This window comes from Comamonas sp. DB36 (assembly GCF_057914905.1).
Map to the genome: position 1 here is coordinate 1267325 of NZ_CP196631.1, position 108265 is coordinate 1375589.

The window sequence follows — 108265 nt, forward strand, 5'->3', positions numbered from 1 at the left end:
CCGGGGTTTCGCGCAGTACATCGACCTCGCCGGCGCTCATGATGGCCACCAACATGTCGCCCGACGGCTCCACCGGCACGGCCTGCCACTCTGGCGGCACGCGGCCCATGGCCTGCACCTGGGCTGCGGTGTAGAGCGTGATGCACTTCTTGCACGACACGTCGCCCTGATCGGCGTGCAAGTGAAAGTCGCTCTCGTCGTCGGTCGGGCCTTGGTGCCAGTAGCCGAACGGCTCCATGCCCGCAGGCAGTGCGCGCGCTGCTTGCTCTGCTGGCGCGCGGCGGTTCCATCGGTCGATGGCTTTCGCAAGCGACTGCTTTTCACCGCTGGCAAAGCCATCGTCGGATGAAATGTGAAAGCCGCATTTTTCACAGCAGATGCAGGTCTCGTAGTTGTCGCTGACGCCAATCTCCCAGGGTCCGGTGGTCTCGGGCGCGCCGCCGCAGAACGGGCAGGGCAGCAGCTCCGCGCGGCTCTGTTGGTCTTGTGCTGTCATGGTTTTGGTCTCCAGTTGATAGGCATCGCACCAGGAGCAACCCGGCACGTTCCGCAGCGGACAATGCGTTTCAGGTCATTGGCGTATGAGGCGCTGCATGTTTTGCAGTGGTCTTGTGCTGTGGTCATGGGGTGGTTCCTTGCTGCGCCGCGCGCGCTGCAGCCTTCCTGGCTCGCCGGGCGCTGTCGATTTCCTTGTTGATGAGTCCGCCCCCGAAGCCGTCCGTTGCGCTGATGCCTTCGCCGCAGTGGGGGCAGAACGGAACCATGGTCCGGCTACGCCATGCCTCTTCCACCCTGCGAGCTGCCAAAAGATGTATCGCCTTGTCGTGCGCTCCATCCGCCCGGGCCTGCTTCGACGCGATCTTGCTCTGCACTTCACCCCAGTGCTCGGTGAGCATGCGCAGGGCGTAGTAGGCGCTGACCTGCTTTGCGCAGTCCAAGCACATCACGATGTCGCCGTTGTCGTCGAGCTCGACGCGCTTGTGCTCGCACTCGGGCTTCGGGTATTGATGGCGCCGCTTGTGGGTGAAGCGGTAATCGCCCAGTTCCACGACGTTTTCTGCCATCACGCACCGCCTTTCTGCGCTGCTGCGCGCTCGATCATCAGGTCGGTATCAGCAACCGTGGTGTGCGGATTGAAGAACGAGCATCTATCTATGTCGCGGTGGACACCCAGCACATCGGACACGCCGAGACGCGCGAAACGCGCCCCCTCATCCGTTAGCTGCGCGATGCAATACGCCCCATCGTCAGCCACCTCCGAGCGGAACATGCCCGGGTAGAGGCCATCCATTTCAAAACGAATGAACCCCTTCAAGCTGTACCCGTCCGTGACAACGGGAATGTCGCCAGCGGTGGGCATGTAGAACACATGCGGAGGCGCGGTTATGCGAACGAACTGGCCGCCATCGCCCGCGATCAGATAGCGACAATAGCCAGCCTCTCCCCAGCCGAGCGCAAGCGCATCGAATAGCTGGGCGATGTTCGTGATCGGGGCAGGTTGTCGAGCTTGCAAAGCCATGCCGTTGCGCAGAGCTATGGAAGCCATCACGCACCCCCTTGCGCAGCGCGGGCTGCGATGGCGGCGTCCGCAACGCCTTCTGCGGTCAGTGCGCGAATTTCTCCGTACTGCCAGTGACCGTTCCCGTTGTTCCACACGTTCTTGGGGAACACGCCGCGCGCGGAGAAGTGACGCCACCGCCCCGCATCGCGCGCATCCTCCTGCGCCTGGGCGGGCGCGGCCTCGACCACATGCACGCGCTGCTTCATCTGCTCAACCGCGTAGACAAGACCGCCCTTCCAGCCCTGGCGCGCCGCGTCGGTGCGCTCATTCAGGAAAAGATAGTGCATAGGGTGCTCGGACATGTCGAAGCGCTGAACGCGCGCCCAGGCCTCCCAGGCTTCCTGTTCCAGACCGTCGCACGTCGCCGGCCATTCAACCGGCCCTGTCACGGCCAACGGCGGCGATGGTTCCTGCCCCTGGCCCGCAAGCTGGGTTGCATGCTCCTGCGCCGGGTGAACTATCCCATCTACAGGCTCTCCGCGCAGCGCTTCACCCCGTAGGCGATGTGCAACACCGGCCCAGTATTCCGCCTTCTCCTTCCAGTGCTCCGCCGTGCCAAAACCATCAGGCACGGCCACTGCCAGGGCCTGCGCCGGGGCGGCGGCAAGCGCGGCGCGGGCGCGCGTCATGGCTAGGATGGCGCGCACCCCCAGCGGCGTGAACTCGATGGCTTCAATCAGCTCGCGCAACGCTTGCGGCACTGCCACGTCTGCGGGCGCTGTCACGTCAGTCATGATTTCCTCACGCATATCAGCAGGCAGCCCGGCATCAAGCAGTGCATCCTCGACCTGTTGCGTGATCAGCCCTTGGGGCGCTGGTGGGGCGGCTTGCAGGGCTTGGCGGAAATGCGCGTTCGCCTCGACTTCCTTACGCGCGCCATTCCAGCCGGCAAGATAGAAATGCGTTTCGCGGTCAGTCGCTGGCTGCGCAACGGCGTCGGTGGGTTGTGTCTTGTCGGTCATCGTTTTATCTCCGTTTATTCGATGGCAATAATTTGGTGGGCGGGGCTGTTTCAGGCCGCTGCCATCCCGTAGATTTGCGCCTCATGGGCGAAGTTGGCGCGGGCCAGGGCCTCGGCCAGCGGTGGACAAACGCTGTTTCCGCACATGCGGACCTGCGCGCTTTTGGTCAGCTTGAGCCCCTGGCTTTCGTCGTCACCTATGACGTAGGTGTCAGGGAAGCCTTGGGCCTTGAACAGCTCGCGCGGCGTCAGCATGCGCAGGCCGATGTCCACGATCTGGTAGTCCTGGCCGTGGATCGTGACCAGCCCGAAACGGTCCTTCGTAGTCGCTGTGGGCAGCGGGCCGCCGATCTTTGGGTCCTGGTCGGTGCTGTAGTAGCTGAGCAGGAACGCGCGGACCTCGGCATGGTGCTGGCCGCCAGCGCTGACGGTGTGCAGCGGCTCGTCGGTCGCCGCAGTGCTGCTGGTGCCTCGCAGCTTGATGAGGCTGCTGGTGACAATGCCCATGACGTTGCCTGTGCTTGGCCGTGCCGCGTCACCCCCGGCTGTTACGGTATGGACGGGCTCGTCCAATGGGCTGCCAGTGCTGCCCGTCCGAAACTTGGTGAGGTGTGCCGACACCAGGCTGTGGTGATCCACCGCCGTGACCGTGCCCATACTGTCGTTCAGGTCGCTGCCGGTCACGCCGGTGTAGTGCTTGGCGAGGAAGGCAGCAACAAGCGCATGCTTGGCTGCGCCGCCCACCACGGTGCCCAGGGGTTTGCCAATGTCCAGCGCGCGCGGCGCCTGGCCTTCTCGCTCGCCGTAGCCGGTTTGCACCAGCGTCGGCACTACCAGTGCGTGATTGCCGCCGCCAGCATGAATCGTGCGGACAGGCTCGCTCAGGCTGTGCGCCCGGCTGCCGGCGCGCTCCGTGTGCTCACCATGTGCTAGGCCCACGATGAAAGGCTCTGCTGCGTTCACCACATACCGCATGATTCCCTTGGCGATCCGCCGCAGCGTGGCATCTGCCAAGGGGCGGGTGCGCTCGAAGATGGACGGGCAGGGGATCGACCAATCGATGCACTCGGCGGCCGTGCGCCATGGCTTCAGCTTGCCGCTGCGCGCCAGCTCGCTGCCTGGTGCTGCATGCGTCACCGGCGGCCGCGCGATGGTGGGCAGCCCGTCGCGACGGCCGACCATGAAGAAGCGTTTGCGGATGGTGGGTGTGCCGTAGTCGCAGGCTTTCAGCTCGGCGCATTCGACCGAGTAGTGCATGCCGTCCAGCAGGCGCGCGAACTCGACTTCGCTCAGCGCCAATGGCCCGGTGCACAGCGCGACGCGCGCGTCTTCGATGGATTCGTTGTCTTCGCGTTCCGAAAGCGGCACGCCGGTGGTGAGCATCTGCTTGAACACCCGGAAGGTCTGGCCCTTCTTGGCGGGATCTGGGCGGGCGTTGCCGTCCTCGTCGATCAGCAGCGGCCCCCAGGTCTGGAATTCTTCGACGTTCTCTAGCATGAAGCCGCGCGGCTTGGTGCGGATGACCCAGCGCACACCGACCCAGGCCAGGCCGCGAATCTCTTTTTCCACGGGCTTGCCGCCCTTGGCCTTGCTGAAGTGCTTGCAGTCGGGTGAAAGCCATACCAGGCCCACGGGCTGGTTCTGCGTGACTTCGATGGGGTCCACATCCCAAACGCTCTCGCACAGGTGGCGGGTGTGAGGGTGGTTGGCGGCGTGCATCGCCAATGCCTCGGCGTTGTGGTTGATCGCAATGTCGACCGGGCGCCCGAACGCGGCTTCAAGGCCGGTGCTGGTGCCGCCGCCGCCGGCGAAGTTGTCGATGATGAGCTCGCCCGGGAAGGCCAGCGGCAGGGTGAATGCGTCACGCTTCATGGGCGCTCCAAAAAAGAAACCCGCTCAAGGCGGGCCGGTTGATGTGTTCAGGCTCAGGGGCAGCCGCAGGGAGGACCTTCACCTTCCTCGAGGTGCGCGGGTGCTTCTGCGTGGCAGTGGATGCAGCGCCGTGGCGGCGCCGGCTGCTGGGCCTGCCACCACACGGCCCGGGCGTCTTCGCTGGCGCGCAGGGCGGCAGGGCGGTCGCGCTCGGCCCGCGTGGGCTGTTGCTTGGTCACCGCGGCGCTCCGGCTGATTCGCGGGCGGCGATGGTCATGAGCGGCCTGACCCCTACGGGAGCCAAGCCCATCCACAGATTGGTGGGCGCGGCCGGGCCGCTTTTTGCCGCTCTTTCAGCGCGCTCTCGCGCGTTGATGATGGCCTGGTTCTTTCGCTGGTAGCGCCGGTCGATTTCCTTGCGCCGGGCCTTGCGATCAATCACAGGGCGCGGAACGTCGGCGCCTGCCTGGACGGCGTAGACCGATGGGTCTTTACCCTTGCCCATGGTCTTGCGGTAGCGGACCACGCGGAAGACCTTGCCGGGCTGCCAGCGGCGCGCGTTGGCGATAGTTTCGTGCGCACGGGAGTGCGGCCAGCCGAGCGCCTCCGCAACTTCGGCGCAGGTCATCGGCCCGTGCTCCTTGATCGCCGCTATGACGGCGTTGCGGGATGGAGGGTTGTAATGGGTCATGGCGTAGAAAAGCCCTCGCGGGGAGGGCTTGGGTTAGGCAGTGATCAGCAGTCCCTGCAGGTGCTTGGCCATGGCGGCCAGGAGCTTCGGAACATCGCTTGCGGGGAGGTGCTTTGCTCCCTTGACTGCTGTGGTTTCGAACCCGAGTTCGGCCAAGCCTGCGGCGTCGACTTTGATCGGGGCGATCAAGGTGTTTATCTGGCCCAGGGTCATCGTCTCACCGGTGTCAGCCGGCGCGGTGGCGCTCTTGGCGGCGCTGATCACCTGGCCGGCATCGATGGCGGCGGTCGCTTCGTCCCGCACATGCGTCGCTACGGCGCCCAGGTCGTTCAGCAGCGGCGCCGGCAGAGCTTCGGCCTTGCGGGCGTCGGCAATGGCGGCTTGCGCCTCCTGCTCGACCTGCAGCGCCTTAGCGCGCGCCGCAGCGGCTTCGGCTTCTTCCGCCTGGCGCTTCTGCTCCTGCTCGGCGCGCACGGCAGCTTCAGCCTTGACCTGCTCCTGGGCGCGGATCTTCTCGCGCTCGGCTTCCAGGCGCGCGGCCTCGGCCTGCTTGTGGTTGCCGATGCGCAGTGCGGCCAGGGCCTCGAAGTCCTCGGCAGCCTTGGCGCCAACAGCGGCGAAGTCAGCGAACAGGGCAATCCAGTCGCCATCCTCTTGCACCAGGTGCGCGCGGTTGGCTTCCAGGCGCTGGGCCAGTAGGTTGGCTTCGTGCTTCGCGTCGGTCAGGGCCGCGGCCACGGCGTCCTCCATGTTGGCCAGCGACTTCTTGCCCTTGATGACTTCGCCGAAGCCGCCGTTCACGCGCGGCAGCCAGTTGGCGCGCAGGCGCTGATTCAATGCCTGCACGTGCTGATCGAGCGCGGCCTGGGCGCCGGTCACGATCTGCGTGCGCCGCGCTTCCTTTTCCGCGGTCACCAGCTTTTCCTTTGCCAGCCGCGTGGTGCGCGCCAAGCCGCGCAAGTCCGCCACGGTGCGGCGCAACAGTTCGACGTCCGAGATTTGCGCCAGCGCGCCGGCCTCGGTGGCTTCCAGCATTTCCTCGGCCTTCTTCAGCGCCTTGCAGGCCGCCTCGGTGTCGGCGAATTCCTGATCGGTGGCTGGCTTGACTGGGATGCGCTCGATGAAAGCGCGCAGCGCCTCGCCAAACGCGGGCAGGTTGGACACGACGGCCAGGGCGCCTTGAAGCTGCACGGCCACAGCCGGCAGGCTGTCGACAGGCGCGGCCACGGCCGGCGCGGCGCGCTGGGCGGTGGGGTCGTAGGCGGCTACATCGGCTTCGAGCTCGGCCCAGCCGGCGACGATGCGCGCGCGCAGATCGAGGTTCGGCGTGTACCAGCAGTGGCGTTCTTCGATCAGCACCATTTCACCGGTGTCGCGGTCGGCCTCCCACTTGCTGGCCATGAACAGGATGCGCGCGCAGCCGGACACCATGGCCTGCTGTTCCATCTGCACCTGATAGACCAGCGGGAGGTCGGCGCCTGTGCAGCCGTCGAACATCGCTTCGCGCAGCGCGGCGTTCAAGCTCTTGTGCTCGAATCCGTCATCGAGCATGAAGGTAAGGCCGTCGAAGCTGGCGGAGTACTTGCCACTGGTGCCCACGCATGGGGACAGTTCTTCGCCGATGATTTCCTCGGCCAGCGGCCGGGCCAGCGCTTCGAACTGGTGGCCGGCGTCGAAGATGCGCTGCGTGGCTGCATCCACCTCGGCCGTAATGCCGGTGGCGAGCTTCTTTATCAGTTCGGCTCGCGTCATGTACGGACTGCAGGCCATCATTGCCGGCGCGTCGCTGGCGTTGAAGTGCTGCGCGCGGTGGTTGTGCCACTCGGGGCTGCCTTGCACGAGGGAAACGATTTGCATAGTCATGGTTGTTCCAGTTCGGCCACGCGGGCATCGAAGATTTCGGTGACGCGCAGGCGCTGCGCTTCGTCGGTGATGGCCTCCAGCAGGCCGCCGAACTCGTAGAGCTTGTCCAGGTCCGCGCATTCACGCATCGCCTGGGCAAGGTCATCGGGGTTGGTCGTGGGCGCCTGCGCGCGCCTGGCCGCCTGTTCGCGCAGCTGCTTTTCCTGCTCGGGCGTGACAGTTGCTTTCGAGTTGAGCCAAGCCAGCACATCGACAATGGCTTTGCCCTGGGTGATGCCGTCCAGCCACTTCGGCAGTCCCGCGGCCCAGCGGTCGGCGGGCCACTCTGGCGGCGCGGTGTGAACGACTTCGGCAGGACCCATGTCCTTGGTGACGGGCGCCTGCGCAGCCGCTGCCATGTCCTGCAGTTCCTCGGCCACAGCCATGCCGCGCAGCACATCAGGGAAAACGTCGCGCAGCGCAAACGCCCGGGCGCGCATCTGACGCATGCGCTTAGGGTATTGCGACCAGGGGCCTTGTTTGCCTGCCAGGCCCGCGCGCTTCGCGTCTTCCATGCTGAAGGTGCGCACCTGCTCCTGCCCTCCCTTGCGCTTCACGCGGCAGGTCGCGGTTTCACCATCGTCATCCTCGGTCACGTAATCGCAAACCGGGCTGCTCAGCACCAGCGCAATCACCGCGTCGCCCCACAGCGCGGGGCGGCCGTTGATCACGGCCAGGTTCTGCAGCGACTGCAAAGGCTTCAGACCAAGCTCAGCACCCCACTGCATGGCGATCAGGCAGTTGCCGGGCTTGCCCTTGAAGTCCTTGGGCACCATGTCGCTGTCGGCAAGGTAGTTGGAGAAGGTCAGGGCCTGTTCGAAGTTCTGCGGGCTCAGATCGAAGCCGCCTGCGGGCTTGAGCTGGTGGGCTTGGGATTGGACGATGGCGTTCATTTGGATCTCAGTGGATAAATGGGGGGTTGGCAATCAGCAGGGCTGCAGCGGCGCTCAGGGCCATAAGGCCGGAGCAGAGAAGGGCGTGGAGCATGGGTTTCATGGCAGCTCCTTGAAGCAGTCCATTTCCTTGTCGTCGGCCCAGACCGCCGTATTACCCTTGCCGCACAGCGCCTGGCCGGCAAATTCACGGCTGCTGAGCGCCGCGGCGTCTTCTTGATCGGCCTCGGCGTCAGCCCGGGCCGCAAAGTGGCCCATGCCAAGCGTGATCAGCAGGGCGAGAATCCAGGGAGTGAATTTCATGCTTGCTCCAAAGAAAAAGCCCGCTGGGCGGGCTTGGATTGCGTCTCTGCGTGGTCGAGGTAGATCGCCATCGCATGCTTGCGGCCGAACCACTCGGCCATGGCCTGGCGCAGGCGCTGCGCGGCAGGGCCAGTCATGAGCTCGGCGTAGGCGTCGCGGCTGGCATCGTCGTGCTGGATGGCATCGCAGAAGATTTCATCTGGCGACGACAGCCCGTCAGCGCTGATGCCGGGCCGGAGCCAGCCGCCCGGCTGCTTGAGAGCCTGGAGCTGGGCCAGCACGATCAGCGGCGCCTGCTGCTCAGCCTCGGCCAGCATTGCTTCGTCGGCGTCTTGCTCGGCCTCGCGGTCGTCCTCAAGGCATGTGGCGCCGACAACCGGGTCGGCAGTGATATACGACAGCGGGTGTCGAGCGTTCATAGAGCCTCCAGGAACGAAAAAGCCAGCTCGAAAGCTGGCCGGTGTTGAATTTGGTAGCCCCATCTGGCTGGGGCGCGAGCAGATCACTATCTGCATCCGTGCGCTGTCGGCGTGGGCAGCTGTACCGTGGATTCCCCAGCACTTACCCCTGCTGGGCTGCGCGCCTATCGCAGTGATTCGGGGTGGCTATTGGTCCCAGTCGTCGCCGCCCGGCATCGCCCAGTCCATGCTGATGATTTCCCCGTCTTCGCCTTCTTCGCGGCACTGCCCGAAGATGCTGCGGAACCACTCGCGCTTTGTCATCAGCCGGAATCCATCAGGCATTTCCTCGCCGGCGAACTTGGCCACACGGTCGCGGACGGCTTGCCCGTCAAGGTACTGACCCTTGCCCATCTCGATGGTCGCAACGCCATCCCGTCCTTCGCCATCGGTGACGCTGATCTTCAGCTCGAGCTGGATCGGGGCCTGCAGCTTTACTGTCATGTCTTGCTCCTTTGAAAACAGAAACAGCCTCCGAAGAAGCTGCTTGTGTTTTCGCCCTGATGTCGCTCAGGGCGCGGCGCCGATTGCTCGGTCTACTCGGCTGGGGGTCAGATGCCGCGCCGCAGAAATGCAGCAGGATTTGTTCTGGCGATTAACTTGAGTTCCGTATCAAGTTGCTTGCGGGTCAGCTTGTGCTTCGTCATTAGCTCCTTAGCGCGCTCGTCAGATAGCTGGGCAATCAGGGCTAAAGCCTTGGTCTTTTTGGCGTCGAATTCGACCTTCCGCGCGTCGAGTTCATTGCGCTTCTCGATCTCCTTCTCACGCTTGTAGCGGTCGATCTGTTTGTCGATGTTCCCGCGCTTTGCCAGCGGGACGTTCAAAACTCCGTGGTCAAGCATTGCTTTCTCCTGTTGATCAATCCGCAGCGCTCTCGGCTGAAAGCGCTCTGGATTGCCCTGGATGACGCTCCAGGCGGGCGGCTGACCACTCCCCGATCTCCAACCCTGTCGAATTCGACAGAATTGGCGGGCTTCAGCTTCGCTCTGGCAGCTTTGTGGCGGATCAATATCCGCCGCCGTAGTGCGCAATCGGTTCCGGGTTTTGTCATCGGGGTCATGCGCTCGTCTTCTCTGGGCTGGTGTGATTGAGGGAGGCGGGCAGGGCTTGATTCCTGCTGATCGGCGGGGAGGCCTCGCGGCACGTCATCCCCGTTTCTCCTTGGCTCGCCGGCTTACAAAGTCCGGTGCCTTGATCTGCTGCTGCCGCAGCGCGTGTCCATCCACGCCGCCGCCTCTCTCAATCACACCATCTTGTTAAAGGGCTGGGGAAGCCGTTCGATGCCGTGCCACCCACCGAACAACTTCTGCGTAACGCGTTTGTTGCTGCGATGGGTTTAATGTGCCACAAGAAAAACTAGCACGCAAGTAAAACTAGCGGAGGCGAGCAAAAAAAAGCAAAATCCCCGAACTGCCGCCCACCCGGGTGGCGCGAAAGGGCAACATGGCAATGGAAGAGCGTGGCGCGAACTGGGGGCCTTGCCCGACTGGCGGGGCTGGCAGCCTGGCCAAAAAAAAACCCGCCGAAGGTGGCGGGTCTGTGGATGCTGCCGTCGAACGGATCGCGGTGCTTGCTCGATCGGCCTTCCGATCCGCAGAGCAGTATCCTTGCGGTAGTTACGAGAGACGCTTCATTGAGCACGGAGCCATGTGTTATTTCAACTGCTGGAGCTTGCTGCGGGAAGCCCTAGACGTCTCTTCCCCTCTTCCTTCAGATACTCCAGAAGAAGGTTGAAGGCAATGCTCGAGCCGGACGACAGGATGGCTCGCTTGGTTTTTTGCCAGATTGTGTTATCCCGAGCGGCATCGAGAAACTCATACCCTTGCCATGTGATGCTGAGCGGCATTGCGATTGGCGTTTCTGCAAACGCGCCGCCAATGTCTGCTGCACTGATGAGCCCAGCTTGCTCCATCAGGTGGGCATGAAACCCAATCTCATCGGCCGTTCTTTCTGGGATTTCGGGCTCTTGATTAGCTGCACTTCCTTCTGGAAGGCTCTCCATCCAAAGCAGGATCTCACGGATCAAGTCCATATCGCGTTTCATTCGTCTCTCCCGGCGAACTACAGTTTCACGCCCATCCAAATGGCGCGCCCTTGAATTAGGGCTTCAGAGTGGCCGTTGATGATGATGTCAGGGTGTGCATCTTTGTCCGCATTGTCGGATACAGCGTGCCAAACGCCGCCGACTTTCTGGAACCGCTTGACCAGCATCTCATCACCCCAGGCAAAGGCGTAGATGCTGCCTGCGCGCGGCTCTTTCTCAGCTCTGTTCAGAAGCAATACTGCGCCGTCATGAATGGTTGGCTCCATGCTTGTGCCCACCACGTTGACGACGGCGGATTGCTTTGGACTTACGCCGAATGATCGCAGGAAGTCGCGGCGAAACTGAAGCGTTCCTACTTCTTCAACAACATCGTTTATGCGGCCTGGTCCGGCGCCGACTTCCACACTGAGATGCGAGACAGCGATGAAGTCCGGCGTGCCCTCTTCGGCTTCCTCGCCAAGAAGAGCGGATACGGCCATGCCAAAGATTTTTGCAACCGCTTCCAGGCGCTTTCTCTTTGGAGCTGTTCCGCCTTCTTTTTCCCACTGCTGAACAGACTGCCACGACAAAGGTTTCGACAGTCCTTCTTCCTCAGCGACCTTTTTTGCGAGCGTTTCCATTGACCAACCTCGGGACTCGCGCTCGGCCTTGATCGTTTTGTGAATTGACATAGGTACAAGTATTCCTTGCGAGTGCTTGCATGTCCATGCAAGATCATCTAGCATTGCTAGTAAATCTTGTATGATCCACACCATGACCACTAAAACCGTTGACCTTCAAAAGGCCGCCTTAAAGGACTCCGCCGCACGAGCTATTGAGCTTTTGGGCGGCCCGGTCGAGGCGATGCGAAAAGTTGAGGCGCCGACATACCAGTCGGTGCAGAGCTGGGCGCTGAACGGAGTTCCGCCCAAGTACTGCATGCGAATCAAAGAGCTGACGGGCATGAGCCTGAGCGAGCTTCGGCCAACCGACTGGACCAGCTACTGGCCCACCCCATCCACCCCCGCCCAGGAGGCCGCGTAAATGAAAAAGCTCTACATCACGCATCGCCCGGAAGAGCTGGCGATGGCTCTGGTTCAAGTGAACTGCGTCGGTATTGCCGTGTGGCTGTTTTTCTTCTTCGATCACCCAATGCTGCGCTTCATCTTTGCAGAGCTGGGAATTTTGGCCGCGGTCATGGCTTGGGTTTTCCTGTTCCGCATGAACGGAAGTGATGAGCGCGCCAAGGCCGCAGCCAAGACCCAGGAGGCCACCGATGCTTCGTGATGACCTGGCGCTTCTGAAGATGGCGTGGCTGAACCACGCCATATCCCGGTACGACACCTTGAACGAGGTTGCGCGGGATGCTGCGCGCGTGCTGCCTTTATTGCAGCAAGAGTTCACATCGGAGAGCGAAAGGCTACAGCCGTCATTGGAGGCTCGTCCTTCCTCACCTCTTCCACTCCAGCCAGAAGGCCTCGGTATGCCTGAGCAAAGGCCGATGCAATGACCTTCTCGTTGATGTCGCCATATATGGCCTGCGTCTGCCTCAGCACTTCTACGGTGATGGCTGCGGCTGGTGCGATCAATTCCTGTTTCATGTCCGCCCTCCTTGTGGCTGTTGGTTGTGTAGGAACTCCCAGCATAGCCCAGGGTGCGGCGGGCACCCATTCCCTCTCCCTCCACAAGACCTCCAGCAAGGAAGCCTGATCTATGTACGCCGATCCCAAACGAATCCGCCGCAACCGTGTGCCCGTCTATTTGGACAGCTATGTCTATGAGCGACTGGTGCGCATTGTCGAGATGACTGGTGGTGAAACATCGGCCATCAGCCGCGGCGCGCTGGAGAAAGGCTTGGATTTGCTTGAGCGTGAATTGCATGAACCGCAGTGTGCGCAGGTTGCGCCGCAAATGCGAGACGTACATCAAGCCTATGTCGGCGCCTGAAGCATCATTTTTGAGGCACTTAGACCAATGTCCGCAACCCCCCCGCAGAAGCACTTGCATGAGTGCGATCCGACAGATGCGCAGCTCAAGCAGGCCAAGCGCATCGCAGCAAAGACAGGCCGAACGGTAGAGCAGGTCCTGGCCGAGGCAATCAGCCGCGGCGCGTCTGCGCAGTTCTCTGAAGCCCTAGCGGGTAGAGCTGTTCCCGGTCGCAACCCCCACTGATTTTTTAAAGCACTCAAAAACCATGGAATCAGCCATGAGCGCCCAAAAAGAAAAACGCCTGCGGTCGTTGGCACGACGCGCAGGCGATTTGTCTGTGTCGGCTTATCTCGGGGGCAACCGGGATAGAGCCATCTTTTTCAATGAAAAACGTAAGCGCATTTTATGGTCCATCTGGGCCTCGCGCAAGGGGTAAACCGTGGCACGCATCAGAACCATCAAACCAGAATTCTTTACAAGCGAGGACATCGTGTCTTTGTCGCCGCTTGCACGCCTCTTTTACGTGTCGCTGTGGTGTGAGTCGGACCGCGAAGGTCGATTCGAGTGGAAGCCCAAGACCTTCAAGCTGCGCTATCTGCCAGGCGACAACTGCGACGTTGACATGCTTGGGCAGGAGCTGATCGACATTGGTCTGATCGTACTGTATCAGGCCAACGGCAAGACCTACGCCGAGATTCCGACCTTCTCCAAGCACCAGATCATCAATAACCGCGAGTCCGCAAGCGACATTCCTCAACGAAAAGCCGACGCGTCAGGCACGCGTGATTCACGCGTGAAAGCGGAAGGGAAGGAAGGAAGGGAAGGGAAGGGAGGACGCGTGCCGCCATCTGACGATGACCACACGCCAGCCGAAGCCCAGCCTGCGGCGCTGGTGACATCGATCCCCCTGATCGACAAGACCGAATACCGCGTCACCGAGACGATGGCCGACGAGTGGGCCGAGGCTTACCCCGCCGTGGACGTGCCGCAGCAGCTGCGCGAGATGAGGGTTTGGTGCAACGCCAACCCGAAGAACCGCAAGACCGCCTCCGGCATTGGGCGTTTCATCACGACCTGGCTGGGCCGAGAGCAGGACAAGGCCCCCCGGTCTGGATTGCAGGGCAGCCGGGCAGAGCAGGGTTCTGGCATTGGAGCGTTCGTATGACCGGCGACCGTCCGCTGCGCGCCATGCGCCGCAACCGCTACAAGCCCGACGCCATCTTTATCCGCGACACGGACAGCACCCTGGCCAAGCAATGCGCCGCCGATTGGCACATCGAGCCGAACGCCATCACCGGCCGGTACTTCGCCGAGATCCACCTGGATGCAACGGACACCCCCGAGGCAATGGACTGGCGCTTCGTCATCGGCCTGCCCGTGCTGCTGGACGGCACCCGCGGTGTGGAGCGCCTGCGCCGTTTGTTCAAGGCCATCCGCGCGCAGATGCCGCAGCAGCTGGTGTGCATCGCCGGCGACAAGGTCGGAGTTTTTAATCGGAGCGAGAACCATGGCTAATGTTTTTTCAGACGACGACATCGACTTTGCCGCCTACGAGCAAGAAACCGATACACAGCAGAAGGTCAAGCCCGCTTCCATGTGGGTGCAGGAGCTGATCGACCGCATCAAGAACCCAGTGCGCCCTGTGCACCGCCTCATGCCCTGGAGCAAGACCCACGGCCTGATCCAGTTCCGCCCGGGTGAGGTGACGCTGTGGAATGGGGCGAACGGCAACGGCAAGTCGCTGGTGACCGGCATGGTGGCCTTGAGCCTGTGCGCCCAGGGCGAGAAGGTGGCCATCGCCTCGTTCGAGATGAAACCCATCAAGACGCTGGAGCGCATGGGCCGCCAGTTCGCCGGCGAGAACCCGGCCGATCCCGCCTTTGCGGGCAACCCCGATGGCATCAAGTTCCTGGTCGACGTCTACGAGCAGTTCCGCGACTGGACCGACGACAAGCTGTGGTTGTACGACCAGCAAGGCCGGGTGACCGCCTCCCAGGTCGGTGCCGTGGCGCGCTATGCCGCCAAGGAACTCGGCGTCACGCAAATCTTCATCGACTCGCTCATGAAGTGCGTCGAGGGCGAGGACGACTACAACGGCCAAAAGCGCTTCGTTGATGAGCTGACGGCCATTGCCCGCGATCACCATATCCACATCCACCTCGTCCACCACATCAAGAAGCCGCCAAACGAGGACCACAAGCCAGGCAAGTACGACTCCAAGGGCAGTGGAGCCATTCCCGACCAGGTGGATAACGTGATTTCCGTCTGGCGCAACAAGGCCAAGGAGCGCAAGCGCGAAGAGGGTCTACTGACCGAGGAAGCCGATTTCAAGGAGCCCGACCAGCTGCTGATCTGCGACAAGCAACGCAACGGCGAGTGGGAAGGAACGATCGGCCTGTGGTTTCACAAGGAAAGCCAGCAGTACCTTGCCAGCCGCGGCGACGAGCCTCTGAAGCTGTATCTGGGGGCGGATGAATGACCACCTGCATCGCCTGCACCCACTGGCAGCCCAAGGCCGGCAATGCCGCGCTGGCCCGCATGGGCTTCGCCCAGTGCGCCAAGAAGGCCCTGGCCGGGCACACCACCAGCGCCGAAGCGCGCGCCTGCGAGAAGTTCGCCCCGCTCGACGCCGACAAGGTGGCCGCGCGCCGGGCTTGGCTGGAGAAGAAGAAATGACCAGAGACGAAATCATCAGCATGGCACGCGAGGCGGGGTTTGAGCATCAGTCCGTCGTGATCGGCGAGCGTCCTACTGCAATGCTCGGCAGAGGCCAATACCTTGTCGAGCCGGTAGTTAAGCAATCGTTCGGCACCAACTATGTTGAAGTCATCGAGCGTTTCGCCGCCCTGGTGGCCGCCAAGGAGCGCGAGGCGTGCGCGCTGGAGTGCGAAGAGGTGGCCGAGACCGTGAACAGCCGATGGATAGCCCGTGACTGCGCCAGAGCCATCCGCGCAAGGGGCGCGCAATGACCGAGCGCCTGACCCTTGCCCTGTGGGAGCTCGATCAGGCCCACATCGCAGTCAAGCACGCCTGGGAGCAGGCCAAAGGCCTGATTGCAGACGGCAAGCGCCTCACGCTTGAGCTGCGTCCCGAGAAGCGCAGCGACGCGCAGAACCGCCGCCTCTGGTCGATGCTGACCGACATCAGCGAGCAGGTGGAATGGCATGGCCACCGCCTGACAACCGAGGAATGGAAGGACGTTTTCAGCGCAGCGCTCAAGCGCACCAAGGTTGTGCCCGGCCTGGATGGCGGCTTTGTCGTCTGCGGTCAATCGACCAGCCGCATGACCAAGGCCGAGATGGCCGAGCTGCAGACGCTCATGGAAGCCTTTGGCGCTGAGCGGGAAGTGCACTTCAAAGCCTGGGAGGCCGAGTGCTGAGCCCGTTCAACCCTAAGCCCCGCCCGTGCCCCGTTTGCCGTAACTCTTTCGTGCCGATCAAGCCCATGCAGTCGGTCTGCGGCCCGCGCTGCGCCGTCAAGAAGGTGAGGCAGGCCAAGGTCGAAGAGCGCGCACAGATCAAGACCCGCAAGGAGAAGTCGCTGACCATCTCCCAGCGCCGCGCCCGCGCACAGATCGAGGTCAATGCTTTTGTGCGCCTGCGTGACGCCGGACTGCCCTGCATCTCCTGCGGCCGGCACCACGAGGGCCAGTGGCACGCCGGCCACTACCGCAGCCGCGGCGCCGCAGTGAACCTGGCGCTCGACCCGCGAAACATCCACCGGCAGTGCGCGCCGTGCAACAACCACCTGCACGGCAACGCCATCGGATACCGGGCCGGCCTGCTTGAACGCTACGGCCTGGAGTTCGTGGAGGCGCTGGAGGCCGACAACACGCCCCGGCACCAGACCGCCCAGGAGATTGACGCCATCCGCGACACATACCGGGCCAAGACCAAAGAACTGAAGAGAGGGAACCAATGATCGAAGAACGCTACCTTGCTGCTACGCGCGCAACCAATCTCCGTGACACCGCGCACGCCATCACCCAGGTGGACATCATCAAGGCCTCGGGAATGAGCCGGCGCAACCTGGCCGCGCACTACCTGCGCCTCATCAGCCGACCCACCAAAGACGACATGACGCGGGTGTATGCCGCGCTGCTGTACGTGGTGCACAGTCGCAAGCTGCAGGCAGGCACAGAGGCAATCGTCGTTGCCCTCGACTGGCTGATGGATCCGCTGTGCAAGGTTTGCAAGGGCGCCGGGGTCGTGACCAAGGGAGAGAAGGAGCACAAGTGCCCTCGGTGCAAAGGCGAGCGTTACCGCAAGGAGCCCAGCTGCCGAGACGCCCAGGTGCTGATCGATTACGTGCAGTCTTGCAAGCGGTCGCACGCCGGCGAAATGATTCGCCGATTGCACTGATTTTTGACCCAGACCGAAAAGTGTGATAACGTTCGGCCTACGTTGTTTCGATAGAGAGGGAATTACGGTGCCGTGCTCAGGCCGCGCCGCCCTCCGATAAGTCTGCTGCCCGCGCTTTGTTGACGCGGGGAGGACCCAAGATGCTCTGACACGTCCAAAAACACACAAAAGCCCGCAAGGTTGACGCCCTGCGGGCTTTTTCGTTTGTCTCCGCGCTGGCTCAGGCCAACGCTTGCCCGCCCTGGTTCGCCGCGGTGGGCTTTTTTGTTTCGCCACCGCTCGGGCGCATCCACCACGCCTCAACCGCCAGGGACGCCTTGCCCGCAGCGGTGGCACCCATTCACTCCGGAGGTCCACATGGCCGCTACCCCTGCCATCCTCTCGCCGATCAATGCCTTGGTCGCAGCAATCCACGCCGTGCAACCTTCGGTACTGCTTGGCGGCGTGGTGGTCAAGACGAACCATCCGAGCGAGTTGGAGACGGTGAGCGTCACCTTCGTTCTTTCTCCGGAGCTGATCGGGGCCTGGGGTAAGGAATGCGCAAAGATCGGCATGGAGGCTCGGCTGTGAAAGTTCGACACATCCGCAAGCGCGCGCAAGGCCGAACCAAGCGGCGCCACGCCTTTCTGTGGGCCTGGAAGGGAGTGGAGCGGCTGTCTGCCGCGACCATGGCGCTCATGGAGATGGTCAAGGGCTTCGAAGCCATTCGTGATGCGCTGGGCCGCATCGACTGGGAGCGGCTGAAGCTTGACCCGGGCGCCCCGCCGCCGTTCGCGCCAAAAGCCCAGCAATGGGCCGGGACAGCATAAGCCAGAAGATTGAAAGGGCCTGCCATGGCAACAAAACCGGCAAAAGGCAAGCCGGTTGCCAGGGGGGTGACAGGCAGGCCATCGAGCTACACGAAGGCCGCGGCCGACCGAATCTGCGAGCGTCTTGCTGAAGGTGAAAGTCTTCGCTCTATCTGCTCGGGCGAGAAGATGCCGAATAAGGCAACCGTTTTTCGCTGGCTGCGCAGTCATGATTCTTTCCGCGACCAGTACGCGCGCGCACGCGAGGCGCAGGCAGACGCGATGGTGGATGAAATTCTGGACATCGCTGACGAGGAATGCACCAAGGTCAAGGCTGACAAGCACCCGCGCGCTGACGCGGACGATGACGGCATGGTCGAGGTGGTGTTTGACGCGGTGGCCGTGCAGCGCAACAAGCTGCGCATTGACGCTCGCAAGTGGCTGGCCGGGAAGCTGAGGCCGAAGGTGTACGGCGACAAGATCGAGCCCGAAGACGAGGATGCTCCACCAACCCCTGTCAAGGTGGTTGTTCAGGTCAAGGACGCGAGGGCCGACGATGCCGACGCTTAACGTGCCGCAATCGCGGTTCCTGGCCCTGCCGCACAAGTACCGCGCTTTTGTCGCGGGTTTTGGCTCGGGGAAGACCTGGGTAGGGTGTGCAGGCCTGTGCCGGCATGCCTGGGAGTTCCCGCGCGTCAACGCCGGCTACTTCGCGCCGAGTTTTCCGCAGATCCGCGACATCTTCTACCCAACGGTGGAGGAAGTGGCCCACGACTGGGGCCTGCGGGTCGAGATCATGGAGGCCAACAAGGAGGTGCACTTCTACTCGGGCAAGCAGTACCGCACGACGGTCATCTGCCGCTCGATGGACAGGCCGCAGGCCATTGTGGGCTTCAAGATCGGGCACGCCCTGGTCGACGAGCTCGATGTGATGGCCGCGGCCAAGGCTGAGCAGGCATGGCGCAAGATCATCGCCCGTATGCGCTACAAGGCGGACGGGCTGAAGAACGGCGTGGATGTGACGACGACCCCCGAGGGGTTCAAGTTCACCTATCAGCAGTTTGTGAAGGCGCTGCGGGACAAGCCCTCGCTGGTCAACCTGTACGGGCTCATCCAGGCCAGCACCTACGACAACGCCAAGAACCTGCCGGCCGACTACATCCCGTCGCTGTACGACAGCTATCCCAAGCAGCTGATCGACGCCTACCTGCGCGGGTTGTTCGTCAACCTCATGTCGGGCAGCGTCTACCCGGACTTTGACCGGGTGCTGAACCACAGCTTTGAGTCGATGCAGGAGGCTGAGCCGCTGCTGATCGGCATGGACTTCAACCGCTTACACATGGCCGCCGTGGTCTACGTGCTGCGCGATGGCTTGCCGGTGGCGGTGGATGAGATCACGGACGGTCGGGACACGCCCTACATGGCCCGTCTGTTCAAGGAGCGCTACCGCGACAAGGGTCACGCCGTCACGGTGTACCCCGACGCTTCAGGCCAGAACAGCAGCAGCAAGAACGCCAGCGAGTCCGATCTGTCGATCCTGCGTGAGCATGGGCTGACCGTGCGGGTCAACTCGACCAACCCCGCTGTGGCCGACCGCATCAACGCCGTAAACAGCCTGATCCTGAACGGACAGGGCGTCCGGCGCCTGAAGGTCAACACGCTGCGCTGCCCGAAGCTGACCGAGGCACTGGAGCAGCAGTCCTATGACAAGAACGGCCAGCCTGATAAATCAAGCGGCGTGGACCACGTAATCGACGCTGCCGGCTACCCGGTGGCCTACCAGTGGCCCATCGTCAAGCGAGTGGCCCAGGTCCAGCAATTCCGAATGTGAGGCCGCAATGGCATTGAACGTACAAGACCGCGACCCGAAGATGGAGGTGATGTCGGCGCACTGGCCGAAGATCGACGCGCTGCTCGGCGGCACTGCCGCCATGCGGCGCGCCGAGAAGGTCTATTTGCCGCAGCAGCCCAATGAATCGAACGACGACTATGCCTATCGGGTGAAGACCTCGACACTGTTCCCGGCCTTTGAGCGCACCTGCGGCGTCATGGCCGGCAAGCCGTTCTCGAAAGAGCTGACCTTGAACAAGGTGCCAGCCGTGGTCGAGCAGTATCTGGGCGACATTGACGGACAGGGCCGCAGCCTGCACGCATTCGCGTCTGAGGTCTTCACCGAGGCAGCTGTGCAATACGGCTTCGGCGGCATTCTGGTGGACTACACCAAGACGGAGGGCGAGGCCAAGACCATTGCCGACGAGAAGCGCCTGGGCGCGCGGCCCTACTGGGTCTACGTGCGGCACAGCCAGGTGCTGGGCTACAAGGTGGCCAACGTGGGCGGAAAGCTCATGCTCACGCAGCTGCGCATTGCCGAGACTGCGGAAGTCGATGACGGCACCTACGGCACCAAGGCGGTCAACCGCGTGCGCGTGCTGACACCCGGCGCCTGGGAGCTGTGGCAAGAGGGCAGCAAGGCCTATGAGCTGCTGGAGTCGGGCGTTACCTCGCTGGGCTACATCCCGTTCGTGCCGCTGTACGGCATGCGCGAGGCCTTCATGGTGGGCAAGCCCCCTCTGTCTGCGCTGGCTGACCTGAATATCAAACACTGGCAGCACCAGTCCGACCAAGACGACAGCGCGCGGTTCGCGCGCAAGCGCCTGCTGGTGTTCACCGGTGTGACGAACGACGACGCAATCACCATTGCCTCGGACTCTGCCTTGAGACTTCCCCAGAACGCGACGGCAGAAGTGGTGCAGGGCTCCGCCGAGTCCGTGACCGTTGGCCGCACTGAGCTGGAAGCGCTCGAGCAGCAGATGATCCAGACCGGCGCCGAGCTGCTGGTGGCCACGCCCGGCCAGCGCACCGCGACCGAGGCAAGCAACGATGCCGAGGCCAACAAATCGAGCCTGCAGCGGATCGTGGAGAACTTCGAGGACGCCCTTGACCTGGCGCTGCAGTACACCGCCGACTGGCAGAAGGCCGGCAACGGCGGCACGGTGAGCCTGTTCAAGGACTTCGCCGCCGCCACGCTGACCGACGCGAGCGCGCAACTGGTGGTGACGATGGGCCAGTTCGGCCAGATCACCAAGGAGACGGTGCTCAAGGAGATGCAACGCCGCGGCGTGCTGTCGCCTGACCTCGATGTTGAAAACGAGGTCTCCATGGCCAAGGAAGTCGAGCCCAGCCTGGGGAACGCAGGAGCTGAATAATGGAATCGGTCAACGACCTGCTGCAAGACGAGTCGATCCGGCATCAGGTCGCACTGCAGGGCTACAGCACTGGCGTGGTGCAGCGCATCATGGCCGTGCTGAACCGCTCGGATGCGCGCCTGGCCGCCGAGCTTGCCCAGCTGCTGGAGAGCATGTCGCCCACGACGTTCAAGATGGAGCGCTTGGAGAGCCTGCTATCCAGCGTGCGCAGCCTGTCGACCGCAGCCTATGACCAGATGGGCAAGGCGCTCACCGATGAGCTGCGCGAGTTTGTGGCCTACGAGGTGAGCTATCAGCATCAGATGCTGGTCTCGCATGTCCCGGTGGCCGTGCATGTCGCCGCGGTAAGCGCTGAGTCGGTCTATGCCGCTGCGCTGGCCCGGCCATTCCAGGGCGTGCTGCTCAAGAACGTCTGGAGCGATCTGGAGGCGCAGAAGTTCAAGAAGGTGCGCCAGTCGATCGCGCAGGGCTACGTCGAGGGCAAAACCACCGACCAGATCATTCGCGAGCTGCGCGGCACGCGGGCCAAGGGCTACGAGGACGGCTTGATCCAGCGCGACCGACGCGATGTCGAGGCCGTCGTGCGCACCGCGCTGGGCCATACGGCTGGCATGGCGCAGGATCGGGTCATGGAGGCCAACACCGATCTGCTCAAGGCGCTGCAGTGGAGCTCCACGCTCGACCTGCGCACCTCGGCGCCGTGCCGCATACGCGACCGGCTGCTGTACACGCCAGGCGATCACAAGCCGATAGGGCACAAGGTGCCGTGGCTCGCCGGCCCTGGCCGCCTGCACTGGCGCTGCCGATCCGGCCAGGTGCCGGTGCTCAAGAGCCACAAGGAGCTGGGCATCGACATTCCCGAAATCGTGGTCGATGGCCAGACGCGGGCGAGCCTGGACGGCCAGGTGCCGCGTGACACGACCTATGCCGCCTGGATGCAGAAGCAAAGCGCAGCGCGCCAGGATCAGGTGCTGGGCCCGACACGCGGCAAGCTGCTGCGCCAGGGTAAGCTGGAAATGGCCGAGATGTACACCGCCCGCGGCGAGCTGCTGACCCTTGATGACCTGCGCAAGCGGGACGCCGAGGCTTTCAAGCTGGCGGGCATTTAAGGACTGAACATGGGTGGCTTTGCGCTTGGGGTAATGATCAATCAGCACTTCGACGGCAGCGTGCCATGGTGGGTGTGGGGCGCGCTTGCAGTTGCCATCGCCATATCTGGTGTTTTTTCGTGGCGAGACTACAAGATGGACAGGCGCGGAGGGTTGTAGGCACAATGCGCCGATGACCCTAACCCTTGTTCCACCGACCCCGCCCGACGCCAAGACAGCGCTGGTCGAGCGCGTCAAGGCGATGGACAAGCCTGACGGGGTGCTGCAGTGCAGCAAGTGCGGCGGCCGGCAGACGATGTTCCTGCGCAGCGGCGACCGCATCGAGAACGGCCGGATCAAGCCCGGCACGGTGATTGAGAAGGGCATCTGCCCGCACTGCTGGAAGCGCGGCATAACCGTGGACATGATCCCGGACAAGCCCCGCGAGGCGAAGCCACCCAAGCCGAGGCGCACAAAGCCGAAGCTCATCAAATAACCGAAGCCAGCCCCGCGCTGGCTTTTTCGTTTCCCCGCCCGCCCTGAGCAATCACGGCGGGCTTTTTCATGCCCGAAAACGGCGGATGCCAAGTAAGGCGCACGGGCTGGACAGCCCACAGCACAGGCCGGATGGCCGGAAAGAGTCCCAAATGAAACTGAAGTTGGACGCCAATGGCAACGTGGTCGTACAGGACGGCAAGCCCGTCTACACCAAGGATGACGGCACAGATGTGGCGTTTGACGCGGTGGGCACGACTCAAGCTATCACCCGGCTCAACGGCGAGGCCATGGGCCACCGCGAGCGCGCCGACAAGGCCGAGAAGGCCATCAAGGCCTTTGAAGGCATCGACCCAGCGGCTGCGACCCAGGCGCTGGACACCGTCGCCAAGCTCGATCAGAAAAAGCTGATAGACGCCGGCGAGGTGGACAAGGTTCGCCAAGAGATCACCGCCAACTGGCAGGGCAAGCTGACCGAGGCTGAAAAGCGCGAGCAGGCCCTGCAGCAGCAGCTGCATGGTGAGCTGATCGGCGGCAACTTCGCCCGGTCCAAGGTGGTCGCTGAAAAGCTGGCCATTCCTGCCGACCTGGCGCAAGCAGCCTTCGGCAGCGCCTTCAAGGTCGAAGACGGCCGGGTGGTGGCCTACGACAAGCAGGGCCAGAAGATTTACAGCGCATCGAACCCCAGCGAGCTGGCCGGTTTCGATGAGGCGCTGGATTCTCTGGTCAACGCCTACCCTAACAAAGACCAGATCCTTCGCGGCACCGGTGCCTCGGGCTCTGGCGCTTCAGGTTCGTCTGGTGGCTCGCAACCACCCCGCGGTGATTTCGGCGGCGACCGCGCAGCCCGCACCACCGCAATTGCCAACCGCTACCCCGAATTGAAAGGCTAAGCCATGTCCCTCTCTCAAATGCAAGTGTTCAATCAGTACATCATGCCGGCGACCATCGAGACGCTGGGCCAGATGATTGACAAGTTCAACGGCGCCTCCAACGGCACCATCCGCCTGACCACGGGCGGCTTCGATGGCGACTTCCTGCAGGAATCGTTCTTCCAGGCGATCCACACGGCCCAGCGCCGCGTGAGCCGCTACGGCGCCAACGGCGATGCCACCCCTACCGATCTGACCCAGCTCAAGCACTCGAGCGTGAAGATTGCTGGCGGCTTCGGCCCAATCCGCTTCGAGCCATCGCAGCTGACCTGGCTGAACAAGCCGACCGCCGAGGGCATCGAAGTCGCATCGCGCAACTTCGCCGAGGCGCTGCTGGCTGACCAGCTGAACACCTCCATCCTGGCCTTGCGCGCCGCCATTGCGAATCAAGCTGGCGTGACCGTCGATGTTTCGGCAACGGCTGGCGTGACGTACCCGGCCCTGAACAACGCCCACGCCAAGTTCGGCGACCGTTCGGGCGACATCGCCGCCAACATCATGACCGGCGCCGTGTATCACAAGCTGATCGGCCAGAACCTGGCCAATGCTGCCCAGCTGTTCCAGGCGGGCAATGTGCGCGTGGTGGACATTCTGGGCAAGGCTGTCGTGGTGACCGACGCGCCAGCGCTGTACGTGGCCGGTACGCCCAACAAGGAATATGTCCTGGGCCTGGCCGAGGGCGCGGCCACGGTGCACGACGCGGGCGATGTGATCTCCAACATCCAGACGACCAACGGCAAGGAGCGCATCGAAACCACGATGCAGGTGGACTACACCTTCGGCCTGGGCCTGAAGGGCTACACCTGGGACGAAGCCAACGGCGGCAAGTCGCCGAGCAATGCCGCCCTGGGCACCGGCTCCAACTGGGACAAGGTCGCATCCGACATCAAGCACACCGCAGGCGTTGTCCTGATCGGTGACGCGGCCAAGTAAACCACGGGGGCTTCGGCCCCTGTCCTTTTGGAGCTATCCATGACCAAAGACAAACCGATCCACTACGAGCCGCACCCGGTCAGCCCCGAGCGTAAGGCTGAGCTGGTCGCCAAGGGCGTGCGCATCATCGATGCCGTGTTCGCTCCTGCCGGCTACGAAAACCCGGACGAGGATGGTGGCCCCGGCGAACCCGAGGGCGCCAAGAAGGCCGCCACAGTGGCAGAGCTGCGTGAAGCGCTGACCGGCAAGGGCGTCCAAGTGCCCGAGGGCGCCAAGAAGGCCGACCTGCAGGCCCTGCTGGACGCGGCGGCCTGACCATGGCGCTGATCGTTGCCCCGGCTGAGGGCTATGACAGCCTGGTGACCCTGGCCGAGGCTGCGGCGTATGCGGAGAAGTTCGGGCACGTGTGGCCTGCGGCAGAGCCGGCCCAAGAGGTCGCACTGCGCCGCGCCAGCCAGTACGTCCTGAGCAACTACGCCATTGACCCCCAGTACCTCGACCCAGTGGCCCAAAAGGTCAAGGACGCGTGCTGCGAGGCCGCATGGCGCGCCGCCAAGGGTGAGCTGTTCAAGGACACGGACGGTCGGATCATGACCGAGCAGACCGCGGACGTCATCACCACCAAGTGGGCCGAGGGCTCGCAAGGCGGCGTGAAGCGCATCACGGTGATCGACGCGCTGCTGCGCGGGCTGACCGTGGGCAGCTCGATGAACATCAAACTGATCCGAGGCTGACCCATGGCAATCGACTACGACGAAATCGCAGCGAGCGCCCTGGAGGCCATCGCCGAAGCAGGGCAGGAGGTCATCGTGCACAAGAAGTTGCCGCCCGACCCCAGTGCCCCGTTTGTGCCCGGCCAGCCGGTCACGCCCGCCGTGGTGGACTATCCCGGCATCGGCGCACTCTTCGGCTACAAGCAGCGCGACATCGACGGCACCAAGATCATGGCCGGCGACCAGCGGCTGCTTCTAGCGCCGCAGATCGAAACCGTGCCTGACACCTCCTGCACGGTGACGGCGATGCACCTGGGCAAGCTGACGACCTTCAGCGTGAAGGACGTCGGCGCAGTCGGGCCTGCGGGCCGGGCAGTGCTCTACAAGCTACAGCTGCGAGGTGCGTGATGGGCTTCGCTGCTGACCTCAAGAAGCTGTGCGACGCCGCGGGCGACAAGGCCGAGCTGGTCGTGCGCCGCGCCGCGCGGAATGTGGGCGGGCAGATGGTCGACGGCTCGCCTGTCGACAAAGGCCGCTTCAAGTCCAACTGGATGACCGCGGTAGGTGCATCCCTGGATGCATCCACCACCGAGGAAATCGACAAGTCGGGGGCATCCTCCATGGGCCGCATGGCCGCAAAGCTGGACGCCTGGCAGCCGGGGCAAACGATCTTCATCACCAACTCGCTGCCGTATGCGAAGCCTTTGGAGTTCGGCCACTCGAAGCAGGCCCCTGCCGGGGTCGTGCGGCTGGCAGTCCAGAACTTCACAGCAGCGGTGGCGAAAGCCGCCAAGGAGGTCAAGGGCACATGAGCATTACAGCCATCGAGACGGCGCTGGAGCAAAAGCTACTGGCTGTCGATGACCTGCCGGCCATCGCATGGGAAGACGTCGACTACAAGCCCACGACCGGCCAGCCATACCTGAAGGTGCACCACCTGCACAACAACCCGCGCGACTTGTTCTTGGAGCGCGGTCTGGCCGAGCTGCCCGGCATCTTCCAGGTCAGCGTGCTGTACCCGGCAGGGCGCGGCAAGGTCGAGGCGAAGCAGCTGGCCGAACGAATCGCCGACGCCTTCGCGCCCGTCCAGATGCTGCCGGCCGGCAATCACCGCGTCGACCTGCTTGACACACCTGCCATCGCATCCGGCTTCCCCGATGACGAGGGCTGGTATGTCGTGCCGGTCTCCATCCGCTGGCAGGCCTTCCCGGTGTAGCCAGCGCCACATCACCACCCACCGCCTTCGGGCGGTTTTTTTGTGCCCGAAAGGGCGTTTCTTGACCCGCTTCGGCGGGTTTTTCGCTTTCGAAAGGGCCAATCATGGCACGTACACCCACCGGCACCATCCACTCGGTCGCCACCCTCTTGGCCGCGGTCAAGACCATCACAGCCATCACCAACGCTGCGGAGGCCTCCGTGTCGTGCGTGGCGCACGGCTTCAGCGTCGGTGACATCGTCGTCGTCTACTCTGGCTGGGGCCGGCTGAACTTCCGCGCCTTCCGCATCAAGAGCGTCACCACCGACGCATTCGTGCTCGAAGGCGCCAACACCACCAACACGGAGCTGTTCACCCCGGGCGGCGGCGTGGGCACCGTCCGCAAGGTGTCGACCTGGGTGGATCTGGACCGCACTATGAACCACGGCTCCAGCGGCGGCGACGCCAAGACCGTGAACGTCAAGTTCATCGAGTCGGATGTGGAAATCGTGCTGAACGATGGCTTCAACGCCGTGCAGCGCACTTTCGACATGGACGCCGACATGATCGGCACGCCGGCCTACGAAGCACTCAAGATGCTGTCGGACACCAACGCCGACACCGTGGTGCGCCGCCGCGCCAAGACCGGCGCCGTCTCGTTGATCCCCGCAAAGATCGCGTTCAACGAAGAAGAAACGCTGACCGAAGGCCAGGCCGTGACGGTCAAGGGCTCGATCAACGCCCAGAACGTCAGCACGCGCTACGCCGCCTGACCACCGCCCGCCGCCTGGCGGTTTTCGCTTTGCCCGCGTGGGCACCTATTGCACCGACGCAGCCGCTTCGCTCCTTTCAGCGGGGGCGGGTGGCTGCGCACGGGCTTTCTTCCCGCTGAAAGAAATCAATCATGTCCAAGACCCAAAAATCCGTTCCCGCCTTCAGCCTCAAGACCCTGGGCGGCGGATCGCCCACCTTCGACCTGCCCGTGTCTATTGCCCGCCGCGATGGCGATGATCTGTCCATCACCCTCGAGGTCAAGGGCCTGCGCAAGTCCGCTTGGGCCGCCCATCGTGATGAGCACCTGGCCGCATTGCGTGCCGAAGGCAAGGCCGTGGATGCCGAATTCAGCTTCGCTGTGCAGGTGGGCTCGGGCGTGAAGGAGCATGCAGACCTGATCGTCAAGGCCGCGCTCGGCTGGGATCTGCAAGACCCTCTCACCGCCGACAACATCGTTGAGCTCGAGGACCTGGTGCCCGGCTCGATCCAGGCCATCCTTACCAAGATCGACATTGCTCTGTTCCAGGGTCGCCTGGGAAACTGAAGGCCATCGCCCGCGCGCTGTTCGAGCCCCCCATCACCGAAGCTGAGGCCAGGTCGGAGGGGTTCGAGCTGGAGGACTACACCACGGAAATCGTAGAGGTCTGGCCCGACAACGAGCCAGCCCTTGAGATTTTCCGGCGCGTTGGCACAAAGTGGAAGCTGCCGGCCATGGGCGGCACGCCGGTCGGCCTGCAGTGGGAGTGTATCTATCCGCTGATGGACCGGCTCAAGCTAGACGACGACGCCTGGACCGCTCTGTATGACGACCTGACTGTCATGGAGTGGGAGGCGACGGACGTCATGCGGGAGTTCGCGCCGAAGCCCGAAAAGTGAATGCCGCCCTGGTTTGGTACGATCCGCTTCATTACAGGAGGGGATATGCGATATATCGTTTTTATCGGCGCAGTGATCGGCGCGCTTTGCCTTCTGGCATCGTTTTTCATGCCAGGTGCGCCGCAGCAAGCAGCAATGGCCGGGATGGCCTGTGCGTTCGCCATTATTCCGTACGTCCTTTTCCGAGTCGGCGCCACTGCTGATGAGGAAGACCAGCGGAAGCAAATCATTGAACTGCTGAAGCAAAAGCAGTAGCCGCAAGTCGCCACCAGCGACTGCAGATCACCAAGCCTCGGCCTAGCCGGGGCTTTTTTTATGGGCTCGCCGTTGGCGGGCCTTTTTCGTTTAAGGGCCGCTTATGACGGATATTGCAAACATCGGCGTTGCCATGCAAACCGATGGCATCGAGCGCGGCATCAAATCGCTTGATGTGCTGGCCGCAGCGGGGCCGAAGGTCGAGAAGGCGATGGCAGGCGTTGAGGGCGCAGCCACCAAAACCGGGAAATCTCTCAAATCCTTGGGCGAAGGCTCGGCCAAGGGCCTTGATGAGGTGGGCCGGAGCGCACCCAAGGCCGCTGATGGCGTCGGCCGCGTCGCCAAGTCTGCGGATGATGCTAAGCGTGCGCTGGCGGGTATCAACACCTCTGTCGCCAGCTTCAGCCAAGTCTCGTCCGCAGCCACCCAGTCGGCGCGCGGCATGGCCGGTTTCAGCACAAGCATCCAGGCGTCGCAAAAGAGCTTGATCGACATGCAGACTCAGATGCGCGCCGCTTCTGCCTCGGTTGCGCAAATGGGCTCTATCTTGACTTCGGCACTGCCGTCGCTTCAAGCGGCGGCCAAGGCTCAGGTCGACGCAGCAAAAAGCGCCGCAGACATGGGCGCGGCCTTTCGTTCGGCCGGCGATCAGATGAAGGGCTATGGAGTCTCCGTACAGCAGGCTACCGCCGCCAGCAAGCAGGGGAGTGCTGGGGCGGCCGAAGCATTTAGCCTTCTGCGCACAGCCATGGTCGCCGTCGCATCGGTCTCGGTCGTGAAGCAGTTTGCCACTATGGCAGACACGATGACCAACATCGAGTCGCGTCTGAAGCTGGTCACGAGCAGCACCAACCAGCTGGCCGCAGCACAAAGCAGCCTGTTCGCTATCGCGCAAAGCTCTCGAGTTGGGTATGCCGATTTGGCTGACACCTATGCGCAGATGGCACGAGCGACCAAGGAACTCGGCGTCTCCCAAAAGGACATGCTGGCGGTCACGCAGACCATCAGCCAGGCGCTCACCATTTCAGGCGGCTCTGCATCCTCTGCTCAGGCGGCGCTCGTGCAGCTGTCTCAAGGCTTTGCCTCCGGCACGTTGCGCGGCGAAGAGCTGAACTCCATTTTGGAGCAGACGCCGCGTCTGGCCCAGGCTATCGCGCAAGGTCTCGGGGTTGGCACTGGGGCGTTGCGCAAGATGGGGGCCGAGGGTGAATTGACGGCCCAAAAGGTGGTCGCTGCGTTACAGAAGTCGGCCCCGGCAGTGGCGGCAGAGTTCGCGCAGATGAGCGCGACGATTGAACAATCCACGACGCAAGCTAGCAACAGCGTGCTGAGTCTAGTTGGCACCGTGGACAAGATCACAGGCGCGTCTGCGGCTGCTGCGGGCGGCATCTCGAAATTCTCGGCAAACGTGGATTCTCTGAATGCTCAGATCAAGACCATGTCGGCCACAAACGGCCTATCCGACTTCTTTTTGGCCGCCTTCAATACCGATAAGCGCCTGAATGACGAGTTGGCGGTTAGCAAGAAAGAGCTGGCTGCCTTGAGCGCCCGCTTGGAGCTGGCGCCACAAAACATCTACCTCCGATCGGCGACGGTCGATGCTCAGAACTTGGTCAACAAGTTGATTGAGGCTCAGGCTCGGTTAAAGGCGCTCAACGGGGAGGGAGCAAACGCGGCTACTGGCGGGATTGATGTTGGCGCCTTCCCGTCGCGCGGGAGCCAGGCCGGCTACCAAAAGGAGTTTGAAGCGGCTCAGCAAGGATTGCTGTCGATCACGGCTAAACAGGATGGCATTACGAAAGAGTTCACAGAAACTCTTGGTGCTTACGCTGCTGCGCTGAAGGTCGGCGCCATGACGGAAAAGGAATACGCCGCGGCCGTCACCGAGGCCAACAAAAAGCGCTACGAGGGCACAGAAGCCGGGAAGGACGCGGCAAAGCAGTCCAGGGCCGGCGCCGGCGCGGCCAAGTCCGCTAATCAGGAATTGGAAAAGCAAGCCTCCCTGCTCGCCGAGCTTTCAGGCCTTTCCAGCAGCTTCTATAAAGACTGGGATAGCCTCAACAAGCAATATGCCCAGGGTCGAATTTCGATCAAGGGGCTTGAGGAGGCTCAAGCGGCATTGCTGGCGAAGCAGCCAGCGATGGTGGCCCTGGCCAAGGAAGAGGCGGAAGTCTCAAAGGCCCGGGTGAAGGCCTGGGAAGAAGAGGTCAAGAGCTGGCAGAAGCAGGTCGAAGAGCGCAACAAGGCAGCAGAATCGGCCGAAGATGCGCTGCTTAAGGCTCGCGAAGAAGAGCGGGCTCACGCGCTTGCGGCTGCCGCGAACATCACGCTTGCAGAGGCTGTCGCGCGGCTGACATTGGCGCGCGCCGAAGACAACTACCAGAAGGCTCTTTCCAAGGGGAGTGATGGCGAGACTCTGCTGGCTCTCCAGCGCGAGAAGGATGCGCGCCGAGGGCTGGTGGAGGTCATGCAGCAGAAGGGCGTTCGCGAGGCCAACGAAAAAGCGGCTGAAGCGATTTCCAAGGATTGGGAGAAGACCTCCCAGCTGATCGGCGATACGCTGTCCGACTACATCATGGGCGGCGGAAAGGACGCGGCCCAGTACCTGAAGCGCCTGTTCGCGACCCTGGTGCTTCAGCCTATTGTGCAGACGGCGGTTGGCAACCTGCTTGGTGTTGGGTCGGCATCTGCCTCCAATGAATCAGGCGGCGGAGGGATTGGGAATATCCTGGGCATTGGTAAAGCGGCCAATAGCGCGCTCAACTCTCCGATGCTGTCGAACTTTGGGCTTGGCCTTGGCAATAACATCAACCAACTCGGAGGAAAGCTGTTCAATAACGGCATGGAAACCGTTGGTGAAAGTCTTATTGACCTTGGCGATGTGATATCAGAGTATTCCGACACAATCAATTTGGCCGGGAGCGCGATAGGATATGGCAAGGCCATCTATGACCTCACTCAGGGGAAGTATCTTTCGGCAGTTGGAACCGGTGTAGGTCAGTGGTTTGGCGGACCGATTGGCGCAGCCCTTGGCTCAGCAATTGGCGGAATGCTAGATGGAGTTTTTGCAGGAGATTCTGGCACTATGCATATGGGTGCCGGCGCGATCTACAGCAAGTCTGCCGGCCTGCAGACTGGCGCAGGCATCTATAACCAGGGCACGTTCGGCCTGGGCCACCCTGATGAGTACAGCGAGGCCATGCAATCTGGCGCCAGCGAGATAGCTAAGGGTCTCGCACAGACCCTCGATGCCTTCTCTGTAGCATTCGGCAAGACGGCCGGCTACAGCGTAGCCACCGCCTTTGCAGACGACTCGAGCAAGGACGGCGCTTGGGGTTCGCTGAAGATCGCTGATGAGGTCGGCAAGGTTCTCGTGGACTGGGGAATGAACCGCGAGAGCAAGTGGGCGCCACGCGAGTTCGCAGACGGCGAGGCCGGCTACAAGGAGTACCTGAACGCCGTAGCGGTCGACGTGAAAAACGCGTTCGTGGCCATGGACCTGCCGGCCTGGGCCGACCAGATCCTGACCGCAGCGACCGACATCGACACGCTCAACACGGCGCTGCAGCAGATCGCCACCGTGAAATCGGTGTTCGACGGCCTGGGCAAGACCATGGGCATGTTTGCAGACCTCTCCGGAGATTTGCAGACTCAACTGCTGGCCGCCTCTGGCGGCGTCGAGGCACTGGGCACCAACGCAGGTGCGTTCTATCAAAGCTTCTACAGCGAGGGCGATCGCGCGCAAACGCAACGCGAGTTGCAGATGGGCGCGCTGGGTGACATGGGCCTGTATATCGATCCTTTCCAGGGCGATGCTGCAAAGGAGATGTTCCGGCTGACGGTGGAAGAGGCCATGGCTTCGGGGCAGGTGGCTTTGGCAGGGAAGCTCCTGGCCATGTCGGCATCGTTCGCGGAGACCGCTGATTACGGCCAAACCCTTCTGGACGCGACCGCGACAGCGGCCAAGGATGCGGCGCAAGAAGCGGCGGCCGCGGCGACATCGTGGACGGGTCTGGGCAAGGTGCTGGCGATGTTCTCCGGCCTCTCGGCCGAGGTGCAGTCGGGTCTGGTGACGGCCTCTGGTGGCATGGACCCGCTTGTCAGCAATGTGGATGCCTTCAACCAAGGCTTCTACAGTGAGGGCGAGCGGGCGCTGAGCCAGCGTGCGCAGCAGATGGCTGCCCTTGCTGAAATGGGGCTGTACATCGATCCGGCCGAAGGCGACAAGGCGAAGGAGCTGTTCCGCAGCACGGTCGAAGGGGCGATGGCATCGGGCCAGACCGAGCTGGCAGCCAAGCTGCTGGCGATGTCCGGTGCTTTTGCCTCGACGGCCGACTACGGGCAGCAGGTGTTCGAGGACATGGAAGCCGCGGCGAAATCCGCTGCCGAAGTGGCCGCGCAGACTGCCGCCCAGTCCATGTCCGGCGCCTGGTCGAACTTCGGCACGATGGCGGGCCTGGCCGCGCAGTACACCGGCAACACGTCGGGCCTGTCGCAGCAGCTGGGCGTCGTGCAGGGCAGCTATGCCAATGCGACAACCACTGACGGCCGCGTGGCGGCGCTGCAGCAGATCATCAACCTTGAGCAGGGGCTGTGGAATGGTCAGCAGGCAGCGCGCCAAGCAGAGGCAGCAGCGGCGACGGCGCGGGCCAATGCGGCGCGCGAGCAGGTCAACGCGGCAAAGCAGCTGCTGAGCGCAGCGCAGGGCCTGGGCAGCTACGCCAAGTCCCTGGCCTTCAGCGAGGCATCTGGGCTGGGAGAGGCTGAGCGCCTGGCAGCGCTGGACAGCGAGCGCCGCGACTTGCTTGCAAAGGCTCGCGCCGGCGACACCGGTGCGATGCAAGACCTGCAGGGCGTCACGGGCAACTACTTGACCTTGGCGCAGCAGATGGCGGTGAGCCAGCAGGACTACTCGGTTCTGTCGGGCCGGATCGCCGCAGAGCTTGCGGCCACGGCGGCCATACAGGAAGCCTCGGCATCCAGCCAGGTGAGCCAGCTCGAGCGCCAGATTGCCGCGGCGGAGTCGGTTGCATCCAGCTCCGCAGAGCAGTTCAAGGTCAGCGCGGCGACGCAGAAGCTGATTGATGACCTGCTGGTGGAGTCGGCCACGGCCTTCGAAACCGAGGCAACGCTGACGCAGAAGCTGATCGACCAGGGCAGCTTGACGGTGGAGGTGCTGAAAGGCCTTCCCGCTGAGCTGTCCGGCGCCATCGGCGCATCGCTGATTCCCGCTATTACCGGCCTGGCCGGCGCGGTGCTTGATTCGGTGCGCATGGACGGCTCGCACGCTGGCGGCTTGAGCTATGTGCCGTTTGACGGGTACAGGGCAGAGCTGCACATGGGTGAGCGCGTGCTGACGGCGGCCGAGAACAGGTCGTTCCGCATGCCGATGCCGGTCGCACCAATCCAGCAGTCCAACAAGGATCTGGAGTTGAAGGTGGAGCAACTGGAGGCTCAGATGGGGCGTATGGCGGACGCGACCGAGAAGCTGCTTGACATCACGGATCGCGTTTCTGCGGACGGCAATGCCAATGCAACCGAAATCATGAACGTCAAGGAGCTTGCAAAAGCAATCGCGGAGGCTATGGCATGACAAAGGGCAGCGCAATGCTGCTCCTGCCAAACCAAATCACGGCGGCAATGATCACAACGGGCACTTCGGTGCCCGTTGTCGATTCTGCGCGTGGTGAGGTCGCATGGAGCATCGGCACGGCCTACACGGGCGTGGAAACCAAGATCAACGACGGAGGGAAATTGTGGGCCGCTGTGGCCGCGAGCACCGGCGTGAAGCCGGGCACCGACACGACCAAGTGGCGCGAGACCGGGCCCAGCAATCGCATGGCGGCGTTTGACGACAAGCTCAGCACCAAGAGCATTGGCGCGGGCGAGCTGAAGCTGGTCATCAAGCCTGGGTTCTTCAACGGCTTGGCGCTCTATGGCTTGGTCGGCGAGCAGCTGGAAATCACGCTGCGCAACACCCCGGGCGGCACGATCATTTACCAGTGGATCGGCGACATGTTCGAGCAGCCTTTCGGCTTGTTCGAGTACCTCTACATGCCGCTGCGCCAGATCACCAAGCGCCTGGCCGCCGATCTCGCAATGGGCACCGATGCCGAGTTGACCGTCCGGATCACGGCTGCCGGCAGCGGGGTCTGCGGCGTTGGCATGGTGGTTTGCGGCTTCTGGGAAACGCTGCTTGGGACGGGCGAGTTCGGCGGCGTCGAGTACGGCGCATCAGCCGAAATCAAGACCTACAGCTACATCAAAACCGAGGAAGACGGCTCGACCTCGATCGTGCCACGGGCGTCGGCGACGAACATCAATTGCAGCGTCGTCATTGACGCGGATCAGGCCAACAAGGCGGCGGACGTCCTGACGCAGGTCTTGGCGAAGCCTGTGGCCATCGTCCTGAGCGGCCTGCCGCGCTACGAGTACCTCAACACGTTCGGCCTGATCTCCGGGAACGTCACGGCTGACACCTGGCGCACGGCAAAACTTCAAATTACAGGCAAGGGCTACATATGACCGACATCGTTCCGGTTCCTGCGGGCATCCATTCGACGGAGTTCCCGACGAACGCAGATCGCACCGCAGGAACGTTCAACCCGAAGGTGGTGGCCTGGGGCGACTCGACGCGCGCGCAATCGGTGCGCGATCGTGAGATTGCCTTGACCGCGTACACAAACGCAGTGGCCGCTTATGAAGCGGCGCTGGCGGCCGGCGAGTCTGAGGAGCAGGCGGCTACGTCAGCGCTCGAAGCCTTCAACGAGGCAAACCGAAGTCACATTGAGGCGAATCGATCCGAGGCTGGTGCGGCGAGCGCTTGGGCTGCTGCAGCAGCAGCCGGCGCTGCGGCTGGCTTGCCTTCGATGGTGGGCAAGGCTGGCAAGGCGCTGGTGGTGAAGCCCGATGAGACTGGCGTCGAATGGGGGGATGTGGTCAATGCTCGCGGCTCGCAGGAATACACAGCGTCGCAGACCATTCCCAAGTCCCTTTTCGGCACGGCCACCTATGTGCTTGTTGAGCTTTTGGGGGGCAGCGCATCTGGCGGAGCTTCCGCTGGAACGTCCGGCACGACCAGTGCGGCTGGCGGTGAAGGCGGCTCATACGCGTCTCGTGTTATCCGCGTTGCCGATCTGGCGACAAACACAACATTGACCATCGGCGCTGGCGGAATCGCCGTGTCCGCGACTGCTACATCTGGGGCGGGCGTCAGGGTCAGGGGAAACAACGGGGGGAATTCCAGCTTCGGAGGTCTAGTCGCCTATGGCGGGTTGGCTGCTTCTGCACAGTACCCCTCTGCGGCTCCATCGAACTCTGCCGGTGGCGCAAACGGCGGCGCTGGGGGTGGGGAGGGAGCCGTGCCTCCAGCCTCTGATCCAAATACTCGGTTCATGGGCGGCCCTGGTGGCGATTCGTCCATGGGCGGCGGTGGCGGCGGCGGTGGAACAGACGGTAATTTCGCTTCGTGGAGAACTGCAGGGGTTTCACTGACCGCTGGCAATGGAGGTGCAGGTAAAGATGTCACGGTCACTGGACAAACCGGAAACCCTGGTGTCATCCCTTCTGGCGGCGGAGGGGGCATCCGGTTGCAGGCCGCAGCTGGATCTTCGTGCACATCTGGCTCTGGCGCACGCGGCCAAGCACGACTCACATGGTGGTAAGCATGGCAAAAACATACGCAATCATTGAAAGCGGCGTCGTCGCAAACATGGCTCTGGCTACCGAGGCGCTGGAGGCCAACTGGGTGCTGGCGACTGCTGGCGTTGCCATCGGTTGGCTGCATGACGGCGCTGCATTCAGTCCGCCGCCCGCGCCTGAGCCGCAGCCCGATCCAGTGCCGCATTCCTGCACCCGCCGCCAGGGCCTTCTGGCGTTGCTGGCCTACGGACATCGTCGCGCTGACATCGAGACGCTGATTGCCGCAATGCCTGACGAGATAGATCGCGAGGAAGCGCTGATCGAGTACGAGGCAGGGACGTGGGAGCGTTCGAACTCGTTCCTGCAGCAGATGTGGGCAGCACTCGGCGGCGCGCCCGAGCAGCTCGATGACCTGTTCCGAATGGCGGTCACGCTTTGACCGGCGCCGCTCCACCCGCACCCGCTACGGCGGGTTTTTTTACGCCCGAACGGAATAGCTGATGCGCATATTTATCGCAATCCTTGTCTCGCTGCACCTGCTGGTGCCCATCGGCGTATGGGCTCAGTCGGTTGTCAAGACGCCCCTCAGCTACTCGCTGCAGGAATACGGAATCGTGCTGGGGACGGCCTTGCTCGGCGGGCTCGCGTCGTGGTGGATGAAAGTCCGCCGCGGGGAGATCCTGGCCTGGAATCTCTCGTCGCTGATTGGCGAGCTCTGTGTGAGCGCCTTTGCCGGCCTGGTGGCGTTCTGGCTCTGCGAATACTTCACCCTCAACCCGCTGCTTACCTCGGCCATCGTCGGAATGAGTGGCCACGCTGGCGCCAAGGGGCTGATCTGGGTCGAGTCTGCGGGCCAGAAGGTGCTCGAGAAGAAGCTGGGAATCGATCAAGAAAAGGAGGCTCCATGAAGGCAGAACTGACAAAGCAACTGCGCCGCGATGAGGGTGAGGTGCTGAGCGCCTACGCCGACCACCTGGGCTATTTGACGATCGGCGTGGGCCGCATGATCGACAAGCGCAAGGGCGGCGGCATCACGCTGGAAGAATCCGCTTACCTGCTGAGCAACGACATCGACAAGCGCCAGGCCGAGCTGCTGCGCCGCGCGCCGTGGATGGCCCAGCTCGACCCGGTGCGCTTTGGCGTCTTGCTGAACATGGCGTTCCAGATGGGTGTCGACGGGCTGCTTGGCTTCAAGAATACCCTGTCCATGGTGAAGGCGGGCGACTACTCGGGCGCTGCGGCCGGCATGCTGCACAGCAAGTGGGCCACGCAGACCCCGGCACGCGCGCAGCGCCTGTCCAAGCAAATGAGTTCGGGGGTGTGGCAATGATCGCGCAAATCAAAGCCTACGCCTGGCAGCTGCTGGCCGTACTGCTCGCTGGCTTGGTGCTGGCCCAGACCCTGCGCCTGCATGCGGCCCAGCTCGATGCGGCAAACACTCGCACCGCGACCGCAAACACCCTGCGCACCATTGCCGACCTCACCGCCAAGGCGGCGCAGGCCGTGCGCGACCGTGAAACCCAGTGGGCCGAGGCCCAGGAGAAAAGCGCCGATGAAACCAAAGCTCAAATTACTACTGCGCGCGCCGATGCTGATGATGCTCGCCGCGCTGGCGACCGCCTGCAGCAGCGTGTCGCCGCCCTTGTCGCCTCAGCCCGTGCCGCCGCCGCGAATCCCGGCGCTGAGCCCACTGTCGCGCCAGCCGGCGATCCCATCGGAGTGCTTGCCGACGTGTTCAGCCGCGCTGACAAGCGAGCGGGAATCCTGGCTGAATACGCCGACGCTGCCCGCATTGCCGGGGCCGGGTGCGAGCGAGACTATGACGCGCTGACGGCGCCGTAGAGCTGCACACTCACGCAACTCGCCTCAGCTGCACCACCTTGCCCGACGTAGTGCTGGGCGGAGGTAGCCCCTTTTCGCACGCCAGCAGGAAGTCGGCCCACATGGACAGGGCCCGGCGGCGCTCCGGGATTTCTTCGCGCACGTCGTAGATACCTTCCATGCCCTTGAGCTTGTGATTGAGCGCGATCTCAGAAATCTCGCGCGACACTCCCATGTTCCTCAGGTGCCCCTTGGCCGTGCTGCGGGTGTCGTGCGGCGTGAAGGTCTGGATATCGAAGTCACCTCGCTCGAACGCCCGGCGTATCGCGGCCCACAGCGTGGTGCGGCCGACGTGGGTGTCTCCCAGCTTCGCAACGCGGTCTGCGCGTCGCGCTGGCAGCAGATATTGAGAGTCACCCGCCAGCGTCATCAGCTCTTGCACCCACTCGATCACAGCCGGCGCAAGGGGCACCAAAAACCCTGATCGGGTTTTTACGCTCTCATCCGGCACCCACCATGTCCCGCGGTCGAGGTCGAAGTCGGATTTCTTGGCTTTGACCAGCTCGATGCCTCGCACGCAGGTGGCCAGCAAGATCAGCAGTGCCAAGGCGTTCTCTCGGCCGATGAAGTCGATCCCCTTGAGCAGAGCGCGCAGGTCTTCGACGGTCAGCATCTTGCGCACCTTGGTGGCAGGGCGTTTTCCCATCAAGGCGGAGAGCTTGATCCCCGTGCAGGGGTTGGCCCCGACAATGGTCAAGCCGCATGCATGGTCAAACAGCTTGGAGATTGAGGTGAGTAGGCGCTTGGTCATTGTCCATGTGCGCTGGCTTTCCTTGAGGGTGTGCACCACGTCGATAGATGTGATGCGCCTCACCTGCCAGGCGCCGAGCTTGGGCAGGACGACCTGGGCAATGTCTGCCTCCCGGTAATAGATAGTGTCTTCAGCGTAGTTGGCGAGCGTGAGCGCCTTTGCGCGATAGTCGGCCACCAGCTCGGCCATGGTCCAGCTCTGCATGTCGCGCGTCTTGCTTTCGCGCTTGAGGGCTGACGGATCGGCTCCGCTGTCGATCTGCACGCGCAACGCGCGCGCACGCTCGCGCGCAGCCGACAAGGAAATGTCCGGGTAGTTCCCGATCGTGACCTCCTTGCGCCGGCCGCCTGGCAGGCGGAAGCGCAGCACCCACGATGCAGTGCCCGCAGCGGAAAGAGTGAAGGTCAGGCCATCGCCATCGGACTTGGCCAAGGCTTCGCCGGCAGCGATGAGGCGGCGCAGCTGCAGGTCGTTGAGAAGGTTGGTTTTCTTTGCCATTGGTCGCCAAGTGGGTAGCTAGTCCACCCGGCTACCCACCTAGCTACCCGTAAAACGGGCGCCAGACTGATCCAGGGTGAGACATTCTGAGCCGATCGTACCTTGCAAATCAAAGGGTTGGTGCATCGGCTGATACGAATTGAGAAGCCCTGAAACAGCAATGAAAAGTGCACGTCGCTATCTGCATATCTAAAAACTTTCTGTATTTCATGCGGGTGGCAGGAGGGCGGACCGCAGGCTATCCAGGCATTTTCTCCCAGAACGCCGGTGGGTCGCGCCCGGACCGGCCGCATGCGCCGGCCTTTGGCAAATTGCCTGGGCATTTGTATTGCCTGGCCCTGTGGTGTGGATACGATGGTCGGGCACCTGCATGTGCAGGTTCGACTTTCAAAGGACTTTTATCCCATGCAACTGACCAGCCAAAGTTTCCAGGACGGCCAGCCGATTCCCGGCGAATTCGCTTTCGGCGTTCCCGACGCCGCCGCCCATGTGGCGCTGTCCGCGAACCGCAATCCGCAGCTCGCGTGGAGCGATGTGCCCGCAGGCACGCAATCATTTGTCGTGGTCTGCCATGATCCCGATGTGCCCAGCCGCGGCGACGATGTGAACCAGGAGGGCCGCGAAGTGCCCGCGACGCTGGCGCGCGTCGACTTCTTCCACTGGCTGCTGCTCGATATTCCCGCCGGCACCACGCAAATTGCCGCGGGCGCGCATTCGAACGGCGTCACGCCGCGCGGCAAGCCCGGCCCGGCGGCGCCCGAAGGCCTGCGCCATGGCATCAATGACTACACCAGCTGGTTTGCCGGCGACGAGGCGATGAAAGGCGACTACTACGGTTACGACGGCCCTTGCCCGCCGTGGAACGACACGCTGGTGCACCACTACGTGTTCACGGTCTATGCGCTGGCCACGCCCAGCCTGGCCGTCGAAGGCGCGCTGACCGGCGACAACGTGCTGGCGGCGCTGGCGTCGGCCCCGGTGCTGGGCCGGGCCAGCCTGACCGGGCTTTACAGCCTCAATCCTGCAGTGACCGCGGGCTGAGGCGCCTGACAGGGCAGGGCGCGCGCCTGGCCTTGCTGCTGCGCGGCCTGCTGCAATACCGGGTGCACGGTTTTTGCCAGCGCCAGAAGTGCGCGCTCCGTGCCCAGGTTGCCCACCAGTTGCAGGCCCACGGGCATGCCGTTCGGGCCCAGCAGGCCTGGTACGTTCACGCTAGGAAGGCCCAGCAATGTCCAGACGCGGCTGAACACCGGATCGCCCGTGGCGTCCAGCCCGCAGGGCGCCTCGCCCGGTGCCGCTGGCACCACCAATGCATCGATGTCCTGCAGCATGGCGGCCGCTGCCTGCCGGCCGCGGGCCGCGAAGTCGAGCGCCTCGCGGTATTCCTGCGCGCCAATCGCGCGCCCGCGCGCGGCGAGTTCGCGGATATGCAGGCTCAGCGCGTCACCGTGGCGCGCAATGTCGTCGGCCAGCGCGCGCGCCGCTTCATGGGCCATCACGGTCTTCTGGGCTTCGATCAATGGAGCGTATTCCGGCGCCAGACCGGTCTCGACGATCTCCACGCCGGCCCTGGCCAGGCATTGCACCCCGGCCTCCCAGGCCTGTTGCCCCGACGTGTCGGCATAGGACCATTCATGCGTGCGCCAGACGCCCAGGCGCAGGCCAGACGCGGCCCGCGCCGGCAGCGCAGCGTAGGGGATGCCGGCCAGCGCCGCGCGCACCAGTTCGAGATCGTCGGCGTCGTTTGCCAGCCAGCCCACCGTGTCCAGCGATTCGCTGAACGGCTTGGCGCCGCGCGTCGAGACGCTCGCATGGCTGGGCTTGAGCGCGAAGACGCCGCAGTACGAGGCCGGCCGGATCAGCGAGCCCGCAGTCTGGCTGCCAAATGCCACGGGCACCATGCCGCTGGCGACCGCCGCCGCCGAGCCGCTTGACGATCCGCCCGGCGTGCGCCGCGTATCCCAGGGGTTGGCGGTCGGGCCTGGCGCGAAATAGGCGAATTCGGTGCTGACCGTCTTGCCGGCCACGATGCCGCCCGCGCTGCGCAGCGCGGCAACCACGTCGGCATCGGCGCCGGGGCGGTGGCTGGCATAGACCGCGCTGCCATAGCCGGTGGGCATGTCCTGGGTATCGAAGATGTCCTTGACGGCGACGGGTACGCCCGCCAGCGGGCCCGCGGGCCGGCCCTCGGCCAGCGCCTGGTCCAGCGCGCTCGCCTGGCGCAGCACCTGCGCTGCGTCGAGATGCTGCCAGGCGTGTATTGCCGGCTCGGCCTGCGACACGCGTTCGAGAAATTCGGTGGCAACCTGCTGCGCGGTCTGCCGGCCTTCGAGCAGGGCGCTGCGCGTCGCTACGGCGGAGGGTGCGCGGGCGACCAGTGAGTCGGGGCCTGGATGCTGCATATTCAGTCCTTTCGTTTAAAGTACATGATTATGGTTGTTGTTTTGCGCCGTCGCGATATGCGGCTTTCTTTTGCGCCATCAATGCACTGTGCAGTGGGGTTTGTGGCTTGCTGGCGACATCCTTGGCGAAGTCGAAGGAATCCGATGGATTGAAAATTATATGATTTCGGATATAGTTTGCAAAAAGCCGGTTCCGCCACAGGAATCCCCCGACCCACGATGAACAAGGAAGAAGTGCCGCATGCCTTTGCAGCAAAGAGTCAATGAGCTGGAAGCGAGGATTCGCCAGCTTGAATCCGCGGGCCGCATCCGGGCGCTGGTGACGCGCTACATGCAGCTGTGCGACCAGCTCGACGCGGCCACGCCGCTCGACGAGCTCGCCGGTCTCTTCACCGAGGACGCGGTCTGGGAAGGCAAGGGCGCGCGCTACGCGGCGAGCTTCGGCGGCTGGCGCGGGCGCGCGGCGATTGCCGACATGTTCCGCAGCTACATGCGCACGCCCGCGCATTTCGCGCTCAACGTCCACTTCCTGTGCTCCGAGCAGATCGACGTCGACGCCGACGCGCGCCATGCCCGCGCCAGCTGGGTCATGCTGCAGACCTCCACCTTTGCCAGCGGCGCCTCGCACCTCAACGCTGCGCAGTTGCAGCTCGCGCTGCGCGTGGACGCAGGTCAGTGGCGCATTGCCCATTTCCAGACTCACAACCTTTTCAGCCGCCCCACGGGCGCCTGGAACGACGCGGCCGAGCTGCCCGTGCCCGCCGCCCACCTTTCCTAGACCCCCACCCCACCTGCAAGGCCTGCCATGAATGCCTCCGTCCATCCCGTCCACTTCCGCCGTCCGATCGCCGACCTCGTGCAGTCCGACCGGGTACATACCTCGCTCTACACCGATGCCGCCTTGTTCGAGGAGGAAATGGACAAGATCTTTCGCAACACCTGGATCTGGGTCGCGCATGCCAGCGAGATTCCCGACGCCGGCAGCTACAAGACCCACTGGGTCGGCAAGGAGCCGGTGATCGTCGTGCGCGACCGCAAGAAGCAGGTCCATGTACTGCTCAACCGCTGCCGCCACCGCGGTGCGACCGTCTGCGAGCACAAGAAGGGCAAGGCCAATACGTTCGTCTGCCCTTACCACGGCTGGAGCTATGCGCTGGACGGCTCGCTGCGCGGCGTGCCGCACCCCGAGAGCTACGGCGAATGCCTGGACAAGGGCGAGCTGCCGCTGGTCAGCCTGCGCGTGGAGGAATACGCGGGAATGATCTTCGCGACGCTCAAGGACGACATCGAGCCGCTGGCCGACTTCCTGGGCCCGGCCAAAAAGTGGATGGACCTGTTCATGAAGCAAGGCGGCGGCTATGCCATCAAGGTGCCGGGCGAGCACCGCTTCCGCTTTCCCGGCAACTGGAAGATCCAGTTGGAGAACACCACCGACGCCTACCACTTCCCGCTGGTGCACAAGAGCTTCCTGCACTCGGTGGACAAGCAGACCGAGGAGATGCTTGATTTCGTCGGCGGCAGCGGCTATGTCGAGGACCTGGGCAACGGCCACAGCGTCATGGTGATGATTCCCGACCTGATCGACCTCGAGGACGAGCTCGACAAGCCGATTCCTGACCGCTTCGTGGAGCTGGCGCAGCAACTGCGCGCCGAAGGCCACGATGACGCGAGCGTGCGCCGCATCGTGCGCGCAGTCGGCGGTTCGGGCTTCAACCTGAACCTGTTTCCCAACGTCGCCTGCTCGATGGCGTTCTTCCGCGTGCTGCAGCCGATCTCGGTCAACGAGACCGAGATCCACCATGCGGTGATCACGATGGAGGGCGGGCCGGCGGCGGGCAACCAGGCGCGGCTGCGGCTGCACGAGCACTTCCAGGGGCCTATGGGCTTTGGTACGCCCGACGACTCCGAGGCCTGGGAGCGGGTGCAGGCCGGCGCCCAGGCGGGGCGCGATCTGTGGATCCTGCTCAACCGCGGCTTGCCCGGGGAGAAGAAGACGGCCGACGGCGTGGCCGGCGACGTCAGCGCCGAGACCGGCATGCGCGCGGCCTACCAGCAGTGGAAGAAGCTGATGCTGGCCTGAGCGCAACGAAACAGATCACCGAGAACCAAGACATGACAGCAACTGCATTTTCCTCTGACTCCGGCGCGCTGGCGCTGCTGCAGCAGGCCACGGCCTTCATCTGGGCCGAGGCCGACATGCTCGACCACAACGAATTCCAGGCTTGGCTTGACCTGTGGGAGCCCGACGGCCTGTACATCGTGCCGATAGACCCCAAGGAGACGGACCACGAGAACACGCTGAACTACGCGTACGACGACCACCACATGCGCGAGAAGCGGGTGCGGCGCCTGGGCAGCGGCGAGTCGATCTCGACGACGCCGCAGGCGCGCACGGTGCGCAGCGTGTCGCGGGTGCGGGTGGTGGGCGAGGCCGACGGCGTGCTGACGGTGCGCGCGGCGCAGGATCTCAAGGAGTTCCGCAAGGACGTGCTGCGCCAGCACATCGCGGACGTGACCTACGAGCTGCGCCGCGGCGAGGGCGGCGGGCTGCGGCTGCGCCGCAAGGTGATCCGCCTGATCAACTCCACCGATACGCTGACCAGCATCGGCTACATCCTCTGAAGACAGGGAGACACTCCATGGCCACCGCTGAAGAAACATTGCAGGTCGTGGTGCGCAAGCGCCGTCTGCAGGGCAACGATGTCGTCGTGCTGGACCTGGCCGCCGCAGACGGTGCGCCGAGTCTGCCGCGCTTCGAGGCCGGCGCACATATCGACGTGCATCTGCCGTCCGGCCTGGTGCGCCAGTACTCGCTGTGCGGCGATCCGGCGGCGCGCGACCACTATCGCCTGGGCGTGCTGCGCGATCCGCAGTCGCGCGGCGGGTCGCAGGCCGTGTTCGACGCGCTGCATGAAGGCTGCAGGCTGCGGATCAGCCGGCCGCGCAACCATTTTCCGCTGGACGGCAAGGCCAGCCACACCATCCTCGTGGGCGGGGGCATAGGCATCACGCCGATGATTGCCATGGCGCATGCGCTGCATGCCGCGGGGCGCTCGTTCGAGCTGCACTATCGCGCGCGCGCGCGCGATGCCTGCGCCTTCACCGAAGAGCTGGCGGCCAGTCCGTTTGCCGCACGCGTGCACTACCACTTCAGCGCCGCGGGCCAGCGCCTGGATATCGCCGCCCGGGTGGCAGCCAGCGGCAGTGCGGGCACGCACCTCTACGTGTGCGGGCCGGGGGGCTTCATGGACGCGGTGCTGGAGGCGGCGCAGCAGGCGGGCCTGGCGCGTGCCCAGCTGCACCGCGAGTACTTCAATGCCGACATCGACACCAGCGGCAGCGGCTTCGAGCTGGTGGCCGCAGCCAGCGGCAAGTCCGTGCGCGTGGCCGAAGGTCAGACCATCGTCTCCGCCCTCGCAGCGATAGGCATACGCATCGACGTTTCCTGCGAAGAGGGCGTGTGCGGCACCTGTGTCTGCACCGTGCTGGAAGGCGAGTGCGACCACCGCGATGTCTACCTGACCGACGAGGAAAAGGCCGACAACGACCAGCTCATGGCCTGCTGTTCGCGCGCGAAATCGCCGCGCCTCGTTCTTGACCTCTAGCCGCCCCTGAGGGCGCCGGGCTCAGGCTTCGTCTGCGCCCGGGGCGCTGCGTGATTGATGGAAGTCGATGAGCTGGCGCAGCATGCGCTTGAGGTCGTCGGCGCGGTCCATGCCGAACGGTTCGAGCACCCTTTTCTCATGCGCGTGCGACAGCTCCACCAGCCGCTTGGCAATGCGCTTGCCCTTGGCGGATATGTGTACCAGCGTGACCCGCCCATCGACCGGGTGCTGGGTGCGGCCGATATAGCCGCTGGCCTCCATGCGGTCGAGCTGGCGCGTGAGCGTGGGCTGCTTGGACAGCGTGGCTTCGGCCAGATCGCCGATGCTGATCTGCAATCCGGTCGCCAGGCAGGCCAGCACGCGCCATTCGGCCACGGTGAAGCCGCGCGCGCGCACTTCGGCGTGGAACTCGGACGAGATCAGCGCGCTGGCCTGGCCCAGCATCGCCGGCAGGTAGTCGGCAAGAAAGGGAACCGCGTTCGCGGCCTTAGCCGCCATGTTTGACGCCCTCGTCCGTAAGGCAGGCCGCAAGGCCCGCTGGTGGCGGGGAGTTTGACTGTAGGTTCAGGAGCGCGAAGCAGGACATTCCATCAGGCCGTAATGAGGAGAAGCAGTGGTCATTCTAGAAAGAATTTGCGCTGCACTGCCGGGCAAGGCAATGTTTCTCGCCCACGGCATGACCTGGCGCAATGGCGCGCCCTGCGGATGCGCGGCCCGCCGCACCAGGCAGGCCCGTGCCCAGCCTATTCCTCGGCCTTGTAGCCCGAGGCCTTGACGATGGGACCCCAGCGCTCCAGATCGGCCTTGAAGAACTCGGCGAACTTCGGGCCGCTGAGCTTGAGGTCGTCGACGCCCATTTTTTCCCGCGTGTTGACCATCTCGCGCGCGGCGCTGGCCTGCACGACTTCGGCGGTGATGCGCTGGGCAACTTCGGCTGGCGTGGCCGCAGGAATGTAGGCGCCGTAGTAGACCAGGGCTTCGATCTTGGCATAGCCCAGTTCCACGAAAGTCGGCACATCGGGCACGCGCGGGCTGCGCCGGGCGCTGGAGATCGCCAGCGTGCGCAGCTTGCCTCCGGGCAGGTGCGGCAGGACCTGGCTCATGGTGACGATGGTCGATGCGATCTGCCCGCCCAGCACATCCTGCACGCCCGCGGCCGCGCCGCGGTGCGGAATGTGGGTGAAGGCAAAGCCCGCTGACTGCGCGAACAGCTCGCCCAGGAAATGCATGGTCGTGCCGGCGGCGGCCGTGGCATAGGACGCGTCCGTGGGGTTCTTTTTGCACCAGTCGACGAACTGCGTCAGCGTCTTCACGCTGGTCGGGACCATGGGGCCGACCACCAGCCCCATGGGCTCGGCGGCGATCGCCGCCACGGGGATCAGATCGACCAGCGGGTCGTAGCCGAGGTTCTTGAAGACGTGGGGGTAGATGGTGAGAATCGGATCTGCGGTGATCAGGATGGTGCGACCGTCGGGGGCCGCGCGCTTGGCTTCGACGACCGCCAGGCGGCCACCGGCGCCAGGCTTGTTTTCGACGATGTAGGTGGCGCTGTCGGCATGCAGTTGCGTGGACAGGGCGCGCGCCAGCACATCGGCCGCGCCGCCCGGCGGAAAGCCGACCAGAAGCCGGGCCGTGCCACGGCGTTGAGCCTGGACTGCCGGAGCCAGGCCGGTGGCGCAGGCGGCAAGAAGAAGGGAGCGGCGGTTGAGCATTTTCATATCATGGGGCGGTTTCTGGGCCGGCACTTCGCGGCCGGGCGCAGAGGGTGGAGGAAAGCGCTGGGAAGGGCGCGCGCGCCGTGGCGCGGCAGCGCGTGCCTCAGTCGTCAGAACGTGTGGCGTATGCCCGCGACAAACGTGCGCGGGTCCTGGCCCGGTGTCAGGCCCACGGCCGCGCCGGTCGCGCCGTTCACGCCGAACGCTGCACCCGCATCGTTCTTGATCTTGGCAAAGCCGGTGTAGAGCGTGGTGCGCTTCGAGAGGAAGTAGTCGTAGCGCACGGTGAAGGCGGTCGAGTCGGCGTTGGAGACGGACTTGTTCTGGAAGCGGCCCAGGTCCAGCGCCACGGCCGAAGTGCTTCCCACGGGAATCGTCACGGTCAGGTCATACAGCGTGCTCTCGTTGCTGTTGTTGTCGTCGCGCCGGTGGGTCGCGACCAGGCCGGCCTTCACGGCGCCGAAGTCGTATGTGCCCCCGACCACCAGATAGCGGTCGGAATTCGTGGCCGTCGTCTTGCGCTGCGTGAACGCCACGCCGGCCTTGAGCGGGCCGCTGGCATAGGCCAGCGAGGCGGCGGCGACGTTGCCTAGGGATTTCGATGCCGCGTTCTCGCCCAGGCCATAAAGGAACTGGCCGGTGAAGCCGTTCCAGGTCTTGGTGGAGTAGGCGACCGAGTTGTTGACGCGCAGGATGCTGGGGTCGGTGTAGTAGTTCACCGATTGGCCGAAGGCCAGGCCGCCATTGAGCGCATAGGTCACCAGCGAGTAGAAGTGCGGCACATACTGGCGGCCCAGCGATAGATCGCCATATGGCGTCGCGAGCCCGACAAAGGACTGCCGGCCAAAGCCCAGCCCGCCCTGGCCAAGACTGCCGTCATCGGCATTGATGCCCATCTCCAGCAGGAAGAAGGCGCCATAGCCGCCGCCCAGGTCCTCGCGGCCGCGAAAGCCCAGGCGCGAGCCGGCCAGCCCGCCGCTTTGCAGCCGGTTGACGGTGACGGCGCCGGTGTCAGTGCGGTCGAAATACTGATCGACCACGCCGTACACGGTCACGCTGCTCTGGGCCGAAGCGGCGGCACAGGCGGTCAGGGCAGCAGCAAATGCGAAATATCTCTTCATCGATGGATCTCCTTGTTAAGAGCTAAGCGACTTAAGCAATTCGGATGCCAGCCGAAGCTCCTTCTGGTACTTTTATATGAATATGGATGAAATATTGGAAAGCCGGGGTGCGGATGCTGTCGACTCCTTGGAATGGTGCGTTGCAGTGTCCGGGAAAGTGCGTTGCCGCACCATAAGAATGCCAATATTCGCGGTATCGGAAGCTGGGTTCTGGTCTCCTGTTGCAACGTGATGGTTCGCCGACGAAACGGCCTTGGCGGATACCGGAAGATATTATTTATATGCAAAATCATCCAATTGATATGATGCAACGGATCGTTCGATGCGATCGAATGAGTCGCCGGCGCAGCGGTGCGCATGCGGGCTGTCGCCGGGGCATGCGGGCGCCGGCGCTGCGCGGCACCGGTGGCCGGCAGGGTGCCGGGATCGCGCGGGCCCGGCATCAAGGGAAAACACCTGTGGTGAAATGAGCACGATGCCGGCCGAACCGCGAGGTGCTGACGGGATTGCGGCCGGCGGCGGCAGCTGCGCTTTTGTTGCGCCGGCAGGTGACACAATCCAAGTCTGCCCAGCTGCGGCCCGCTTCTTCATTTCGGATCTATCTTCTATGGCGTCTCGCGTACCCAGGGAACCGGCTTCCTCAGAACACCAATTTCACCGGGCTGACTGGCCCTTCTATTGGATTGCGCGGGTGAATGCGCTTTACACGCACGAGATGGAGCGGGTGCTCAAGGTGGTGAACTGCGACATCTCGACCTGGCGCGTGCTGGCCATCCTGCAGGAGCAGGGCGTGAGCAGTGTCTCGGACATCGCGCTGCACTCGGTGTCCAAGCTTTCGACCACCACCAAGATCGTCTACCGCATGAAGGCCGACGGCCTGGTGTCGACATCGGCTTCAACGCAGGATGGACGCGTCACGCTGGTGGAGCTGACGCCCGCGGGGTGCCAGCAGCTGCAGCGCGTGGCCGATGCCACGCATGGGCTGTTCCAGCGCAGTTTCGACGGCCTGACGCCGGCGCGCGTGGCCAAGCTCAATGAACTGCTCAAGCAGGTGTTTCGCAACCTGCATGGCGGCGACCATCCGATTCTCGATGAAGCCCTGGGGCGCGAGCTCCAGCCGGTTTCGGCCGGGGCCGCGATGGCCGGGAAGAAGGCGGCCGCCGGCGCTGCGGCCACGGTGCGGCCGCGCAGCCGCCGATGAGCGGGCATGCATGCCGCGGCGCGCGCGCCGCCGCTCAGGTGCTGAGCATCGCCTGGTGCCGGCCCTGCAGTCCCAGATAGGCGTCGATGACGCGCGGATCGTCGGCCAGCTCGCTCGCCGGGCCTTGCATTGCCACCTGCCCGAGTTCGAGCACATAGGCATGGTCGGCCACCTTGAGCGCCGCGCGCGCGTTCTGCTCCACCAGCAGGATGGAGACCCCCTGGTCGCGCAGCCCGGCAATTGTGCGGAAGATGTCGCGCACGATCAGCGGCGCGAGCCCCAGGCTCGGTTCGTCGAGCATCAGCAGCCGCGGGCGGCCCATCAATGCGCGTCCCAGCGCCAGCATCTGCCGCTCGCCGCCCGACAGCGTGGCGGCTTCCTGGCGCCGGCGCTCCTTGAGCCGCGGAAAGATGCCGAAGACCTCCTCGAGCGCGGCGTCATGCTGGGTGCGCGCCGCGCGCCGCCAGCGGAATGCGCCCAGGCGCAGGTTGTCCTCGACCGACATGCTGCCGAACAGCGCGCGTATCTCGGGTACCAGCGCCACGCCTTCGCGCACGCGCCCGCCTATGCCCTCGCCCGGAGCGGCGAGTTCGCCGCTGGCGTGCGCGATACGGATGCTGCCGCGCGCCGGCAGCACGCCCATGATGGCCGACATCAGCGTCGTCTTGCCGGCGCCGTTGGGGCCGATCACCGTCACGATCTCGCCCGGGCCCACGCGCAGCGACACGCCGCGCACCGCGTCGATCTTTCCGTAGCTCACATGCAGGTCTTCGACCGACAGCAGCGGCTGCGCGCCCGGGGCCATGGTTTCAAGGATGGCGTTCATGCGCAGGCTCCCAGGTAGGCTTCGAGGACGCGGGGATCGGATTGCACGGCCGCGGGCAGGCCTTCGACGATCTTTTCGCCGAACACCACCACGACCACGCGGTCTACCAGCCCCATGACGAAGTCCATGTCGTGCTCCACCAGCAGCACCGCCATGCCCTCCTCGCGCAGCCGGCCCAGCAGCGCGGCCAGCGCCTGTTTCTCCGCGTGGCGCAGTCCGGCCGCGGGCTCGTCGAGCAGCAGCACCGACGGGTCGGCGCACAATGCGCGCGCGATCTCCAGCAGGCGCTGCTGGCCCAGCGACAGATTGCCGGCTTCCATGTGCGCATGCGCTCCCAGGCCCACGCGCTCGAGCTGGTGGCGCGCCTCGGCAAGCAGCCTGGCCTCCTCCAGGCGGTCCAGGCGCAGCATGCTGCGCGCCAGGCCCGGGCGCACGCGCAGGTGGGCGCCTAGGGCCACGTTCTCCAGCACACTCATCCGTGGCAGCAGCTTGACATGCTGGAAAGTGCGCGCCAGGCCCGCGGCCGCGATCTGCCGCGCGCTCCAGCCGGCCACGCTGCGGCCGTGGAACCGCACCTCGCCCGCGCTCGGCATGTCGCAGCACGACAGCTGGTTGAACAGCGTGCTCTTGCCGGCGCCATTGGGGCCGATGACCGCCAGGATCTCGCCCGCATGCAGCGCAAGGTTGATGTCGTTGTTGGCGACCAGGCCGCCAAAGCGCCGCGTGAGCCCGCGCGCCTCGAGCACCGTGCTGCCGCGCGGCGGCAGCGGGCGCCGCGCGAGCGGGCGCCGTGCCAGCGCGGCTGCCGGCGCGTTCGGCGCCGGGTGCCGGGCCGGCGTGCGGCCCGGGCCAAAGCGTTGGCTCAGCCAGCCGACCACGCCGGTCGGAGCGCGGTGCATGACGAGAATGATCAGCACGCCAAAGACGATGGCTTCGAAGTTGCCGGTCTCGCCGAAGATGCGCGGCAGCCAGTCCTGCAGCCAGTCCTTGGCGAGGATGAAAAGCCCGGCGCCGACGACCGCCCCCCAGAGTTGGGCGGCGCCGCCGATCAGCGCCATGAACAGGTAGTCGATGCCCTGATTGACGCCGAAGGGCGTGGGGCTCACGAAGCGCTGCGTGTAGACGTACAGCCAGCCCGAAAGGCTGGCCAGCAGCGCGGCCAGCAGGAATGCGGCGAGCTTGGCGCGGAATACGTCCACGCCCATCGAGGCAGCCATGGCCTGGCCGCCGTTGAGGGCGCGGATGGCGCGGCCGCTGCGCGAGTCCAGCAGGTTGTGCAGCGCCCAGCCGCTGGCCAGCACCAGCAGCCAGATCAGATAGAACATCTGCTCGCCGCGCTCCAGCGTCCATGCGCCCAATTGCAGCGCGGGCAGGTTGGCCAGGCCGTTGTGTCCGCCGAGCGACTGGAAAGTGCCGAACAGATAGTAGACGGCAATGCCCCAGGCAATGGTGCCCAGCGGCAGGTAGTGGCCGGACAGCCGCAGCGTGAGCACGCCCAGCAGGCCGGCCACGCACAGCGTGACCAGCAGGCCGGCGAGCAGCGCAAACCAGGGCGAGCCACCGGCCCAGGCAAGCCACGCGGGCAGGGCGCTGGCGCTGGCTATCCAGGCCGTCGCATAGGCGCCGGTGCCGACGAAGGCCGCCTGACCGAAGCTCGTCATGCCGGCGACGCCCGTGAGCAGCACCACGCCCAGCACCACCAGCGCAGCCAGTCCGATGTTGTTGAACAGCGTCACGTAGAAGGCCGGCAGCAGCGGCACGGCCGCCAGCGCCAGCACCAGCGCAATGAGCAGCACGCGCGCCGCGGGCAGGCGGCGTGCGACGGCGGCGGGCGCGCCGTCGTGCAGGTTGGAAGGGGGAACGTAACTCATGCTTCTTCCTCGGTGTGCCGGGTGGTGAGGGAGCGCCACAACAGGAAGGGCAGGATCAGCGTGAACACGATCACTTCCTTGTAGTCGCTGGCCCAGAAAGTCGAGAACGACTCGACCAGGCCGATGCCGCCGGCGCCCAGCGCGGCGACCGGATAGCTGGCCATGCCGCCGGTGACGGCGCCGACGAAGCCTTTGAGCGCGATCAGGAACCCGCTGTCGAAATACAGCGTGGTCAGCGGCGCGATCAGGATGCCCGACAGGCAGCCGATGAAGGCGGCCAGCGCGAACGATGCCTGGCCGGCGAAGGCGGTGGAGATGCCCATCAGTTCCGCGCCCAGGCGCTGCACGGCCGTGGCGCGCAGCGCCTTGCCAAGCAGCGTGTGGTTGAAGAAGGCATAGAGCGCCAGCAGCAGCCCCAGCGTCACGCCTATGACCCACAGCGTCTGTGCCTTGAACGTCACGGCGCCGAGCGCCAGCCCGTTGCCGGAGAAGGGTTCGCTGCGCGCGCCTTCGGCGCCGAACATCAGCAGCGAGACGCCGACCAGCACGCCGTGCAGCGCGATCGACGCGATCAGCAGCACCAGCGCATGGGCCGAGGCAATGGGGCGGAACACGATGTCGTAGAGCAGCGGCCCCATGGGCACCACCATGGCCAGCGCGAGCAGCGCCTGCACGGCCATGGGCAGCTGCTGCAGCGGCAGGTTGCGCAGCAGCAGCAACAAGGCGACGGCATACGCCAGCATGCCCCAGCTGCGCGCGGCCGGAAGGCGGCGACGGCGCAGCGCGGCCGGCAGCATCAGCGCCAGCCGCAGCGCCGCCAGACCCAGCAGCAGCCAGGCCAGCGCCGCGGGCTTGCCGGCCTGCATGCCGGCCATCGCCATCGCGCCGAAGGTGACGAACTCACCCTGGGGCACCAGCAGCACGCGGGTGATGCTGAAGACCAGCACCAGGGACAGGGCCAGCAGCGCGTAGATCGCGCCGCTCGTCAATCCGTCCTGTCCCAGCAACAAGGCAATCTGAGAATCCATGTCGGTTACCTCGGGGCGTCACTTCAGCGCCGCCCAGCGGCCATTTTTCACGGTGATCAGTTCGCGCCCGCGCCGGTCGAAGCCGCTGTGGTCGGCTGGCGTCATGTTGTAGACGCCCTGCGTGCCGGCCAGCTCCCGGGTCTGCTCGAGTGCATCGCGCAGCGCCGCGCGGAAAGCCGCTGTGCCGGGCGCGCCCTGCTTGAGCGCCGCGGGAATGGCCGCCTGCAGCAGCAGTCCGGCGTCGTAGACGTTGGCGCCGAACGTGGCGGGCTTGCTGCCATGGAGCTTCTCGTAGTCGGCGACGTAGCGGGTCGCGACGGCCTTGGTCGGATTGCTGGCCGGGATGTCGTCGAGCACCAGCATGCTGCTGGCCGCGAGGATGGTGCCCTCGACCTTGCGGCCGCCGAGCTTGAGGAATTCATCGAGTGCCGCGCCATGGGTCTGGTAGACCTTGCCCCTGTAGCCCTGGTCGAACAGCGTGGTCTGCGGCAGCACGGCCGAACTGCCGGGCGAAGCGATCAGCACCGCGTCCGGGCGCGCGGCCTGCGTCTTGAGCGCCTGCGCGGTCACCGAGGTGTCGCGGCGCTGGAAGCTCTCGGACGAAACCAGTTTGATGCCTGCGGCCTGCAGCAGCTCCCCCGTGACCTTGGCCCAGTTCTCGCCATAGGGGTCGGCGGCGCCGATGAAGCCCACGGTCCGTATGCCGGTCGCCTTCATGTGGTCGACCAGGGCCGAGGCAATCAGGTCGTCGTTCTGCGTGGTCTTGAACACCCACTTCTTCTGCGCGTTCATCGGCAACACCACGGCCGCCGTGCCCACGGGGGCCAGCATGGGAATGCCGGCGGCGGCCGCGAACTGGATCACTCCCATGGCGTTGGGCGAGCCGCTGGGGCCGATCAGCGCGTCGATCTTCTCCTCGTTGATGAGCTTCTTGACGGCCGATACCGAAGCGGTCGGGTCGGAGGCATCGTCCAGCGACACGTAGTCGATGCGTTGTCCCGCGACTTCCCTGGGCAGCAGGGCAACGGTGTTCTTCTGCGGTATGCCGACCAGCGCCACCGGGCCGCTGGACGACGAGATCACGCCGACCTTGATCTGGGCCTGGGCGCCCCCGGCGCAGAAGGCCGTGGCGAGGAAGAGGGCGGGAAGCACGCGTGGGAATGACATGGGGGACCTCGTGGGGTGTCGTTGAACAGGAAGGGCAAGCACGGCAGAACTGCGCTTCGCCTTCAGCAGCATTCGTGCCATCTTCATGCTTTTCATTGACGAAACGCATGGACAAAAATGTATGCATATGGATGGAACTGTTCGGATTCTCCAGATGCATGCCGGGCGTGAGTATGGGGAAAACACTGATTTTTCACGCAATTTCTTCAAAGATTGCCGCGCATAAAAAGCGTGAATTTATCGGGGTTTACGCTAGGTTTGTGGCGAGGCATGAAGGTCGAATATGGTGCAAATAACTAGCTGTGTAGCGGGTTTGGTGCGTTTTTGCACCAAAACCGAGCTTCAAAATATTGCGTGAAAATTAGTTGACGATTCACGTTTTATTGAGTTACCTTTTGCGCTGGATCAACGCACAGGAGATGCAATTTGGCGGCGCTGATCAGACCGGAAAAAAGGTTAAAAGATGCATTCATATGAAAATATTTCTACTTTGATGGTTCGCTGTCTGCGGCTTTGCCGCGGCACTGCGGTGTTTGCCAGAGACCACGGCGCTGCCGTTTCCCGCCCTTGAAAGGAGTCATCCATGCTTGCACTGGATACCCAGACCGACGCCATGGCCACGCACCCGGCCGCTTCCCAGGAGCCGCCCGCCGATGCGCTGGCGCCGCTGCTGCAGGACATCCGCGCGCGCCGGCGCGAGTTCGGCCGGCAGCAATTCATTTCCACTGATGTCATCGAAGGCTTCAAGGCCGCCGGCGTGTATCGCGCGCTGGTGCCGCGCGCGCTGGGCGGCGAGCAGCGTTCGCCGCGCTTCTTCTGCGAGCTCATAGAGCGCATTGCCGCGGCCGATGGCTCGGCCGGCTGGGTGGCCAGCTTCGGCATGGGCGTGACCTATCTGGCGTCGCTGCCGCCGGACACGCTGCGCGCCATCTATGCCGACACGCCGGACGTGGTGTTTGCCGGGGGCATCTTTCCGCCGCAGCCCGCCAAGGCTGTCGCTGGCGGCTACGAAGTGTCGGGCCGCTGGAGTTTTTCCAGCGGCTGCCTGGGCGCGACCGTGGTGGGCGTGGGCATCGTGGCCGAAGGCGCGGATGCCCAGCCGCTGCCGCGCATGGCCGTGCTGCCGCGCGCCAGCGCATCGGTCCAGCCCAACTGGGACGTGATCGGCCTGGCGGGAACGGGCAGCCACGACCTGGTCGTCGACAAGGTCGTGGTGCCCGAGGAGTGGACCTTTGTGCGCGGCAGCCGCTCGCAGTTCGACGCGCCTATCTTTCGCTACCCCAGCCTGTCGCTTGCCACCCAGGTGCTGAGCGTGGTGTCGCTGGGCATTGCGCGCGCCGCGATCGAGGAGCTCAAGGGCCTGGCCACGGGGCGCATCTCGGTGACCGGCGCGCCGCGCACCGCCGACCGACCCCAGGTGCAGATGGAGATTGCGCGCTGCGAGGCGCAGCTGCGCTCGGCCCGGGCTTTCTTCTACGAGGCGATGGACGAAGTCTGGGAGCTGCTGCTGCGCGGCGAGACACCCGGTGTCGAGGCGGTCAGCGCCTTGCGCCTGTCCGCGACCTTTGCCACGCGCACCGGCGCCGAAGTCACGCGCAGCATCCAGATGCAGGCCGGCATGACCGGCATCTACCAGGACTGCCCGCTGTCGACCCAGGTGCAGGACAGCCTGGTCATCACCCAGCATGCCTTCATGGGCGACATCACCTACCAGAACGCCGGTGCCGTGCTGTTCGGCCTCAAGCCGCTGCCCGGCTACCTCTGATCCGCTTTTTCCACTTCACCGAGATCGACATGACCACTGAAAACAAACCTCCTCTGCGCACGCTGTTCTGCATAGGCATCAACCAGAACTTCTTTGACGCCACGGTGCAGGAAACCAAGGATGTCTGGGCCGCCTTCGTGCAGATGATGCAGGGCATTGACCAGCTGCCCGGCGTCACCGTGCTGGGCAACCTCGACGACGATCGCGCCATGGTGGGCCCGAGCGACGGCTGGCCCTGGACAACCTATGTGCTGGCCGATGTTCCCGACCTCGAGACGGTACATGCCGCCTGCAACCTGTTTCGCACCACCCCCGTGGGCGACGGCACCTACAAGCTGTGGAAGTACGCCAAGGTCGAAGCCCGCGTGGGCCGCGAGCTGAGCATTCCCGCCTACGCCGCCTGAGCGTCCATGGCGGCAACAGCCGCCTGATCGAATCGACCGATGCGCCGACCCGCATCGTCCACCCTCTGAAGGAACCCGCGCCATGTCCCCACTTTCCACCCCGCCACAGACGGCGATCGTCACCGGGGCCGCCCAGGGCCTGGGCCTGTGCATCGCCCAGGCGCTCCACGCTGCCGGCTACCGCGTGGCGATCACCGACCGCGATGCCGACGCCGCGCATGCCGCCGCGTCAGCGCTGGACGCCAGCGGCGCATCCGCCGCTGGCCTGGGCCTCGATGTCACGCGCAAGCCGGACTTCGAGGCCGCCCTGGCGTTCGTGCAGCAGCGCTGGGGCGGCCTGCAGGTCGCGGTCAACAATGCCGCGGTCACGCTGACCACCCCGGTGATGGAGATCACGCCCGAAGAGTTCGACATGGTGCTGCGCGTCAATTTGCGCGGCACCTTCCTGGGCTGCCAGGTGTTCGGCGCCGCGCTGGCGCAGGCCGGCTACGGCCGGATGATCAACGTCGCCTCGCTGGCCGGCCAGAACGGCGGCACGGCCTCCGGTGCCCACTATGCGTCGTCCAAATCGGGCATTCTCACGCTGACCAAGATCTTCGCGCGCGAGCTGGCCTCCCGGGGCGTGACGGTGAATGCGGTCGCTCCCGGCCCCATGGACCTGCCCTCGGTGCACGCGGCCGTGCCGCCGCAGCGCCTGGCGCGGCTGGTCGAGGCCATTCCGGTGCGCAAGCTGGGCAATCCGCGATTCGTGGCCGGGCTGGTCGTGCAGCTGGCCTCGCCCGAGGCGGATTTCGCCACGGGCGCGGCCTGGGACATCAACGGCGGCATCTTCATGCGCTGAGACGGGACAAGACATGACCACCTGCACATTCCCGCGAATCGCGCCCGGCATCCGAGGAGCCGCAGCATGATCGCGCTTGCCGATTTCCGCGACGGCATGGCCCGGCTGGCCGGCGCCGTGAACGTCATCACCACCGACGGCGCCGCCGGCCCCGCCGGCTTCACCGCCTCCGCGGTCTGCAGCGTCACCGACCAGCCGCCCACGTTGCTGGTCTGCATGAATCGCGCGTCCTTCGCCCACCGTTTCTTCGTGGAGAACAAGGTGCTTTGCGTCAACGTGCTGGCCGCGGACCAGCAGGCGCTGTCGGCGCTGTTCGCCAATCGCGATGTGACGATGGCGCAGCGCTTCGACCAGGCGCCGTGGCGCCGGCTGCAGACCGGCGCACCGGCGCTCGACGGCGCGCTGGTCAGCTTCGACGGCGAGATCATCCAGGTGCATGAAGTCGGCTCGCACAGCATCTTCTTCGCCGAGCTGCAGGCGATGCGCATCGGCGATCAGGACGCGCAAGGCCTGGCGTATTTCAACCGCGGCTACCACCCGCTGGGCGAGCGCGGCGTCGCGCTGCGCGCCTGAGGCGGCCTGCCGGCGTCAATGCGCCGGCTGCGTGCTGGAGCGCAGCCTGGCCTTGATGGTCGCAAGCGCCGCTCGCCGCGCGTCCAGGTCGGCCTGCAGTCTCTGCAGGCTGGCTTCGAGCGCGTCGAGGGCCAGCTGGCAAGGCTGCAGCGCCTGCGCTGCGGACTCCGACAGCCAGGCATGGATGGCCTGCTCCAGCGCGGCGTGCAGTGGCGTCGGGTCGATCACCGCGGCGCGCCCTTCACCGATGCGCTCATAGCGCGCGTTCTCGCCCAGCTGCAGCGGCGCCGCGAGCGCCGCCGCGCCGCCATAACCCGCAAGCGCGCGCGGCGCGGCCTGGGCGACAGCAGCTTCGAGCAGGCACTGGGCCTGAACGCACACGGCGCGCGCATCGCCAGATTCGGCATGGCGTTCGAGCAGTTCGGGCAGCGCCGGAATCACGCTGCGCCAAACCTGGGTGATGAGCGCGGCCTGCCTGCCGGCCAGGCCGGCGCGCTCCGCAGCGATGGCCTGCTGCAGTGCGGCCAGCAGCGGCGCAGCGCCACGTGCCAGGCTCGGCAGCACGCATTCCTCGGCATGGTGCAGCACGATTTCGGCGGCTTTGCGCTGCTTGTAGCCCTGGGCCTGGCCGACGATCTGCTGCAGCGCCGTCCACAGGCGATCGAAGCCCGCCGCGCCCAGCGCCTGAGCGGTCGGCTGCGGGGCGCGCGCCGCGTAGACCGACACGGACACGGGCGCCAGCAGCAGCGCCGGCGGCACGCCCAGCTGCGCCAGCTTGTCCCGGCCGCGCTGGCGCACATCGGCCTCCTGCAGCGCGCGGTTGCCCGGCGTCTTGTTGCGCAGCACCCTGACGATTTCGCCCGCGACTTCGTCCTCTTCGAAGAAGTCGCTGCGCGTGAGCACCGGCTGCAGCGGCTTGCCGCGGTGCAGCTCGCGTGCCAGTTCGTCGAGCTCCTGGACCTGGCCCGGCGAAGCCGAGCTGGTGAGCCACAGCACGGCATCGGCGCTGTCGGTGAAGCGCTGCGTCAGCGCGGCGTTTTGCGGCGTGGCCGAGTGCAGGCCTGGCGTGTCGAACAGCACCAGCTTGCGCCCCAGGCGCACGCCCTGCAGCGTGGCCGTGGTTTCGGTCGAACCCTCCTGCAAGCGCGCGCCGGGCAGCGCCACCATGCGCCCGGCCTCGATGCAGAAGTACTCCACCGCATGGCCGCGCGCCGCGAAGCGATCGGCGACAAAGTTGCACAGCGAACTCTTGCCCGCATTGAACTTGCCGAACACCAGGAAGATGGCGCTGTGCCCGAGCAGCTCGGCCAGCGCCTGCGTGGCGCCCAGGTCCTGGCGCCGGCCATGCCAATCGGTCACGTCCTGCTGCAGGCGTGCATGAACGGCCTGGGCGGCCGCGGCCAGTGCATGCCCGTCCTGCAGACCGGGCCAGCGCAAGGGGCCGGCAAGCAGGAGCGCGCTCAGCCGGTCCAGCCAGTCATCGAGCGCCTGCACAGTGGCCTGCACATCGCCGGCCTCCCATTGAAGGGCCTCGATGCCAGCCATGAACTGCTGCTCATGGTCCAGCCCGCTCATGCCCGGATTTCCAGCTGGTCCAGCGTCTGCAGCGCCTGCTGCGCCGTCTGCGCTGCCGCGAGCTGGTCGCGGACTGCGTCGATGCGCGCGGCCAGCGCCTGCCGGTCGGCTGAGATCTCGTAATAACGCGCGAAGTCGCGCTGCAGTGCATCGCGGCCCGCGTCCTGGTAGAACATGCGCTGCAGGTCCTCGCGGTATTTCACCGAGACGCCCAGCACTGCGACCATCACGCTGTTGAGGCTGCGTGCCGCGGTGTGCTGGGCCGTGGGCAGTTCTATGGCGCCGTGCCGCGTCAAGGCCGCGTTGAGCTGGATGCAGACCTTGGAGTAGGCGACCTGCAGGCGCGCACGCTCCAGCCGGCCCGTGGTGAGCCGGAACCTGTCGGCCGCGGTGTCGGGCTGCAGCGCCAGATCCGGGCCGGGCGTGGACATCACCTCGGCCAGATCCTGCCTGGCCTGGTCGAAGACCGCGCCCAGGTCGAGGTCGAACTGCCGGCGCTGCTGTGCCTGCTGCTGCTGCAGGCCGGCGCACTGCGCGCGCAGCGCGGCCTGGCGCTGCAGCAGCTCCTGGTGCATGGCGCTTTTCATTTGCGCCGATTCATGCGCGCGCGCCTGCGGCACCTGGCCAAGCGCCCGGGCCAGCGCAGCGCGCAGCGCCGGAATGCCGCTGCGCTCGATCAGCAACTGCTTGCCGCCCTCGATGCCCTGGCGATGGCGCGTGGCGGATGCGGCATGCAGCGCCATGCCCGGCGCCTGCTGGCCGATCGCGCCCAGCACCTGGTGCAATTGCGCGTCGTCACCCGCCTGGTCGACCTGGGAGACCACCAGCAGGGTCTGGCGCCGCGTGGCGTCGGCATCGGCGCTCAGTTTGTGCAGCAGGCGGCGCTCCCGGCCATCGAGCTCGCCTTCCTTGGCTGAATGCACGAACAGACGGATGTCGGATTGCTGCCACGCAGCCTGCCGGGCAAAGCGGTCGTCGGCCTGGTCCACATCGGCGTCCAGGCCGGGCGCGTCCAGCCAGCGCACGCGGTCCTTCACATGGGCGCTCAGCTGCGTGGTCTCGCGTCTGTCTGCCACCGCAAACCGGTCCTCGCCCAGCAGTTCGTTGAGCAGCCGGCTCTTGCCGTGGTTGTATTTGCCGATCACGGTGACCGTGCTCAGCCCCTCCTGCTCGTGCAAGGCGCGCAGGCGCGCGAGCTCGTGCGCCCGGCCGGGCAGCACGGGCAGGACAGCGTGTTCGACCTGGTCGAAGATATCGGCGCGCGGCAAGTCGCTACTCCCTGGCCGGCGCCGTCAGGCGGCGGCGCGCGCGCGCTCGACGATCTGGTTGTCGACGCCGTTGACCAGCTCGGACAGGTGGATGTCGAAAACGATCTCGGCAAATGCCCCCTTCTGGCCCCAGGCGGCAATGCTGTCGGCATCGGTGCGCTCGACCAGCGGCGGCACCAGGCCGTCGCGCGTGGCGTAGGCGAAGTCGTCGTAGACCAGCGGATCGCCGTCGATGTTGATCTGCGTCGTCAGCTTGCGGTGACCGTCGGCGGTGACGAAGAAGTGGATGTGCGCCGGACGGTTGCCGTGGCGGCCGAGCTGGTTGAGCAGCGCCTGCGTCGCGCCATCGGGCGGGCAGCCATAGCCCTTGGGCACGATGCTCTCGAAGCTGTAGTGGCCCTTGTCATCCGCGATGATGGTGCGGCGCATGTTGAACGGGGCCTGTTCGCCCGTCGGGTCGAAGTGCGAATAGAAGCCCTTGGTGTTGGCATGCCAGACCTCGACCTGCGCGCCCGGCAGCGGCTGGCCGTCGGCGCCGTAGACCGTGCCCTGCATGATCAGCGGGTGGCCGTTGCGGTCGCTGTCGTCGTCGAGCTTGGCATGGCCCTGCAACACCGGGGCGCCGACCACATAGAGCGGGCCTTCGATGGTGCGCGGCGTGCCGTTCTCGACGCCGTCGGCCGCGTCCTGGGCGTCCATGCGCATGTCGAGGAAACGGTCCACGCCCAGGCCGGGTGACAGCAGTCCGGCCTCGCCGCGCGCGCCCAGGAAGTTCAGGTAGGCGACCGCGGCCCAGTACTCGTCGGGCGTGATGTCCAGATCCTCGATGATCTTGAACAGATCGCTCACGATGCGGTGCATGATTTGCTTGGTGCGCGGATTGCCGCCGTCGATCCCCAGGCCGGCAATCGTCTTGAGGAAGTCCTGCACATCAGGGGTGTCGAAAATACGTACGCTCATCGTGGCTCCTTGAAGAATGATGAAAAGGCAGGCCGCAAGGCTTTCAGGCCGCCCATGGCAGTGCCTTGCCTGGGGCCCCGCAGCGCGCCGGCATCGACGGCTGGTGCGCGCCTGTCGTGGGGCAGTCGCTGGGGCCGGGCAGGGCGGCTGGCATAGCCTGCATTGGATGCGCAGATACTGCGTAAATCCAGTATTTCTTTGGTCTCGTTTGAAACCCTGAAGGTATAGTTGCCCGCTAAGTTGCTGACGTATATCGGCTGATGGCGTAAAACAGACCTTCTATGGTTTTCCCTTATGGATTTGAGGCAATTAAAGTATTTCGTCGCCGTGGCACGCGAGCGCAACTTCACGCGCGCCGCTGAACAGCTGCACATGGCGCAGCCGCCGCTGGGCCGCCAGATCCAGCTGCTGGAGGAGGAGCTGGGCGTGCCGCTGCTGTTGCGCAACAGCCGCCCGCTGCGCCTGACCGAGGCCGGACGCTTTCTTTTCGAGCAGGTGGTCCAGGTGCTCAACCGCATCGACCAGATGGCCGCCGAGACCCGGCGGCTGGGCCTGAACCAGCAGGGCACGCTGTCGATAGGCTTCGTGCCTTCCACGCTGTATGGCGGCGTGCCCATCCTGCTGCGCAAGCTGCGCCAGCAGCACCCCAAGCTGGATATCCGGCTGGTGGAGCTGTCGTCCATCCAGCAGGTCGAGGCGCTGCGCACCGGGCGCATCGACCTGGGTTTCGGCCGCATCGGCGCCAACGACAGCGCCGTGGCGCGCATCGTGCTGCGCGAGGAGCGGCTGGTGCTGGCCATGCCCGCGACGACCCCGTGCACGGCCAAGCCGCCGCAGCCGATGTGGCTGGCGGAGCTTGCGGACCAGAAGCTCATCGTCTATCCAAAGAATCCCCGGCCGAGCTTTGCGGACCAGATATTGGCGCTGATCGAGGGCTGCGGCGTGCGGCCCGCCGAGATCATCGAAGTCAACGAACTGCAGACGGCACTGGGCCTGGTCGCGTCCGAGGCGGGCGTATGCATCATCCCGGCATCGGCGACGTTCCGCGCCGATCTGCGCTACCGGCCGATTGCCGACCTCCAGGCGACGTCGCCGATCATCATGTGCCACCGGCTCAATGACGACGGCTGGTACATCGCCAGCGTGAAGAAGCTGGTGGACGAGCTGTACCGCAGCGCGCCGACCGCATTGGGCATGGGCTTTCCGCAGTTTCCCGGGGCCGCGGGCTGAGGCCGGGCGCTGCGGCCATCGCATCCGCCCTGGCCAAGCTACCTGGCGGCATAGACCCTTGCGCAGCGCAAGGTCATTGAATGATATTCATTCTCAATGAGGTTATGATTCATTCCATTGCACAGCGCAACCCGCGCTTTGCACCCGTTTCATCGTGGGGCGATCCGAGACTTCACCGTCTCCAAGGTCGTTTTTGCTAGCCATCGGTTCGCCGGCCAGCCATGCTTTTTTTCCACGATGCCATATCATTTCCCTGTTCCGTGCGCAGGCGACACAACGGTTCGTTCCCTCAGAGATCGCCAGGCGTGCGTGGCGTGATTTTCCGGAGGTGAATATGGACCGAGAACTCGACATTCCAGCAACACCCTTGCATTACGCACCGCTGTCGGCCGTGCCGTCGACGCTGCGCATTCCGCTGGCCGCGCGTGCGCTCGGCGACGCGATGTTCCCGGCGCTGGCGCTGGGCGACGCGGATGCGGCGCGCATTCTCAAGGCGCTGGGCGACGACGGGCTGGAGTGGCTGCGCGATCGGCACAGTGTCTACGGCGTGCTGGCGCGCACGCAGCACTTTCGGGCGCTGGCGGCGCAGTTCCTGGCGGCGCAGCCCGACGGACATCTCGTGAATCTGGGCTGCGGACTGTCAAATTATTTCCAGTGGCTGGACAACGGCCAGGCGCGCATGACCGATGCCGACCTGCCCGAAGTGTTGGAGATCCGGCGCGCGCTGCTGCCGGTGACTGGCGAGCGCCACGCCGTGCTGCCGCTGGACCTCACGGCGCCCGACTGGTGGGACCGCCTGGGCCTGCCGGCCACGCGTGCCGGCGCGCCGGTGTTTCTGTTCTGCGAGGGCGTGCTGATGTATCTGCAGCCTGCCGAAGTGCAAGCCATCTTTCGCACGTTCGGCGAGCGCGCGCCCGCGGGCTCGTCGTTCGCGTTCGATGTGATGTGCTGGCTGGCGATAGGCCGCGCCAGCCAGCACCCGTCGGTCAAGCACACGGCGGCCGAATTCCATTGGGGCCCGGGGAGCCTGTCGGAGCTGACGCAGGCGCATGAACGGCTGCGCCTGGCCGAGACCTTCAACATCATGGAAGGCTATGGCCTGCCCTACAGCCTGATCGGTCCCTGGGTCCGGGCGCTGTTTGGCGTGCCGTTCTACGCCGTCTATGCCCTGTGCGCCGCGGACCTGGGCGCGGCCTGAAAGCTCAGGGCGCGGCGGCCGCAGGCGGCGCGAAGAAATCGGCCTTGGGCGGAACCTGGTCGAGTTCGCGCAGCACTTTCATCACCATCGCCATGCCGGTGTTGCCGGCCGGCACGCCCGCGTAGACCGCGGTCTGCAGCAGCACTTCCTGTATCGTCGCCAGGTCCAGCGCCGCGGCCTCGGGGTCGGCGGGATCGGCGAGCAGGCCGGTGCGGATATGCAGCTCGAACTCTTCCCAGCGCCCCATGGCCGCGGTGATCGCCAGCACCATGATGCGGCGCGTGCGCCGCTCCAGGCCCGGGCGGCTCCAGATGCCGTCCCAGGCATAGCTGGTGATCATGCGCTGGAACTCGACGTTGAGCGCATTGGCGTTCTCCACCGACTGGGCGACCCAGGCTTCGCCGAGCACGCGGCGGCGGTTGTGCAGGCCTTGGCGCAGGCTGTCTTCATGGATGGGCATGGGCGGCTTCCTTGTCGGTAGTGGTGTGGATCATGGCCAGCAGATCCCGGCAACCCTGGGCCGAGGCCTGCACGGCTTGCTGCGGATCCGCGGCTGCGGCGAGCGCGCGCGACAGCTGGGGATCGACCGTGCCGTGCTGCTGCAGCAGCCAGCGGCCCAGCAGCAGGTGCAGCGGTTCGGCCTGGCTCAGCGCCTGGGCCGCGCATTCGGCCACGGCGGCCTGGGCCGCGGGCTTGCCCAGTACCGGGGCCAGCACCTGGGCCAGTGCTTCGGAGTACACCACGCCCTGCAGGCCGTCGATGTGCTGCTGCATGCGCGCGCTATCGACCTGCAGGCCTTGGGCCGCGCTGCGCAGCGCCGCCGCGGCCGCATGCACATGGCGCCACAGCGTGGCCGCATGCGCGACTTCGGCCTGCCATTCGCCCAGGCCGCGTTCGTGTGCCTGGGCCATGCAGGCCAGCAGCGTGGCGGCGAGCTGGGGCACGGGCTGGGTCTGGGCCACGGCCTGCATGCAGTGCACGGGATTGCGCTTGTGCGGCATGGCGCTCGACGTGCTGCCGCGCGGCGCTTCATGCAGTTCGCCGACTTCGTATTGCGACATCAGCGACCAGTCCTTGGCGAGTTTGGCCAGGCTGCCGCCGCAGACCGCGACTTCCATTGCCAGGCGCAGCCAGGCATCGCGCTGCGTATGCCAGCTGTAGCCGCAGGCCTGCAGGCCCAGCCGGCGCGCCAGCGCCTGCTCCACGGCCGCCGCCGCGGCGCCCAGCGTCGCGCGGTTGCCCACCGCGCCGCCGAGCTGCACGCACAGCGCCTGCGCGGCCAGCGCCTGCAGCTGCGCGCGCGAACGCTGCAGCGCCGCGGCCGATTGCGCGCACTTGAAGCCGAAGCTCGTGACCTGGGCGGGCTGCATCAGGCTGCGCGCGAGCATGGGCGTGGCCGCATGGCGTTCGGCCAAGGCGACCAGGCCCTGTTGCAGACCCTGCAGTTCGGCCAGCAGGCTTTGCAGCGCCTGGCGCGTGAGCAGCGCATGCGCGGTGTCGACCACGTCCTGGGTGGTCGAGCCCCAGTGCAGCCAGTCCAGCCCTTCGGGCCGGTGGCTGCGCAGCCATTGCTGCACGGGTTGCAGTATGGCCATGCCCATGGCGCCGCTGCAATGCGCACGCGCGGCCAGCGCCTGGGCGTCTATCTCCACCGTGGCGCAGGCCTGGGCTATCGCTTCGGCGGCGGCCTCGGGAATGACACCGCATTCGGCCTGGGACTGGGCCAGCGCGGACTCGAAGCGCAGCATGGCCTCTATCCACTGGCCATCGGTGAACAGCGTGTCGGCATCCTGCGGCCGCAGGTAGGTGTGCATCAAGGACATCATGTATTCAAGCCGAGGCCCCCGAAGCCTTGATCACGGCCGCCCACTTGGCGCTTTCCTGCCGGATCTTGGTGGCATAGGCCTTGGCGTCGCCGAGCAGCGGCACCGCGCCTTCGACGCCCAGCTTGGACTGGAAAGCGGGCAGGGCCGCAACCGCAAGCACTTCCTTGGCGAGCTTGTTCACCTGCGCGGCCGGCGTGCCCTTGGGCGCGAGCAGGCCGTAGGTCAGCGAGCTTTCAAACTGGGCAAGCTCGGGCACGCCGGATTCGGCCACCGTGGGCACGTCGGGGAGCTGGGCATGGCGCTGGGCGCCGCTGATCGCCAGCGCGCGCAGCTTGCCGGCCTTGACCAGGGCCTGGGCCGCGGGAATCACGCTGAAGCTGAAGTCGACCAGGCCGCCGGCGACATCGGTGAGCGACGGCGCCGTGCCCTTGTAGGGCACATGCGTGGCCTTGACGCCCAGCATGTGGGTGAGCATCTCGCCGGTCAGATGGCCGCCCGTGCCCGCGCCGCTGGACGCATAGTTCATCTGCAGGCCGCGGCTGCGCAAGGCCTGCACCAGCTGGGCCACTGAGCGTATCGGCGAGCTTTCGGGCACCACCAGCAGCAGCGCCGACGACGCGAACATCGCGACCGGCTGCAGGTCGGTGGCGGCGTTGAACTTCAGGCCCTTGTAGAGCTCGGGATTGATCGACACCGTGCCGGTATGGCCCAGCAGATAGGTCTCGCTTTCGGGCGCGGCGCGCACCACCATTTCGGTGCCCAGATTGCCGCCCGCGCCGGCCTTGTTCTCGACAATCATGTTGTAGCCGAACATCTCCTGCAGGCCATGCGTCATCTGGCGCGCAAACACATCGTTGCCGCCGCCGGGCGCGAACGGCACGACCAGCCGGCCGCCGCCCTTGGCGCGGCCTTGCGCCCAGGCAGGCACGGCCGCGACGGCAGCCAGGGCGCCCGCGGCCTGCAGCCAGGCGCGGCGCGACGAATGAGGGAAGGCGTTGGCATCGATGGATTGCATGAAAGTCTCCTGGTTTTTGTCGGTGAGTCCGGGCATGGCCTCGGCTTGACGCCAGTGTCGGCGAGCGTGCAACTGCGTCCAAGCCATTGCCGCTTTCTTTTATTGAAAGAAAATGTGCGACATGGACACCAAATACATTCAGAATTTCTTGAAGGTGATTGAAAGCGGATCGATGTCCGAAGCCGCGCGCCAGCTCGACATCAGCCCGGCTGCCGTGGCCCAGCAGATGCGCGGCCTGGAGCAGGTGCTGGGCGTGGCGCTGCTGGTGCGCCATGGCCGCAGCGTGCGACCCACGGCCGCGGGCGAACGGCTGTTCGAGCGCGGCAAGCAGCTGGTGCAGGACTGCGATCAACTGCGCGAATGGGTGGCCAGCGATACCGACCATGGCGAGTTGCGGCTGGGCACGGTCAACACCGCACTGCATGGTTTTCTGCCCGGTGTGATGCAGGCGTTTGTCGCGCGCCACGAGAGCGTGCGCGTGACGGTGCGCGTGGGGCTGACGCCCGATCTGTACACCGCGCTGTTGCAGTCGACGCTGGATGCGGCGCTGTGCCTCAAGCCTTCGTTCGATCTGCCCAAGACCGTGAGCTGGACCGGCCTGCGCCAGGAGCCGCTGGTGCTGCTGGTGCCGCACGCGGATGCCGCACAGGACCCGCTGCAGCTGCTGCGCACGCGGCCGCTGGTGCGTTATGACCGCGAGCTGGCGGGCGGCAAGCTTGCCGACCGCTATCTCAAGGCGCTGGGCATAGCGCCGCGCGAACGGCTGGAACTCAATTCAGTGCTGGCGGTGGCGATGATGGTGGAGCAGGGCCTGGGCGTGGGGCTGGTGCCGGACATAGGCCAGGCGCTCACGCGCCAGCGCCCCATCCGTGCGCTGGCTCTGCCGCCGCTGCCGCACGGCCACGGCCTGGGCTACAGCCCGCTGAGCCCGGTGCGCGAACTGGGCATGCTGTGGCTCAACACCTCGACGCGCATACGCTGGGTGCGCAGCCTGCTCGAATGCGCTCAGGCCGAAAGCCGCGGCGCGATTACCGCGGCAGGTTCTTGATACCGGGAGCCTGGGGCTGAGGGCGGGATTGTGCTGTTTGGTTTTTCTGATTTTCCAACCATTGCAGTATTTTCTGCCCGGTTCGAAATAATGCCAAAAACAATATCACCACGAAGGTAATGAAAATCACATCATGGACTACATAGTGCATGAAAACGCCCTGATCGATTGCATGCCGCGAGCTTAGCCCAGAGGGATGTGGAAGGGCGTAAATTCGGCGTAAATTCGTCGACTATCCCTCTGTAGGCCAACGCCGCCAAGCGCGGCGTGCTGGAGAATTTACGCCGAATTTATGTGCCGGGGCTTTGTCGGCATAGAGATTTTACGCGGGCTGCGCGAATACTTGGACATGGCTATTTCGCCATCAAGATTCGAAGAATTTCTATGCGTTTCGATACCAAAAATATTCGAGGGATTGCGGCTCTTTCCACGGCATTGGTGCTGTGCGCGATATCGGGCCAGGCGCGCGCCCAGTTCTCGGGCAATGTGGCGCTGACATCCGACTATGTCTGGCGCGGCTCGTCGCAGACGCGGGCAGATCCGGCGTTGCAAGGTGGTTTCAAGTACGCCCACGACTCGGGTTTCTACGCCTCCATCTGGGGTTCGGGCGTCAAGTTCGCGCCCGACAACGGCGCGCGTTCGGAGTTCGATCTGGCCGCGGGCTGGAGCGGCAAGGTGTCCCCGGATTGGGCGCTTGATCTGTACCTGCTGCGCTACCAATACCCATCGGCGAATGCGCGGCTGAACTGGAACGAACTGAACGCCAGCGCCACCTGGCGCGACAACTACTGGCTGGCGCTGGGACATTCCGACAATGCGATGGCCAGCGCAATGCGCGGCACCTATGTGCTGCTCGGCGCGCGCGCACCGATCAGCGCGCAGTGGCGGCTCGAGGCCAGCGTCGCGCGCTACCTGCTCGACGGCCGCTATGCGGACAGCTACTCCCATGGCGCGCTCGGCCTGGTCTGGGCTTTCAAGGCGCCGTTCGAAGCCCGCCTGACCCTGCATGCGACCGACGGCGCCGCGCGGCGCCTGTTTCCCGGCATGGCCGGCAGCCGCGCGGAGTTCGCGCTGCAGGCCGCTTTCTGAGGACCGCGCCATGCAATACGTTTCTTCGTTTCTCGGCTATCCACGGAGCCTTGCATCATGATTGAATTCGGCATACTTCTCGCGCTGCTGGTCGCACTGGGCTGGCCGCTGGGCCATTACCTCGCGGCCGTGATGCGCGGCGCTCCCATGCGCGGCGACCGGCTGTTCGGCTGGCTCGAACGCCCGCTCTATGCCCTGCTGGGCACGCGCCCCGAGACCGGCATGGGGTGGCGCGGCTACGCGGGCGCCTTCCTGCTGAGCAATCTGCTGCTGGCGCTGGCGGTCTGGACGATCTTCATGACCCAGGCCTGGCTGCCGCTCAATCCCGACGGCATTCCCAACATGAGCTGGGACCTGGCGCTGCACACCATGGTGTCGTTCCTTACGAACACCAACCAGCAGCATTATTCCGGCCAGGCGCAGCTTTCCTACCTGTCGCAGATGACCGGCATTGTCGGCCTGCAGGTCGTCACGCCGGTGATGGGCCTGGCGGTGGTCGTCGCCACCTTGCGCGGGCTGTTCGGCGGGCGCCAGGCGCAGACGGCGCAGACGGCGCAGCGTGCCGAAGGCGAGTCGCAGGCCATCGATGTCGGCAATTTCTGGGCCGACGTGGTGCGCGCCACGCTGCGCTTCGTGCTGCCGCTGTGCCTGGTGCTGTCGCTGCTGCTCACCTGGCAGGGCGTTCCCGCGACGCTGGCGGCCGGACCCGTCGCCAGTCCCGTCGATGCCACGGCCGATTTCCGCGAACAGAAGATTCCGCTGGGTCCGGTCGCCCCCATGGTGGCGATCAAGCAGCTGGGCAGCAATGGCGGCGGCTGGTATGGTCCCAACAGCACGGTGGCGCTGGAGAACCCCACGCCGCTGTCGAACTTCCTGCAGCTGCTGGCGATTGCGCTGATTCCGGTTTCCATCATCTTCATGATCGGCCCGTTCACCGGCCGGCGCCGGTTTGGCGCCATGGTGTTCGGCACCATGCTGTGCATGTCGGTGATCTCGTCGGGGCTGGCGCTGTGGTCGGAAGCGTATTCGGCCAGCGCTGCGGACATCGCGCTGATGGAAGGCAAGGAAGTACGCCTGGGCGCCGAAGTTTCGGCGCTGTGGGCCGCGTCGACCACCCAGGTCAACAACGGCTCGGTCAATCTGATGCTCGACTCGGCGGCGCCGCTCACGGGCCTGGTGGCGATGTCCAACATGCTGATCAATGCGATCTGGGGCGGCGTGGGCTGCGGGTTGCAGCAGTTCATCGTCTATCTGATGCTGGGCGTGTTCATCGCCGGGCTGATGACGGGGCGCACGCCCGAACTGTTCGGCCGCAAGATCGAAGCGCCTGAAGTCAAGCTGCTGGCGGTGCTGGTGCTGTGGCAGCCGCTGGTGATCCTGGGTTTCACCGCGGTCACGTTGGCGATTCCCAGCCTGACGGGCAATTCGAACCCGGGCTTTCACGGCATCAGCCAGGTGTTCTACGAGTATGTCTCGGCATTCGCCAACAACGGCTCGGGCTTCGAGGGGCTGGGCGACGCCACGCCCTGGTGGAACGTGTCGTGCGCGATCGTGCTGGCCGCGGGCCGCTACCCCGCGCTGCTGATTCCGCTGGCCATCGCCGCGATGCTGGCGCGCAAGCGCCGCGCGCCCGAAAGCGCGGGCAGCCTGCAGGTGGAAACGCCCACCTTCGCGCTCACGCTGATCGGCATCGTCGTCATTCTCACGCTGCTGCAGTTCATGCCGGTGCTGGTGCTCGGGCCCGTTGCCGACCACCTCGCATTGATGCAGTTGCTCGCACGTTGAAAGAAATTCCATGAATACCGCAAACCAATCCACCCCGGGCCATCAAAGAGCGCTGGTCGAGGCCTTCGTCAAGCTCGCGCCGCAGCACATCGTGCGCAACCCGGTGATGGCCGTGGTCTGGGCCGGCACGCTGCTGACGGCCGGCGCCACGCTCGCCGGCCTGTCGGCGCCGGGCTTTGGCTGGGCCGTGACCGCCATCCTGTTTGTCACCGTGCTGTTCGGCAACTATGCCGAAGCCGTGGCGGAATCGCGCGGCCGCGGCCAGGCCGCGTCGCTGCGCAGCGCGCGCAAGGACCTGATGGCGCGGCGCGTCGACGGCCAGGGGCAGGAGACCACCGTGCCCGCGTCCGAACTGCGTCCCGGCGATCTGGTACTGGTCGAAGCCGGGCAGCTGGTGCCCGCCGACGGCGAGATCGAGCAGGGCCTGGCGACCATCAACGAAGCGGCCGTGACCGGTGAATCGGCGCCCGTGCTGCGTGAAGCCGGCACCGACCGCTCGGGCGTGATCGGCGGCACCAAGGTGCTGTCGGACCGCATCGTGGTGCGTATCACGGCCGAGCCCGGCCACAGCTTTCTGGACCGCATGATCGCCCTGGTCGAAGGCTCGAACCGGCAGAAGACGCCCAACGAGATCGCGCTGGGCATCCTGCTGATGGTGATGACGCTGACTTTCGCCATCGTGGTCGTGACGCTGCCGTTCATCGGCGGCTTCGTCGGAGTCGAAGTCAATCTGGTGCTGCTGATCGCGCTGCTGGTGTGCCTGATTCCCACGACCATAGGCGGGCTGCTGCCGGCGATAGGCATCGCGGGCATGAACCGCGCGCTCAAGGCCAATGTGCTGGCCAAGTCGGGCAAGGCCGTCGAAGTCGCTGGCGACGTCGATGTGCTGCTGCTCGACAAGACCGGCACCATCACGCATGGCGACCGCCAGGCCACGGCCTTTCATGCGCTTGCCGGCGTGGACGCGGCGCAGCTGCGCCAGGCCGCGCTGCTGGCCTCGCTGGCCGATCCCACGCCCGAAGGCAAGTCGGTGGTGCGGCTGGCGCGCGAAAAAGGCGAGCAGATCGTCGAGCCCGAAAACGCGCACTTCGTGCCGTTCTCGGCCCACAGCCGCATGTCGGGCGTGGACCTGCCCGGCGAGCGCGTGATACGCAAGGGATCGCTGGACGCGATCAGCGCCCATGTGCAGGCGCAGGGCGGCCAGGTGCCGGCCGAACTCGAGGCGCGCGTCGCCCAGGTCGCGCGCACCGGCGCGACGCCGCTGGTGGTCAGCGACGGCCGGCATGTGCTGGGCGTGATCGCGCTGTCGGACGTGATCAAGCACGGCATCAAGGAGCGCTTCGCGCGGCTGCGCGAGATGGGCATCAAGACCGTGATGATCACCGGCGACAACAAGCTCACCGCCGCGCATATCGCGGCCGAAGCCGGCGTCGACGACTACATCGCCGAAGCCCGGCCTGAAGACAAGCTCGCGCGCATACGCGCCGAGCAGGCAGAAGGCCGGCTCGTGGCCATGGTCGGCGACGGCACGAACGACGCGCCGGCGCTGGCCCAGGCCGACATCGGGCTGGCGATGAATTCGGGCACGCAGGCGGCCAAGGAGGCGGGCAACATGGTGGATCTGGACTCCGATCCGACCAAGCTGCTGGCCGTGGTCGAGATCGGCAAGCAGCAGCTGATCACGCGCGGCGCGCTGACCACGTTCTCGCTGGCCAACGATGTGTCCAAGTACTTCGCCATCCTGCCCGCGCTGTTCGCGGTCGCCATCCCGCAGATGGCCGCGCTCAACGTGATGCAGCTGTCCAGCCCGTCAAGCGCGGTGCTGTCGGCGCTGATCTTCAATGCCGTGATCATTCCCATGCTGATCCCGCTGGCGCTCAGAGGCGTGCGCTTCAAGCCCGCGAGCGCGACCGAGCTGCTGCGCAACAACATGCTGGTCTACGGCCTGGGCGGCCTCGTTCTGCCGTTCATCGCCATCAAGCTGATCGACGTCGTGCTGTCGACGCTCTTTGTTCTCTGAGGTCATTGCCATGAGCATTCCCACACTTTCCCGCGACACGCTCGCTGTCTCCCTGCACCCGGCCAAGCCGCAGACCCCCGGTCTGTGCGACAAGGGCCTGCTGCGCGGCGCGATCGGTCTGACGGTGATCACGCTGGCCGGCTTCGGCTTTCTCTACTCGCTGGCCGGCGTAGGTCTGGGCCAGGCGCTGTTTCCGGCCCCGGCAAATGGCAGCCTGATAGAGCGCGACGGTCGCGTGGTCGGCTCGGCGCTGGTCGCCCAGCCGTTCACCAGCGCGCGCTATTTCCAGTCGCGTCCATCGGCCGCGGGCTACAACCCCATGGCGCTCGCTGGCAGCAACCAGTCGCGCACCTCGCCCGAACTGCGCGCGCGCCTGGATGCGGCCCGCGCCGAAGCCGCGCAGCGCGAAGGCGTGGCGCCCGCGCTCGTGCCTTCCGATCTGGTAACGCAGTCGGGCAGCGGCATCGATCCCCATGTGAGTCCGCAGGCCGCGGCAATCCAGATCGCGCGCGTGGCGCGGGAGCGCGGCGTGGCCTCCGAGGCGGTGCAGGCGCTGGTCGCGCAGCACACCGAAGACCGCCAATGGGGCGTGTTCGGCGCGCCGCGCGTGAACGTGCTGGCGCTCAATCTGGCGCTGGACCGCATGGCGGCCGCAGCGGCGCAAAGCGCGCGATGAATGCCGGCCTGAGCGTGGGTGTGGCCGCGGGCCGCGAGCAGTTCGAAGTGGTGGTGCTGGGCGCGACGCCGCCTGTCTGCAGCGCGCGCTTTCCGTCGAATGCGATAGGCTGGGCCGCGGTGCGCGGCTTTCTCGCGAGCCAGCGGCTGCCGGTGCGCATGGCCGTGGCCGGCGTCGCCGCGCTGGGCTTTGCGCTGGCCGTGGGCAATGCCAACGACCGGCGCGTGCTGATCGTCTCGCCCGCCGTGGCGAAGTCGGCACTCAAACTGGCTGTGCATGCCAGGAATAGTCTGTAGGCTTGAGGCATGGAAAATCGAAACATGAATCGCAGGAAGACGCAGCGCCATGGGCTTTGAAAATGCACAGCAGGCGGACGCACTGATCGGCTCGCTGCGGCGCGAGGCCGCGGGCCGGCTCACGGTCTTCCTGGGCGCATCGCCAGGCGTGGGCAAGACCTACGCGATGCTGACGCGCGCGCGCGAGCTGTACCGCCAGGGCAAGGACGTGGTCATAGGCATGGTCGAGACCCATGGTCGCAGCGAGACGCTGGCGCTGGTCGAAGGGCTGCCGTTGCTGCCGCGCAAGAGAATCGAGTACCAGGGGCGCTGGCTCGAGGAGATGGATCTCGATGCGTTGCTCGCGCGCCGGCCCGCGGTGGCGCTGGTCGATGAACTCGCCCACCGCAACGCGCCGGGCAGCCGGCACGAGCGGCGCTGGCAGGATGTCGATGAGTTGCTGGATGCGGGCATCGATGTCTACACCACCATCAACATCCAGCACCTCGAAAGCCTCAACGATGTGGTGCACCAGATCACGGGCATACGCGTGAGCGAGACGGTACCGGATGCGGTGTTCGAGCGCCTGCGCGACATCCGGCTGGTCGATCTGCCGCCGCGCGAACTGATAGAGCGCCTCAACCAGGGCAAGGTGTATCTGCCCGAGCAGGCGAGCCAGGCGCTGCAGGCGTTCTTTTCTCCTTCCAATCTCACGGCCTTGCGCGAACTCGCGATGCAGACCGTGGCCGACCATGTCGACACCGACCTGCGCGAAACCCGCGCGGCGCGCGGTCTCGACGGACTGTCGATACAGCACCATGTGCTCGTGGCGATCGACGGCCGCGGGCAGTCCGAATACCTGGTGCGCGCGGGCTGTCGCATCGCCGAGCGCCGCGGCGCGCCCTGGTCGGTGGTCAGCGTGGAGACCGGCAGGTCGGCGGTCGCGCAGAGTAGCGATGCCAACCAGAGCGCCAGTGGGCGCAGTTCCGCCATGCGCGACGAGCAGGCGCGCCAGATGGAGCTCGACAAGGCGTTTGCGCTGGCGCGCACCCTGGGCGGCAGCACCGAGATCCTGCATGGCACCGATCTCGCGCAGGCGATTCTCGACGCGGCCGCGGCGCATGGCGCGCGCTCCATCGTGATCGGCCGCACGCGCGAGCGGCCGATCGCGCGCATCTTCAACCGCACGCTGACGCAGCAATTGCTGCAGCGCGGCGCGCGCTACGAACTGACCATCGTCAGCACGCCGCAGGCGCGCCAGCGCGCGCGCCGCCTGCCCGATTGGAGCAGCGCGCGCTGGACGCGGCGCGAGAGCGCGCTGGTGCTGCTGGCGACCGCCGGCGCCGTCGGCGTGGCGGCGCTGGGGCGGCGCTATCTGGGGCACGAAGATCTGTCGATGGTGTTCCTGATCGCGGTGCTGCTGGTGGCTTCACGCACGCGCATGATCACGGCGTTCGCGACCGCGGTGCTGTGCTTTCTGGCCTACGACTTCTTTTTCATCGAGCCGCATTTCACGCTGTTCATCGGCGCCCACCGCGGCGTGATCACGGTGGTGATGTTTCTCGCCGCGGCGCTGATCGGCGGGCGGCTGGCTTCGCGCCTGCGCATGCAGGTGGTGGCGCTGCGCGCGGCTAACACCCATGCGACGGCGATGCAGAACCTGGGCCGGCAGCTGTCCAAGGCCGCCGATCTGGGCCAGGTGATTGCCGCCGGCGCCGGCGCGCTCGAGGCCACGCTGCAGGCCAGGGCCTGGGTCAGCATCAATGGCGAGGGCGGGCCGCAGGCCGTGACCCAGAGCCTGGGCGAGAAGGACCGGGCCGCTGCCGACTGGACCCAGCGCCACGCCCAGGCCAGCGGGCGTTTCACCGATACGCTGTCGCATTCGGCCTGGTGGTTCCTGCCCGTGCGCTCGGAGCAGGAAAGCCTGGGCGTCGTGGGCCTGCAGTTTCCCGCGGGCATGCCGCGGCTGACGTTCGAGCAGCGGCGCCTGGCCGAAAGCATGGTCGAAGACATCGCCCAGGCCGCGCTGCGCGCGCGCCTGGTGTCCGATCTAGAGATCGCGCGCGTCACCGGCGAAACCGAGCGGCTGCGCTCGGCGCTGCTGTCGTCGGTGTCGCATGATCTGCGCTCGCCGCTGTCGTCGATGATTGGCGCGGCCGACAGCCTCGCGAGCTACGGCAAGGACATGGGAGAGGAAGACCGCAAGACATTGCTCGAGACCATACGCCTCGAAGGCGAACGGCTGGACCGCTACATCCAGAACCTGCTCGACATGACGCGCCTGGGCCACCAGGGCCTGACGCTCACGCGCGACTGGATAGGCATAGACGAACTCGTGGGCTCGGCCTCGCGGCGGCTGCAGCGCTATGTCGCGCATGCGCGCGTCGAGATCGATATTCCCGCGGGCCTGCCGCTGGCCCATGTGCACCCCGCGCTGATCGAGCAAGCGCTGTTCAACGTGATGGAGAACGCCGCCAAGTTCTCGCCGCGCGGCGAGCCGCTGCGCGTCGTCGTGCGGCGCACCGAGGGCGATCAGATGCAGATCGATGTCTGCGACAGCGGCCCGGGCATTCCCGAGGACGAGCGCAGCCGCATCTTCGACATGTTCTACAGCGTCGAGCGCGGCGACCGCGGGCGCCAGGGCACGGGCCTGGGACTGACCATCGTGCAGGGCATCATAGGCGCGCACATGGGCCAGGTCGAGGCCTTGCCCGGGCCCGGCGGGCGCGGCACCACCATTCGACTGACTTTGCCCTGGGGCGAACAGCCTCTGCTGGAGAACACCCCATGAACGCCGGCCATGACGCCTCCCCGACCACACCCGCGCCACGCGTGCTGGTCATAGATGACGAACCGCAGATCCGCAAGTTCGTCGACATCAGCCTGCGCTCGCAGGGCTACGGCACGCAGCTGGCCGAGACCGGCGAGCAGGGCCTGTCCATACTCGCGACGCAGGGCGCAGATCTGGTGATCCTCGATCTGGGCCTGCCCGACCGAGACGGCCAGGACGTGCTGCGCGAACTGCGCCAGTGGTCGCGCGTTCCGGTCATCGTGCTCACGGTGCGCTCCAGCGAAGACCAGAAAGTCGCGCTGCTCGATGCGGGCGCCAACGACTACGTGACCAAGCCGTTCGGCATCGAGGAGCTGATGGCGCGCATACGCGCGCTGCTGCGCAACGCCAGCCGCCAGGGCGAGCCCCAGCCGGTCTATGACGATGGCATGCTGCGCATCGATCTGGCGCGGCGCGAAGTGCATCTTCTGGGGCAGCAGGTGGCGCTCACGCGCAAGGAGTTCGCGCTGCTGTCGCTGCTCGCCCAGCAGCCGGGCCGCCTGCTGACCCAGCCGCAGCTGCTGCGCGAAATGTGGGGCCCCACGCACGAAGAAGATGCGCACTATCTGCGCATCCTGGTCGGCAAGCTGCGCCACAAGCTGGGCGACGATGCGGCCGCGCCGCAGTACATCATCACCGAGCCCGGCGTGGGCCTGCGCTTCATCGGCCGCAGCGGCGCCTGAGTGCAACCGGGGGTTGTCGCAGAAAGTCGTTCCGACACATCATGAAACAATATGGGGCAAGCAGCGTAGTCCCCGATTGACGATCCAAGGGACGAGAAGTTTTTTCGAATCCTAGGAAGTGCAGATGTTGGAATGCCCTGAAGACACCAGCCTGGTTGCCCAGCAACAGGCGCAGTTGGCGGCGCTCGACCGCGTGATGGCGATTGCGGAGTTCGAGCTCGACGGGTCGTTGAGCCGTGCCAACGACAATTTCCTGGCGCTTCTGGGATTCACGCGCGAAGAGGCCGTGGGACGGCATCACCGCAGCTTCTGTACCGAGGCGTTTGCCAACAGCACCGAATACCGCAATTTCTGGCCGCAGCTGCGCGACGGCCAGGCCCGCACCGGCCTGGCCGAGCGACTGCGCAGCGACGGCAGCAGCTGCTGGCTCGAAGCGACCTACACGCCGGTGCTCGATGCCCAGGGCAAGGTGCGCAATATCCTGAAGATCGCCACCGACATCACGGCGCGCCTGCAGCGCGAGCAGGCGCAGACCGAGCATCTGCAGCGGCTGTCGCTGGTGGCCGATGCCAGCGGCACGGCCGTCGTGATCAGCGACAGCGAATCCCGCATTGTCTATGTCAACGATGGTTTCTCGCAGATGTTCGGCTGGACGCTCGATGAAGTGCGCGGCAAGGCGCCCATTGCCTTGCTTGCTGCGCGGATCAATGAAGATTTCGTGGAGAAGTACCGCGAAGCGTTGCGCAGTGGCGGATCGGTGGAGCGCGAGGACATCGTGATCAGCAAGGACGGGCGGCGCTACTGGGCCAAGGTCATCAGCAACCCCGTGGGCGCCGAGGATGGCGACAGGTGGAGCTACACCGTCACGACCTTGACCGACATCACGCGCGCGAAGATGCATGAGGTGCTGCAGCACCGCGTTCTGGAGGCCATGGTGCGCGAGAGTCCGTTGTCGGAAGTGCTGGAACTGATATGCAATGAAGTCGAGCACATCGCCCCGGAAATCACGGCGTCCATCCTGGGCGTCAGCGAGCAGGGCGTGCTGCAGTCCCTGGTCGGCCCCAGCCTGCCCATCGACTATGCGCGGCAGCTGGACGGCGTACCGATAGGGCCGGTTTGCGGTTCCTGCGGCACTGCGGCCTGGCGCAACGAAACGGTGCGCGTCGACGACATCGCCACCGATCCGCTGTGGGCCGAGCACAAGCACCGCATCCTGCCGCTGGGCTACATGGCCTGCTGGTCGACGCCGATACACAACAGCCAGGGGCGGGTCGTCGGTACTTTTGCTTTCTACTTCAAGAGTCCGCGCGTTCAGGCTGCGGAGACTTTTCACCAGCTGATGGTCGACGCCTGCGTGCATCTGTGCGCGCTGGCGCTGGAGCGCGAGAGCACGCGCCAGCGCATTCGCCAGCTGGCTTTCTACGACGGGCTCACCGGCCTGCCCAACCGCAGCCTGCTGCAGGCCAAGGCCGACCAGGCGATTGCCACGGCAACGAGCAACCAGGAAGAGCTCGCGGTGCTGTTCATCGACCTCGATCGATTCAAGCAGGTCAACGATTCGCTGGGCCATCCCGCGGGCGACGAGCTGCTGCGCCAGATCGCGGGCAGGCTGCGCCAGGATCTGCGCGCCAGCGACATTGCCGGGCGGCTGTCGGGAGACGAGTTCGTGGTGGTGCTGCCGCAAAGCGATGTGGAGCAGACCACGGACATGGTGGAGCGACTGCTCCAGTTGCTGGGCAGCCCGGTCACCGTGGCCGGCGTGGCGCTGGCCGCATCGGCGAGCGTGGGCATTGCGATGTTCCCCGACGACGGCCGTGACATGGAGACGCTGCTGCACCGCGCCGACATGGCGATGTACCAGGCCAAGAGCAGCGGCCGCGGCTGCTTCAGCTTCTTCAGCAGCGAAATGAACCAGCTCGCGCAGGAGCGCCTGGCGCTGGAAACCGCGCTGCGCCGTGCGATCCAGACCAGACAGCTGCATCTGCACTACCAGCCCCAGGTCGACATGGAGACCGGCAAGCTCTATGGCGTCGAGGCGCTGGCGCGCTGGACCCATCCCGAACTGGGCGAGATTTCGCCGGTGCGCTTCATTCCGCTGGCCGAGGAGTGCGGCCTGATCGCGGACCTGGGCCACTGGGCGCTGCGCGAAGCCTGCCGCCAGCTGTCGGCCTGGCGCGCGCAAGGGCTGGCCGTTCCCGCGGTGTCGGTCAACCTGTCGCCCACCAGCTTCCACAACCTCGACCTGCCGCGCATGATCGCCGACACGCTGGAGATCAATTCGCTGACTTCGCAGGACCTGACGCTGGAGCTGACCGAAAGCATTCTTCTGGACACCAACCCGAGCACGATGAAGACCATTGCCGAAGTGCATGCCAAGGGCATTCGCCTGGCGATGGACGATTTCGGCACCGGTTATTCGAGCCTGAGCTATTTGCGCCGCCTGCCCGTCCACGAGCTCAAGCTCGATCGCAGTTTTGTCGCCGATCTCGAGAGCGACGAAACCGCGCGCGCGCTCAGTGCCGCGATCCTGGGCATAGGCAAGAGCCTGCATCTGACGGTGGTCGCCGAAGGCGTGGAGACCGCCGAACAGAACATGCTGCTGCGCGAACAGGGCTATCCCGTGGCCCAGGGCTATCTGTTCTCGCGGCCGCTTGATCCGCAGGCGTTTGCACGATGGTTGGACGCAGCGAAGGCGCAATCCAAGCCTGTTCACTGAGCCAGGATGCCGACATGCGGGTGCATTGCGTGATGTGCCCGTGAGGCATGCCGCAAATGGCCCGTCGCCAGCGCAGCAGATGCGATTGGCTATTCGCCATGGCACCGTTGCGGCAATGCGCAAGGCTCGCCCAAGCTGATGGCTTGGGTCGAGCGCTGGAAACTGCTGTAGGAAATGTCGCGGATGAAAGTCGCATTTCCTCTTATCCATTTTGACCATCAAATTTTTTGTAATTGATGAAAAAGATGGAGGAGTTATGGATTTCATTTATCTTTGCCGCGATATCGGTCTTTTGAAAATCTCACGACTTCAATGGCAGATATTGTTGGGGACGTTAAGCATGGCATTCAACTGCGGACTACATGCTCAGCCTTTGCCCGAGGTCACGGTCACTGGTAGCTTCGGCGGTTTTTCCAGCTTTTCCTCAGGAACCGGTTTGGACTTCTCCTCTGGCGCGCAACCGTTCAGCGGTTATGCGCAAATGATGGGGCTGCTGAGGTCAATCGAGTTGGCGGAAGATGTACGTTGTATTGGAAAGGGCTTTGAAAACACAACTTCCCATACAGAAGTGGCTGAAAGGTGGATAGCAGCAGAGGCGGTGTATCGACGGGTGACCAGCGGCAGAAATCTATTCGAAAGAATATTTGGATCCAGCCCCATCGATCCCAAGGCGGCCAAATTCCTGAACGTTACTTACGCTGATGGAGGAACCGAGACTTGGTGGGTAGAAAACCCTAAATTTTCGACGGCCCTTTCTCCAATGCCAGTGGCCAATTCGTTGAAGATGGGCAATGGCATACCGCAACCGCATCCTGTTTGCCGGAATTCCTGAAATGAAGAAATACTTGACACCCGCTTTTATTGGTGTGATCGCGATGACTGCTGTGATTTTTCTCTTGCATTTCTCGCAGGAGGCAGAAATCCAGGCGGTGGTCAACGTTCCGCAGGCCAGTACAAAGCTGGATGAAAAAGCGGTACCGGCTGCGCTACCGGGGCAAGCTTTGCAGACGTTGACCGAGAAGGAGCATGCGGCGTCTTTGCCCGGATCGCAGGACGCTGCCGACATGCTGCGAAGCGCGCGGGACTATCGCGTTGTCCATGAAGCATTGACCCGGGCAGGAACCACCGAGGCGCGGTTTTATGCCAAGGATATTCTGCGGCGTTGTATGGCAATGAGAAAACTCGGTTTCCAGGCATCTGCGGTTGCCTCGGCGCAGCAAGAGTTTGCGAGGGAGCTTTTGCAGGCACGCTGCAACTCATTCAGCGATGAAGAATTGTCTTTGGACGCGTTAAGACAGGTGGAGTCGGACCCGCGCTATCCACCAGGTTTGCTCGAGCTGAGCAAGGAATGGACTGCGGCTGCAACTGCTGGAAACGAAACCCGGCAGAAGGACGTGTTCAGCAGGATCTTGCAAGCCGACGATCCTTTGCTCTTGCAGCATGCCGGGCTCTCATTGCTCGGCCAGTACCGCGAAGCGGTCAGTCTGGGAGGCCTGAAGTTCGATGGAGGCGCGGCTTTGGACTCCATGCGTTTAGCCTGGATTGCCGCCGTATGTGAAGGCACCGGCACCGATTGCGGCGCGGGCGATGCCTATTTGGTGGAGGTTTGCGCAAACATGGACATCTGCGAAAGCTCGCGTCAACGTGCCCTACGCGCGCTGGTGGCGCGTGACGAGGGGGAAACGCAGTTGGCGACGTTTGACGCGGCGCATGCGATGTTCGTCAAAGCGATTCAATCCCGGGATGTCCGGCTGTTCTTCCCGCAGGATACGCAGTAGCCGCAACGTGATGCATCCAAAAACAGCGGCTTAGTTGAAAAACGCGTTTGCATAGTCCCAAACATTCGTGGCTGTATCGAGGACGAATTCCTAGACTTCATTCCAAGCAATCTTCAAGGAATGGGTCATGCCGGTATCCGCAAACATCTTTCGCCGCCGTGCGCTGGCGCTGTCGGCCGGCCTCGTGCTGGCGGCCACAACCGGCATGGGCGCGGTGTGGGCGGCTGAAGGCAGCTGGCCCAGCAAGCCCATCACGCTGGTCGTTCCCTACCCGCCGGGCGGCACCAACGACAACGTCGCGCGGCTGATTGCCGAGCAGGTCTCGAACCGGGCCGGCCAGCCGGTGATCATCGAGTACAAGCCGGGCGCGGGCGGCACCATAGGCGCGCAGTTCGTGGCGCGCGCCAGGCCCGACGGCTACACGCTGCTCAATGCCTCGATAGGCAATCTGGCCATCGCCCCGCAGCTGATGCCCGTGCAGTTCGATGCATTCAAGTCCTTCCAGTCCATCGCCTATATCGGCAGCGGCATCACCACGTTCGCGGTGCGCGCCGATTTCCCGGCCAGGAACCTGCAGGAACTCGTGGCCTATGCGAAAAAGCACCCGATCACGCTGGGCACTTCGGGGGTGGGCACGCCGGGCCACATGGCGGGCGTCTACTTCCAGCAGATCACCGGCATACAGATGACCCATGTGCCCTACAAGGGCAGTGCCGCGGCGATCAACGATGCGATCGGCGGCCATGTGGATCTGGTCATCGATCCGCTGAGCACCACCTTCGTGCGCGCCGAGAAGCTCAAGGCCCTGGCCTATTTCGGCACCAGGACGCCGCCCGAGGGACTCAAGGGCGTGCAGTCGGTGGCCCAGCAGGGCTTTGCCAAATGGGACGACGCGTTTGGCGGCTCGTTCTTCTGGACCGCGCCCGCGGGCATTCCCGAGGCGGTGCAAAGGAAGCTCACGGGCTGGGTGCTTGAAGCCCTGGCCACGCCCGAAGTGCGCCAGGCGCTGGTGCAAGTGCAGGTCAGCGCCGCGCCCGCGGACGCGGCGGCGACCACGGCCATCGTGCACAAGATGCACGGCCTGGCCAGGGACATCTTTGTGACGCCGGCGCAGCAGCCGGTGGCACTCGCGAAATAGCCGCCAGGGCCGGGCCGCGCCAGCGCGCGCGGCGCGCATCGGCGATGGAAATCCAACAAGGTTGAAGTTCATGCATCTGGGATTGTTTTTGCTGGCCGCGGGCCACCACGCAGGCGGCTGGCGCTTTCCCGGCGCCGAGTCGGGCACCGAGAACTTCGATCTGATCGCGCGCATTGCCAGGGAGGCCGAGGCCGCGAAGTTCGACATGGTGTTCTTTGGCGACCGGCTGGTCACGACCAAGGATTCGCACCCCTCGATGATCACCCGCCCCGACCCCATGGTGGTGCTGGCGATGCTTGCCGTGCAGACGCACAAAATCGGGCTCGCGGCCACGGCCTCGACGACCTACAGCGACCCGTTCACGCTGGCGCGCTCGCTGGCATCCGTCGATCTGCTGAGCCAGGGCCGCGCGGCCTGGAACATCGTCACCACGGTGCAGGATGGCTCGGGCAACTTCAGCCGTTCGCTGCACCCCGAGTCGCAGGAACGCTATGCGATTGCCGAGGAATTCGTGCAGGTGGTGCAAGGCCTGTGGCGCTCGTGGGAGGCCGACCCCTATGTGCGCGACAAGGCGCGCGGCATCTACATGGACACCGACAAGCTGCATGCGCTCGAGCATGTCGGCAAGTACTTCCAGGTCAAGGGGCCGCTCAATGTGACGCGCAGCCCCCAGGGCGAGCCGGTGCTGATACAGGCGGGCTCCTCGGGCGCGGGCCAGCAGCTGGGCGCGCGCCATGCCGAAGTGATCTTCACGGCCCAGCAGGACCTGCAGGCGGCCCAGGAGTTCTATCGCGCGCTCAAGCAGCAGGTGGCGGCCGCGGGGCGTGATCCGGCCAAGGTCAAGGTCATGCCGGGGCTGATGCCCATCGTCGGCCGGACCGCGGCCGAAGCGCGCGAAAAGCTCGCCCAGCTGCAGGAATTCACCGACCAGAGCAAGGCCCACTACATGCTGTCCGCCGAACTCGATCTCGATCTCACGGGCCATGACCTCGACGCGCCCGTGCCCGATCTGCCCGCGGACGATGCGAGCTTCAGCCGGCGCAAGCTGCTACTGAAGATCGCGCGCGAACAGCAGCTGACGCTGCGCCAGCTCTACCACCACATTGCCAGCAGCCGCGGCCACCAGGTGGTCGCGGGCACGGCGCAGGAAATTGCCGATCACATGCTGCACTGGGTCGATGCCGGCGCGGCCGACGGCTTCAACATCATGCCCGCCTATTTTCCCGGCGGCTTCGAGGAGTTCACGCGCGCCGTGGTGCCGCTGCTCCAGGAGCGCGGGCGCTTTCGCCGCGAGTACGCGGGCAGCACGCTGCGCGCCCATCTGGGCCTGACCGATCCCGTTTGACTCTGAACCAAGGAACCCCATGTCCGTCTTGTTGATTGCCGGCAGTCCGTCGCACACCTCCCGCTCCGCGGCCCTGCTCGAGTCCGTGGGCAAGCGGCTTGCCAAGCACCAGATCGAGGTGACGCAGCTGCAGATCCGCGACCTCGATGCCCAGGCGCTGGTGCACGCCGATTTCGCCCATCCGTCCATCGTGCGCGCCGTGCAGCAGGTGGCCGACGCCAAGGTGGTGGTGATTGCCACGCCGGTGTACAAGGCGGCCTACAGCGGCGTGCTCAAGCTATTCCTCGATCTGCTGCCCCAGACCGGGCTCAAGGGCAAGACCGTGCTGCCGCTGGCCACGGGCGGCAGTCCGCACCACATGCTGGCGCTGGACTATGCGCTGCGGCCCGTGCTGCAGGCGCTGGCCGCCAAGCAGATCCTTCCCGGCATCTATGCCACCGACGCCCAGGTGTTCGTGCTGCCCGAAGGCGCCAGCACGCTGGGCACCGATCTCGCGGTGCGCGTCGACGAGGCCGTGCATGTGCTGGTCTCCGAAGTGCTGCGGCCCAGGGCGCATGCCGACGCATCGTTTGCACCCGTGCATTTTTCCCAGGTGCGCTGCAGCGTCTGAGCGCGCCATCCATCCCTTTTCTTTCAACGGATTTTCCAGGAGCCTTTCATGACCATTCAAGCCATCAACGTTCGCAACCAGTTCAAGGGCAAAGTACGCGAGATCATCCGCGGCGACGTGGTCTCCGAAGTCGATGTCGAGACACCCTGGGGTGTCGTGACTTCCGTCATCACCACGCGTTCGGTCAACGACCTGGGGCTGGAAATCGGCTCCGAAGTCGTGGCGCTGGTGAAGTCCACCGAAGTCTCCATCGCCAAGCTTTGAGGGGGGCGCGCAGCGGCGTTCCGAGCACCGGCATTTGCCCTGCGCGCGCAGCCACGGCGAGCAACAGCGGGGTTTGAAATCCCGTTCGTCCTGAGCGAGGTTTGAAATCCCGTTCGTCCTGAGCCTGTCGAAGGATGAACGGCCCGCCCTGCAAAAAGAAAAACGCAGTGTCCTCCCGGGCACTGCGTTTTTTCCATGGGGGCTCGATCAGATGGTGGTGAAGCCGTGCGTGCCGTCGTTCTTCAGCTGCTGGACCAGGCCGAACTCCCAATCGAGATAGGCCTGCATTGCGCTGCGCGGCGCCTGCGTGCCTTCGTAGGGGCGGCGGTAGCGGTCGGTGCGCGGCGAGGCCAGGCGGGTCTCGCCGGTTTCCAGCGGCAGGCCTTGCGCAATCCAGGCCTGGGTGCCGCCCGTCAGGGCATATACCGGCGCCCCGGTGGCCTGGGCCAGCGCGTGCACCGCGTAGCGCGCCAGCAGGCTGGAGCCGCAGGTCACGACATAGCGCTCGGCCTTGGGAATGTTTGCCAGCGCCTGCGTGAGCTGCGAGCGCAGCGCGAACCAGGCGCCGGGAATGTGGCGCTGCACGTAGTTGGCGCTGCTGGTGAAGTCGAGCACGGCGGTGCGCGGGCCGTTGCCGTCCTCGGCCAGCCATTGCGCCAGCGTGTGCACCGAGACATCCTCCACGGCGCTGGCATGCGGCGGGTAGGGGGTGGCGGGCTGGCCGGTTTCGTTCCAGTCGGCCGCGCCTGCGCCATCGAGCACCCAGGTTTCCCAGCCCATCTGCGCCAGCCACGAGGCGCTCATGTTGGCGCGCACGCCATCATCGTCGACCAGCACGATGCGCGCGCCGCGCACCGGCGCCGCGTGATCGGTTTCCTGCACCAGCTGGCCGCCGGGGTAGTGGCGAAAGCCCTGCAGATGGCCGGCCGCGTATTCGCCCGCGCTGCGCACGTCAAAGCGGTAGGTGGTGCGCGCGGCCTCGCCGGCAAACTGCGCCAGGTCGGCCGGGGTGGCGCGGCGCACGCCGGCGCGATCGGCGACGGCGCGCGCGCGTTCGGCGGCCTGGCGGCGTTCGGCTTCGGCGACGGCCGGCGCCTGGCGGTCGGCGCCATGGTCGAGCTGCTGGTCGGCAAGCAGCCAGCCAATCGTGCCGTTGCGCAGCGCCGTGATGCGGTTGGGCAGGCCGGCATTGATCAGCGACTGCGTGCCTATCAGGCTGCGCGTGCGGCCCGCGCAGTTGACGACGATATGCGTTGCGGGATCGGGCGCCAGCGTGCTGGCGCGCAGCACCAGTTCGGCGCCGGGAACGCTCACGCCGCCGGGAATGCTCATGGTCTGGTATTCGTCGAAACGGCGCGCGTCAAGCACCACCACATTGGCCTGGCTGTCGAGCAGGGCCTTGACTTCCTCGGCCGCCAGCGAGGGCGTGTGGCGTTCGGCTTCCAGCCATTCGCCAAACGCCTTGCTGGGCACGTTGACGTCGATGAACAGTTCGTAGCCCGCATCCTTCCAGCCCGCGAGGCCGCCGGCCAGCAGATGCACCTGGGTATAGCCCAGCGCCTGCAGGCTGCGCGCCGCGCCTTCGGTCAGGCCTTCGCCGTTGTCGTAGATGGCAATGCGCGTGTCGCGCCGCGGCAGGCGCTGCCAGGCGTCGATCTCGATCTTGCCCGCGGGCAGATTGGCGGCCCACAGCGGGTGGCCTTCGGCAAACGGTGCTTCCTCGCGCAGGTCGAGCAGCGCGATTTCCTCGCCGGCCAGCAGGGCCTGGCGTATGTCCTGGGGAGTCAGTTGGGGCAGGGGGAGGCTCATGTCGTATGGAGAGAAGAAGGGTGGAAATTCAGTGGGTGACGTTGGCATAGCCCGAGACAAAGGGCTTGACGCCGCCGTCCTCGGTGAACACATGGCGCTGCACCTTGCCGATGTCGGCGCCGTAGACATGGATGCTGATCGAGACCTGGTCGGCCAGCAGGTTGCGTACGCGGTGCACATCGCCAACCGACGGCGAGACGGCCTGCACCTCGCCCGGGTGCAGGGCCTGGGGCGGGCCATCAGGCCGCCAGCGGCCCTCGGCGTCGCGCGCGAAATGCTGGCCTTCCTCGGCGCCGCGCAGCATGCCTATCAGGCCCCAGACCGTGTGGTCGTGTATGGGCGTGCCCTGGCCCGGGCCCCAGACAAAACTGACCACGGAAAAGCGGCCGGCGGGGTCGGCGTGCAGCAGGAACTGCTGGTAGTGCGCGGGATGGGGCTGGGCCAGGGCCTGGGGCAGCCAGTCGTCGTGCGCGACCAGCGCCTGCAACAGCGGCGTGGCGCCGGCAAGCAAGGCGGCTTCGTCGGCGCTGCGCGCAATGGTGTCCGACAGCTGCGCAATGAATTGCTGCAGGCGCGGCGCGGGCGTGGAGGTTTCATTTGGCATGCATGGATTACAGCCTGGGCGCGCGTTGGCGTAAACGGTAATTTCCGCATATGGTTTTGCGTTTTTGTTCGTTCCCGCGGTGCGCTGCATTGACTCCAATAGCGGCTCATCTGGTCATGCGGCCAGCAACGGATCGCCACGAAAGGAAAGCACGGCATGGACAGCGTACAGAACCGGGACGGGGGGGAGAAGAAGGCATGGTCGCGCCGCGATGTGCTGCGCGCCGCGGGCGCGGCCTCGCTGGCGGGTGGGGCGGGCCTGGTCGCGCAACGCGCCACGGCGGCCGGGCCGCTGCGCCCCATCAAGCTGGCCTGGAACGCCAACGCGATCTGCCTGTCGGCCGCGCCGGTGGCCATTGAGCGCGGCATCTTTGAAAAGCACGGCCTCAAGGTGGAGCTGGTCAACTTCGCGGGCGCCACCGATCAGCTGCTGGAAATCATCGCCACCTCCAAGGCCGATGCCGGCCTGGGAATGATCCACCGCTGGATCAAGCCGCTGGAATCGGGCTTCGACGTGAAGCTGGTCGGCAGCTCGCATGGCGGCTGCTCGCGCCTGGTGGGCTATGCGCCCGCGGGCGTCAAGGAACTCAAGCACCTCAAGGGCAAGACAATTGCGGTCTCCGATCTCAATTCGCCGGGCAAGAACTTCTTCTCGGTGCTGCTGACCAAGGCCGGCATAGACCCGGAGCGCGACGTGAACTGGCGCCAGTTTCCCGGCGACATGCTGGGCCTGGCCGTGGAAAAGGGCGAGGCCCAGGCGATTGCCGATGGCGACCCGAACCTGCTGCTGGTGCAGCGGCGCACCCAGGGCCTGGTCGATCTGGCCACCAACCTGTCGGGCGAGTACGCGGCCAAGACCTGCTGCGTGCTGGGCGTGAGCGGCGCGCTGGTGCGCAATGACCGCCCGGCCGCGGCCGCGCTCACGCGCGCCATTGTCGAAGCCTCGGATTTCATCTCGGACAACCCGGCTGAAACCGCGCGCATCTTCAGCCCCTACTCCAAGGTGCCCGAAAGCGATCTGCGCGCCGTGCTGGGCACGCTCACGCACCGCAGCCACCCCGTGGGCAAGTCGCTGCGCGACGAGATCGAGTTCTATGCGCGCGACTTCAAGCTGGTCAAGGTGCTCAAGCCCGGCACCGATCCGGTGCGCTTTGCCGCCCATGTCTACGCCGACGTGCTGTCCTGAAACCCGCGCCTGAGCCATCTCCTGGAGAACAGCAATGAGTACCCTTGCCGAACATATCCTGCCTGGCAGAGAAGGGCGCCCGGGGCGCGGCCTGCCGGGCGACAGCCGCACGGGCACGGACCTGTCCGATCCCGTTCGCGTGACACCGTCAACGGCGGTCGCAGCTACGGCTGCCGCCGCCGCGCCCTCCGCACCCCTGTGGTGGCAAGGCGCGCTGGCCGCCGTGGCCTGGGGCCTTCTTGCGGCGCTCACGCATTTCTGGCCCAACCTGCCCGCGGGCTTCACCGAATGGGCCTATACCGCGGAATTCGCCGCGGGCGCGGCGGCCGTCGCCGCGCTGCTGCTGGCGCTGGTGCTCGCGCCCGAACGCCTGGTCCCGCTGGCGCTGCTGCGCCGCCGGCTGCGGCCCGCGGGCGCCTGGCTGGTCGCGCTGGCGCTGGGCTTTGCGGCCTGGGAAGTGCTCACCGCCAAGCTCGGCCGCCTGCCGACGCCGTTCTTCGCGCCGCCCCAGGCGCTGGTCGAGGTCTATGCCACCGATGCCGAGCGGCTGGCCGAAAGCGCGCTCAATTCGCTGCGCCTGCTGGCCATAGGCATAGGCATAGGCGCGCTCGTGGGTTTTGTCACCGGCGTGCTGATCGGCTGGTCGCGCAGCGCAAGCTACTGGATACACCCGGTGCTGCGTGTGCTGGGCCCCGTGCCCACCACGGCGCTGCTGCCCGTGAGCTTTTATTTCTTTCCGTCGAGCTGGTCCACCGCGGTGTTCCTGATCGCGCTGGGCATGGCGTTTCCGGTTGCCATCCTGACCTGGTCGGGCGTGGCCGGGGTGCACAAGAACTTCTACGACGTGGCGCGCACGCTGGGCGCCTCGCAATGGTTTCTGGTGCTGCGGGTGGCGATTCCGGCGGCGCTGCCGCAGGTGTTTGTCGGCCTGTTCATGGGCCTGGGCGCGGCGTTCTCGACGCTGGTCGTGGCCGAGATGCTGGGCGTCAAATCGGGCCTGGGCTGGTATCTGACCTGGGCCCAGGGCTGGGCCGCCTACCCGAACATGTACGCCGCGCTGATCCTGATGGCGCTGCTGTTTTCCGGCGTGATCACGCTGCTGTTTGCATTCCGCGACCGCGTGCTGTCCTGGCAGAAAGGCACCCTCAAATGGTAAGCATCGCCACCGCAACGCGCACGGCTGCGCATGGGTTCCCGGCCGCAGCCAATGTGGGCGCGGGCGCGCGCATCGAAGTCCAGGGCGTGAGCCACTGGTTTGCCCAGCGCCATGCCAAGGACGGCGCGGGCGGGCCGCTGCAGGTCATAGATGGCCTTGACCTGGACATCGCGCCGGGCGAGTTCGTCGCGCTGCTGGGCCCCAGCGGCTGCGGCAAGAGCACCTTGCTGCGCCTGGTGGCCGGCCTCGAGCCCGCGAGCGCCGGGCAGTTGCTGCAGGACGGCCAGCCGATCACCGATCCCGATCCCGCGCGCATCGTGGTGTTCCAGGACCCGACGCTGTTTCCCTGGCGCACCGTCTGGGACAACGTCGCGCTGGGACTGCAGGCGCGCGGCCTGCTCAAGGCCCAAAGCCAGCGCGTCGACGAGGCGCTGGCGCTGGTGGGCCTGCAGGCCTTTGCGCGCGCGCTGCCGCACGAGCTGTCGGGCGGCATGGCGCAGCGCGTGGCGCTGGCGCGCGCGCTGGTCAACGACCCGCGCCTGCTGGTGCTTGACGAGCCGCTGGGCAAGCTCGACTCGCTGACGCGGCTGGCCATGCAGACCGAGCTGGTGGCGCTGTGGCAGCGCAAGGGCTTCTCGGCGCTGCTGGTGACGCACGACGTCGAGGAAGCGCTGTTCATGGCGCAGCGCGTGGTGGTGTTCTCCGATCGGCCGGCGCGCATTCGCGAGGTGCTGGTCAACGACCTGCCGTATCCGCGCCACCGCGGCGATCCGCGCCTGGTCGAGCTGCGCCGCCAGGCGCTGGCGCTGCTGGGCCTTGGAGACAGCTGGTAGCGCATGATTCTGTCGACGGAGTTCGTGGGCGGGGTGCTCGAAGCGCTGTACGCCGCGCAGATCGCGCTGCGCGATGCCTGGCATGGGCTGGGCCTGTCGGCCACCGTTGCCGACCAGCCCGCCTGGCCGTTTGCCCAGCGGCTGGCGGCCGAACGGCTGCTGCTCGAGCCCGGTCACGCGCGCCGCGTGGTCATCACGCTGGCCTGCATTGCGGGCGCGCTTGCGCTGGCGTTGCTGGCGCTGCTGCTGGCCGTGCTGCGGCGGGGGCGCCGGCGCTGGATCCCGGGCCTGGCGCTGGTCGCTGGCGCATTGCTGGTGTTCGCGCCCTGGCCGAGCAGCGCATTGCTGTGGGCGCCTGCCGTGCCCACCAGCCTGCACCGCGCGCCCCAGGCGTTCTCCGCGCAAAGCATTGCCCAGGGCCAGGCGGTGTTCAGCCGGCACTGCGCGCAATGCCATGGCGCCGACGCGCGCGGCGAAGGCCCGCTGGCCAGCCAGCTGGCGCAATGGCCGCCCAATCTCGCCGGCGGCCTGCTGTGGAAACGCCTGGAAGGCGAGCTGTTCTGGCGCGTGCGCCACGGCATGCGCGACGCGCGTTCGGGCGCCCAGACCATGCCCGGCGCGAGCGCGCTGTCGGACCAGGAGATCTGGTCGTCGCTGGATTTTCTTCAGGCCCGGGCGTCGGGACAGATGCTGCGCGACATGGGCGCCTGGGAGCGTCCGGTGCGCCTGCCGGTGAGCACCTTGAACTGCCGCCATGGCGGGCGGCGCGCCAGCGACAGCCTGCGCGGCCAGCGCCTGCAGCTGGTGCTGCCCGCCGCGGGCGAGGCCGCCTTGCCGCAGGAAGATCCGCGCTGGGTCACGGTGGTGCTGGGCGCCGCAGGCAACGCGGGCGCCGCCGCCGAATGCCTGGCCGAGGACCGCGCGCTGCTGCCGGCGCTGGCCCTGGTGCTGGGCGTGACGCCGCAGCAAGCGCCGGGCCACCGGTTGTTTGTCGACCGCGACGGCTGGCTGCGCGCGCGTTCGGTGCCCGGCCAGGCGGCCTGGTCGCAGGACGACCTGATCTGCCGCAGCGAGGCAGCTCCCGCCGCCGCAGCGGACGGCCCGCCCGCCCAGGGCGTCGACGGCCTGCTGCGCCGCATGGACGCCGACCGCATGCGCCTGGTGCGCGCCGGCTACCCGCACTGAGGCCGGCCGGGGCCGTGCCACGAAAAGCGCACAAGCAAACGCGTTTTTCTTCGTTGGCTTGCGGGGGCAGGCCGCCCGATCATGGGGTTTTGCCGCCACCCGATGTCATTTAAGGAGAACCGCGATGTCCGTGCAGATCATTGGCATGATTGCCCCTCAGGAAGCGTCCGAGACCATTTCCCGCAAGGGCCCGGCCGTCGACAGCGCCTATGTGCGGGCGTTTGCCCAGGCCCATGAGCACGCGGGCTTCGACCGTATCCTGGTGCCCGCGAGCGCCACCAGCCCCGACCCGCTGCTCACCGTGGCCTATGCGGCCGCGCATACCCAGCATATCAAGTTCCTGCTCGCGCATCGCCCGGGCTTTGTCTCGCCGACTCTCGCCGCGCGCCAGTTCGCGACGCTGGATCACTACACGGGCGGGCGCGTCGCGGTGCACTACATCAGCGGCGGCTCGGACGTCGACCAGCAGCGCGACGGCGACTTCCTCGGCCACGACGAGCGCTATGCGCGCACCGACGAATACCTCACGCTGCTGCGCCGCGTCTGGACCGAGTCGCAGCCATTCGATCACCAGGGCACCTACTACCAGGCCAAGGGCGCGTTCTCCGAAGTCAAGCCGCTGCAGCAGCCCTATGTGCCCATCTTCTTTGGCGGCGCGTCCGAGCCCGCGCTCAAGGTCGCGGGCAAGCATGCCGATGTCTATGCGCTGTGGGGCGAGTCGCTGGCGCAGTCGGCCGACCTGGTGCGCCGGGTGCGCGCCGAAGCCGCGGCGCACGGCCGCGAAGTCGAGTTCAGCATTTCCTTCCGCCCCATCATTGCGCCCACCGAAGAGCAGGCCTGGGCCAAGGCCGAGGAAATCCTGGCTGCCACGCGCAGCAAGCAGGTGCCGATTGCCCATGCGCGCGGCGCCGGCCCGCAGCAAAGCGAAGGCGCGCGCCGGCTGCTGGCCGACGCCGCCAAGGGCGACCGTGTCGACGAACGCCTGTGGACCGCGGTGGCGCGCGAGACCGGCGGCCGCAGCAACTCCACCTCGCTGGTCGGCACGCCCGAACAAGTGGCCGAGGCGCTGCTCAAGTACTACGACCTGGGCATCACCACGTTTTTGCTGCGGGGCTTCGATCCGCTGGTCGATGCCATCGAATACGGCCGCGAACTGATTCCGCTGATACGCGAGAAAGTCGCCCAGCGCGAATCCCTGCGCACGCCGCAACGCAAGGCGGCCTGAACATGAAGCTGGAGATGACCTGGGCGGATACGGCGCGCACGCTGGCTGCGGACTTCGGCCAGCGCGCGGTGGCGCATGACCGCGACGGCAGCTTTCCCCATGCCAATTTCGCCGACCTGCAACAGGCGGGCTTTCTGGCGCTGGCCGCGCCCAGGGCGCTGGGCGGCCAGCAGGCATCGGTGGCCGAGCTCGGCGAAGTGATTGGCGCCATAGGCTACGGCTGCCCGGCGACCGCGCTGGTGCTGAGCATGCAATATCTGCAGCAGCGCGGCATGGCGCGCGCCGGCTCGCCCTGGCCCGAGCCGTTGGCGCGGCAACTGGTGCGCGAAGCCGTGCAAGGCGTGTCGCTGGCCAACTCGCTGCGCGTGGAGCCCGAGCTGGGCACGCCCGCGCGCGGCGGCCTGCCGGCGACGGTGGCGCGGCGCACGCCCGACGGCTGGCGCCTGAGCGGGCGCAAGATCTACTCGACGGGCGCGCCCATCCTGCGCTGGTACGCGGTCTGGGCACGCACTGACGATGCCGAACCGCAGGTCGGTACCTTCCTGGTGCGCGCGGCCAGCCCGGGCGTGCGCATCGAGCAGAGCTGGGACCATCTGGGCCTGCGCGCCAGCGGCAGCCATGATGTGGTGTTTGACGACGTGCCCACTCCGCTGGACCATGGCATGGGCATCGCGCCCCCGGGCGCGCAGTCGCGCGACACCAACATGCAGGCCGAGATGACGGTGCTGCTGGGCGCGCTCTACACCGGCGTGGCGCGGGCCGCGCGCGACTGGCTGCTGGGCTTTCTGCGCGAACGCACTCCCGCAAGCCTGGGCGCGCCGCTGGCTACGCTGCCACGCGTGCAGGAGGCCGTGGGCCGCATCGAGGCGCTGCTGCTGTCCAATCAGCGGCTGATCGCCAGCCTGGCGCGCGAGCTGGACGCGGGCGCGCAGGTGGCGCTGGCCGACAGCGGCCTGATCAAGACGCTGGTGATGCGCCAGGCCGTGGAAACGGTGCAGGAAGCGCTGGCGCTGACCAGCAACCACGGGCTGTCGCGGCGCAATCCGCTGGAGCGCCATCTGCGCGATGTGCTGTGCGGGCGCATCCATACGCCGCAGGAAGACAGCGCGCTGGTGCTGGCGGGGCGGGCGGCGCTGGAGCAGGGACAGCGGGGCTGAGGGCCAGGCGGGGACTGTCAGTCCACGCCTGGCGGGATCTGTCTCTGCTAGCGATTCCTGTTGACCCACTTGCCCGTCGCCGCGCGCGCCGCGACATCCAGCATGAAGCCCAGGCAGCCCACGACCACGATGCCGGCCATGAGCTCGTCATACGCGAGCCGGTCGCGCGTATCGAGAATGAAGTAGCCCATGCCGGCCGACACGCCCAGCATTTCGGCCGGCACCAGCACGATCCAGGCAATGCCCAGCGCCAGCCTGAAACCCGTGAGCACATGGGTGAGGATTCCGGGCAGCACGATGTGCAGCACGATTTCGCCGCGCGTTGCCGACAGGCTGTGCGCCAGCTGCAGCCAGCTCTTGTCGAGCGCCGCGACGCCGGCCGCGGTGTTGAGCATGATGGGCCAGACCGCGGCAAAGGTCAGCAGGAACACCACGGGCGCCTCGCCCACTCCCAGCGCCATCACGGCCAGCGGCATCCACGACAGCGGCGAGACCATGCGCAGGAACTGGAACAGCGTTCCCGTGAGCTTGGCAAACAGCGGCGACAGCCCTATCCAGATGCCCAGCGGCACGGCAATCAGCAGCGCCAGCAGCAGCGACAGCCCTATGCGCTGCAGGCTCAGCGCAATGTGTTCCCACAGATCGCCCGCCGCCAGCAGCCGGCCCAGCGCGGCAAAGCCCGCCGTGGGCGCAAACGCGTTGCGTATGGCGTCGACGTCCGACAGCTGGCGCGCGCCCAGCGACCACAATCCCACGGCCAGCGCCAGGCCGACGATGGGCCAGACCACACGGTCCACGGTCCGCTTGATGCCCTTGCTCATGCCGCGATGATTTCCTTGCGCGTGAAGCTCTCGGCATGGCCGAAGGCCTTGAGGCCGCCTACCTGCTTGAGAGCGGCCTTGACGAAGCGGTCATCGACCAGGTCCCTGGCGACGAACTTGGGATCGAGCTTTTCCAGGAACGCGGCGTTGCCTTCGACATGCGTGACCTGCAGCGCCTTGACGAGTTCCTCGGTGTACGACGGATAGGGGTAGGGCTGGAAGTCGATGCGCCGCTGGTTCCACTGCGGGTGCTTGATCACGCCTTCGCGCGTGTACTGCGCCATCTCGGTCGCGGCCAGCACCTTGGTCAGCACCGGCAGGCCGTGCGGCGTGTACTTGCCCTCGCCGCTGCTGGCCAGCAGCTTGGCGGTCTCGAGCTGGTTGTCGCGCGTCCACAGCTGGGCCTTGACCATGGCGTTGGTGACCTTCTGCGCCCATTCGGGGCGCTCGGTGATGTCGCGCTCGGCCAGCGTCAGCAGGCAGCACGCATGGTTCTGCCAGACATCGCCGACAAAGCGCAGCACCTTGCCCACGCCCGCGACTTCGGCCGCGGCGACAAACGGCTCGGCGACGATATAGCCCGAGACCGCCTTGGCGGCCAGCGCCGAGACCATTTCGGCCGGGGGCATCACCACCAGGTTGACTTCATCGGCCGCCAGCGCGCCGCTGCGCGCGCGGCTCACGGCCTTGAGGCCGTTGGCGCGCAGCAGCTGCTGCAGCACCACGTTGTGTATCGAGTACCAGAACGGAATCGCGACCTGGGTGCCGCCGAGATCCTTCACGGAATTGATGTGGCGCGCCACGGCCAGCGCCGAGCCGTTCATGTGGTTCCAGGCAACGACCTTGGCCGCGAACTGCGAGCCGTAGCGCACGAACATGGTGGTGGGCGACAGCAGGTGAACGACATTGACCTGGCCGGCGACAAAGGCTTCGATGATCTGCGCCCAGGTGCGGAACAGCCGCGGCTTCTCGGTGCGCAGGCCTTCGGCTTCAAACAGCTTGCGGCTGTGGGCAACCAGCAAGGGCGTGGCATCGGTGATGGGCAGATAGCCTATGCGCACCGGCACGTCGTCGCCCTTGTTGGTCTGGGCCACGGCATCGCCGGCGCGCAGCAAAGGCGCTGCCGCGGCGCCGCTGAGCGCCGTCACGCGCAGCCAGTCGCGGCGGCTGATGCCGCAGTCGCAGCTCGAGGAGGCGCAGATGTGCTGGTAGTTGGGCGCTTGATTTTGCGGATTCATGGTGCTTGCCTGGGGGAATGAAGGGGGAAAAACGGGGGAGATCAGGCCGGCAGCACGCCGTGCCGGCGTGCATGCAGTTCGGCCAGGATCTCGAGTCGCAGCGCGGTGATTTCCGCGGGATGGGCGTGGCGCGGGTGGGGCACGTCGACGCGCCATTCGCGCACGATGCAGCCGCCCTGGTCGCCGGGCAGCCGGCCCATCAGCAGGATGCGGTCGGCCACCAGGATGGCTTCGTCGATGTCGTGCGTGACGACCAGCGCCGCCGTATGCCACTGGTGGACCAGCTCGACCAGCAGCTCCTGCATTTCGCTGCGCGTGATCGCGTCCAGCGCCGAGAACGGCTCGTCGGCCAGCAGCAGCCGCGGCTCGCGCGCCAGGGCGCGCGCCAGCGCCACGCGCTGCGCCATGCCGCCCGACAGCTGGCCGGGGTGCAGCTCTTCCTTGCCGGCCAGGCCCACGGCGGCAATCGCCTGGGCGACGCGCGCGTTCAGGCGCTCGGCTTCGATGCTGGGCTGGTGCTTGAAGTCCAGGCCGAAGGCCACGTTCTTCGCGACCGTGAGCCAGGGCAGCAGGCTGGCCTGCTGGAACACGACGGCGGCGCGCGGGTGGGGCCGGGTCAGCGGCGCGCCCAGAAAATGCACGCTGCCGGCCGTGGGCGCCTGCAGTCCCGCGAGCGCGCGCAGCAGCGTCGACTTGCCGCAGCCGCTGCCGCCAAGCAGGCAGACGATTTCCTGCGGGCGTATCGCGATGTCGATGTCGCTGAAGATGCGCGGGCCCTGGCCGTAGGCGCAGGCCAGACCCCGGCCCTGCAGCGCGAATTCCGCCTCGGCGGGGGCGTCGGCGCTGCTCATGGCACGGCGCGTTCGGGCGCCGGCGTCACCGCAGCCGCCGCGGCGGCGAGCTTGCTGAGTTCTCCCTGCAATTGCGTGAGGCTGGGAGTGACCACGGGAATGAACGCGCTTTCCTGCAGGCGCCGGCCGAAGTCGGGCAGGTGATTGCGCACATAGGCGCGCCCGCCCGAGCCTTGCAGCTCCAGCTGCACGCTTTCCTGCACCACGGCCGCGAGCTGCAGGCGCACGCGGAACAGCGCCGGCGCGTCAATCACAAAACGCCCCGACTCCAGCCCCTCGCGAATGGTTTCGCGCAGGCTGTCGAGCTCGGCGTAGGCCTGGGCAATGCGCGGGCGCAGCATATCGCGCGCCGCGCCCACCTGCTCGGCGGCCTGCAGGCTGGCGCGCGCCAGGCCCAGCGACATGCCGCATTGCAGGCTCAGGAACATGGGCCGCGCGCGCTTGAGAAACGACAGGCCGTCGCGCGCCAGCACCGCTTCCTGGCCGACATGCACGGCGGCCAGATCGATCGCCGCGGTGTTGCTGCCGCGCAGTGCCAGCAGGTCCAGATCGGGGCTGCGCACCACGCCCGCGAGCCGGCTGTCTATTGCCAGCACCATGGGCGCGGGCTGCAGCGGCGTCTGCACGGCCGCGGCAACGACAAACGGCGCGCGCAGATTGGTGACCCAGGGCAGCTTGCCGCTGACGCCCAGGCCGTCATTGCCGTCGGGCTCGGCCTGCACCTGCAGGGGCTCGAGCTGGGACAGGAACTTCATGGCGTTGGACAGCCCCGAGGCGCCCGCAAGCCGCCCTTGCAGCAGGTCGGCCAGCCACAGCTCGCGCGCCGCCATGTTGTCCGTGACGCACAGGTAGTCAATGAAGGTGCGGTGGCTCCAGAGCACGAAGGCTGCGGTCACCGAATGTTCCGCGACCTGGGCGACGGCGTCGACCGCGTCAATGGCTGCGCCGCCATCGCCGCCCAGGGCCTGGGGCACGGCAATGCGGTGCATGCCCGCATGCACCAGCTGCGGCAGCACCTGCTGCGCGGCGTCGGCGTCGGCATTGAGGCCTTGGGCATGGGTCTGCAGCCAGCTTTGCAGACCGGGCGGGAGCAGGGCGCGGCTCATGCCTGGAACACGCCGGGCGAGAACGGCAGCAGTTCGGGGTTGATGTCGGGCTTGGCCAGGTTGTTGGCGAAGTTGCACAGCGTGGCCAGGCTCACGCCCAGCACCACTTCAAGCGCCTGCTGGTCGTTGTAGCCCGCGGCGCGGAATGCCGCCAGCCCGGCATCGGATGTCGCCCCGCGCGTGGCAATCACTTCCTTGGTGAAAGCCTGCACCGCATCGAGCCGGGCATCGCCCGTGGGCTGGCCGCGCTGCAGATTCAGCGCCGTGACCGCGTCGAGCTGGGCTTTCTTGGCGACAATCGCTGTGTGGCCCGAAAGGCAGAAGTCGCAGCCGTGCAAGGCCGCCGCGGTCAGCTGCACCACTTCGCGTTCGGCCAGCGTCAGCGATGCGCGCGCGTTGATGCCCGAGACCGTGAGATAGGTCTCGAGGGCCACGGGCGCATTGGCCAGCACGCCGATCAGATTGGGCAGGAAGCCGTTATTGGCCAGGGCCTTGGCGGCAAGGGGCTGGCTTTCCTGGGGAGCGGATTCCACGGTCTGCAAGGGAATACGGGACATTTCGGGACCTTTCTGCGCAGCGGCGCGAGGCGCTGGGCGGGATTTTTCACAGGAATGAAAATGGCATCCGAAGATGCCAGTGATTCCATTTTTTCACCAGTATCCCTGGAGTTCTCAGGGTTTCCTAACAATAATTCGTAATGTGCAAATCCATTGGTCGGGATTGCCGGCCCGCCGCCGCCACTCCGCATTGCCAGCAGGACGCAGCATGAGCGCCGTGAATTCTCCTTTTTCGGGCCGCGATCTGTTCGCTGCGCTGTCGGTGGTCGTGATCTGGGGGCTGAACTTTGTCGCGATGAAATGGGCGCTGGCCGATTTCACGCCGTTCCAGCTGGGCATCTGGCGCTATGTGTTTGCCGCGCTGCCGCTGGTGTTCATCGTGCGCCGCCCGGCCGTGCCCTGGCGCTGGGTCGTCGCCTACGGCCTGTGCCAGGGCGTGGGCCAGTTCGGCGTGCTGTTCATCGCGCTGCAGGTGGGCATGACGGCGGCGCTGGCGTCGGTGCTGATGCAGACCCAGCTGTTCTTCACGGCGCTGCTGGGCGTGCTGCTGCTGGGCGAACACCTGTCGCGCCCGCTCAAATGGGGATTGGTCTGGGCGGCCGTGGGTCTGGGCTGCTTTGCGATGAACTACCTGGGCGGCGCGGTCGCCGCCGGAACGACCTTGCTGGGCTTTGTGCTGAACCTGGTGTCGGCCGCGATGTGGGCCGCGTCGAACATCGTCGCGCGGCGCACGCAGCAGGTCGCGGGCAGCTACGACGCGCTGGGCTTCGTGGTCTGGAGCGCCGTGGTGCCCATCGTGCCGTTCGTGGCGCTGAGCCTGGCGTTCGATCCACCCGCGCTGCGTTGGCAATGGCTGGATGCGCCGCTGTCGAGCTGGCTGGCCGTCGCCTACCTGGGCTGGTGCGCGACCATCATGGCCTATGCGCTGTGGACCGGCCTGCTCAAGCGCCATCCCGCAAGCCGCGTCGCGCCGTTCAGCCTGGGCGTGCCGGTGATCGGCCTGGCGGCCGGCATGGGCATGCTGGGCGAGCGCATCACGCTGTGGCAATGGGCCGGGGGCGCGTGCATCGTGATGGCGCTGGTGGTGGTGTTGGTCGGCGCGCGCTGGCAGGCCAGGCGCTGAGACCGGCGCAGCTGCCTCATTTTTGGGCAATCGCCGCAAAGCCAGCGCTGGCGCCGCTTTCGGCAGTTGTTCCGGCAGTTATGCACAAGCTTGGGCACGGTCTGCAGGGATAACGCGGTTCAGCTGCTGGCGGGCACGATGCGGTAGGCGCAGCGCGTCGCGCCCGACAGCAGATGCTGCTCGCGCGTGACCTGGGCCCCTGGGCCGACGATGTCCTGGAACAGCTGCAGCTCGGAGCGGCAAAATCCCTGACAGCTGCGCGCCGCGACGCAGATCGGGCAATGGTCCTCGATCAGCATCCACTGCTTGCCGTCGGACTCCACGCGCGCCATGTAGCCTTCGGCGCTGCGTATGGCCGCGAGCTGCTCGAGCCGCTGGGCCACGGTCTTGCCGGTGCAGGTCTGCTGGTAGACAGCGCGCGCCTCGGCTTCGCGCTGGCTGATCAGCCGGTCCAGACCTTCCTCGCCGAAGATCTGCCGCACCGAGCCCAGCAACTGGGCCGTGAGTTGCGCATGGGCGTCGGGAAAGCGGCGGTTGCCGGCCTCGGTCAGCACCCAGTTCTGGCGCGGCCGGCCCACGCCCGAAGCCGCTTCCAGTCGGCCTTCTATCCAGCCCGCGGCGACGAGCTTTTGCACCTGCTGGCGCGCGGCTTCGGCGCTGGTTTCCAGCAGCTGTGCCAGCCGCGTGGTCGATGCCGAGCCCTGGGACTTGAGAAAGAACAGGATACGGTCGGCCGTGGACGCATGGGCAGAATTTTCAAAGTTTTGTCTTGCGTTATTCATGGCGCCGCCTTAATATCCAAACAGTTTCTTGGATAATAATCCAAGCCGGATACCCTGTCGAGAGCGCTGCCCATGTCTGAACCATCTTCCACGCCCACGGCCTCCTGGGCCGATCTTTTCCGCGGCCGCAACGGCCTGCTTGCGCTGGCGCTCACGGGCGGGGTCGCGCTGCACGCGATCAACGTGCACATCGTCACCACGGTGCTGCCCTCGGTGGTGCAGGACATAGGCGGCCTCGACTGGTATGCGTGGAACACGACGCTGTTTGTCGTCGCGTCCATCGTCGGCGCGGCGCTGTCGGTGCGGCTGCTCGCGGCGCTGGGGCCGCGCGGCGCCTGCATTGCGGCGCTGGCGGTGTTTTCGCTAGGCTCGGCGGCCTGCGCTTCGGCGGTCTCCATGCCCTGGATGCTCGCGGGACGCAGCGTACAGGGCCTGGGCGGCGGCATCCTCGCGGCACTGAGCTATGCCTTGATACAGGTCGTGTTCGCACCTGCGCTGTGGCCGCGCGCGGTGGCCCTGGTGTCGGGCATGTGGGGCATTGCCACGCTGTGCGGTCCGGCCGTGGGCGGACTGTTTGCCCAGGCCGGGCATTGGCGCTGGGCGTTCTGGATGCTGCTGCCCGTGGCCTTGGCCCAGGCCGTTCTCGTCGCGGTGCAGCTGCGCCCCGCAGCGGACGCGAAACCGGCAGGCGGCGCCAGGCCGCAGATTCCCGCGCTGCAGATCGTGCTGCTGGCCACTTCGGTGCTCGCGGTCGCGGCCGGCAGCCTGTCGGCGCAACTGTTCTGGCAAGGCGTGGGCGTGGCCTGCGGCCTGGCGCTGGGCGCGGCCGTGGTCGCCTTCGACCGCCAGGCGACAGTGCGGCTGCTGCCGCGCGGCGCCACCCACTGGGGCTCGGCGCTGGGCGCGGTCTATGCGAGCGTGGCGCTGCTGCTCGTGGGCACGACCACCGAGATCTACATTCCCTATTTCCTGCAGACGCTGCACGGCTACACGCCGCTGGCCGCGGGCTATCTGACGGCGGCCATGGCCGCGGGCTGGAGCGCGGGCTCGCTGCTGTCGTCGGGGCGTGAAGGCGAGAGCGCCGCGCGCCTGCTGCGCGCCGGCCCGGTGCTGGGCACGGCCAGCCTGCTGGCGCTGGCGCTGCTGGTGCCGTCGGACCTGGGCCTGGCGCCCGGCCTGCACATGCTGCTGTGCGGGCTGGCGCTGGCCGGCGCCGGCGCGGGCGTGGGCATAGGCTGGCCGCATCTGCTGGTGCGCGTGCTGACGCTGGCGCCTGCAGGCGAAGGCGGCATGGCATCGGCGGCAATCACCACGGTGCAGCTGTATGGCATGGCCATTGGCGCGGCCATCGCGGGGCTGGTGGCCAATGCGGCCGGGCTGATCACTCCGGGCGGTGCGGCCGGCGCGCAGTCGGCCGCGGTCTGGCTGTTTGCCAGCTTCGCGCTGGCGCCGCTGATGGCCGCGCTGCTGGTGCGGGGCATCAGCCGGCGCCAGACAAGCGTCAGGGCCAGCCATGCGTGAGCGCCTGGAGCAACTGCTGGCCACGGGCCGCGACAGCGCGCTGCTGCGCTTCGGGCTGGGCAATGCCTGCCTGAAAGAGGGCGATGCCGCCGCCGCGGCGCTGCACCTGGCGCAGGCCACGCAGCAGCAGGCAAGCTACTCCGCCGCGTGGAAACTGCTGGGTGTGGCGCTGAACCAGCTCGAGCGCTGGGACCAGGCCCAGGCCGCCTGGAGCAGGGGGCTTGAGGTCGCCGAGCAGCAGGGCGATGCGCAGTCGGCCAAGGAAATGGCGGTGTTTCTGCGCCGGCTGCAGCGGCGCAAATCGCAGTGAGCGCCCGCTTGGCGTTGCCTGTTATTTAGGCATGCGCCGCAAACCCAGCACTGGCGCGGCTTGCGCGAGTTGTTCGGCAAGTTATGCACAAGCTTGGGCACGGTCTGCAGGCATAACTCATGGAGCGGCGTCAAGAAGCCGCCGGCTCTTCACGCCCGGCCGCCAAACTCCTGCGTCGCCATCTCGCGGCCGTCCTCGAACATCAGCGTGCGCTCGGGCCAGCGCAGCGCCGCGAGATTGAAGCGCTCGTCGTGCGCCTCGCCCGCGCGGCGCGCGACCCAGCGCCCGCCGACCGAGTAGTCGACGCAGAACACATTGCCACGCGGCCCGTGCCAGGCCAGCGGCGCGGTCTGGCCAAACAGGTTTTCCTCCTGCTTGCCGTGCACCGGAACGCTGGGCGGATGCAACCGGCGCCAGTAGTGGCCTATCACCACCGCGGCCTCGTCGGTGTACTCGTTCCACCAGGCCATGCGTTCGACGAAGCGCCATTTGCCGCCGGCGAAGAACGGCTCGGTGCAGCGCCGCTCCAGCCCCGTGGTCAATACCTTGAGCGGGTTGAACACGGCCTTGTTGAGTTCGCTTTCGGAGTGCGCGGGCAGGAACGGCGGGCGGTAGCGCGCATCTTCGAGGCTGTGCGGCCAGCCGCGGGCCTCGGCTTCGCGGCGCGCATGCAGATCGCTGGCCTGGGCCTGGGTTTCGGCCACGCTTTCCCAATGGTCGTACTGCGTGCGCAGGCTGCCCAGCGGCATGGCGCGCACCGCGCTGATCTGCGGCTCGACCCATGCTGCGTGCACGATGCGCAGATCGGCGCGCTCCAGCGCCACCGGCAGACCGGCGGTGAAGTCGGCAATGGCCTGGCGCTCGGCGCCGCCCTCGGGCTGGGCGAACGGCGCGTATTTGGCGCTGTCGGATTCGGTGCGGCTGTCGAAGAACCAGCCCGAGCCGTCCTTGGCGTCTTCGCGCAGCAGATTGATTTCATGGTTGCCGGCCACGGCCAGCGCGCGGCCGCTGGCGACCAGTTGGCGCGCCAGCGCAAGCACTCCGGGGCTGTCGGGGCCGCGGTCGCAGAAATCACCGACGAAGACCAGCGTGCGCTGCTGCGGGTGATTGCCTTGGGCGTCGTAGCCCAGGTGCGCGAGCAAGGCCTGCAGCGCCTGGAGTTCGCCATGGATGTCGCCAACGATGTCCAGCGGCCCGGACGGCAGTGCTTGGATGAGGCTCATGCGGGAGCCCGATTCAGCGCGCGGCTGCGGCGCGCACGTAGCGCACGAAGGCATAGGGCAGGCCGGTGCGGCTCACGGCTTCGCTGCGCGCGGTCTCGACCCATTCGCTGCCCAGCGTGGGTGCGTAGGCGTCGCCTGCGAAATCCTGGGCAATCTCCGTGACTTCGACGGCATCGGCCAGCGGCAGCGCCTGGGCGTAGATCTGCGCTCCGCCCATGACCCAGACATCGGCGCTCAGCGGCGCGGCCAGGGCCAGCGCTTCATCGAGGCTGCCGGCGCGCAGCGCGCCCGGCGACTGCCAGTCGGACTGGCGCGTGACGACGATGTTGCTGCGCCCGGGCAGCGGGCGAAAGCGCTCGGGCAGCGAGTCCCAGGTCTTGCGGCCCATGATGACGGCGCTGCCGCCCGTGAGCTGCTTGAAATGGGCCAGGTCTTCGGGCAGATGCCAGGGCATGGCATTGTTGAGGCCGATGACGCCGTTGGCGGCGCGCGCGTAGATCAGTTGAACGGACATGGGCAGGGTCGCAGGCAGAAACAACCCTGCATTGTCGGGCAAACGGGCGATCCCGACTGTCGGTAGGGCGACCCTGGCAGATGCCTGGACTCAGCGCTGCAGCAGCCTGAGCGCCGCCGCCACCACCTGGTCGGCGCCTATGCGCGCCACGTTCTCCAGCGACTGCGCGTAACCCACGGGAATGCGCGGCGCGCCCAGCCGCGCAACGCGCGCCGAGGTGTGCTCGGCGACGGTGGCGGCCACCTCGCCGCCAAAGCCCGCGGCCTGTATGGACTCATGCACCACCAGCAGCCGGCCGGTGCGCCCGGCAGACTCGAGCACCGCCTGCTGGTCCCAGGGCCAGATGGTGCGCAGATCGATGACTTCGGCGCTCACGCCTTGCGCGGCCAGCCGTTCGGCGGCTTCGGTCACCGCATGCACCTGCTTGGACCACGACACCAGCGTGATGTCGCTGCCCGCGCGCACGCAGTGCGCCTTGCCCAGCGGCACATGCTGCGCCGCGCCCGGCGTGACCTGGCCTTGCAGCGACCACAGTTCCTTGTGCTCCATGAAGACCACGGGATCGCCCGAGGCCAGCGCCGAATGCAGCAGGCCGTAGTTGTCGGCGGGCGTGGCCGGCGTGACCACGACCAGGCCGGGCACATGCGCGAACCAGGCTTCGAACGACTGCGAATGCTGGGCCGCCGATGCCGTCCATATGCCTATGGGCAGGCGCGCGACCAGCGGCACCCGGCCCTGGCCGCCGAACATGAAGCGGTTCTTCGCAGCCTGGTTGACGAGTTCGTCGATAGCGCACAGCGCGAAATCGGCCACGCGCAGCTCGACCACGGGGCGCAGGCCCGCAAGCGCCATGCCCACGCCCGCGCCCATGATGGTCGACTCGGAAATCGGCGTGTCGATCACGCGCTGCGGGCCGAAGCGCTCGACCAGCGGCCGGCCGTCGGCGCCGCGGTACTGGCCGAACACGCCGCCGCGGCCCAGGTCTTCGCCCAGCGCCACGACATTGCGGTCGGCGTCCATGGCTTCGGACAGCGCCAGGGCCGCGGCCTGGGCATAGCTCAGCGTCAGCGTGGCTGCGGCCGGCGCATGCACGGCGGATTTTTGTTCGGGTGTCGATGCGACTGTGCTGCTCATGCCCAGACTCCTTGGCCGGTGGTGGCGATATCCTGATAAGCCTCTTCGGCCAGCGGAACGGGGGCGGCCTTGGCCGCGGCCACGGCGGCGGCGATCTCGGCCTGGGCCTGGGCCAGCACCTGGGCCGCGGCGTCGGCCTGGCCGCGCGCGGCTAGCAGTTCGCGCGCCCGCGTGATCGGGTCGGTCAGCAGCGCGGCCGCGACTTCGGCCGGGTCGCGGTAATGCGCGGGGTCGACCGAGACATGGCCCTTGTGGCGGTAGGTCAGCGCATGCAGCAGGCGCGGTCCGCTGCCGGCACGAATGCCGGCGATCAATTCCGCCGCGGCGGCGCTCACGGCCAGCACATCGTTGCCGTCCACCGGCGTCGCGGCAATGCCCAGCGCCTGGGCGCGCGCGCTCGCGGCCTGGGTTCCGGCGGTCATGGGCGCCGAGCGCGTGGTCGCGGAAATCTGGTTGTCCTCGCAGACAAACAGCACCGGCAGCTGATAGATCTGCGCCCAGTTGAGCGCTTCGAGAAACGGCCCGCGGTTGATCGCGCCGTCGCCGAAGAAGCACACGGCAATCGCATCCTCGCCGCGCAGCTTGAGCGCATGCGCCGCGCCCACGGCAATCGGCAGTCCGGCCGTCACCACGCCATTGGCGCCCAGCATGCCGACCGAGAAATCGGCAATGTGCATGGAGCCGCCCTTGCCCTTGTTGTAGCCCGTGGCCCGGCCAAACAGCTCACACATCATGCGCGTGCTGTCGGCGCCCTTGGCCAGCGTATGGCCGTGGCCGCGGTGGGTCGAGGTCAGCAGGTCACGCGCATGCAGATGCGCGCAGACGCCTGCGGCCACGGCCTCCTGGCCCGTGGACAGGTGCAGCGGTCCCTTGACCAGCGCCGGCTCGGCATCGGGCGCGGCGCTCTGGCCCCAGATTTGCACGCCGCCCTGGCTGGCGCGTTCGGCCGCGTCTTCAAAAGCGCGGATCCGGACCATGGTCCGGTAAAGGGAAAGCAGATCGTTCATGGAAATGGGGACCGCCGCGCGGGCGCACGGTCGCAGGCAGGAAAACGCATGAAGGAATACCGCCAGCCATCCCGCTCGAACGGCCGCTGCGCGCCGTGCGCGGGCTGCCGGCGGCCCGGATCGGGCGCCGGCATGCGACCGGATCATTGTGCGTACAGGATGCGCCATTGCGTCCTGGGAATGACACCTAGCTGCGGCGCCGCGGCCGGGACGAATGCTGCTTGCACGACTACAGGCCTGCCTTGCTCGCCTGTCGCCTACTGGACAGGCGCGTCGTGCGCGCCTGGAAGGAGCCAGTCATGCGTTTGCTGCAATCGATCAATGTCCTCCTGCCGCTGGCGCTGGCTGCAGCCCAGGCGCTTGTGGTCCCGGTCCATGCCGGCGACCCCGAAGTCAAGTTCATCCATGGCGTCGAGGAGCTGCAGGCGCTGCGGGATCAGCCCGACGCTCATTACGCGCTGGCCGGTCCGATTGACGCCAGCGCCACGGCTGGCTGGAACCATGGCGCGGGCTTTGCGCCGATCGGCCGCGATGGCACGCCCTTCACCGGCAGTTTCGACGGCCGGGGCCATGCGATCCACGGCCTGTTCATCGAGCGCCCGGGCGAAGCCAAAGTCGGGCTGTTTGGCCATGCGCGCAATGCCACCTTGCGCAATGTGCGCCTGGTGGGCGGCCAGGTGACGGGTGGCGAGAACGTCGGTGCGCTGGTCGGCCACCTCGAAGCCGCGGGCGGCGAGGCGCGCATCGACAGGGTCTGCGCCCAGGTGACCGTCACGGCATCGGGAACCGCGGGCGGCCTGGTGGGGCATAGCGAAAGTCACCGCGGCAGCAGCCTGATCTCGCGCTCCCATGCGGGCGGCGCGGTGCGTGCCGCAGGCAGCAATGTGGGCGGACTGGTGGGCCACAACGAGGCTTACGACGGCAGTGCCACCATCACGCGCGCCTATGCCAGCGGGGAAGTCGCGGGCGGGGATTATGTGGGCGGGCTGGTGGGCTACAACGACGCGCTGCGGGGCATCTCTGACATCTCGGACAGCCATGCGAGCGGTGCCGTGCGCGCGCGCGCCGAGGTTGCGGGCGGACTGGTGGGGCTGGATACCGGCGGGCGCATTGCGCACAGCTTCTATGCGACCACGGACGGGCAGGGGCGTGCGATCAATCGCTTTGCGGCTGCATCAGGGACGGGTTTGCGTCTGGAACAGCTGCTGCTGACGCCGGCGGTTGCGGTCTGGCATGGCAAGGGCTGCCAAGGTGTCTACATGACTGATCGATGAAGTGGGTAATAACCTTTGGTTTTGTTTGCGAAAATTATCAAATTGTCACTTTTTGTTAAAATAGCGGGAGGCTATTATTAAATGTGAGCTGATTGATGAAGAGTTTGAATAATCTGGTTGCTGCGACAACCTTGATCATTTGCGGTGCGGCCGCACAGGCCCAAAATGCGCCGGTTGGAACTGATTCCTTCTCGGTCGGCGGTTCGGCGCAGGCGCAGAAGACAAATCCGTCGCAAAGCGGTGCCATTCGCTATTCCGCCGGTGATTCCATCCCTCTGGGATTTGTGCCGGTAGCGCAAAAATCCCAGCCAGCCGCCGCGCAAAGCCCTGCAGCCACCCACTATTCGGCCGGCGATTCGATATTGCTGGGAGCACTGCCGGCAGCGCCCAGCAATATTGCGGCGCAAACCGCAGCGGCAAAACCAGCGACGCAATCAGACCAGGTGATCCGATATTCGGCGGGTGATTCCATACCGGTGGGTCATCCGACGGCGCAGCAGGAGCGCCTGCTGGCAAGCGTGGAGAAGCGGTCGAAAGGATATTCCGGTGCCGCCGGCATTCCCCTTGCTGGCGCGCTGGGCGACAGTGTGACCACACACATTGGCATCAGCCAGGCGGGTCTGACAGAATCCAATGGATTTATCCACACCTCGCCCGCAGGACTGGTGGGCTTGTTTGTGATCAAGGCCGGAATGGTCTATTACTTCGATAACCAAAAGCCTGAAGTGCGCAAGATGGGATTGAAGACGTCGGCCGGCGTCTGGAGTGGCGTCACCATGAACAATCTGCTGTTGATTGCCGGCTCCACCAATCCCGTGAGCC

118 protein-coding genes (2 of these 118 cut by a window edge) are annotated in these 108265 nt (G+C 66.0%); 75 read left to right on the forward strand and 43 right to left on the reverse strand.

The window, feature by feature from the left end; all coding sequences use genetic code 11:
• From ACSVDO_RS06035 to ACSVDO_RS06105, 15 genes are all read right to left on the reverse strand, one after another.
• On the reverse strand, positions 1 to 496 hold the 5' portion of the coding sequence (locus tag ACSVDO_RS06035) for a Lar family restriction alleviation protein (protein WP_489595331.1). The gene continues 428 nt to the left of window position 1, outside the view; the window shows 496 of its 924 coding nt (coding positions 1–496); the start codon lies at positions 494 to 496; its stop codon lies off the left edge, out of view.
• Positions 497 to 620: 124 nt separating this feature from the next.
• Positions 621 to 1064, reverse strand: coding sequence for a hypothetical protein (locus ACSVDO_RS06040; protein ID WP_489595333.1), 444 nt, complete (start codon positions 1062 to 1064; stop codon positions 621 to 623).
• Positions 1064 to 1546, reverse strand: coding sequence for a hypothetical protein (locus tag ACSVDO_RS06045; RefSeq protein WP_489595334.1), 483 nt, complete (start codon positions 1544 to 1546; stop codon positions 1064 to 1066). Before ACSVDO_RS06045 ends, ACSVDO_RS06040 begins: the two co-directional genes overlap by 1 nt.
• Positions 1546 to 2523 (reverse strand): hypothetical protein, encoded by a 978-nt coding sequence (locus ACSVDO_RS06050; protein WP_489595335.1) that lies wholly within the window; start codon positions 2521 to 2523, stop codon positions 1546 to 1548. The genes ACSVDO_RS06045 and ACSVDO_RS06050 overlap by 1 nt, the downstream gene beginning before the upstream one ends.
• A 50-nt stretch (positions 2524 to 2573) precedes the next feature.
• Entirely contained in the window at positions 2574 to 4394 is a 1821-nt protein-coding gene (locus tag ACSVDO_RS06055; RefSeq protein ID WP_489595336.1) for a DNA cytosine methyltransferase, read from the reverse strand.
• A 53-nt stretch (positions 4395 to 4447) separates the two neighbouring features.
• A complete protein-coding gene (locus tag ACSVDO_RS06060; RefSeq protein WP_489595337.1) occupies positions 4448 to 4633 on the reverse strand; it encodes a hypothetical protein in 186 nt (61 codons plus the stop codon).
• On the reverse strand, positions 4630 to 5085 hold the full coding sequence (locus tag ACSVDO_RS06065) for a hypothetical protein (RefSeq protein ID WP_489595338.1): 456 nt from the start codon (positions 5083 to 5085) through the stop codon (positions 4630 to 4632). Before ACSVDO_RS06065 ends, ACSVDO_RS06060 begins: the two co-directional genes overlap by 4 nt.
• A gap of 33 nt (positions 5086 to 5118) precedes the next feature.
• Positions 5119 to 6948, reverse strand: coding sequence for a YqaJ viral recombinase family protein (locus ACSVDO_RS06070; protein WP_489595339.1), 1830 nt, complete (start codon positions 6946 to 6948; stop codon positions 5119 to 5121).
• A complete protein-coding gene (locus tag ACSVDO_RS06075) occupies positions 6945 to 7880 on the reverse strand; it encodes a recombinase RecT (RefSeq protein WP_489595340.1) in 936 nt (311 codons plus the stop codon). Before ACSVDO_RS06075 ends, ACSVDO_RS06070 begins: the two co-directional genes overlap by 4 nt.
• Before the next feature lie 99 nt (positions 7881 to 7979).
• The gene (locus tag ACSVDO_RS06080) at positions 7980 to 8183 is read right to left on the reverse strand and encodes a hypothetical protein (RefSeq protein ID WP_489595341.1); all 204 of its coding nucleotides are present in this window, start codon (positions 8181 to 8183) and stop codon (positions 7980 to 7982) included.
• A complete protein-coding gene (locus ACSVDO_RS06085) occupies positions 8180 to 8602 on the reverse strand; it encodes a hypothetical protein (protein ID WP_489595342.1) in 423 nt (140 codons plus the stop codon). The genes ACSVDO_RS06080 and ACSVDO_RS06085 overlap by 4 nt, the downstream gene beginning before the upstream one ends.
• 186 nt (positions 8603 to 8788) lie before the next feature.
• A complete protein-coding gene (locus tag ACSVDO_RS06090) occupies positions 8789 to 9085 on the reverse strand; it encodes a hypothetical protein (RefSeq protein ID WP_489595343.1) in 297 nt (98 codons plus the stop codon).
• A 107-nt stretch (positions 9086 to 9192) separates the two neighbouring features.
• The gene (locus ACSVDO_RS06095) at positions 9193 to 9483 is read right to left on the reverse strand and encodes a hypothetical protein (RefSeq protein ID WP_489595344.1); all 291 of its coding nucleotides are present in this window, start codon (positions 9481 to 9483) and stop codon (positions 9193 to 9195) included.
• An 815-nt stretch (positions 9484 to 10298) separates the two neighbouring features.
• Complete coding sequence (locus ACSVDO_RS06100; protein ID WP_489595345.1) at positions 10299 to 10685, reverse strand: DUF2513 domain-containing protein; 387 nt, start codon at positions 10683 to 10685, stop codon at positions 10299 to 10301.
• A 17-nt stretch (positions 10686 to 10702) separates the two neighbouring features.
• On the reverse strand, positions 10703 to 11356 hold the full coding sequence (locus ACSVDO_RS06105) for an XRE family transcriptional regulator (protein WP_489595346.1): 654 nt from the start codon (positions 11354 to 11356) through the stop codon (positions 10703 to 10705).
• Positions 11357 to 11438: 82 nt separating this feature from the next.
• On the opposite strand from ACSVDO_RS06105, the gene ACSVDO_RS06110 reads away from it, so the two are divergent.
• Both ACSVDO_RS06110 and ACSVDO_RS06115 read left to right on the forward strand, forming a co-directional pair.
• Positions 11439 to 11708: an ABC transporter substrate-binding protein gene (locus tag ACSVDO_RS06110; RefSeq protein ID WP_489595347.1), complete on the forward strand. Its 270-nt coding sequence runs from the start codon at positions 11439 to 11441 to the stop codon at positions 11706 to 11708.
• Positions 11709 to 11951, forward strand: a complete 243-nt coding sequence (locus ACSVDO_RS06115; protein WP_489595348.1) for a hypothetical protein — start codon at positions 11709 to 11711, stop codon at positions 11949 to 11951.
• Positions 11952 to 12064: 113 nt separating this feature from the next.
• On the opposite strand, the gene ACSVDO_RS06120 is transcribed toward ACSVDO_RS06115, so the two are convergent.
• Entirely contained in the window at positions 12065 to 12265 is a 201-nt protein-coding gene (locus ACSVDO_RS06120; RefSeq protein ID WP_489595349.1) for a hypothetical protein, read from the reverse strand.
• 112 nt (positions 12266 to 12377) lie between these two features.
• Here ACSVDO_RS06120 and ACSVDO_RS06125 point away from each other — a divergent pair, with 112 nt between their 5' ends.
• The 35 genes from ACSVDO_RS06125 to ACSVDO_RS06295 all read left to right on the forward strand — a co-directional run bounded on the left by ACSVDO_RS06125 (position 12378) and on the right by ACSVDO_RS06295 (position 37692).
• Complete coding sequence (locus ACSVDO_RS06125) at positions 12378 to 12611, forward strand: hypothetical protein (RefSeq protein WP_489595351.1); 234 nt, start codon at positions 12378 to 12380, stop codon at positions 12609 to 12611.
• Positions 12612 to 12870: 259 nt separating this feature from the next.
• Positions 12871 to 13029, forward strand: coding sequence for a hypothetical protein (locus ACSVDO_RS06130; RefSeq protein ID WP_489595352.1), 159 nt, complete (start codon positions 12871 to 12873; stop codon positions 13027 to 13029).
• Between the two features lie 3 nt (positions 13030 to 13032).
• Positions 13033 to 13758: a hypothetical protein gene (locus tag ACSVDO_RS06135; protein WP_489595354.1), complete on the forward strand. Its 726-nt coding sequence runs from the start codon at positions 13033 to 13035 to the stop codon at positions 13756 to 13758.
• Positions 13755 to 14108, forward strand: a complete 354-nt coding sequence (locus tag ACSVDO_RS06140) for a hypothetical protein (protein ID WP_489595356.1) — start codon at positions 13755 to 13757, stop codon at positions 14106 to 14108. The genes ACSVDO_RS06135 and ACSVDO_RS06140 overlap by 4 nt, the downstream gene beginning before the upstream one ends.
• Complete coding sequence (locus ACSVDO_RS06145; protein WP_489595358.1) at positions 14101 to 15072, forward strand: DnaB-like helicase C-terminal domain-containing protein; 972 nt, start codon at positions 14101 to 14103, stop codon at positions 15070 to 15072. The genes ACSVDO_RS06140 and ACSVDO_RS06145 overlap by 8 nt, the downstream gene beginning before the upstream one ends.
• Entirely contained in the window at positions 15069 to 15269 is a 201-nt protein-coding gene (locus tag ACSVDO_RS06150; protein ID WP_489595360.1) for a hypothetical protein, read from the forward strand. The genes ACSVDO_RS06145 and ACSVDO_RS06150 overlap by 4 nt, the downstream gene beginning before the upstream one ends.
• Positions 15266 to 15562, forward strand: a complete 297-nt coding sequence (locus tag ACSVDO_RS06155) for a hypothetical protein (protein WP_489595362.1) — start codon at positions 15266 to 15268, stop codon at positions 15560 to 15562. Before ACSVDO_RS06150 ends, ACSVDO_RS06155 begins: the two co-directional genes overlap by 4 nt.
• On the forward strand, positions 15559 to 15972 hold the full coding sequence (locus ACSVDO_RS06160) for a recombination protein NinB (protein ID WP_489595364.1): 414 nt from the start codon (positions 15559 to 15561) through the stop codon (positions 15970 to 15972). The genes ACSVDO_RS06155 and ACSVDO_RS06160 overlap by 4 nt, the downstream gene beginning before the upstream one ends.
• A 50-nt stretch (positions 15973 to 16022) precedes the next feature.
• A complete protein-coding gene (locus ACSVDO_RS06165) occupies positions 16023 to 16514 on the forward strand; it encodes a recombination protein NinG (RefSeq protein WP_489595366.1) in 492 nt (163 codons plus the stop codon).
• On the forward strand, positions 16511 to 16954 hold the full coding sequence (locus ACSVDO_RS06170; RefSeq protein WP_489595368.1) for a hypothetical protein: 444 nt from the start codon (positions 16511 to 16513) through the stop codon (positions 16952 to 16954). The genes ACSVDO_RS06165 and ACSVDO_RS06170 overlap by 4 nt, the downstream gene beginning before the upstream one ends.
• 357 nt (positions 16955 to 17311) lie before the next feature.
• Positions 17312 to 17524 (forward strand): hypothetical protein, encoded by a 213-nt coding sequence (locus tag ACSVDO_RS06175; RefSeq protein ID WP_489595370.1) that lies wholly within the window; start codon positions 17312 to 17314, stop codon positions 17522 to 17524.
• Positions 17521 to 17763, forward strand: a complete 243-nt coding sequence (locus ACSVDO_RS06180; RefSeq protein ID WP_489595371.1) for a hypothetical protein — start codon at positions 17521 to 17523, stop codon at positions 17761 to 17763. Before ACSVDO_RS06175 ends, ACSVDO_RS06180 begins: the two co-directional genes overlap by 4 nt.
• Before the next feature lie 24 nt (positions 17764 to 17787).
• A complete protein-coding gene (locus tag ACSVDO_RS06185) occupies positions 17788 to 18312 on the forward strand; it encodes a terminase small subunit-like protein (RefSeq protein ID WP_489595372.1) in 525 nt (174 codons plus the stop codon).
• Positions 18299 to 19573, forward strand: a complete 1275-nt coding sequence (locus tag ACSVDO_RS06190; protein WP_489595374.1) for a terminase large subunit domain-containing protein — start codon at positions 18299 to 18301, stop codon at positions 19571 to 19573. Before ACSVDO_RS06185 ends, ACSVDO_RS06190 begins: the two co-directional genes overlap by 14 nt.
• A 7-nt stretch (positions 19574 to 19580) precedes the next feature.
• Complete coding sequence (locus ACSVDO_RS06195) at positions 19581 to 20948, forward strand: DUF4055 domain-containing protein (RefSeq protein WP_489595376.1); 1368 nt, start codon at positions 19581 to 19583, stop codon at positions 20946 to 20948.
• Positions 20948 to 22057, forward strand: coding sequence for a putative phage head morphogenesis protein (locus tag ACSVDO_RS06200; protein WP_489595377.1), 1110 nt, complete (start codon positions 20948 to 20950; stop codon positions 22055 to 22057). Before ACSVDO_RS06195 ends, ACSVDO_RS06200 begins: the two co-directional genes overlap by 1 nt.
• A 172-nt stretch (positions 22058 to 22229) precedes the next feature.
• On the forward strand, positions 22230 to 22532 hold the full coding sequence (locus tag ACSVDO_RS06205; RefSeq protein ID WP_489595379.1) for a hypothetical protein: 303 nt from the start codon (positions 22230 to 22232) through the stop codon (positions 22530 to 22532).
• 163 nt (positions 22533 to 22695) lie between these two features.
• Positions 22696 to 23424, forward strand: coding sequence for a DUF6651 domain-containing protein (locus tag ACSVDO_RS06210; RefSeq protein WP_489595381.1), 729 nt, complete (start codon positions 22696 to 22698; stop codon positions 23422 to 23424).
• A 3-nt stretch (positions 23425 to 23427) separates the two neighbouring features.
• The gene (locus ACSVDO_RS06215; protein WP_489595383.1) at positions 23428 to 24396 is read left to right on the forward strand and encodes a major capsid protein; all 969 of its coding nucleotides are present in this window, start codon (positions 23428 to 23430) and stop codon (positions 24394 to 24396) included.
• Between the two features lie 39 nt (positions 24397 to 24435).
• Positions 24436 to 24711 carry a HeH/LEM domain-containing protein gene (locus tag ACSVDO_RS06220; RefSeq protein ID WP_489595385.1) on the forward strand — a complete coding sequence of 92 codons (276 nt, stop codon included), beginning with the start codon at positions 24436 to 24438 and terminating at the stop codon, positions 24709 to 24711.
• A 2-nt stretch (positions 24712 to 24713) separates the two neighbouring features.
• On the forward strand, positions 24714 to 25130 hold the full coding sequence (locus ACSVDO_RS06225) for a DnaT-like ssDNA-binding protein (protein WP_489595387.1): 417 nt from the start codon (positions 24714 to 24716) through the stop codon (positions 25128 to 25130).
• A 3-nt stretch (positions 25131 to 25133) separates the two neighbouring features.
• Positions 25134 to 25517, forward strand: coding sequence for a hypothetical protein (locus tag ACSVDO_RS06230; RefSeq protein ID WP_489595389.1), 384 nt, complete (start codon positions 25134 to 25136; stop codon positions 25515 to 25517).
• Positions 25517 to 25921 carry an HK97 gp10 family phage protein gene (locus ACSVDO_RS06235; RefSeq protein WP_489595390.1) on the forward strand — a complete coding sequence of 135 codons (405 nt, stop codon included), beginning with the start codon at positions 25517 to 25519 and terminating at the stop codon, positions 25919 to 25921. The genes ACSVDO_RS06230 and ACSVDO_RS06235 overlap by 1 nt, the downstream gene beginning before the upstream one ends.
• Positions 25918 to 26325 carry a DUF4128 domain-containing protein gene (locus ACSVDO_RS06240; protein ID WP_489595392.1) on the forward strand — a complete coding sequence of 136 codons (408 nt, stop codon included), beginning with the start codon at positions 25918 to 25920 and terminating at the stop codon, positions 26323 to 26325. Before ACSVDO_RS06235 ends, ACSVDO_RS06240 begins: the two co-directional genes overlap by 4 nt.
• Positions 26326 to 26429: 104 nt before the next feature.
• Positions 26430 to 27077, forward strand: a complete 648-nt coding sequence (locus tag ACSVDO_RS06245) for a phage tail tube protein (RefSeq protein ID WP_489595393.1) — start codon at positions 26430 to 26432, stop codon at positions 27075 to 27077.
• A 131-nt stretch (positions 27078 to 27208) separates the two neighbouring features.
• Positions 27209 to 27622, forward strand: coding sequence for a phage tail assembly chaperone (locus ACSVDO_RS06250; protein WP_489595395.1), 414 nt, complete (start codon positions 27209 to 27211; stop codon positions 27620 to 27622).
• An 89-nt stretch (positions 27623 to 27711) separates the two neighbouring features.
• On the forward strand, positions 27712 to 27954 hold the full coding sequence (locus ACSVDO_RS06255; RefSeq protein WP_489596344.1) for a DUF1799 domain-containing protein: 243 nt from the start codon (positions 27712 to 27714) through the stop codon (positions 27952 to 27954).
• A 45-nt stretch (positions 27955 to 27999) separates the two neighbouring features.
• Positions 28000 to 28209 (forward strand): hypothetical protein, encoded by a 210-nt coding sequence (locus ACSVDO_RS06260; RefSeq protein ID WP_489595396.1) that lies wholly within the window; start codon positions 28000 to 28002, stop codon positions 28207 to 28209.
• 103 nt (positions 28210 to 28312) lie between these two features.
• Positions 28313 to 33802, forward strand: coding sequence for a tape measure protein (locus ACSVDO_RS06265; protein ID WP_489595398.1), 5490 nt, complete (start codon positions 28313 to 28315; stop codon positions 33800 to 33802).
• A complete protein-coding gene (locus tag ACSVDO_RS06270) occupies positions 33799 to 34734 on the forward strand; it encodes a hypothetical protein (protein ID WP_489592897.1) in 936 nt (311 codons plus the stop codon). The genes ACSVDO_RS06265 and ACSVDO_RS06270 overlap by 4 nt, the downstream gene beginning before the upstream one ends.
• Positions 34731 to 35873: a glycine-rich domain-containing protein gene (locus ACSVDO_RS06275; protein ID WP_489592895.1), complete on the forward strand. Its 1143-nt coding sequence runs from the start codon at positions 34731 to 34733 to the stop codon at positions 35871 to 35873. Before ACSVDO_RS06270 ends, ACSVDO_RS06275 begins: the two co-directional genes overlap by 4 nt.
• A 2-nt stretch (positions 35874 to 35875) precedes the next feature.
• Positions 35876 to 36289, forward strand: coding sequence for a hypothetical protein (locus ACSVDO_RS06280; protein ID WP_489595400.1), 414 nt, complete (start codon positions 35876 to 35878; stop codon positions 36287 to 36289).
• A gap of 61 nt (positions 36290 to 36350) precedes the next feature.
• Entirely contained in the window at positions 36351 to 36758 is a 408-nt protein-coding gene (locus ACSVDO_RS06285; RefSeq protein ID WP_489595401.1) for a phage holin family protein, read from the forward strand.
• On the forward strand, positions 36755 to 37180 hold the full coding sequence (locus ACSVDO_RS06290) for a glycoside hydrolase family protein (protein ID WP_489595402.1): 426 nt from the start codon (positions 36755 to 36757) through the stop codon (positions 37178 to 37180). The genes ACSVDO_RS06285 and ACSVDO_RS06290 overlap by 4 nt, the downstream gene beginning before the upstream one ends.
• Positions 37177 to 37692, forward strand: coding sequence for a DUF2514 family protein (locus ACSVDO_RS06295; RefSeq protein WP_489595404.1), 516 nt, complete (start codon positions 37177 to 37179; stop codon positions 37690 to 37692). The genes ACSVDO_RS06290 and ACSVDO_RS06295 overlap by 4 nt, the downstream gene beginning before the upstream one ends.
• Before the next feature lie 10 nt (positions 37693 to 37702).
• On the opposite strand, the gene ACSVDO_RS06300 is transcribed toward ACSVDO_RS06295, so the two are convergent.
• A complete protein-coding gene (locus tag ACSVDO_RS06300) occupies positions 37703 to 38980 on the reverse strand; it encodes a tyrosine-type recombinase/integrase (RefSeq protein ID WP_489595406.1) in 1278 nt (425 codons plus the stop codon).
• Between the two features lie 405 nt (positions 38981 to 39385).
• Here ACSVDO_RS06300 and ACSVDO_RS06305 point away from each other — a divergent pair, with 405 nt between their 5' ends.
• Positions 39386 to 40021 (forward strand): YbhB/YbcL family Raf kinase inhibitor-like protein, encoded by a 636-nt coding sequence (locus ACSVDO_RS06305; protein ID WP_489595407.1) that lies wholly within the window; start codon positions 39386 to 39388, stop codon positions 40019 to 40021.
• On the opposite strand, the gene ACSVDO_RS06310 is transcribed toward ACSVDO_RS06305, so the two are convergent.
• Positions 39988 to 41382, reverse strand: a complete 1395-nt coding sequence (locus tag ACSVDO_RS06310; RefSeq protein WP_489595409.1) for an amidase — start codon at positions 41380 to 41382, stop codon at positions 39988 to 39990. The genes ACSVDO_RS06305 and ACSVDO_RS06310 overlap by 34 nt on opposite strands.
• 241 nt (positions 41383 to 41623) lie before the next feature.
• Between ACSVDO_RS06310 and ACSVDO_RS06315 the strand changes: the two genes are divergently transcribed.
• From ACSVDO_RS06315 to ACSVDO_RS06330, 4 genes are read left to right on the forward strand one after another with little or no spacing between them, the layout of a single operon-like run.
• On the forward strand, positions 41624 to 42160 hold the full coding sequence (locus tag ACSVDO_RS06315; RefSeq protein ID WP_332535123.1) for a nuclear transport factor 2 family protein: 537 nt from the start codon (positions 41624 to 41626) through the stop codon (positions 42158 to 42160).
• A gap of 27 nt (positions 42161 to 42187) precedes the next feature.
• Positions 42188 to 43462, forward strand: a complete 1275-nt coding sequence (locus tag ACSVDO_RS06320) for an aromatic ring-hydroxylating oxygenase subunit alpha (RefSeq protein WP_332535125.1) — start codon at positions 42188 to 42190, stop codon at positions 43460 to 43462.
• Between the two features lie 32 nt (positions 43463 to 43494).
• Complete coding sequence (locus tag ACSVDO_RS06325) at positions 43495 to 44004, forward strand: aromatic-ring-hydroxylating dioxygenase subunit beta (RefSeq protein WP_489595412.1); 510 nt, start codon at positions 43495 to 43497, stop codon at positions 44002 to 44004.
• 17 nt (positions 44005 to 44021) lie between these two features.
• Positions 44022 to 44987, forward strand: a complete 966-nt coding sequence (locus ACSVDO_RS06330) for a PDR/VanB family oxidoreductase (protein WP_489595414.1) — start codon at positions 44022 to 44024, stop codon at positions 44985 to 44987.
• A gap of 21 nt (positions 44988 to 45008) precedes the next feature.
• Here ACSVDO_RS06330 and ACSVDO_RS06335 read toward each other — a convergent pair whose 3' ends face one another.
• The 3 genes from ACSVDO_RS06335 to ACSVDO_RS06345 form a co-directional block, all read right to left on the reverse strand.
• The gene (locus ACSVDO_RS06335) at positions 45009 to 45485 is read right to left on the reverse strand and encodes a MarR family winged helix-turn-helix transcriptional regulator (protein ID WP_332535129.1); all 477 of its coding nucleotides are present in this window, start codon (positions 45483 to 45485) and stop codon (positions 45009 to 45011) included.
• Positions 45486 to 45730: 245 nt separating this feature from the next.
• Positions 45731 to 46705, reverse strand: coding sequence for a tripartite tricarboxylate transporter substrate-binding protein (locus ACSVDO_RS06340; protein WP_489595416.1), 975 nt, complete (start codon positions 46703 to 46705; stop codon positions 45731 to 45733).
• A 107-nt stretch (positions 46706 to 46812) separates the two neighbouring features.
• On the reverse strand, positions 46813 to 47823 hold the full coding sequence (locus ACSVDO_RS06345; RefSeq protein ID WP_489595418.1) for a porin: 1011 nt from the start codon (positions 47821 to 47823) through the stop codon (positions 46813 to 46815).
• Positions 47824 to 48514: 691 nt separating this feature from the next.
• On the opposite strand from ACSVDO_RS06345, the gene ACSVDO_RS06350 reads away from it, so the two are divergent.
• Entirely contained in the window at positions 48515 to 49024 is a 510-nt protein-coding gene (locus tag ACSVDO_RS06350; RefSeq protein ID WP_489595420.1) for a MarR family winged helix-turn-helix transcriptional regulator, read from the forward strand.
• Between the two features lie 34 nt (positions 49025 to 49058).
• Here the strand turns inward: ACSVDO_RS06350 and ACSVDO_RS06355 are convergent, their stop codons facing one another.
• The 4 genes from ACSVDO_RS06355 to ACSVDO_RS06370 are packed head-to-tail and all read right to left on the reverse strand — an operon-like array spanning position 49059 to position 53916.
• Positions 49059 to 49850, reverse strand: a complete 792-nt coding sequence (locus ACSVDO_RS06355; RefSeq protein ID WP_332548418.1) for an ABC transporter ATP-binding protein — start codon at positions 49848 to 49850, stop codon at positions 49059 to 49061.
• Positions 49847 to 51721: a branched-chain amino acid ABC transporter ATP-binding protein/permease gene (locus tag ACSVDO_RS06360; RefSeq protein ID WP_489595422.1), complete on the reverse strand. Its 1875-nt coding sequence runs from the start codon at positions 51719 to 51721 to the stop codon at positions 49847 to 49849. Before ACSVDO_RS06360 ends, ACSVDO_RS06355 begins: the two co-directional genes overlap by 4 nt.
• The gene (locus ACSVDO_RS06365) at positions 51718 to 52749 is read right to left on the reverse strand and encodes a branched-chain amino acid ABC transporter permease (protein WP_489595423.1); all 1032 of its coding nucleotides are present in this window, start codon (positions 52747 to 52749) and stop codon (positions 51718 to 51720) included. The genes ACSVDO_RS06360 and ACSVDO_RS06365 overlap by 4 nt, the downstream gene beginning before the upstream one ends.
• 18 nt (positions 52750 to 52767) lie before the next feature.
• Positions 52768 to 53916, reverse strand: coding sequence for an ABC transporter substrate-binding protein (locus ACSVDO_RS06370; protein WP_489595425.1), 1149 nt, complete (start codon positions 53914 to 53916; stop codon positions 52768 to 52770).
• Positions 53917 to 54499: 583 nt separating this feature from the next.
• On the opposite strand from ACSVDO_RS06370, the gene ACSVDO_RS06375 reads away from it, so the two are divergent.
• From ACSVDO_RS06375 to ACSVDO_RS06390, 4 genes are all read left to right on the forward strand, one after another.
• Positions 54500 to 55681 carry an acyl-CoA dehydrogenase family protein gene (locus tag ACSVDO_RS06375; protein WP_489595426.1) on the forward strand — a complete coding sequence of 394 codons (1182 nt, stop codon included), beginning with the start codon at positions 54500 to 54502 and terminating at the stop codon, positions 55679 to 55681.
• A 29-nt stretch (positions 55682 to 55710) separates the two neighbouring features.
• The gene (locus ACSVDO_RS06380; protein WP_489595428.1) at positions 55711 to 56085 is read left to right on the forward strand and encodes an IacB protein; all 375 of its coding nucleotides are present in this window, start codon (positions 55711 to 55713) and stop codon (positions 56083 to 56085) included.
• 82 nt (positions 56086 to 56167) lie between these two features.
• Complete coding sequence (locus ACSVDO_RS06385) at positions 56168 to 56926, forward strand: SDR family NAD(P)-dependent oxidoreductase (RefSeq protein ID WP_332535144.1); 759 nt, start codon at positions 56168 to 56170, stop codon at positions 56924 to 56926.
• A 66-nt stretch (positions 56927 to 56992) separates the two neighbouring features.
• Positions 56993 to 57499: a flavin reductase gene (locus tag ACSVDO_RS06390; RefSeq protein WP_489595430.1), complete on the forward strand. Its 507-nt coding sequence runs from the start codon at positions 56993 to 56995 to the stop codon at positions 57497 to 57499.
• A gap of 15 nt (positions 57500 to 57514) precedes the next feature.
• Here ACSVDO_RS06390 and ACSVDO_RS06395 read toward each other — a convergent pair whose 3' ends face one another.
• Genes ACSVDO_RS06395 through catA form a run of 3 tightly spaced genes read right to left on the reverse strand, consistent with a single transcriptional unit; the run spans position 57515 to position 61302 of the window.
• A complete protein-coding gene (locus ACSVDO_RS06395) occupies positions 57515 to 59074 on the reverse strand; it encodes a P-loop NTPase family protein (RefSeq protein WP_489595431.1) in 1560 nt (519 codons plus the stop codon).
• Positions 59071 to 60342, reverse strand: a complete 1272-nt coding sequence (locus ACSVDO_RS06400; protein ID WP_489595433.1) for a GTPase — start codon at positions 60340 to 60342, stop codon at positions 59071 to 59073. Before ACSVDO_RS06400 ends, ACSVDO_RS06395 begins: the two co-directional genes overlap by 4 nt.
• Before the next feature lie 24 nt (positions 60343 to 60366).
• Complete coding sequence (gene catA, locus ACSVDO_RS06405; protein ID WP_332535151.1) at positions 60367 to 61302, reverse strand: catechol 1,2-dioxygenase; 936 nt, start codon at positions 61300 to 61302, stop codon at positions 60367 to 60369.
• 294 nt (positions 61303 to 61596) lie between these two features.
• Here catA and ACSVDO_RS06410 point away from each other — a divergent pair, with 294 nt between their 5' ends.
• Positions 61597 to 62532 carry a LysR family transcriptional regulator gene (locus ACSVDO_RS06410; protein ID WP_489595435.1) on the forward strand — a complete coding sequence of 312 codons (936 nt, stop codon included), beginning with the start codon at positions 61597 to 61599 and terminating at the stop codon, positions 62530 to 62532.
• Between the two features lie 334 nt (positions 62533 to 62866).
• Complete coding sequence (locus ACSVDO_RS06415) at positions 62867 to 63730, forward strand: class I SAM-dependent methyltransferase (protein WP_489595437.1); 864 nt, start codon at positions 62867 to 62869, stop codon at positions 63728 to 63730.
• A gap of 4 nt (positions 63731 to 63734) precedes the next feature.
• Here the strand turns inward: ACSVDO_RS06415 and ACSVDO_RS06420 are convergent, their stop codons facing one another.
• The 3 genes from ACSVDO_RS06420 to ACSVDO_RS06430 are packed head-to-tail and all read right to left on the reverse strand — an operon-like array spanning position 63735 to position 66571.
• Positions 63735 to 64190, reverse strand: a complete 456-nt coding sequence (locus ACSVDO_RS06420; RefSeq protein ID WP_332547698.1) for a carboxymuconolactone decarboxylase family protein — start codon at positions 64188 to 64190, stop codon at positions 63735 to 63737.
• Positions 64177 to 65553, reverse strand: coding sequence for a lyase family protein (locus tag ACSVDO_RS06425; RefSeq protein WP_489595439.1), 1377 nt, complete (start codon positions 65551 to 65553; stop codon positions 64177 to 64179). The genes ACSVDO_RS06420 and ACSVDO_RS06425 overlap by 14 nt, the downstream gene beginning before the upstream one ends.
• Positions 65554 to 65560: 7 nt before the next feature.
• Positions 65561 to 66571, reverse strand: coding sequence for a Bug family tripartite tricarboxylate transporter substrate binding protein (locus ACSVDO_RS06430; RefSeq protein ID WP_489595441.1), 1011 nt, complete (start codon positions 66569 to 66571; stop codon positions 65561 to 65563).
• A gap of 121 nt (positions 66572 to 66692) precedes the next feature.
• Here ACSVDO_RS06430 and ACSVDO_RS06435 point away from each other — a divergent pair, with 121 nt between their 5' ends.
• The 15 genes from ACSVDO_RS06435 to ACSVDO_RS06505 all read left to right on the forward strand — a co-directional run bounded on the left by ACSVDO_RS06435 (position 66693) and on the right by ACSVDO_RS06505 (position 84828).
• A complete protein-coding gene (locus tag ACSVDO_RS06435) occupies positions 66693 to 67619 on the forward strand; it encodes a LysR family transcriptional regulator (RefSeq protein ID WP_489595442.1) in 927 nt (308 codons plus the stop codon).
• 384 nt (positions 67620 to 68003) lie between these two features.
• Positions 68004 to 68708, forward strand: a complete 705-nt coding sequence (locus ACSVDO_RS06440) for a TorF family putative porin (protein WP_332547701.1) — start codon at positions 68004 to 68006, stop codon at positions 68706 to 68708.
• A 57-nt stretch (positions 68709 to 68765) separates the two neighbouring features.
• Complete coding sequence (gene kdpA / locus ACSVDO_RS06445) at positions 68766 to 70493, forward strand: potassium-transporting ATPase subunit KdpA (RefSeq protein ID WP_332681812.1); 1728 nt, start codon at positions 68766 to 68768, stop codon at positions 70491 to 70493.
• A gap of 10 nt (positions 70494 to 70503) precedes the next feature.
• On the forward strand, positions 70504 to 72513 hold the full coding sequence (kdpB, locus tag ACSVDO_RS06450; RefSeq protein ID WP_332535274.1) for a potassium-transporting ATPase subunit KdpB: 2010 nt from the start codon (positions 70504 to 70506) through the stop codon (positions 72511 to 72513).
• A gap of 10 nt (positions 72514 to 72523) precedes the next feature.
• Complete coding sequence (kdpC, locus tag ACSVDO_RS06455; RefSeq protein ID WP_489595445.1) at positions 72524 to 73189, forward strand: potassium-transporting ATPase subunit KdpC; 666 nt, start codon at positions 72524 to 72526, stop codon at positions 73187 to 73189.
• Positions 73186 to 73485 carry a hypothetical protein gene (locus ACSVDO_RS06460; protein WP_332535278.1) on the forward strand — a complete coding sequence of 100 codons (300 nt, stop codon included), beginning with the start codon at positions 73186 to 73188 and terminating at the stop codon, positions 73483 to 73485. Before kdpC ends, ACSVDO_RS06460 begins: the two co-directional genes overlap by 4 nt.
• A 49-nt stretch (positions 73486 to 73534) precedes the next feature.
• Positions 73535 to 76255 carry an ATP-binding protein gene (locus tag ACSVDO_RS06465; RefSeq protein ID WP_489595447.1) on the forward strand — a complete coding sequence of 907 codons (2721 nt, stop codon included), beginning with the start codon at positions 73535 to 73537 and terminating at the stop codon, positions 76253 to 76255.
• The gene (locus ACSVDO_RS06470; RefSeq protein WP_332535281.1) at positions 76252 to 76977 is read left to right on the forward strand and encodes a response regulator; all 726 of its coding nucleotides are present in this window, start codon (positions 76252 to 76254) and stop codon (positions 76975 to 76977) included. Before ACSVDO_RS06465 ends, ACSVDO_RS06470 begins: the two co-directional genes overlap by 4 nt.
• A gap of 124 nt (positions 76978 to 77101) precedes the next feature.
• Positions 77102 to 79693, forward strand: coding sequence for a sensor domain-containing protein (locus ACSVDO_RS06475; protein WP_489595449.1), 2592 nt, complete (start codon positions 77102 to 77104; stop codon positions 79691 to 79693).
• Positions 79694 to 79904: 211 nt separating this feature from the next.
• Entirely contained in the window at positions 79905 to 80525 is a 621-nt protein-coding gene (locus tag ACSVDO_RS06480; RefSeq protein ID WP_489595451.1) for a hypothetical protein, read from the forward strand.
• Entirely contained in the window at positions 80485 to 81471 is a 987-nt protein-coding gene (locus ACSVDO_RS06485; protein ID WP_489595452.1) for a hypothetical protein, read from the forward strand. The genes ACSVDO_RS06480 and ACSVDO_RS06485 overlap by 41 nt, the downstream gene beginning before the upstream one ends.
• A 127-nt stretch (positions 81472 to 81598) precedes the next feature.
• The gene (locus ACSVDO_RS06490) at positions 81599 to 82609 is read left to right on the forward strand and encodes a Bug family tripartite tricarboxylate transporter substrate binding protein (RefSeq protein ID WP_489595454.1); all 1011 of its coding nucleotides are present in this window, start codon (positions 81599 to 81601) and stop codon (positions 82607 to 82609) included.
• A 70-nt stretch (positions 82610 to 82679) separates the two neighbouring features.
• Positions 82680 to 83954, forward strand: a complete 1275-nt coding sequence (locus ACSVDO_RS06495) for an LLM class flavin-dependent oxidoreductase (protein ID WP_489595456.1) — start codon at positions 82680 to 82682, stop codon at positions 83952 to 83954.
• Positions 83955 to 83973: 19 nt separating this feature from the next.
• A complete protein-coding gene (gene ssuE / locus ACSVDO_RS06500; protein WP_332535291.1) occupies positions 83974 to 84564 on the forward strand; it encodes an NADPH-dependent FMN reductase in 591 nt (196 codons plus the stop codon).
• Positions 84565 to 84612: 48 nt separating this feature from the next.
• Positions 84613 to 84828, forward strand: coding sequence for a TOBE domain-containing protein (locus tag ACSVDO_RS06505; protein ID WP_159913649.1), 216 nt, complete (start codon positions 84613 to 84615; stop codon positions 84826 to 84828).
• Between the two features lie 207 nt (positions 84829 to 85035).
• On the opposite strand, the gene ACSVDO_RS06510 is transcribed toward ACSVDO_RS06505, so the two are convergent.
• Positions 85036 to 86637, reverse strand: a complete 1602-nt coding sequence (locus tag ACSVDO_RS06510) for a rhodanese homology domain-containing protein (protein WP_489595458.1) — start codon at positions 86635 to 86637, stop codon at positions 85036 to 85038.
• Positions 86638 to 86665: 28 nt separating this feature from the next.
• Entirely contained in the window at positions 86666 to 87241 is a 576-nt protein-coding gene (locus ACSVDO_RS06515) for a cysteine dioxygenase family protein (RefSeq protein ID WP_489595460.1), read from the reverse strand.
• A 156-nt stretch (positions 87242 to 87397) separates the two neighbouring features.
• Between ACSVDO_RS06515 and ACSVDO_RS06520 the strand changes: the two genes are divergently transcribed.
• The 6 genes from ACSVDO_RS06520 (at position 87398) to ACSVDO_RS06545 (ending at position 93982) form a co-directional block, all read left to right on the forward strand.
• Positions 87398 to 88426, forward strand: a complete 1029-nt coding sequence (locus ACSVDO_RS06520) for an ABC transporter substrate-binding protein (RefSeq protein WP_489595461.1) — start codon at positions 87398 to 87400, stop codon at positions 88424 to 88426.
• A 34-nt stretch (positions 88427 to 88460) separates the two neighbouring features.
• Positions 88461 to 89582 (forward strand): ABC transporter permease, encoded by a 1122-nt coding sequence (locus ACSVDO_RS06525; RefSeq protein WP_489595463.1) that lies wholly within the window; start codon positions 88461 to 88463, stop codon positions 89580 to 89582.
• Entirely contained in the window at positions 89576 to 90415 is an 840-nt protein-coding gene (locus ACSVDO_RS06530; RefSeq protein ID WP_489595465.1) for an ABC transporter ATP-binding protein, read from the forward strand. Before ACSVDO_RS06525 ends, ACSVDO_RS06530 begins: the two co-directional genes overlap by 7 nt.
• A gap of 3 nt (positions 90416 to 90418) precedes the next feature.
• On the forward strand, positions 90419 to 91600 hold the full coding sequence (locus tag ACSVDO_RS06535; RefSeq protein ID WP_489595467.1) for a c-type cytochrome: 1182 nt from the start codon (positions 90419 to 90421) through the stop codon (positions 91598 to 91600).
• Between the two features lie 124 nt (positions 91601 to 91724).
• Positions 91725 to 92825, forward strand: a complete 1101-nt coding sequence (locus ACSVDO_RS06540; RefSeq protein ID WP_489595468.1) for an LLM class flavin-dependent oxidoreductase — start codon at positions 91725 to 91727, stop codon at positions 92823 to 92825.
• Positions 92826 to 92827: 2 nt separating this feature from the next.
• Positions 92828 to 93982 (forward strand): acyl-CoA dehydrogenase family protein, encoded by a 1155-nt coding sequence (locus ACSVDO_RS06545; RefSeq protein ID WP_489595470.1) that lies wholly within the window; start codon positions 92828 to 92830, stop codon positions 93980 to 93982.
• 47 nt (positions 93983 to 94029) lie between these two features.
• Here the strand turns inward: ACSVDO_RS06545 and ACSVDO_RS06550 are convergent, their stop codons facing one another.
• Genes ACSVDO_RS06550 through ACSVDO_RS06570 form a run of 5 tightly spaced genes read right to left on the reverse strand, consistent with a single transcriptional unit; the run spans position 94030 to position 98555 of the window.
• Positions 94030 to 94803, reverse strand: a complete 774-nt coding sequence (locus ACSVDO_RS06550) for an ABC transporter permease (protein ID WP_489595472.1) — start codon at positions 94801 to 94803, stop codon at positions 94030 to 94032.
• Entirely contained in the window at positions 94800 to 96041 is a 1242-nt protein-coding gene (locus tag ACSVDO_RS06555) for an ABC transporter substrate-binding protein (RefSeq protein WP_332547718.1), read from the reverse strand. Before ACSVDO_RS06555 ends, ACSVDO_RS06550 begins: the two co-directional genes overlap by 4 nt.
• A gap of 41 nt (positions 96042 to 96082) precedes the next feature.
• On the reverse strand, positions 96083 to 96892 hold the full coding sequence (locus ACSVDO_RS06560; RefSeq protein ID WP_489595474.1) for an ABC transporter ATP-binding protein: 810 nt from the start codon (positions 96890 to 96892) through the stop codon (positions 96083 to 96085).
• On the reverse strand, positions 96889 to 97998 hold the full coding sequence (locus tag ACSVDO_RS06565) for an acyl-CoA dehydrogenase (protein ID WP_489595476.1): 1110 nt from the start codon (positions 97996 to 97998) through the stop codon (positions 96889 to 96891). The genes ACSVDO_RS06560 and ACSVDO_RS06565 overlap by 4 nt, the downstream gene beginning before the upstream one ends.
• Entirely contained in the window at positions 97995 to 98555 is a 561-nt protein-coding gene (locus ACSVDO_RS06570; protein WP_332535316.1) for a carboxymuconolactone decarboxylase family protein, read from the reverse strand. The genes ACSVDO_RS06565 and ACSVDO_RS06570 overlap by 4 nt, the downstream gene beginning before the upstream one ends.
• Before the next feature lie 208 nt (positions 98556 to 98763).
• On the opposite strand from ACSVDO_RS06570, the gene ACSVDO_RS06575 reads away from it, so the two are divergent.
• On the forward strand, positions 98764 to 99678 hold the full coding sequence (locus ACSVDO_RS06575; protein WP_332535319.1) for an EamA family transporter: 915 nt from the start codon (positions 98764 to 98766) through the stop codon (positions 99676 to 99678).
• 119 nt (positions 99679 to 99797) lie between these two features.
• Here ACSVDO_RS06575 and ACSVDO_RS06580 read toward each other — a convergent pair whose 3' ends face one another.
• A complete protein-coding gene (locus ACSVDO_RS06580) occupies positions 99798 to 100460 on the reverse strand; it encodes a helix-turn-helix transcriptional regulator (RefSeq protein ID WP_332547719.1) in 663 nt (220 codons plus the stop codon).
• A gap of 72 nt (positions 100461 to 100532) precedes the next feature.
• On the opposite strand from ACSVDO_RS06580, the gene ACSVDO_RS06585 reads away from it, so the two are divergent.
• Positions 100533 to 101981, forward strand: coding sequence for an MFS transporter (locus ACSVDO_RS06585; RefSeq protein ID WP_489595479.1), 1449 nt, complete (start codon positions 100533 to 100535; stop codon positions 101979 to 101981).
• On the forward strand, positions 101974 to 102291 hold the full coding sequence (locus ACSVDO_RS06590; RefSeq protein ID WP_332535323.1) for a hypothetical protein: 318 nt from the start codon (positions 101974 to 101976) through the stop codon (positions 102289 to 102291). Before ACSVDO_RS06585 ends, ACSVDO_RS06590 begins: the two co-directional genes overlap by 8 nt.
• A 149-nt stretch (positions 102292 to 102440) precedes the next feature.
• On the opposite strand, the gene ACSVDO_RS06595 is transcribed toward ACSVDO_RS06590, so the two are convergent.
• From ACSVDO_RS06595 to ACSVDO_RS06610, 4 genes are all read right to left on the reverse strand, one after another.
• A complete protein-coding gene (locus ACSVDO_RS06595) occupies positions 102441 to 103514 on the reverse strand; it encodes a metallophosphoesterase (RefSeq protein ID WP_489595480.1) in 1074 nt (357 codons plus the stop codon).
• A gap of 13 nt (positions 103515 to 103527) precedes the next feature.
• Entirely contained in the window at positions 103528 to 104028 is a 501-nt protein-coding gene (locus ACSVDO_RS06600; protein ID WP_489595482.1) for a dihydrofolate reductase, read from the reverse strand.
• A 90-nt stretch (positions 104029 to 104118) separates the two neighbouring features.
• Positions 104119 to 105048: an alpha-ketoacid dehydrogenase subunit beta gene (locus ACSVDO_RS06605; protein WP_489596346.1), complete on the reverse strand. Its 930-nt coding sequence runs from the start codon at positions 105046 to 105048 to the stop codon at positions 104119 to 104121.
• A gap of 110 nt (positions 105049 to 105158) precedes the next feature.
• Positions 105159 to 106169, reverse strand: a complete 1011-nt coding sequence (locus ACSVDO_RS06610) for a thiamine pyrophosphate-dependent dehydrogenase E1 component subunit alpha (protein WP_489595484.1) — start codon at positions 106167 to 106169, stop codon at positions 105159 to 105161.
• Between the two features lie 299 nt (positions 106170 to 106468).
• Here ACSVDO_RS06610 and ACSVDO_RS06615 point away from each other — a divergent pair, with 299 nt between their 5' ends.
• Both ACSVDO_RS06615 and ACSVDO_RS06620 read left to right on the forward strand, forming a co-directional pair.
• Positions 106469 to 107443 carry a GLUG motif-containing protein gene (locus tag ACSVDO_RS06615; RefSeq protein WP_489595486.1) on the forward strand — a complete coding sequence of 325 codons (975 nt, stop codon included), beginning with the start codon at positions 106469 to 106471 and terminating at the stop codon, positions 107441 to 107443.
• Between the two features lie 95 nt (positions 107444 to 107538).
• Positions 107539 to 108265, forward strand: the 5' portion of a protein-coding gene (locus ACSVDO_RS06620; protein WP_489595488.1) for a hypothetical protein. It continues 110 nt past the right edge of the window; 727 of the gene's 837 nt are visible here — the first part of the coding sequence; its start codon is at positions 107539 to 107541; its stop codon lies beyond the right edge, outside the window.

Coding starts and splice junctions, on each gene's coding strand:
- ACSVDO_RS06615 (WP_489595486.1), top strand. CDS start 106,469: ATGCGTTTGCTGCAATCGATCAATGTCCTCCTGCCGCTGGCGCTGGCT.
- ACSVDO_RS06530 (WP_489595465.1), top strand. CDS start 89,576: ATGGTAAGCATCGCCACCGCAACGCGCACGGCTGCGCATGGGTTCCCG.
- ACSVDO_RS06090 (WP_489595343.1), bottom strand. CDS start 9,085: ATGACAGTAAAGCTGCAGGCCCCGATCCAGCTCGAGCTGAAGATCAGC.
- ACSVDO_RS06505 (WP_159913649.1), top strand. CDS start 84,613: ATGACCATTCAAGCCATCAACGTTCGCAACCAGTTCAAGGGCAAAGTA.
- ACSVDO_RS06190 (WP_489595374.1), top strand. CDS start 18,299: ATGCCGACGCTTAACGTGCCGCAATCGCGGTTCCTGGCCCTGCCGCAC.
- ACSVDO_RS06330 (WP_489595414.1), top strand. CDS start 44,022: ATGGCCACCGCTGAAGAAACATTGCAGGTCGTGGTGCGCAAGCGCCGT.
- ACSVDO_RS06485 (WP_489595452.1), top strand. CDS start 80,485: ATGGCATACCGCAACCGCATCCTGTTTGCCGGAATTCCTGAAATGAAG.
- ACSVDO_RS06275 (WP_489592895.1), top strand. CDS start 34,731: ATGACCGACATCGTTCCGGTTCCTGCGGGCATCCATTCGACGGAGTTC.
- kdpB (WP_332535274.1), top strand. CDS start 70,504: ATGAATACCGCAAACCAATCCACCCCGGGCCATCAAAGAGCGCTGGTC.
- ACSVDO_RS06570 (WP_332535316.1), bottom strand. CDS start 98,555: ATGTCCCGTATTCCCTTGCAGACCGTGGAATCCGCTCCCCAGGAAAGC.
- ACSVDO_RS06095 (WP_489595344.1), bottom strand. CDS start 9,483: ATGCTTGACCACGGAGTTTTGAACGTCCCGCTGGCAAAGCGCGGGAAC.
- ACSVDO_RS06325 (WP_489595412.1), top strand. CDS start 43,495: ATGACAGCAACTGCATTTTCCTCTGACTCCGGCGCGCTGGCGCTGCTG.
- ACSVDO_RS06290 (WP_489595402.1), top strand. CDS start 36,755: ATGAAGGCAGAACTGACAAAGCAACTGCGCCGCGATGAGGGTGAGGTG.
- ACSVDO_RS06220 (WP_489595385.1), top strand. CDS start 24,436: ATGACCAAAGACAAACCGATCCACTACGAGCCGCACCCGGTCAGCCCC.
- ACSVDO_RS06205 (WP_489595379.1), top strand. CDS start 22,230: ATGACCCTAACCCTTGTTCCACCGACCCCGCCCGACGCCAAGACAGCG.
- ACSVDO_RS06085 (WP_489595342.1), bottom strand. CDS start 8,602: ATGAACGCTCGACACCCGCTGTCGTATATCACTGCCGACCCGGTTGTC.
- ACSVDO_RS06575 (WP_332535319.1), top strand. CDS start 98,764: ATGAGCGCCGTGAATTCTCCTTTTTCGGGCCGCGATCTGTTCGCTGCG.
- ACSVDO_RS06230 (WP_489595389.1), top strand. CDS start 25,134: ATGGCAATCGACTACGACGAAATCGCAGCGAGCGCCCTGGAGGCCATC.
- ACSVDO_RS06115 (WP_489595348.1), top strand. CDS start 11,709: ATGAAAAAGCTCTACATCACGCATCGCCCGGAAGAGCTGGCGATGGCT.
- ACSVDO_RS06605 (WP_489596346.1), bottom strand. CDS start 105,048: ATGGACGCCGACCGCAATGTCGTGGCGCTGGGCGAAGACCTGGGCCGC.
- ACSVDO_RS06110 (WP_489595347.1), top strand. CDS start 11,439: ATGACCACTAAAACCGTTGACCTTCAAAAGGCCGCCTTAAAGGACTCC.
- ACSVDO_RS06295 (WP_489595404.1), top strand. CDS start 37,177: ATGATCGCGCAAATCAAAGCCTACGCCTGGCAGCTGCTGGCCGTACTG.
- ACSVDO_RS06380 (WP_489595428.1), top strand. CDS start 55,711: ATGACCACTGAAAACAAACCTCCTCTGCGCACGCTGTTCTGCATAGGC.
- ACSVDO_RS06280 (WP_489595400.1), top strand. CDS start 35,876: ATGGCAAAAACATACGCAATCATTGAAAGCGGCGTCGTCGCAAACATG.
- ACSVDO_RS06130 (WP_489595352.1), top strand. CDS start 12,871: ATGAGCGCCCAAAAAGAAAAACGCCTGCGGTCGTTGGCACGACGCGCA.
- ACSVDO_RS06040 (WP_489595333.1), bottom strand. CDS start 1,064: ATGGCAGAAAACGTCGTGGAACTGGGCGATTACCGCTTCACCCACAAG.
- ACSVDO_RS06365 (WP_489595423.1), bottom strand. CDS start 52,749: ATGGATTCTCAGATTGCCTTGTTGCTGGGACAGGACGGATTGACGAGC.
- ACSVDO_RS06345 (WP_489595418.1), bottom strand. CDS start 47,823: ATGAAGAGATATTTCGCATTTGCTGCTGCCCTGACCGCCTGTGCCGCC.
- ACSVDO_RS06415 (WP_489595437.1), top strand. CDS start 62,867: ATGGACCGAGAACTCGACATTCCAGCAACACCCTTGCATTACGCACCG.
- ACSVDO_RS06340 (WP_489595416.1), bottom strand. CDS start 46,705: ATGAAAATGCTCAACCGCCGCTCCCTTCTTCTTGCCGCCTGCGCCACC.
- ACSVDO_RS06490 (WP_489595454.1), top strand. CDS start 81,599: ATGCCGGTATCCGCAAACATCTTTCGCCGCCGTGCGCTGGCGCTGTCG.
- ACSVDO_RS06300 (WP_489595406.1), bottom strand. CDS start 38,980: ATGGCAAAGAAAACCAACCTTCTCAACGACCTGCAGCTGCGCCGCCTC.
- ACSVDO_RS06070 (WP_489595339.1), bottom strand. CDS start 6,948: ATGACTATGCAAATCGTTTCCCTCGTGCAAGGCAGCCCCGAGTGGCAC.
- ACSVDO_RS06185 (WP_489595372.1), top strand. CDS start 17,788: ATGGCAACAAAACCGGCAAAAGGCAAGCCGGTTGCCAGGGGGGTGACA.
- ACSVDO_RS06440 (WP_332547701.1), top strand. CDS start 68,004: ATGCGTTTCGATACCAAAAATATTCGAGGGATTGCGGCTCTTTCCACG.
- kdpC (WP_489595445.1), top strand. CDS start 72,524: ATGAGCATTCCCACACTTTCCCGCGACACGCTCGCTGTCTCCCTGCAC.
- ACSVDO_RS06235 (WP_489595390.1), top strand. CDS start 25,517: ATGGGCTTCGCTGCTGACCTCAAGAAGCTGTGCGACGCCGCGGGCGAC.
- catA (WP_332535151.1), bottom strand. CDS start 61,302: ATGAGCGTACGTATTTTCGACACCCCTGATGTGCAGGACTTCCTCAAG.
- ACSVDO_RS06155 (WP_489595362.1), top strand. CDS start 15,266: ATGACCAGAGACGAAATCATCAGCATGGCACGCGAGGCGGGGTTTGAG.
- ACSVDO_RS06460 (WP_332535278.1), top strand. CDS start 73,186: ATGAATGCCGGCCTGAGCGTGGGTGTGGCCGCGGGCCGCGAGCAGTTC.
- ACSVDO_RS06100 (WP_489595345.1), bottom strand. CDS start 10,685: ATGAAACGCGATATGGACTTGATCCGTGAGATCCTGCTTTGGATGGAG.
- ACSVDO_RS06370 (WP_489595425.1), bottom strand. CDS start 53,916: ATGTCATTCCCACGCGTGCTTCCCGCCCTCTTCCTCGCCACGGCCTTC.
- ACSVDO_RS06560 (WP_489595474.1), bottom strand. CDS start 96,892: ATGAGCAGCGCCGACGCCCCCGCCGAGGCGGAATTCGCGCTGCAGGGC.
- ACSVDO_RS06435 (WP_489595442.1), top strand. CDS start 66,693: ATGGACACCAAATACATTCAGAATTTCTTGAAGGTGATTGAAAGCGGA.
- ACSVDO_RS06600 (WP_489595482.1), bottom strand. CDS start 104,028: ATGTCCGTTCAACTGATCTACGCGCGCGCCGCCAACGGCGTCATCGGC.
- ACSVDO_RS06470 (WP_332535281.1), top strand. CDS start 76,252: ATGAACGCCGGCCATGACGCCTCCCCGACCACACCCGCGCCACGCGTG.
- ACSVDO_RS06515 (WP_489595460.1), bottom strand. CDS start 87,241: ATGCCAAATGAAACCTCCACGCCCGCGCCGCGCCTGCAGCAATTCATT.
- ACSVDO_RS06590 (WP_332535323.1), top strand. CDS start 101,974: ATGCGTGAGCGCCTGGAGCAACTGCTGGCCACGGGCCGCGACAGCGCG.
- ACSVDO_RS06430 (WP_489595441.1), bottom strand. CDS start 66,571: ATGCAATCCATCGATGCCAACGCCTTCCCTCATTCGTCGCGCCGCGCC.
- ACSVDO_RS06425 (WP_489595439.1), bottom strand. CDS start 65,553: ATGTCCTTGATGCACACCTACCTGCGGCCGCAGGATGCCGACACGCTG.
- ACSVDO_RS06495 (WP_489595456.1), top strand. CDS start 82,680: ATGCATCTGGGATTGTTTTTGCTGGCCGCGGGCCACCACGCAGGCGGC.
- kdpA (WP_332681812.1), top strand. CDS start 68,766: ATGATTGAATTCGGCATACTTCTCGCGCTGCTGGTCGCACTGGGCTGG.
- ACSVDO_RS06465 (WP_489595447.1), top strand. CDS start 73,535: ATGGGCTTTGAAAATGCACAGCAGGCGGACGCACTGATCGGCTCGCTG.
- ACSVDO_RS06580 (WP_332547719.1), bottom strand. CDS start 100,460: ATGAATAACGCAAGACAAAACTTTGAAAATTCTGCCCATGCGTCCACG.
- ACSVDO_RS06360 (WP_489595422.1), bottom strand. CDS start 51,721: ATGAGTTACGTTCCCCCTTCCAACCTGCACGACGGCGCGCCCGCCGCC.
- ACSVDO_RS06420 (WP_332547698.1), bottom strand. CDS start 64,190: ATGCCCATCCATGAAGACAGCCTGCGCCAAGGCCTGCACAACCGCCGC.
- ACSVDO_RS06610 (WP_489595484.1), bottom strand. CDS start 106,169: ATGAACGATCTGCTTTCCCTTTACCGGACCATGGTCCGGATCCGCGCT.
- ssuE (WP_332535291.1), top strand. CDS start 83,974: ATGTCCGTCTTGTTGATTGCCGGCAGTCCGTCGCACACCTCCCGCTCC.
- ACSVDO_RS06540 (WP_489595468.1), top strand. CDS start 91,725: ATGTCCGTGCAGATCATTGGCATGATTGCCCCTCAGGAAGCGTCCGAG.
- ACSVDO_RS06545 (WP_489595470.1), top strand. CDS start 92,828: ATGAAGCTGGAGATGACCTGGGCGGATACGGCGCGCACGCTGGCTGCG.
- ACSVDO_RS06075 (WP_489595340.1), bottom strand. CDS start 7,880: ATGAACGCCATCGTCCAATCCCAAGCCCACCAGCTCAAGCCCGCAGGC.
- ACSVDO_RS06175 (WP_489595370.1), top strand. CDS start 17,312: ATGGCCGCTACCCCTGCCATCCTCTCGCCGATCAATGCCTTGGTCGCA.
- ACSVDO_RS06375 (WP_489595426.1), top strand. CDS start 54,500: ATGCTTGCACTGGATACCCAGACCGACGCCATGGCCACGCACCCGGCC.
- ACSVDO_RS06315 (WP_332535123.1), top strand. CDS start 41,624: ATGCCTTTGCAGCAAAGAGTCAATGAGCTGGAAGCGAGGATTCGCCAG.
- ACSVDO_RS06195 (WP_489595376.1), top strand. CDS start 19,581: ATGGCATTGAACGTACAAGACCGCGACCCGAAGATGGAGGTGATGTCG.
- ACSVDO_RS06140 (WP_489595356.1), top strand. CDS start 13,755: ATGACCGGCGACCGTCCGCTGCGCGCCATGCGCCGCAACCGCTACAAG.
- ACSVDO_RS06240 (WP_489595392.1), top strand. CDS start 25,918: ATGAGCATTACAGCCATCGAGACGGCGCTGGAGCAAAAGCTACTGGCT.
- ACSVDO_RS06080 (WP_489595341.1), bottom strand. CDS start 8,183: ATGAAATTCACTCCCTGGATTCTCGCCCTGCTGATCACGCTTGGCATG.
- ACSVDO_RS06475 (WP_489595449.1), top strand. CDS start 77,102: ATGTTGGAATGCCCTGAAGACACCAGCCTGGTTGCCCAGCAACAGGCG.
- ACSVDO_RS06105 (WP_489595346.1), bottom strand. CDS start 11,356: ATGTCAATTCACAAAACGATCAAGGCCGAGCGCGAGTCCCGAGGTTGG.
- ACSVDO_RS06395 (WP_489595431.1), bottom strand. CDS start 59,074: ATGAGCGGGCTGGACCATGAGCAGCAGTTCATGGCTGGCATCGAGGCC.
- ACSVDO_RS06055 (WP_489595336.1), bottom strand. CDS start 4,394: ATGAAGCGTGACGCATTCACCCTGCCGCTGGCCTTCCCGGGCGAGCTC.
- ACSVDO_RS06310 (WP_489595409.1), bottom strand. CDS start 41,382: ATGCAGCATCCAGGCCCCGACTCACTGGTCGCCCGCGCACCCTCCGCC.
- ACSVDO_RS06595 (WP_489595480.1), bottom strand. CDS start 103,514: ATGAGCCTCATCCAAGCACTGCCGTCCGGGCCGCTGGACATCGTTGGC.
- ACSVDO_RS06260 (WP_489595396.1), top strand. CDS start 28,000: ATGCGATATATCGTTTTTATCGGCGCAGTGATCGGCGCGCTTTGCCTT.
- ACSVDO_RS06550 (WP_489595472.1), bottom strand. CDS start 94,803: ATGAGCAAGGGCATCAAGCGGACCGTGGACCGTGTGGTCTGGCCCATC.
- ACSVDO_RS06200 (WP_489595377.1), top strand. CDS start 20,948: ATGGAATCGGTCAACGACCTGCTGCAAGACGAGTCGATCCGGCATCAG.
- ACSVDO_RS06150 (WP_489595360.1), top strand. CDS start 15,069: ATGACCACCTGCATCGCCTGCACCCACTGGCAGCCCAAGGCCGGCAAT.
- ACSVDO_RS06050 (WP_489595335.1), bottom strand. CDS start 2,523: ATGACCGACAAGACACAACCCACCGACGCCGTTGCGCAGCCAGCGACT.
- ACSVDO_RS06305 (WP_489595407.1), top strand. CDS start 39,386: ATGCAACTGACCAGCCAAAGTTTCCAGGACGGCCAGCCGATTCCCGGC.
- ACSVDO_RS06390 (WP_489595430.1), top strand. CDS start 56,993: ATGATCGCGCTTGCCGATTTCCGCGACGGCATGGCCCGGCTGGCCGGC.
- ACSVDO_RS06520 (WP_489595461.1), top strand. CDS start 87,398: ATGGACAGCGTACAGAACCGGGACGGGGGGGAGAAGAAGGCATGGTCG.
- ACSVDO_RS06265 (WP_489595398.1), top strand. CDS start 28,313: ATGACGGATATTGCAAACATCGGCGTTGCCATGCAAACCGATGGCATC.
- ACSVDO_RS06245 (WP_489595393.1), top strand. CDS start 26,430: ATGGCACGTACACCCACCGGCACCATCCACTCGGTCGCCACCCTCTTG.
- ACSVDO_RS06320 (WP_332535125.1), top strand. CDS start 42,188: ATGAATGCCTCCGTCCATCCCGTCCACTTCCGCCGTCCGATCGCCGAC.
- ACSVDO_RS06250 (WP_489595395.1), top strand. CDS start 27,209: ATGTCCAAGACCCAAAAATCCGTTCCCGCCTTCAGCCTCAAGACCCTG.
- ACSVDO_RS06555 (WP_332547718.1), bottom strand. CDS start 96,041: ATGAATCCGCAAAATCAAGCGCCCAACTACCAGCACATCTGCGCCTCC.
- ACSVDO_RS06525 (WP_489595463.1), top strand. CDS start 88,461: ATGAGTACCCTTGCCGAACATATCCTGCCTGGCAGAGAAGGGCGCCCG.
- ACSVDO_RS06335 (WP_332535129.1), bottom strand. CDS start 45,485: ATGGCGGCTAAGGCCGCGAACGCGGTTCCCTTTCTTGCCGACTACCTG.
- ACSVDO_RS06145 (WP_489595358.1), top strand. CDS start 14,101: ATGGCTAATGTTTTTTCAGACGACGACATCGACTTTGCCGCCTACGAG.
- ACSVDO_RS06120 (WP_489595349.1), bottom strand. CDS start 12,265: ATGAAACAGGAATTGATCGCACCAGCCGCAGCCATCACCGTAGAAGTG.
- ACSVDO_RS06225 (WP_489595387.1), top strand. CDS start 24,714: ATGGCGCTGATCGTTGCCCCGGCTGAGGGCTATGACAGCCTGGTGACC.
- ACSVDO_RS06410 (WP_489595435.1), top strand. CDS start 61,597: ATGGATTTGAGGCAATTAAAGTATTTCGTCGCCGTGGCACGCGAGCGC.
- ACSVDO_RS06355 (WP_332548418.1), bottom strand. CDS start 49,850: ATGAACGCCATCCTTGAAACCATGGCCCCGGGCGCGCAGCCGCTGCTG.
- ACSVDO_RS06585 (WP_489595479.1), top strand. CDS start 100,533: ATGTCTGAACCATCTTCCACGCCCACGGCCTCCTGGGCCGATCTTTTC.
- ACSVDO_RS06215 (WP_489595383.1), top strand. CDS start 23,428: ATGTCCCTCTCTCAAATGCAAGTGTTCAATCAGTACATCATGCCGGCG.
- ACSVDO_RS06385 (WP_332535144.1), top strand. CDS start 56,168: ATGTCCCCACTTTCCACCCCGCCACAGACGGCGATCGTCACCGGGGCC.
- ACSVDO_RS06125 (WP_489595351.1), top strand. CDS start 12,378: ATGTACGCCGATCCCAAACGAATCCGCCGCAACCGTGTGCCCGTCTAT.
- ACSVDO_RS06065 (WP_489595338.1), bottom strand. CDS start 5,085: ATGACCCATTACAACCCTCCATCCCGCAACGCCGTCATAGCGGCGATC.
- ACSVDO_RS06510 (WP_489595458.1), bottom strand. CDS start 86,637: ATGAGCCTCCCCCTGCCCCAACTGACTCCCCAGGACATACGCCAGGCC.
- ACSVDO_RS06045 (WP_489595334.1), bottom strand. CDS start 1,546: ATGGCTTCCATAGCTCTGCGCAACGGCATGGCTTTGCAAGCTCGACAA.
- ACSVDO_RS06170 (WP_489595368.1), top strand. CDS start 16,511: ATGATCGAAGAACGCTACCTTGCTGCTACGCGCGCAACCAATCTCCGT.
- ACSVDO_RS06160 (WP_489595364.1), top strand. CDS start 15,559: ATGACCGAGCGCCTGACCCTTGCCCTGTGGGAGCTCGATCAGGCCCAC.
- ACSVDO_RS06535 (WP_489595467.1), top strand. CDS start 90,419: ATGATTCTGTCGACGGAGTTCGTGGGCGGGGTGCTCGAAGCGCTGTAC.
- ACSVDO_RS06565 (WP_489595476.1), bottom strand. CDS start 97,998: ATGAGCCGCGCCCTGCTCCCGCCCGGTCTGCAAAGCTGGCTGCAGACC.
- ACSVDO_RS06285 (WP_489595401.1), top strand. CDS start 36,351: ATGCGCATATTTATCGCAATCCTTGTCTCGCTGCACCTGCTGGTGCCC.
- ACSVDO_RS06270 (WP_489592897.1), top strand. CDS start 33,799: ATGACAAAGGGCAGCGCAATGCTGCTCCTGCCAAACCAAATCACGGCG.